Raw genomic sequence first — 115343 nt, 5'->3', positions numbered from 1 at the left:
AAAGGAATAAAAGTAGCTCAATTATCCGATTGCGCCTTCATATGGTCTGAAAATCCAAATTTAGTCGTTAATGCCGCAAGAGAGCTAATGTGGGAATGCATCCTTGCAGGGATTCTATGTAGAGGTGGTCTAGCATATGGACAGATTGTAGAGCCTGATAAAATTAACACAAAACTAGGGATGTTTATATGTGGAGGAGCCGCAACTGAAGCAGTTCAATTAGAGTCATCCGGAAAGGGAGCTCGAGTTTTTATAAACACCGAACTTCCTGGAAAACTAAGCTCCATACCTTCAGATGCATTCACTCCAAGAAAGAGCCTTATTGACTTTTCTATTGTAGATGAGTTTTTATGGTATAGGTATCCCGACCGCATAACATCAAGACTTGACTATATTCCAGTCAACCCACTCCCTGCGCTACATAAAATAGCAAAGGCTATTGCAATGCTTCAATACTCACCAAAATTTTTATGGAACTCAGCTTCTCAACACGGTTTACTTCATCTGGCTTGCACTATTGAAGTCATGTCTAAAGAAACTGAATACTTTTGCAAAAATTTAGGGTTAAAATTTGAGTGCGAAAACATCATGGTAGGGTGCAAAGACAGAATCAAAGAGCGATATAAAGAGAGGAGCGAGGATATTTGCAAAAAAATATTCAACTCTTTTAAACAAACTATTACCAAAAAATTAGAAGCTAATATTTGATTTTACCTATCACATGCAACTTTAATTCGGCACAGTTAATCAATACTTCGCAAAGAACCGAAAGTTATATCCGCTTCGTACTGATTCAGTGATTCACTAGAAACTAAACCCGGAATCAATAATGTTTAGAGATATATTTGGTCTTAGTCACGATCTCAATGTAGCTGTTTTAATTTACACTAAAAATAAAACCTTTATTGGTAAAGGTGAAATTATTATAAGAAACAATAAGTTGCCAGTGCTTAATTTTAACGAACCAATAACTAAGGAGGTAACTTTTGATGATGTATTGTATGCATGCTCTCATAATGAAACATGGTATACACTTTTAGGCTGCACTATGTATAGCCTTAGCAGCATATACCCAAGCATGATCATAAAATCTGATTTTCATACAGGGATGTTTAAAACGATAAAGATATCCCTTCAAGGGATATCACAGTGGTTCGACAATAGTAAACACACTCAAATAGGTGAAGATAAAATAACCAAGCACCTAAATACCAATAAATTTAACACGTCAATAACCGACGACGACCTCGGTAGAATCTCAGTTTACTCTGAGAACCATTGGCTTAAAGAGGAAAGGAGGCAGGGCGATTTTATTATCACCCAAAAAACAACTATCGCTATCGATGCAACGGATACGCCGTTTTCTTACAAGAGTGTCATTAATTATATTCATATGATTAAGAATTTACTGTCGATCCTAATTGGATACCCTCTTCACATTGAACACTGTTTAGAGGTGGTCGGCAATAAAAAGTTACCTATGTACTTCTGCAATTTTCAGGAAAAATCGCAACCTATAGAAAATCAAGATAGTTGCCTTACTCCTCCAGCTTATCTATTTTCAGGGGATAGATGGAATGTCATTTTCAAGAATGCATTTGAAAACAACAAAGATAATTTTATAAATATATGGTCCAGACTACCTGGGCTATCATCTTTCTCCTTGTACTGGGAATATGAGCTACTAGCTTGTGTATCACTTATCGATAAATACACAAATGTTTTCTCATTAAATACTGATGAGAGAATATCGAGCAGAAAGTTCTCAAAACTTAAAAAGCAATTACGGAACACAGTAATAGAATACGCCGAATGTGACGATGATATATGCCTGAACTCACATGTCATAGATAGTATAAGAAATCAAATAAACCAACTAAAAAACACAAGATTTTGTTCGTTTAAATCATCCTTTGACTTTACATTAAACAGTATGAGCGATAAGTTTGTTGGAGTGTTAAATCTTTCCAGTGATGACCTCAATCACTTAAAGAAGCTGAGGGATAAGATCGCCCACGGTGACACGCCGTTGACAAAGCACAAAGACAATCTGAACTATGAAAAAACTCTACAAAACAAACTTCTTATTCTTCTTTATTGTTGGGCATTTAAAGACTTGGGAATTCCAGAAAAGGATTTCATTTTATTTCTGAATAACTGGCAGCACCCAATGATATGGTCCTCCTCACTCGATCAAGTCAAGTTAGATAAAGCTATCGGCCATTACACCTTCTTGCAACTCAATAATAATGACTTTATTGACGCGAAAAGTGTTGAACTAGGTGTGATCATCCTTGAATACATCAATACTTCAAATAAATATAAATACAGAAAAGACCTAGTGGAAGTAATAAAACCCTGGTATTTAGGAAAAGATGAAAATCGATCTAGAAGTATAGATGAACACCTTACAGTTCATGTGAACACAGATAATATACACACCTTAAGTTATCTAGGCTCTGTCTATATTGAAAATAGAGGTCAATCATTCCGCACTCATGGTGTATGTATTTTAAACCCTCCTAATGAGATGATTGATAAGAGCAGATGTTGGAAATATAACGCTAAAGAAAGAAAATGGGCCAGACCGAATAGTTAAATGTTAGCAATGTTTCCTGTAATTACTCACAGCTACCATTGCCTTATTATTGAAGCGGTTATCTTGATTAAACGTCGTACAAAACTAACCAACAGTTTCTGAAATGGTCTAGACCATGCTCACATAGCAGATCCTAGAAAAGATTAGACGGCGAAGACTCACCTCCATCACTTAAACTCACCCAGCCTGATCCCATGCATCTTTGCATATCTTTTCAATACTTTCACTACAACTTGTAAGAAGTAGAATATAAATAATGCATAGCTGGCTCACTGATGAATGGGGCTTTTAAAACACTCATGACACATCATTTACTTGCTAACCACCTTACTTCTAATACTCTCCCAGATCGGACTGAAGTTGTTACAATTATAACACCGAAAATTAGATGTATATCTGGTCTTTGGTGTTCAAAAGTGCACCGGTTTAGAGCGGATGCTTTAACAAGGTTACATTCTGAGAACCTTTGATACCGCCCTCTCCATCCACGATTTTAGGGAGTCCTCGTCGGTGAGTATTTTATTATCTGGATGCCCTAAATATTCACATACAGATGTCGATTTGGTTATTCGTTTTTTCTTCCAGCTCATTGCTTTAAGGCCTTCATTTTTATGGTTACTCATTAGTTCAATAAGGATGGTTTGGAGTGCTGTGTTTGTGTTTTTCGGTCGGAAGATAAGAGTCGATAAACTTTCGTGCTCTGAGTTTCCTTCCTTATTTGTCCTGCAGGATAGTTCAATCTCGAGTACATGAATGTTGGTCGATTTATCACGCTCGATAATTGCGTGGCAGTATTGTCTTGCTCTTTGATCGATTAGATGGAGGCTACGACAACGTACTTTGGGTACTTCGCCGATTTTCGAAGTAATTGCCCAGTTATGTTCCTCTTTGAGCATGTCTAGCATCTTCATGAAAAGAGCTAGCTTTTCTGAGGGTTGAACCGGATTTGGTGGTGGGAGGTTGTTGGCATCTGCTCTGGAGTGTTTTCCTTTGTCATCTCCTTGCTGAAAACTGCCGTTCTCACTCTGTTCCGGCTCTTTCAATTCTTCTGAATCGTTCTTTGGTGGTAGGTTTTGGACCTCCGGGGGGCGGCGCTGTGTTTCAAAAACCGAGTCAAAACTTAGACCACTGCCAGACATATTTATGAGGTGTCTGCGTTTTTCAGCTTTAGGTTTGTTATCAGGATCCAGTTGCTTAGGCTTTTCAGTAGGGCGCTTCTTTTTTGGAGGCTTGTTCTCGCTGGGTGATAGTTCTTCGTTTTCTAGATAGATCTTATCGTCCGGGTGAGAGAAATACACTTTGTCGAGATCGGGCGCCTTAAGGCCAGCAATAGATCTAATTTCTCGGATGAAAATGTGTTGATGGTTGTCAACCTTACTATAAAAACCTGAATATGAAATTTCACAGTTGCTTAAATCCGGCGGTGTGAAATCAAAAGACCAGCGGTAGGATCCGTCGTTCAATAGTGTGTTGGTATTGATAGCAGGGAATATTGAGTTGAAGCTATTTTCGATGGACTCATCAAATAGTAACCATGTGAAGAAATTTCTGTATTGAGGGTTGCTTAAATATCCAACTGGTATATTTGAGGAAAGCTCAATTTCTCCTATTCGGTTTCCTGACCAGGATCTTGCTAACTGCCAGGTATTTCCCTGATACGCTGCTGCACGTACACACTCTGCTGAATGAAAAAACAGTGCACGAGCTAATTCATACAATGGCAGCCAGTAGGTTTTTTCGCCTTTTGTTATTCGATATACCTTGTTGTTCTCGAATTGTTCGGAATAGTTCTGTGAGCGTTTGAGCTCATCAGGCAGGTCGGTGAAGCTAGCTTTCTCCCAAAGCTCCTGTTCGGGAAGCATGGCTGTTCCTGTCCACCCCTGAGTTTTATTGGCTTTTGAGTTGGTTGGAAAAGTTAATCCGGAGATTAAGAGTGGTAGCAGGTCGATAGGAAAGGATTTACGAAAATGTCCTTTTTCTTTGTTGTGGAAATAGCAGACTACTTTCCAGCCCTCCCCCGGCCTACGAAACCAGTCTCCAAGTATGAGCAGCTTGGAGTCAGTGGGAATGTTTTTGAGTGAAATGTCGTCAATCATTTCTACTATGATAGGCCTTTTGTTTGTAGTTGAAGTATCTCGGTTTCAATAGTTGGTGTTAGCAACTCCTTCCGAATGTTTGCCAATCTGAGTAGGCGCCAGCGCTTGATTTGTTGATGCTGGCCTTTGATTACTTTGTAGGCATAGCGTAAACGGTAAAGCTGATGCTCTTCAACAGACTCGGCATGCTGCTCTAACCAGTTTGAGGTTAAAGGAAGGTCTTTTAGATGCTTTTCGATTGAACTGGCTCGGGGCAAGGAATTGATGAGCTGTGCTTTGGTTATACGTTTACGTTGTGGTTCGGTCATAAGCTTTGCAAACACAACTTCTAGAAGGTGTGCGTTTTCTTTGTCCCAAGAATTGTAATCGCAGACAAAGCGCTTATTTAAGTTTTGCCTCTTTTGGGGTTTGTGATGTTCTAGCCAGCGACGGTCATTTCGGTACAGCCAAGAGTAGGTTGCGCCTCCATGTTGTTTGGCTCTTAGTGCCTTTACTCCTAGTTTTGGGTTCTTCTCTATCAGGCTAAGCCAGACCTTTCTGTACTTGCTAGAGTCGTTTATATCTCTTGTTTTTTTTATGGTGACGGGGCGCCCTTGCGCTCCTTCCACTGGAAGCTTGGCTACCTCTTCGACTATTTGCTGAATGGGAGTGCCTGGGATTAATGATGTTATTACTAGTAAATGTCTTAGTGGATGAAACGATTTTCGGTGTTTACGGAAGATATCAACAAGCCAATGTTGATCGTGGTGGTTTTCAAAGTGGGGGGCGAAAACAGAGCCGGTCCATAAAGATCTTATCCTTTCATAGAGCTCAATATGTTGAACCCTACTTTTTTGTATTAGGTCGTGTTGGCTTGCCAGTTCTCGGTAGAACAATGTCCAGCGATTCGTCCCTAGTCCTCTTAGGCTTCCCAGAGTGAGTAATTCTGTGTATCGGAGATAAATCTGTTGTTCAAGCTTGCTGAGCTGTAAGTGCTCGCTGGGTGCGGTGATTAAAGTTGAGGTGGCAGAGTAAAAACAGTGCCTCTCTTTAGGGTGAAAAGGTACTTCTGACTGTTTGAGAAGACATGAGTGAGCTTTACAGTAGTCTAATCCGGGCAATTGGTGTTGTCTTAGCCAGTAGGCCTCCCCGAGGGTTGATAATTGTTCTTTCAGACATGTTGGGCAAAAACGAAACAATTCGACTTGCTTTATAGCGCTGGCAGCGATGCCTGTGCGGGTATGAATGCTATTGCCCCGGTTGGAGCACATAGCTTCCGTTATCTTTCCTGCCTGCGTGTTTGATAGGAATGGTAAATATATTGGGGCTAGGGTGTAGGAGCGAATAAGTTCGCAAGCATCGACTGCCCATATAGCTTGAAGGTTTTGTGTTAGGGCCTCTAAATGGCTGGGTAAATCAGGGATGGCCGTTGCCGTTGGGGAGGAGAATACCTCTCGTACAACGGCTCTGTGATTTGTCTTAAGGCCAGTGTGCAGCGCATAGCGTGCCACCATGCTGTAAAGCAGTTCGTCTGGATAGGGCGTAGGAAAATAGCCCAGCATATTATCCTGCTAGCAGCTCGTTCACAGGGTAGCTGATACCTTTCCCTTGTATCTCTTCATACATCGAACCGGACTTAGATGCGTGCATCTTCCTTAGGTCGTCATCTGCGAGCTGACTCCAGTTTTTGCGGTTGGTATAAACTGGCTTAGCATTACTCTTAGTGCTTGGTGTTTCTTCTGACTGTGTAAGTGCTGTAGTGGCTATTTGAATGATCTGAATTAGGGTGAGCTTGGGGTCTTTAGTGAGGGCGTCAGAGACAAGTGGCTTGGCAATGTCTTCAGCAATTCCCATGGCTACAATCGCCTTAATAGCGGAGTTGGCTATATTTGTTCCAACAGGGTCTCCGAGCTCAACTTGAGATGGCTTTTCTATTGGCTTTGCTACGAGCTGGTTGACCGCATTGATCATATCGCTTTCAAACTTGGGGAAAACCAAGTCATTGCAGTCTTCAATTTTTCGCTTGTTTCCTGAGCGAAGAGCTTCAATCATCGGTTTTACAATTGAAAATTCATCTTCAAATACTTGATCTAGTAGCCCCGGTGATAGTGTCTCTTCCACCGGAGAATCAGCCAATAGGATCGCTCTTGATTGAGCGAGGCAAAAAAGCTTAACAACAATATCAGGGACGCCTTGGCTTAGTTCGTATAGTTTATTGGTTAGCTGTTCATCGCGCTCAACTATGTTCTTTAGCCATTGGAACGGCCAAAGCTCTTCTAGAAAGTCTTCCCAGCTTTCATCTTTCTTTAGTCGGTCCCAAACGACGCTGCCATCTCCACTAGCGCGGCGAGCTTGTCTAAATTCGTTTGAAAACAGTCTCAGGGCTTTAGGTGTCCCAATTAAGACAACCGATACCTCAACGACGTTCACTAGCGTTACTAGAAAATTAATCATTTTCTTCTCGCCACCACTCTTAGCAAGGCTCATATGCTGAAACTCATCAATAACAATAAGGCCAATTGCGTGTATTAGACATAGGTCGGCTACGTCGGCCATCATTTTGGAGATGGTTGGTCGGCCTGATGCGTACATATCCCGGTAGTTGATGTTTAGGCGGCGCCCTAGTGCTATAAAAAAGCTTAAGCAAAAATCGGATAGAGAGCCGTCGTGAGGGCAATCCACTTTCAACCAAGGGACCTGAATCATGTGAAGGTCGGGGTGATAAATAACTCTTGGGTAGGTATTCAGAACGATATTAGTTGTAGTGGACTTACCCGCGCCGGAGATTCCTGCAATAGTCATTGAGGATGCTGGAGAGTCGACTTCGTCATGAACGTAGGCTGTTAGGTCTTTTTCCTGGATTAAGCCCCGAATAGAATTAAGTTTTCGTTTGAACGTTGCTTTATTTGGGTTTCTATTTAGATAACTGCAACGAATTAGCTTGGATAGCTTCTGCTCAATGACAATGTGTGTTGTCTGAGGTACAAAAAACTCTCGAGTAAGTCGGTTGATGGCATGCGCTCTAATGTGGTTTGGTAGGTTGAGTTCCTCCTGCTGGTAGGTAGGCTTTTTCCCAAGAGCCATGGCCGCTTGAGCAGGGCTCATTATTTTTGGCAGGGCGGAAATTAAAGGGTTTTCAGTATATTCAGGTAAGCCTTGATCTTTATATTTTGCTTCTGGGAAGGCGTTGGGTTTTGAGTCAGCCATTTGGGCTAGTCCTCTTTCAGCAGGTTTTTAAGATTAGGCAATTTGAAGCTTTTTTTCTGGGGCTGGGCTCCGTGTATTGGCGTTACTGTTGCTGAAGATTCTTGAGGATTAGGTGTGCGCTCTGCGGTTTTCTTGTTACGTTCACGCTGCCTTTCATTTCTCTTATTCTCTGTAATTCCCTTTCTGCGCTGTGACTTTTGCTTTTGGGTGTAGCTCGGCTGTTTTTGCTTTGACTCCTCTTTAATTTTATCTAGCTCGTTAGTCAGGTTTACTGCCCCAGAGCGTTTTCGGAGTTTTGAAGTTGCAGCAACGTCCAAGCGTATATCTTGCGCGCGCCATAACTCCCATACCGTGATATTGGCATACGCGCGACTTCGTGAAGTTAATTGTGCTGGAATGAAGTCGGAATAGGAGTCGGTGTGCCTCAAGTAAATTTGGTTGGTACTATAAAGGTCGTAAGCGACGGTTACTGTTTTTGGGCCTCGGTAGTTACCTTCAAACCAGCCCCACTCTAAAGCCTGTGAACAACTGTAGTAACAGCCAAATAATTTGAGTCCATGTTCGGTGATAGTAGCCTTGGTGTGAGGTAATAAATTTACCTTAACTAATTCAGGGTTGGGTCTTCGTAATAGGCCGGTTCTATTTTGTATTCCCCAATTCCAAAGCTCTACAGGGATTCTGGGTAAATCCAATGGTACGCCAGAGTCAATATCATAAGTGCGGATCTCATGGTCGTTAAGGTAGTGCAAGACAATTTTTATCATCATCTTGGTGAATTCTTTTAGGGTTAGTGTTCCGTCTAGTCGGTAGTCCTTTCCATGGCGCTTTTTACCAATTGGCTTTTTAGTTACATAGCTCTCGACGAAGGGTTTCATGGATGCTTGTACAGTTCTAAAGTAGCGTTCGACCACACCTTTCCAATCTGCTCTGTACGCTGGTGTATTTTGAATTTCTACGTGAAACGATTCGCTTAAAACTTCTACGTGGCGGCCAAGCATTTCACCCTTATCGCCGATAATATTTTCAGGAAGTCCATGTATTGGCCACATTTCTTCTGTGATTTCTATTCCGAATTCAGCACAGTACGCGACTTTATCGGCCATGGTGTTGCCTAATGATTCCATAGCGCTTACCCAAGAGGCGTTTTCTAGGCCAATGTACATTCCAGCTATGCCCCGACTAAAGACGTCTACAACAAAGTACAAGGTTGGTCGGCCTATGATTTCAGAGCGATCTTCTTCTGAAACGAGATAAACATCAGCAATGGTGGCATCGATTTGATAGAGATAACCGGGACCAGGAACTTCAGCTGTTGACGTGCCAAGGCTGGGGCTGAAGTCTTTTAAGTAGTTAATCTCACCTTCTCTTTTTTTAGTTACCTCAAGTGGTGTGTACTCTCGCTTGTAGAAGTATCTAAATTGTCGCTCGGTTGGAACGTTGATCAACTTTTTTGGTGTACAGGGGAGTTTTATCCCATATGCAATCAGTAGTTGATTGTAGGCGTATTCAAATTCGTATTGGTCTTGGTTGAGAAGGCACTTTTCGATACAAACTCTGAATAGTGCTTTTATTTCATTGGTGACCGGTATTCCCTCCCCTAGAGCCCGGGTTCTAGGTGCTCCACTTCGTTTATCTTTGAAGGTTCTTGCTTTACCGGGGGCGCCAGAGTTCTCGTACCGTCCGCCAAGGGTATTTTTACATTTTCCGAACTGCCAATACTGCCTTAGCCAGCGATACACGGTTTGTTTGGTTGCTCCGGATATAAGCATCGCTTCCTCTAAGAGTTTGCCTCGATTCTTGCGATTGTAGATTTCCGGTTCTGAGTACACAGCATCTTTGATTGCTGCCCATGCTCGTTCCTGAATCTTCTCTGACTTTGACTCAGGTTTTGGTGGAGTCATGCTTATTTTTTCATAGGGGTCATCAATAAGCTTTAAGTCAGTACTTGCGAGTAGGTGTTCGAATTGCACCTTACTTTCCACTTGAGGCAGCGCTTTTGGATCGTCGATGTCGATCCAAAAGACCGCTTGGCTGTTACTCCATAAAATGCGAATTCGCTTTTCATCCCATAAATAGACATCATTTGGCATGAACATATTCGATATCCTCATTGAGCCAGTAGTCTGATGGACTGATGTGCTTGGCCTTTAGCTTTGTATGGGGTTGATTATGGATGTCCCATAGAAAGGCATTTTGAGCGGATAAGTGCCGGAAATACTTCAGGTTTGTTCCCGGTTTGAGCTTTAGTCTGGAATCGAGCTCGGTTAAAAGTGGAGGGAGTTTTTCTTCTGGCTGAGCGTCCAGCGTCTTAACGATATCTTTAAATACAGTTCTAAGGGATTCGGCGTCGAGTTCATAGCTATGCATATGGGGGGCAAGCCATCGTATGTTTTGTACCGTAATACGTGGCACCTCATGCTCGGTAAATATGAACCATTCCACGCCTTCGTTTTCCCAAAAGCGTCGCTCCAGCTCCTGCTTTTCGATGGTTCTTTCGTCCTCAAGGTCTTGGGTATATTTTACGGATATTGCTTGGCAGGAGTGCTGGCCGTTTATTTCAAAATCGACGAGCAGGTCTGTTGTCATTATCTGGAGGATGGCCTTGTGGGTGGGGTGCTTGATACCAAGGCGCTTAGCTATGTTGATGGTTGATTCTGGGTTTAGTGGGAACTGCTCACGAATGTCGGTGACGGTGTGATTCCAGTCGAAGAGGAGGAAGGCTGCGAGTTCTAGGTCAGAGAGGAGATGGACTACACGATTGTGAGTTAGGGAGGGCCTCCGGTGAATACGGCCTTTGCTGGGGACGTCTCTGACGGTTAGGAAGGGTTTGTAGTCTCTGCCAAAGCCATCGCCGCGCTTCTCCTTCTCCAGCCGCTTGATGATAGCTGGCTCGAGAAGCCCTTTTATTTCACGGGGTTGAGGATTGAGGAATGAGGATCTTTGCCGCATATAGGCCATCCGCGCTCATATTTTGATCAAGTATAGCGCGGAATGGACTAAAGTATGAAACTTTATTGTTTAGGGTGATACTTTATTGTTTGTATGACACTTTATTGTCAATCTACATCGTAAGATTAATTTGGCTTAGCGTTTATTCAACCGTAACGCTCTTAGCGAGGTTTCTCGGTTGATCGACATCCGTACCTTTAATAATCGCAACATAATAACTTAGTAACTGTAAGGGCAGGGTATAAATAATAGGGCTTAACCAATTGTTGGCACTAGGTACGTTGATGACACGCATCGTGTCGTCGCTTTGAAACTCGGTATCTTCATCGGCAAAGACATAGAGAACGCCGCCACGAGCTCGAACTTCTTCGACATTGCTGTGAAGTTTTTCTAACAGTTCGTTATTGGGGGCAACCACAATAATTGGCATATCAGCATCAATTAAGGCGAGTGGTCCGTGTTTAAGTTCACCGGCGGCATAGGCTTCTGCGTGAATGTAGCTGATCTCTTTTAATTTTAATGCACCCTCCATTGCGATCGGATATTGATCGCCACGGCCGAGAAATAAAGCGTGATGCTTTTCCGCAAATTCTTCGGCAAGGGTTTCAATCTCGGTATCAAGTTTTAGGCTTTGCTCAATAAGGGAGGGCAGCTGTTCTAAATCGCGGCGCAGGTGGCTGCAATCGCTTTGACCTTTGGCTTGTCGAATGGCACACACTAACATGGCAAACGCAACTAGCTGGGTGGTGAAGGCTTTGGTCGAGGCGACTCCAATTTCTGTACCCGCGCGAGTCAAAAATGCGAGATCACTTTCGCGAACCAGTGAGGATCCGGCGACGTTACAAATAGCGAGTGAGGCTAAAAAACCGGGTTCTTCTTTAGCTTTTCTAAGTGCTGCGAGGGTATCTGCTGTTTCTCCACTTTGGCTAATGGTGATAAGTAGCGAGTTTGCAGGGGTAACACTTTGGCGATAGCGAAATTCTGATGCTATTTCAACTTGGCAAGGGATGCCACACATGGCCTCTATCCAATAACGTGCAACCATACCGCTGTGGTAACTGGTACCACAGGCGACAATTTGTACGTTTTGTATTTCCGCTAATAAATTCTCTGCATTAGCACCGAAACTCTGTATCTGAACGCCGTTATTATTTAAGCGGCCTTCTAAGGTGTCATTAACAGCTTGGGCTTGCTCATAGATTTCTTTGAGCATGTAGTGACGATAGGGGCCCTTGTCTCCGGCGTCATAGTCAACGTCACTTTCGTGAACGTCTCGTTTCACTTCAAGGCCATCTTCATTAAAAATGGTGACGCTGCGTCGAGTAATTTCGGCAACATCGCCTTCTTCTAGGAAAATAAAGCGGCGTGTAACAGGTAAGAGGGCCAGTTGATCCGAGGCGACAAAGTTTTCACCTATGCCCAAACCAATGACAAGTGGGCTGCCAGATCGGGCAACAACAATTCTATCTGAATCATTACTGTCAAAAACAACTGTGCCATAAGCACCTTCAAGTTCTTTAACGGCTTTTTGCGTGGCTTCCACTAAGCTTTCGGAATCTTGAAGTTTTAAGTCAATTAAGTGAGCAATGACCTCCGTATCTGTATCGGAGTTAAAGTGGTAACCCTGTTCCTGTAATTCTCGTCTTAAGCATGTGTGGTTTTCAATAATACCGTTGTGTACTAACGCTAGGTGCTCGCCACTCATATGGGGGTGTGCATTTATTTCACTGGGTTCGCCATGAGTTGCCCAGCGTGTATGGGCAATACCTGTACCGCCACGTATCTCAGATGATTGATAGGCTTGCTCTAGCTCTTTAACTTTACCTAGGCGACGTAATCGCTCGATTTCTCCGTTGTTTATTACGGCTAAACCGGCGCTGTCATAACCGCGATATTCTAAACGACGTAAACCTTCAATAAGGATTTCAGCTACATCGCGTTGGGCAACACCGCCAACTATTCCACACATAATGATTCCTCTGTTGCAATCAGCACTTGGCTGCCCTGCTTAGTAATTTGTTGTTGTTGCTCTGGACTTAGTCCGGCATCGGTGATGAGTATGTCAACCTGATCCCAGCTAAGTTCTAAATTAGGTATTTTTCTATGGCTTTTCTCTGCTTCAGCTAGAACGATCACTTTTTCGCTCACGTCGGCCATGCAGCGGCTTAAGCCGGTAAATTCGTTATAGGTAGTGGTGCCACGTTTTGGGTCGAGGCCGTCTGCTCCTATAAATAACAAGTCAAAGTTGTACTGCCTCAGCATGTGTTCTGCTTGCTGACCCTGAAAGCTTTCTGAGCGTTGGTCCCAGGTTCCGCCGCTCATTAAGATCGTCGCTTCGTTCTCAAGTTCCCTTAGTTGTGAGGCGGTCGATAAGCTATTGGTCATAATCACGAGCCCTGATACTTGGTCTAAGTAGGGTAATAAAGCGCTGCAAGTGGCACCACTATCAATAATGATGCGGCTATTAGGCTTTATTAAACTAGCTGCTACTTGGGCGATCGCTTGTTTATGTTCGCAACTTCCGTTATCGAGGTGTGCGCTTGTGGACTCATGTGGCAATGCTTTTGCTCCGCCAAAGCGGCGCAGCAGTAAACCTGCGTCTTCCAGTACTGCAAGATCTTTACGAATGGTGACAGCAGAGCAATGGAAGTGTTTGACAAGTTGTTCCACGGTTATTTCACCGAGTTCATTGACGTACTCGATGATTTGGTGGCGGCGCTGCTTAGTATTTCGTTTATGCATAAAACGAAAGATATAGCTCTTTTAAGTTTCGAAGTGAAAGATAATTGTAATCGCTTTGCAACAAAAAACAAGCTCGGGGCCGTTTAGGGTTATTCCTCGCCACTCTTACTGACGTGTTTGATTAAGCGATTTTTTAAAGCCGTAGGGATGTTTTTAATGATCAGGCTATCGCTCTGTGCATCGTAAACAACGGCTTCGCCTAAGCAGCTTGAGGCAAAGCTCATGCTCATTTGTTCATTGCGGCCACTGATACGGACAAAATTTCGCAACTGGCTTTTGTCGGGAATGATCTCTTGTTGCTCAACGCGTGGGTCTTGGCTTGCAAAGTTAGAAAAGCGCGGGCCAGGTTGATAGCTATCGACTTGTTTGCGGCCTTGTTCAATCTCTTCGCTGAGCTCGCTAATGTTGACGGACTTGCCTACTTTATCTTGCTCTAGGCAGTAGTCGACGACTTGCTTACGGGTTACAGCGGCTTCAACAGGCGGCAGCTTTTCTGCAAATTCATTCACTACTTCAAGAAACACTTCGGTTTCTTTACTGGTATCACGCTTATCGCTAAAGCCTATGGTGTTGCTAAAGTGATCGCTTACTTCTTTCTCTCCCCTCGAACGAACTAGTATCAGAGGAGTGTCGGTGTGGGCTTCGTCACTTTCTAGCTCGCTCAGGTTGAGCTTGGCGCTTAAGCCTAGGCTTTTGCTATCAAGATAAAGGCTTGGTTCGAGTGCAAGTTCATTATTTAGAAAATGGGCGCTTTGGTGCTGTACTGTAAATACGTAAAGCAGTTCTTCGTTTTGCAGCTTTTCATGGGCAAAGATGACAAAACTTTCGAAGAGGCTCTCGCTCTCATCAAACTCGGTTTTGAGTTGTTGCATGAGTTTTTTACAGAGGCTGTTAAAGCTCTGTTTTCCTTCACGCCAATCTTTGATCCATGCTGCTGTCGGGTGTCGAGCACTGTCATCACTTAAGCGGCCGTATAATTTACCGCTGCGCTTAATCAGTTGCTGTTTTAGCTCTCGAAACAGTTCATCAACACGTCCATCAATGGCCCAGTCATCATGAAGAGACAGCAGTGCGGGGCTGTCAGGTTGAAGACGAGAGAAACTTTGCGCGGAAATAGTTTGTAAGGCCATAATTGAGATCGGTCGTGAGCTGGGCGGGGGATTATCCCTCAGCAAAAGGCGAGTGTCAGCCTCTATCTCATATCATGTTTAAAGAAGAGTGCAGGGGGGATTTGAGTTGCTCGGTTCTAGCTCGCGTTGGGCAGAGCTCAAGGTTATTTCTTGAGTTGCCAGATCCCGCTTTTGTCTTTGCATAGAGTAATGTTGCCATGGCCTTTGACGATGCTCTGTGGATGAATCTCTACATCGCGGCACTCTCCCTTAGAAGAGCCGTGTATTTCTTTTAAAACAATATAGCCGTGATGACCACTTTGTGGATTAGACCAAGCCTCGCTAGAGCCAGCATCAGGATGAAGCATTAACTTATTCATAGCTTCAATAATGGCCTGTTTATCATCGGGGTCTAAACCGCTGCCAGGTAAGATGGCTTCACCTGCATTTTTGGCCATTCTAAATGGTGTTTTAATAAGTCCGGTAAAAAAGCCTTGTACAGCCGCTTCACTTGCATTTTTTCCAACCTGATCAGCACTGGCTACGATGCCCTCAACACGAGTCAGTGTTGGCGGTATACTTGCGCGAATGTCGGCGCTTTCTTTAAGTATTTGTGGGGCTAGAGTTCTATAACCTTGGCTTTCTTCTATGATGCTAGGCAGACTCTTTCTAACAAGCTCGACCTCTTTTAGTAGGCTGGGTAGTTCGGCCCTTAAAGCGGCGCTCTCAGCTAGTATCGGCTTAATATTTTGCTCAACCGCTTCGACTTGTTTAAGAATGGCGGGGATTTGTGTCTGCACACTGTCTATTTGCTTGAGTATGTCTGGTACTTGTTCGTTGATGGCATCAACACGCTTAAGTATGTCGGGTATTTGATCGTTTACTCGTTTTACTTCCCCTACAACACCCTCAATGGTTGCGCCGCTGTTATCTAAGCCGCTCAGTATCAGAGGTAATTGCTGACTCACTGAATGCACGGTCCATGAGAAATAAGCGATGGCGGCGGCAAGGCAACTTACTGCACCTGCAATCGCAAAACGGCTGTTAGTTGACGTGCTCATTAACGGTTCTCCAAGCGGTTGTAGTCAAAGAGCCCGTATTCAATTGGTGTTTGTTTTTTGAGTGCGCTGTGTAATTGATCACTGATTTGCCAAAAGTCTTTATTGGTTCGGCGTATACCAAAATCATCAACCAATTTTTGATAATCCTGCTCTGAATGTAGTGAGCGGGCTCGTTCTATAAAGGCACTTAACTCACTCAGTTCAACTTGAAAAAGCGCGTTAGGGTAGGCGCCGATAAGTCCGGGAGCAATACTAACGGTGTTTTCTTCAGGAGCAAGAGTACGCCCCTCTCTAAATAGGCTTGTCAGTCGCTCGTGGGCATTGTTGCGAAGCAGGGTCGCCCACCAACTTTGTTCATTGTCTCGTATTTGAATAAAGCTTGTTTCTGCAAAATATTGGCTGAGTAAACCGTTGGCGAGATGAAGTTTTTCAAGTTCACTGCGTATATTTAGAGGCAGCCTATCCATGGAAAAGCTGTGATCAAGACTGTCGTTTAAATGCGATTGCAGTTGAGCATAAAGCGCTTTTTTTGTGTTCTTCTCTGGAAGACCTAGCTTGATCATAATGTTGTTTTTGGTTTCAGAATCAAGGTATTCCAATACGGTATCATCGGCACCGCGATACCATTCGGCCAGCTCTTCGCTGCGCTGGGGTTCGGGTAGCAGCATTAAGAAGTTGCCTTCGCCTTCCATGCGCAAGAAATCCATAAACATACGTGTGTAAAGCTGGTGGCCAACATTGCCGTAAACATCGTAGCCAGCTACTAACAAATAGTGGATTCGCTCTAATAAGTTGTAGCCTATGAGCCAAGAGGTACGTGGCGCAGGGCCAATAAGGCCTTTCTCTACCGTTGCAGTATCAAAGTGGCGGAATATGGTGAGAGCGGCATTATTGTTGCCCTTTCCGTCCCAGACGATGTCCATGCCGGTTTCAGGTATTTCATCGATATGGGCTTTAAAAAACTGATCGTAAGCATCTAAGAGTTTACGTTGTTTTTTTGAGTAACGACGCCAGCTGAGAGGGTCGTAAATATCGCCTTTAGCGTTGGGCATCTCAAACATGTCGGCGTTTTTTGCAGTGAATTCGCCTAGTTGTTTTTCAGGTTTTGCCCCAAGGTCAGGGCTAACAAAGAACACCCAAAAATGATCACGAATAACATTAAGCGCAACTTGGCCTCGGCATACAGGGCCTTTAATAAAGTTCATAATTGTGAACTGGGCTTCATCGAGCAAAAAGCGATAACGGCTGGTTTGAGGAATTTGGGCAAAGCTTTTAAATGGGTTGCCTGCAACTTCGAGTTCGTAGCTAGGAAGCTTGTTGACTTCAAAGTCCAAATTGTAAAACCACGTTCGCCAGTTGTTCTCTCGCGTATCATCTAATAAATAGGGCAGGTGGGTTTTGGCTACTAGTGTTTCGCGTACAGGGGTAAAGCGGTAGTAGACTCGATTTACTTTTGGGTTGCTATAAGGTCGCCTGCTAGCAATTTCGTCTAAGGTCTCGCCCGGGCCTGTATGCGAGCGGACCAAACGATAAAATTGGGTATTAATACCCTCGTCTATAAAGTAGACGTGGGCAAGAAACAGGTGTTCATAGATATAGCGAGCAACCAGCTGCTCTTTTAGGCTATCGCCATTAATAAGCTGTTCCCACTGGGTGATTTTATTTAATTGTTGATCCGCTAATGGGGGGCGCTTGCTGTGCAAGGCGCCTTGTTCAAGCCAGGTCTGGATAGTACTTTGCTCTTCTTCACTTAAACTCGGTAGTGCATAGGGCATACCCCAGAGCGGGTTCTTACGCTCGAATTTTGCGTATTGATCCGCAGTAGGGCATGTATTCGCTCTATCTATACCTAGAGTAAAGTCATCACTTAGTAATTTATCCGCGGGTAAAGGATGGCGTTTTTTTAGTTGTAGAGCTCGATACATAAGGCTGGCTTGGCGATTGGCTAGCGGTGTTTGCATATGCTCATTTAAAATGGGGTAAAAGTCTTTTTCACGCCATTGCTGCGTCGTTTGTGCGTCTTCAAATAGGCGCGACAAAGGTGCGGGTTTAAGTCTGGCTTGATCGTAAACAACCTGTTTACTACCGCCGCGATCTATCCCTTCGGGGGAGCCGAGTTTGATTTGGCAGGGGGCATCGTAACAGCCATGACAGACAACGCAGCGGTTGTCGATAACAGGCTTGACCTCAGTCCAGAAATCGAGGTGTTTGTCTGTAGGTAGAGCGCTTACTTCGCGAACTTGAACCTGAGCAGGGCCAAATAATTCGTCGAATTTTACGATACCCAAGCTGGCACAAGCGGCCAGCAGGGTTACGAGAATAACGGGGATGCTTTGTTTCATTGTGTCCCCGTAAGATCTTTAGGGTTTAGTTAGCGGCCCCTTGTTGCGCTGCAAGGGAACTCATGGTGCTCTTTAGTTTATTTAACCAAGAGTTGATTTCCAAGTTAATGTTACGCGAATTATTCACTGAATCGTTACGCTGCAGTTGTTGGCGATCTCCTATTTCTCTAGCATCGGCTAAATAAGCGACTAATTCACCGGTTTCACTGTCATAGAGTTTGGCGTTCATAAAGAGCCCACCAACGCTATAGGTCCATACACTTCCTCTCATTGCGCGATTATTACCGGTGTCAGGTGAGGCGGTGGGAATGAATTTGGTAAACTCAAAAGAGACCGATAAGACGTTTTTACCGGCTTTATCTGTAAGAGGGATGGGGCCATCGCTGGGGAAGTTACTGGCCACACGATCGGCAAAGCGTTTTTGTAAGTTTGCTTTATCCTCTTCTGTTACATCCCACTTTTTATCGCGCATCTCTAAGCGGCCCTGATTAATTTCTAGATTATCCAATTCTAGTGGGTCAAATTTAACTGCCTTAAAGCGAGTTAAGTCTTCACCATCACGTAGGTAAAACATCTCAAACTGACTTTTATCTACTTTGGTCATACCAGCGTAAGGCCCTTCACTGATAGGACTATCGCTAACAATTGGCTCTGGAGTGCTACAGGCACTAACGATAATAAGGCTAGCGCTGAAGACAATAGGTGCTAGGTGTTTTACTGATACTAGAAGTTTCAAGGGGACTAGACGTTTCATGAGCAAATCCTTGTCATGTGCAGACATGAGATATTGTTATTGTTTGAGTTTCTGTTGCTAAGTTCTCTATTTATAAGTATTAAATAGTAACTTAGGGAGTGACATCTGTGTCAGTAACGAACGAGAGTGACAGTGATAAAACGCTTTGAGAAAACTTTATTTGTGATGTTAGGGCTGGCTTGCTGCTAATGTTACCTAGCTTGGCCTCTTAGGAACAGTAAGTGGGCTCCAAATGGCACTCGCCTACTGATTACTAAATAGAAAAAGGATAGAACGTGGAAGAGGCGCTAGCAGTAGTTACCCCCTATTTTACTTTGTTTCAGGGTGGAATAACGGCTGCTAATAATGACCATGGTCATTATGCCTCCCTGAACTAAAGCAAAAACGGCGGCAAATAATAAATAATCAGTGGCTTGTAGTACTGAAATGGATATAAGTGCTGCAATAGCTAGGTTTCTTACTGGAAACTCGATCATGATGGTTTTTCCATCACGCGGTTCGAGTTTCAGTATCTTAGCTGTTAACAGGCCTAAGCCCATCATCAGCAAGGTGAAAATAAGTGCTGCCCCAAGTAATGCTAACCCTGTGGTTTTGAGCAGTTCTAAATGAGAAAAAAGAGCTGCTAGAATAATGGCGATGATGCCGACAATACTAATCTGATCAAAACGACGATTGTTTTTATTCACCCAATCGGTTTTTTTATGGCGCACTAACATACCTAAGCACACAGGCAGGCATAAAAATAAAGCTAACTGCAAGGCAACCTTGAGATAAAAACTGCTTGCCCCTAGGTCGAGCTTTGAGGATATCAGTAAGGCTGCCAATACAGGCATACTGATTAAAGCAATAAGAGATGCTATGCCTGTAAGGGCAACAGAGAGCGCGGCGTTGCCATAGGCAAGACGTGTATAGGTGTTTGAAACAGCGCCAGCAGGGCAGATAGATATAAGCAAAATACCAATCTGAATAGGCTGAGGAAGTCCGCTGAACTGGCATAATAAAAGTGCAATACCCGGGATAACGGTTATTTGAATGAAGAGGATGCCTGCAAATGATCTTGGTTTAGAGGCGACCAGTTGAAAGTCTCTAATACTAAGGCCGGTGCCAACTATAAACATCAATACGAAGGCGAGCAGAGGTATAAGTAACTGAAAAATACTGATCAAAATATATCCTTGGCTTTTTTAAGGGTATTGCTCGGGGTTTCATGAAAGCGCTGCTTATAATGCTGGCTAAAGTGGCCCATATGTTGGAAACCATATTTCAGTGCAAGGTCGGTGATGCTGGCATAGTCCATATTTTGTTTGGACTTATGCATTAGGTCTTTACGAATGGCATCAAGTTTTAGATTGCGAACAAATTGTGTGGGGCTACAAGCGTGCACTTTTTGAAAGCTTGTGCTTAAGCTGCGTTCAGAAACACCGGCTGCTTTAGCTAAGTCTCCAGCACTTATTGCTTGCTGTAAGTGCATGCAGGCGTAAGCTTCTGCGCGTTGAACTTGCCAAGCACCAGCTTGTGGCTGGGGCTGTTTTAGTTCGGCGCTGTAGTTGTGTGTTTGCTCCTCTAATAGCAGCGTGAGCAAGCTTAGTTCTAAGTGATGTGCGGCTAAGGAGCGAGGCTTACTAAGGAGCCCCTGCCGATTTACATCGTCAACAATCAAGCTCAAGAGACGTAATAGGCTCTGTCCAAAATCACAATTTAAATTAAGCTCAACTTCGAAGCGCAAATCCTGACTTAATTTTCGACCCAGTAGTTTTTCTAGTTCTGCTTGAAGTTGGGCTTTGGGGAATCGAACATTGAATAATTCACAGTGCTCTGGAATCCAAATGTCGTGTTCATGGCCTGCAGAATAGACACTGGCTTTGCCTTTGCTTATTACGTGGGCGTTGTTCTCCATCGTAAAACGGAAGAAGCCGCTTAGTGGGATTGCTAAGGTGAAATAGTCTTCGAGGCGGCCTCCTTTGATCTCCAAGCCTTTAAGGGTGCCTTGGCCTATAAGAAGCTGGTTTGTGCTGGCTACAGAAATATCAAAATTAAAGCCGTTACGACCTATACGCTGTAAGCCTTGATGGGGGCGCCAGGTGTTTTCTAAGGCTTGGGCTGCTTGATCAAAGTCGTGTGTCTGCAGTACATGGTGGTTCTGTAATTTAAAGTGTTTTTTGTGCATAAGGCTCGCACCCTTAACAGCGAGTAATAGCATAGTAATGAAACTGCTTTGTCTTCAGCAAGTCCTAAATCGGAATTATTTTTGTTGTATTTCCGAAATCGGATTGCACTATGCTGGGGGGAACTCTAATGTTGAGGCTCTTAGAAGGGGGTTGGGATAGTGACCTTTCATGTCAAAGATAACTTCAACTTAAAATCTAAAGGCTTTAGGGCTCACCCAGAATGGGCTCTCGATTGTATTTGTTCGATTAAAACTTCAGGTTAATGTTTTACATATTTTGTGTGTTGCTTGGCTATCATCACATAGCCCGCACTATGCATGTTAAGCGCCTTCCGGAAGGCGAGTACTGTATTTATTGGTGTTTTTTGAGTTGGGGGACAAACACGTTTCCTTTCAGTTTTAGTGGATTTAGGCTAAGAGACATAAGCATTAGCCAATCTTTTAACAAAATGGAGTTAGATATGAAAAAACAAAAGTGGATAGGTATTGCTGCTGCATCGCTTTTTGCCTTGCTCGGTGCTTCAGCGTCAGCCAAGCCTATAGTGCATGATGCGGAATATCAGGTTTTGTTGAAACAGCACGGTGAAGCATGGGCCGAGGAAGATTTAGAACTGGACAAGCGTTTAGCCGCTCTAGAAAAGAAATACGGTAAAAAACCCAATATTATTCACTTGATGTGGGATGACTCAGGTTATGGCGATGTGGGAAGCCCAATTCTGACTCGATTGCATGGTATCGATACACCCAATATTGCGCAAATGGCTGAAGAAGGGTTGACCTTTACCCGCATGTATACCGAACCCTCATGTACTCCAACTCGCGCAGCTGCTTTAACGGGGCGCCATCCTATTCGCTCGGGCATGTTTCAGGTTATTTTTCCTATTCATGGTTTAGGTTTACCCAAACAAGAAGTAACTATTGCTGAAATTCTTTCTAAGAATGGATATAGCACTGCTTTTTTTGGTAAGGCCCATCAAGGTGATATTGAAGAGAGTTATTTACATAACCAAGGTTTTGATGAAGCGTTATTTTCAACCTATAACCAGTTTGCGTCTCAATTCTTTAATGAGACAGGCGAAATTTCACGTATGACCATTGGTTACTCTGAAGATCAATGGGATCAGCATGGTTATGCGATTGATAAGGAATTCCGCTACAAGGGGGAAGATATCGTCTGGGCGGTTGAAGGTAAGAAAGGAGAGCCTGGTAAGCGTTGGAATAAGGATTTATCTGTAGAAGAGCAGCTCCGTTTTACTGATGAAACTCATGCTCGTTCACTTCAATATATTCGTGATCATGCTAATGATGAAAAACCATTTTATTTGGATTACTGGTTTCATGGGCCTAATTTTGTAGAGAAATTTACCGATCGAGGTCGGGAAGCTAACAGTGCTCGTGATAATGCGTTTGGCGATTTTGTTGAGCATATGGATGAGCTGGTGTCAGAGGTTATTGCCGAAGTGAAAAAGGCGGGAATCGAAGAGAACACGTTGATTATTCTGATGGCGGATAATGGCCCCATGAAAGAGATTTTCCCAGATGAGGCATTCCAAGCGATCTTCTCTGGTGGTAAAGGCTCATTCCTAGAGGGAGGCATTCGTGTACCTGCCTTTGCTTGGTGGCCTGGGACCATTGAGTCAGGCTCAGTTGCTGGTGATATTCTGCACGTAAGTGACTTGTTTACTACGTTCGCTCGTTTAGGTGGTGCTACAGACGATATTCCTAGAAACCGTGTCATTGACGGGATTGATCAAACCGCGCTGCTATTAAATGGCGATGGACATAGCCGAAGAGATTATGTTCACGTATATGCAGGTCCGAATTATGCTGCAACTGTAAAACAGCAATTCAAACGTCATTGGATGTCGTCACGTCCTGGGCTTGTCGGTAAATCATTTTTTGATCTGTACAAAGACCCTCGTGAAGAAAAAGGCATGATGGGGCAGTTCTTATGGGCATGGGAGCCTTTTGATTCAATCAAAGGTCGTCATGAAGCTCAGATGAAAAAATACAAAAACACGCCTCCCAGAAAAGCTCCTGTCTTTACTGGTCTCTCGAATTACAGTCCTAAAAAATAAGTATTGAGGCCTTCTTATGAAGGCCTTTTTTATATCTGTATTAAGGAATAAAGATGAAATACATGGCGTTTTTTTTATTTGTATTGGTATTTGCAAGCCCTGTTTACGCGGACAAACCGACATCTATTAAAGTAGCTGGGTACAAGGTAGATCGTGTTCGGGCGCTCTTCGATGGAATAGTTAAGATCGATGGTGTAGAAGCTAGCTTTGAGCAAAGAGCGATTGGCGATTTAAATACAGAAGCTTTTAGTGGTGGCCAACGTTATGATATTACAGAGATTGGCCTTCATCCGTTTATTTTGGCTGTAGCTAATGATGGCTTTGATGACTACCAATTATTACCTATCTATCCAGTTAGGGTGTTTCGCCATAAAAGTATTTTTATTCGTACGGACAGGGGGATTAAAAAACCACAAGACCTGAAAGGGAAAACCATTGCTACCGCAGGTTTTTCTTCAACCTCGCTAACTTGGATTCGCGGGATACTAGAGAATGAATACGGGGTTAAACCTTCCGATATTCATTGGGTCATATCACAGCAAGATTCGTCAGCTGTGGCTGTGGGTAAGGTATCGAAAAACGAGAGCCTAGTACCTAGGGGACTCGACGTTAAGCTTGGCCCTGAGGGCATGAGTGAATCCGACTTATTGGCAGAGGGGCTGGTTGATGCTGTGTTTCATGCTGCAGAGCCTAAGGCTTATATTGATGGTCACCCTAAAGTGGCTCGTCTCTTTACTGACTCTGTAGCCGTCGAACAAGAATATTACAAAAAAACGGGTATCTTCCCGATCATGCATGCTGTTGCAGTGAAAAGGTCCTTACTTAAAAAGCACCCACGCTTAGCTCAGCGTATTTATGATGCCTACAGTGAGTCTAAGTTATATGATTTTAAATCTATGGACCTGGGTTGGGCTTTTAATAGTGTTCCGTGGTATCCGCAGGCGCTAGAGCAAACTCGGAATACGATGGGCAATGATTTTTGGCCTTATGGTGTTGAGAGAAACAAAAAAGCTCTTGAGGCACTCTTAGAGTATTCTTATCATCAGGGAATGAGTAAGAAACAACTTAGCATCGATGACCTATTTGGTGAATATCAAGAATTAGTTTTCAGCCCAAGTAAATAACTCGGATTGAGCTCATAAGGCTAGACGCTTGAGTGGCCATTCTTTCAAATAATTTGTAAGTGTTAATCTATGAGAATGAAGATTATTAGTGGTGTTTTTTATAGCGTTGTTTCTTGCGCTTTGTGTGTTGCCGTGTGGGCCGATGAGCCTGAGCTTCAAGATATGAGTGATCCGCTTGCAGTCTATACTCAAGCAGGAGCAGGTTATACCAACCAGGGCCTTAATATTAAATTAGGCAAGTCTTATGATTCTGGTGTGGAAAACCAGATGGCCATGAATATCATCGAGATTAAGGGGATCTATGGCGAAGCTTTAGGTTGGGATAGTGGTAACAATCCTCGTGATAATAGTGTTGATTCTTTTCGTTTTCGAAACTTTAAAGTGAATACGACAAATGGTCGCGGTGCTCAAGTTGATGTCAGTTACTCTCTTAAAGAAAGTGCATTAGCGGAGCGCTCGGGTACAGCCTCTTACTCGTTGATGCAAGCTTTACCAAAGCTAGGCCGTTTTCAGTTTTACCCGCTACTGGGGGGTGGAGTAAATTTTGGTCTTAATATTGTAGAAGATGATGGCAGAATCGATAGTGGTTATTCTGTCAATGGGGCCTTTGGCTTAGTAGGTATGTATAGTAAGTTTGATGTTACAGATAAAATCTGGCTGAACTACAATCCGTTCTGGTTTACAACGCTTTCTGGGGCAACAAATTATCAAGAGAATGCTTATGGGCCAGATCAAAGTGATTTATTAACACACGAGTTTGCTGCAAGTTATCAGTTTACCCCGCGTTTTAATTTACGTTATTTTGCTAATTGGACTGAGCTAAACGACTTTTCTGATGGTAATCACCGCTTAGAATTTAATTACCAGATATAAAAAGGCCCGCTTTATGCGGGCCTTAGCTTGTGAGTTTAGCTACACGTTATTTATTAACTAAGATTTTAATCATTTAAGGTGATATTAACCCTATCCAGTTTACCGTTGTAAATAAAAGGCCCTTCATAGAGTTTGCTTACTTGAGTGCCGGTATCGCGACCTATATCAAAGGTTTCGGCTAGTGAGTAAGTTGAAATGTGCATCTTAGGCATGGTGACTTCATCGACTTTTTTTCCATTAACATAGAGTTCTCCAGTACCCGCAAAAGGCCCTGAGCGGGTGAACTTAAATTCAAAATCGTTTATGCCTGCTTTAAGTTTTGGTGATTGCATTTGGTAATAAACACCGTCTAAGTAGTTGTAATCGTATTTCAGGCGGCTGTTTTGAATGAACATGCTAAAGCCTCCTGTCATACCACCCACCGCGACAATGACCCCTTCGTCTTTGCCGTTATAGTCAATACGGGTTGTGATTGTATGGCTTCGGTCTTTTACTGGCGCAGAGGCTTTTTCGGCTATGCGCACAGCGCCAGGCCAAAAATAAACAAATTCTTTTTGGTCGCCAAAAAGTCTGTCTTGTTGTGATGCTAAGCGTTTGATCATATCGTCGTAGAGAGGGAATACATTGTATTTCCACGCTTCTTCTTCAAAGATGGCTTTTAGCTCTTCGAGTTTTTCAGGCATTTCATCGGCGAGGTTTTTACTCTCACTGAAATCTTCGGCGACGTGGTAGAGCTCCCACACATCTTTATCGAAGTCTAAGGTTACGTTGAGCTCCCACGGCATACGATTTGCGTGAAGGGTCACGGCCTTCCAGCCATCAACCCAAATAGCGCGGTTGCCAAACATCTCATAGTACTGTCGCTTTTTAGCGTTAGGTGCATCGGCATTATTAAAACTATAAGCCATAGAGGTGCCATCCATGGGTTGCTGCTCTATGCCGTGATAAGTCTCAGGTACTTCGATGCCGACAACATCCATAATTGTTGGCGCAATATCGCTAATGTGATGGTACTGATTGCGAATTTCACCACGTGCTTTAATACCTGTTGGCCAGCTTACGATAAGAGCATCAGCTTGACCGCCACGGTGTTCACTTTGTTTGAAGTATTTAAAGGGAGTATTACCCGCCATAGCCCATGCTGCATGATAGTGCGGATATGTATTGGTTCGGCCCCAGTCTTCAAGGTGGCGCATATTGGCTTCAAAAGGAGTTTGTAAACCATTAAGTACATAGGTTTCGTTAAAGGTGCCGGCTAGGCCACCCTCACCGCTAGCCCCGTTATCTGAGGTTACAAAGATAAGCGTATTGTCGTATTCGCCAATGCGTTTGAGCTCATCTACAACACGTCCAATTTGCATATCGACATATTCAAGCTGGGCAGCAAAGACTTCCATTTGGCGGGCATATAGCTTTTTCTCATCGGTATTAAGACTGTCCCAAGCGGGTAGCTCGTCGATACGCGGGCTAAGCAAGGTGCCCTCAGGAATAATGCCAAGCTTAAGTTGTCGCTGATGGATTATTTCTCGTGTTTTATCCCATCCCATGTCGAATTTACCTTTGTATTTATCAAGGTAGTTATCAGGTGCATGGTGAGGGCTGTGCATAGAGCCGGAAGCCCATAACATCATTAAAGGAATATCGGGCTTGATGCTTTTATGACCGGTAATGTAATGAATGGCGCGGTCAGCGAGGTCTTTGTCTAAATGCTCACTTTTGCGATAGTGCTCGGGGGTGTGGTCGTTCCACATAACCGGAACAAACTGGTGAACGTCGGCGGCCATAAAGGTATAAGCATGGTGGAAACCTTCACCACTTGGCCACCTATCAAAGGGGCCTACTTGGCTTACTTCGTAAAGTGGTGTGTGATCCCATTTGCCCAGCGCATAGTTCACATAACCGTGCTCACCTAAGTAGTTGGCCACTGATTTGGCCGATTCCGGCATAACAGCGTTGTAACCGGGAAAGCCCATAGCCGTTAAGGCGTGTGAACCCAAGCCTATACTGTGCGGGTTGCGACCGGCCATAAGTGAACCACGTGATGGTGAGCATAAAGCCGTGGTATGGAAGTTGTTATAACGCAGGCCATCTCCTGCAAGCGCATCAATGTTAGGTGTTTTGATTAAGCCGCCAAAGCTTTCTATATGAGCAAAACCGGTGTCATCCAGTAGAAAGATAATGACATTAGGCGCGTCTTTAGGGGGCTCAGGTTCTGGAGCCCACCACTCTTTTGATTCTTCATAACGCTCAGCAATCACACCACCAAAACCGTCGACATGTTTTATGCGATTGCCCTTGGCATTGGTACTGTATGTGTTGGCGCTGGTTGCGCCTTTATCTGCAGCAGTGTTTGTTTGTTCGGCGGCGCTGTTGGTTTTATCGCCGCAGGCACTTAAGCCTAAGGCAAAGAGGCCGAGTAGGGCGCCTCGTTTAACAGTGGATAGGGGGGAGGGCTTCATAAGCGGATTCCATGCTAGATGATAAGTTGTTTGGCTTTTACGTAAAAAACCGGCTATTGGTTTAGGGCTTATTGAGAGCACTTAATGGATCTACATTTAAGTGGTTGCTAGCTGACTGGCCGTATTCCAATACGACAAGCTGATACTAGCTCTTTTGTTGGTTTAATGCATAGCTCACTGGTGATTAGCTGGGCTTTTCCTTTGTGTGGTGATGACAGGGCCCGCACTTTGTCTTAGCATGGTCTGTTACTAGCCTCAGATGGAAGTTCTGTGCTTGCCAAGTACAGTTTGCTCTAAAGGAAATTCCCTATGTTACGCCTCACATCTCTTCTTTTTTGTTCAGCATTTGTACTTATTGTTAGTGCGTGTGGCAAAAAAGAGCCAGAACCCATAAAAGACATCATTAAACCGGTTAAATTTTATACGGTCGATAGCGCCGATACTGTTAGATTTGAATACCCAGGCCAAGTAAGCGCTGCCCAAGAGTCGACGATGGCGTTTGAAGTGCCTGGGCGCATCGTAAATTTCCCGGTGGTTGAGGGGCAGGAAGTTAGAAAAGGTGATGTTCTAGCTCAGCTTGATTTGCGTGATTATGAAAGTAATTTGGCCGCAGCTCGCAGTGAGTATGACAGAGCTAAGAGTAACTTTAATCGCGGTGAAGAATTGATTAAAGGTCAATTTATTTCGCAAATGGACTATGACAATTTACGTACCAGCGAGAGTGCCGCCAAAGCTAATTTAGAACGCTCAGAAAAAGCCTTAGAAGACGCCACCCTACGCGCACCTTTTGATGGCATGGTTGCGAAGAAAATCGCGGATGACTTTGCCAATGTGCGCGCCAAACAAGATGTTTTACTGCTGCACAATTTAAGTGATCTTGAGGTGGTCATAAATATCCCTGAAAGTGATTGGGCTCGTGTTGAACGTTCACGCCAAGGCGAAGCGCGTAATGAGCTTGACCCCCATGTTCAAATTGCGGGTTTTCCAAAGAAAATTGTGCCTGCTGTTGTGCGTGAGGTATCAACCACAGCTAATCCGACTACTCGAACCTACGCCATTAAGCTGGCTTTTAAGTCAGAGGGCGATGAGATGATTCTTCCGGGGATGACGGCAAAAGCTTATGTGGATTTACCCAATCTGGTTCAAGGTGTGGCCATGCAAGTGCCGGTGAATGGCGTAGCCTATGACTCCGATGGTAAAGCCTATGTTTGGCTTATTGATTCAAGCCATGTCGTCTCTCAGCAGTTTGTTGAAGTCGGCCAGCTAGTGAAAGGCAATATTGAGATATTAAGTGGCCTAAAAAATGGTGATGTGATTGCAACATCTGGTGTACATCATCTTAAAGCTGGCGCTCAAGTGCGTGAGTTTAAGTAGGGGCTACTTGTGAATATTGCAGATTTTTGTATTCGTAAATCAACCGTTACAGCAGTTATTGCTGTATTGATGTTGCTAGGTGGCTTAAGTGCTTTTAATAGCATGAGCCGTTTGGAGGACCCTGAGTTCACCATTAAAGACGCTTTAGTGATTACCCCCTATCCGGGCGCAACAGCTCAGGAAGTTGAGCAAGAAGTAACAGACGAAATTGAAAAAGCCATCCAGCAGATGGGACAGGTCGATGAGGTTGTCTCTAAGTCAGATCGTGGTTTAAGTACTATTACCGTGACCATGAAAGACAAATACGATAGGGCTGCCTTACCGCAGGTTTGGGATGAGTTACGCCGTAAAGTTGGGGATGCCCAGGGAGAGCTACCACCTGGCGCCGTTTCTTCGATGGTAATTGATGATTACGGTGATGTTTATGGTGTGTTTGTTGCCATTTATGGTGATGAATATAGTTATGCTGAGCTTAAAAAAGTTGTTGATATGCTGCGCAAGGAATTATTACTTGTGCAAGACGTCGCCAAAATTGAGACTTTTGGTGAGCGTGAAGAAGTTATGTATGTCGAGCTCGATCGCGAGCGCATGACCCAGCTAGGTATTCCCCCCAATACCTTGATTAATTCTCTGAAAAGTAAGAATTTAGTGGCCGATACAGGTCGAGTTAAAGTGGGTACCGAATATATTGCGATCCAGCCGAGTGGTGTTATTGGCTCCAAGGAAGATTTTGAAAATTTATTAATTAGCTCGGATGGCAGCGCGCAGATTTATTTAAAAGATATTGCGGTTGTACGCAGAGACTATAAAGACCCTCAGCAAAGTATGATTCGTTACGATGGTCAAGAAGCCATCGGTTTAGGAATTAGTACAGTCAGTGGTGGTAATGTTGTTGTTATGGGTGAGGCCCTGCAGGAGCGTGCAGAAGAGTTAAAGAGCAGGATTCCTTTAGGGATTGAGGTGGGAATTATCTCAATGCAAAGTGAAGCGGTCGCAACAGCAATTAAAGGCTTTACTAGCTCATTACTGCAAGCCGTTGTGATTGTTGTGGTTGTGCTTTTGTTTTTTATGGGGTTACGTTCAGCCCTCTTAATTGGTGCCATTTTACTGATTACCATTGCTGGTAGTTTTATCTTTCTAGCGCCGTGGGGCGTAGCACTTGAGCGTATCAGTCTTGGTGCACTTATTATTGCTTTAGGTATGCTGGTCGATAATGCCATTGTGGTGGTAGATGGCATGCTAATGAAGTTACAACAAGGCGTAGAACGGCGCCGTGCTGCCAGTGAAGTGGTTGCCCAAAATGCCATGCCCTTATTAGGGGGAACCCTCATTGCCATCTTGGCTTTTGCCGCTATCGGTACGTCTAACGACAGTACTGGTGAATTCTGCCGAAGTTTATTCCAAGTTGTATTTGTCTCTTTATTACTAAGTTGGGTCACTGCTGTGACGATTATGCCTCTCTTGTGTGTATGGTTTTTAGAGGCACCTAAAAAGTCAGAAAGTGGTGATGCCTATGCCGGAGGGTTTTATAGCAAGTACCGCCGCTTTTTGGAAATGTGCATACGCCGTCGCCGCTTAACGGTGATAGCGGTACTGTTGGTATTTGCTTCTTCCTTGTGGAGCTTTAAATATGTTGAGCAGAGCTTTTTCCCGCCCTCAACTCGTCCCCAGTTAATGCTTGATATCTGGCTGCCTCAGGGTTCTCATATTAATGCCACTCGTGATACGACAGAGCAAGTTGAGCAGTATTTGCTCGGGCGTGAGGAGGTGACTCATGTGAGCTCTTTGATTGCCCAAGGTGGTTTACGCTTCTTATTGACTTATACGCCTGAAAAGCTAAATTCGTCTTATGCTCAATTAATTATGGATGTTGAGCCCGAAACGGATATGGACCAGCTTATTCTTGAGTTGGAGGCTCACATGCGTGAGAGCTATCCAGACGTATTGGCTTATGGCTCTAAATTTATGCTGGGGCCAGGTTCTGTCGGTAAAATTCAGGCGCGTTTATCTGGGCCTAATGCTAATGAGTTGCGTCGTTTATCGCTGCAAGTTGAAGAGATTTTATTAGCTGATAGTGATAGCAAGTCGGTGCGTACTGATTGGCGTCAGCGCGTGAAGGTTGTTAAGCCTATTGTTGCTGAAGAACAAGCTAATCTAAATGGTATTACCCGTACGGACATAGCCGAAACAATAAAAGAAAATTTCGATGGTGTTCAGGTAGGGGTTTATCGCGATAATGATTTATTATTGCCTATTATCTTTCGAGCGCCCGATGAGCGCCGCCGAGATGTGTCTAGCTTGAATAATGTTCAAATTTATTCCAATGCGACACATAAATTTATCCCCTTACGCCAAGTGGTTTCCGACTTTGAAACATCCTATGAGGATGAAATGTTGTATCGGCGTGATAGAAAGCTAACTATTACGGTGTTTGCAGATCCTACACTGGGGCAAGCCAGTGCGCTCTTTAAGCGTGTTAGACCGCAAATCGAAGCACTTGAATTGCCGCCAGGATATACCCTTGAATGGGGGGGGGAGTATGAAGATAGCGGCAAGGCCCAAGCCGCTCTTGCAAGCAAGTTGCCTGTCTTTATTCTTATGATGGTGGTGATAACCATCATGCTGTTTAATAATTTACGTCAGCCTTTAATTATCTGGTCTTGTGTTCCTTTGGCACTAATTGGTGTTACCTATGGTCTATTAGGTGCGCATCAGCCTTTTGGTTTTATGGCTCTGCTTGGCTTCTTAAGTTTGATGGGCATGCTAATTAAGAATGCGATTGTATTAATTGACCAGATCAATATTGAAAGTGCAGGGGGCAAACCTTTGCATGAGGCGATTGTGTTTTCGGCTATTAGCCGTTTAAGGCCGGTGAGTATGGCTGCGTTGACGACCGCTTTGGGTATGGTGCCTTTGCTCTTAGACGCTTTTTTTGCAGCGATGGCGGTTACTATTATTTTTGGTTTGATGTGTGCGACGGTTCTAACCATGGTTATAGTCCCTGTTTTATACGCATTAATTTACAGAGTTAAAGCAAGTCCTGATGGAGGGATGGAATAAAATGAATAGTCTTAAATTTGCTCTTGTATCGCTACTAATGGTGCTTTTAACAGCGTGTAGCAATGCCCCTAGAATTCACTCCAATACCGAACCGGATTGGAATTTTGCTGACTATAAGAGCTTTAATTTTGTACCGAATGCAGGCCCTGAAGAGGCTGAGAAATATGATAGTTTCACTTTGCGCTACCTAAAAGACGCAATAGTGAAAGAAATGGCTGCCCGGGGTGTAAAGCAAGTTGAAGAGGGCGGAGATGTCATGGTCAACTTCTATATACACACCAAAGAAAAGGTCAGCACCACAAGCAGCCCTTCTATGTCTATGGGTTACTATGGCTATCGCGGCCGCTACGGTTATAGCTACGGCATGGGTTATGGCACTGATACGACTGTGCGCCAATACACCGAAGGCACCCTCAATATCGACGTAGTTGATACCAAAGAAAACAAATTGGTTTGGGAAGGTATAGCCATTGGCACTCTCAGAGAGAGTGATAAAGGCGATGTGAAAAATGTTACCTATGACACGGTGTCACGTATTTTCCGCAAATACCCAGTGCCGGCTCCAGCTTCAGCTAAATAGGCAGAATGATGAAGATCTCTTCTTATAAATGGATTTTAGTAGTCGCTGCCTTGGGCAGCGCTGCGCTGCCTGCTCAAGCTTCAAAGAAATATGAGTTTTTATCTCGCTCTGTATTTGGCTCTTTTAATAAAGAGGATACAGATTCTTTACGTAAAGCTGTCGGTGAGATGCTTGATCACAGTGCTGATCGCACCGTCAGCTATTGGGAATCTAAAGACGGTTTGCAGGGGCGAATGAAAGCGACGGTTTCTTATAAAAGTGACGGTTTGCCTTGTCGCCGAGTAAAGTTTGAATTTATTAATAAGCAACAAAGGCGTGAACGTTACCAATTTGATCTGTGTAAAAATGAAAATGGATGGAAAATAAGAGAAACACCTCTGCGTTATTTTACTCAGTCTGATTCACAGGCCCTGGAGTCTAATATTACCTATACCTTAAACGATGAAGCTATTGGTTTGCCTCATACATGGAAGGCTCCCAGTACTGGTGTTGGTGGTGTGGTTGTGGCTGAAAAGGTGCAAACTTGGCAGGGTAAAAAGTGCCGTGCGGCCGCACTGAGTGTATTTGATAAAAAAGATAGGACGGCCAGTGGCCGTTATGTTTTTTGTTTTACCGAACGAGATGGTTGGACACGCTCTATAGAAGCGGAACAAGCTTTAGCAAATTAAGGTATAGGTTATTTGAAAATGATTAAAAGAATAGGTTTAGTGGTTGCTTCTGTATGGGCTTTAAGTGCGTGTACGCAGCCTGAAGAAAAAGCGCCAGTGCAAACAACGCCAGCGTATAAAAATGAGTACTCAGCGGTATCAACTGTCAGTCCTGATTTTGCTCCAAAGCCTGGAGCTAAAGTAGCCTGGTATAGAGATGTCATCATTGCTGATGAATTATCTCCTGTTAAAGTAAAGCCTGATACCACCTTATGGATTCACAGTGAGCTTAATAAACAGCTTACCGATCATGGTTATACCTTGGTTAATAATCATGATGATGCCGATTATCTAGTAGCCGCAGCGATTATTTTAGATAACAGCCATAAGGCCGATCGCATTCAACATCTTGCACAAATCTTTCCCCACTTGAATACCCACTCAAGTCAGGATCACAAAGGTTCACTGATTATGGTATTGACAAAACCTGGCTATCAAACAGCGAACTCACTGATGTGGCGCAGTGCTGTGCAAGCTTACGTACTTGGCGATAAAATATCTGCTGAACAAAGCAAAGAGCGAACTAAGGCCTTCATTCAGCGCCTAGGCGCAAGTATGCCTTCGGTGCCTTCTAACTAACTATAAATAACTGTGAACAAACAATGAAAAAACTATCTCTTTTGGGTGTGCTGTTTAGTGTCGTTTTAATGCAGGCCTGTTCTTCCAAAGACAAGCTTGAAGTAAGCACGGATTACCAGTCTTTTGATTATAGTGGTGTAAAAACCTATCACTGGTATGACGGTGATGATACTGAGCAGCATGCAGCAATGACGAGTATTGCTCATGAGCGAATTAAGTCAGCCATTGATGTAGAACTTGCCAAAAAAGGTTTCATTGAACGTGCTGATGGGGTCTTAGAGGTGAACTACAGCGTCAATGCTCGAGATCGTGCCGACGTTCATAATTATCAGGTCTATGATGGTATGGCTCCAGGTTTTACTTGGAATCGTGATGAAGGCGGCAGCTTTTTAAAGACACGTGAAGAGTACACAGAAACAGAAATTGAGAACTACCGCGAAGGTATCTTGATCATTGATGTGCTTGAGGCGACTGGTAACAAGTTACTTTGGCGCGGCACTGGTAAGCGTCGTTTACCTGAGGTAATGATGAATAAAGAAGAGCTTGATCGTGTAGTTAAAGACGCTGTAGCAAATATCTTGGCCGATTTTCCTCCCAAGCCATAAGTTCTTCTATTGACGTTCTACGCCCCAAGTTGTTCACCGCTCTTGGGGCTGTTTCTTATCTTAGGGTATTCACATTGCTAGCTGCTTAGCCACGCTTGGCGTACCATAACAACTCCCTCCTCTTGATATTCTTTTATGCAAGCCAAATTTACTCAGGGCTCCATTATGCGTCACATCAGTGTGATGACGCTGGCTTCTACAATGGGGCTCTTAAGCCTATTTCTGGTTGACCTTATCGACATGTATTGGTTGAGCCTATTGGGGGAAATAGAGCTTGCTGCGGCTATTGGTTATGCCGGATCGATTTTGTTTTTTACCCTGAGTCTTTGTATTGGTTTAAGCATCGGTGTGGGCGCAACGATTTCACAAAGTATTGGAGTGGGGGATAAAGTCGCAACTCGCCGTTTGGTGGGTAATGTCTTTCTGGCGATTATGATGATCACCACCCCAATTATGATTGCTGTGGTGCTGAGCTTACCTATCTTACTGAGTGCTTTAGGTGCAGAGGGGCGAGCGCATGAGCTCGCTCTAAGTTATAGCTCGGTGGTATTGCCGAGTATGCCACTGATGGCAGGGGCAATGGCTGCCAGTGGCGTCATACGTGCTTTAGGTAATGCTAAAGAGGCGATGTATCTGACCCTTTTAGGTGGTTTGGTCAATGCTGTGCTTGACCCTATTTTAATTTTTGCTTTGGATTGGGGGATAGAAGGAGCTGCCTGGGCTACTGTTCTGTGCCGTGTGGCTATGTTGGCTTATGGTTATTATTTGGTGGTTCACAAACATGAGCTATTCGCATGGCCTTGTCGTGCTTCGTTGAAGCGAGATTTTCGTCATTTTTCAGAAGTGGCTTTACCAGCAGCATTAACCAATTTAAGCACGCCCATTGGTGTTGCCTATGTCACGGCGACAATGGCGGCTTTTGGTGATTCCGCGGTTGCTGGTAACGCGATTGTTAGCAAAATCCAGCCTTTGGCCTTTGCGGGCTTATTTGCGCTTAGCGGCTCTGTTGGGCCTATTGTGGGACAAAACCTTGGAGCCTTGCAGTTTGATCGTATTAAGGAAACGTTAAAGCAGAGTGTGGCTTTTGTGTTGGTGTATTGCCTGGTCGCTTGTGCGCTGCTCTTTGCTTTAAGTACCCCTTTAATCTGGGCATTTAATGTCTCTGGAGAGGCCAGTGAGTTGATTCGTTGGTTCTGTTGGGGGCTATCAACCATGTTTGTCTTTAATGGTCTAACTTTTTGTACTAATGCGATCTTTAACAATATTAAGCTGGCACATTGGGCGACAGCAATGAACTTCGCTAAAGCGACTCTCTTTACTATGCCTTTTGTCTATGTTGGAGCTAGCATGGCAGGGCCGGTGGGTATTTTGATAGGTCTATGGGTGGGCTCGGCAATGATTGGTTTGTTGGGCTTGTGGGTGGCTTGGTATCAGGTTAAGCACTTGCCAGAACGCACAGCGGCCAAGAAAGCCTAGTTGTTGTCGGGCCTAAAGAAGCGCCTGTTGGGTTTTAGCAGGGCCAAACGTTTAGCTTCGGCCCATAAAGTAAGTTTCTACTCAAAGCTTGTTAAGTGGCTCTATGATTAGAACTTAGCGTCACGTTTCTTGGTGGTTTGTTCGAGAGCTTCGTTTTGTTCTTCGCTGTCAACTTGTCCCTTCTTACGAGGCTCGGCATCACCTTCCCAACGAGCTAACTTGCCATCTTCAAAAAATACGGTGAAGTGCCACTTGCCAAAGTCCTTGTCACCACGGCGCACATTGTAGAAGTAGTCCCAGCGATCTGGGTTAAAGGTATCCTCTACTAGCGGGGTGCCTAGAACATAGCGCACTTGGTTTTTGGTTTGGCCAATTTCGAGCTGATCGACCATATCTTGTTCAATAAAGTTACCCTGCATAATCTTCACCTGGTAAACCCAAGGGAATTTAAGGTTAGAACACGCACTGCAGCTAAGGATAATTAAGCTGATCAGGGTGAGATTGAGTCTTTTTTTCATTTAGGGCTTTCCGAAAGCATGCAGGCCGACGATAATACTGTGCTTTATACACACTTTGAAGCCCACGGAGCATCAAGATGGCCGCAGAAAGCCAAGAACTGAAAAAAGTTGGCCTTAAGGTAACTTTACCTAGGGTTAAAATCCTTCAAATACTGGAGAATTCCGATACCCGTCACATGAGTGCGGAAGATGTTTACAAAGCATTGTTGGAAGCGGGTGAAGATGTTGGTTTAGCCACGGTATACCGCGTACTCACTCAGTTTGAGAGTGCAGGTTTGGTTGAACGCCATAATTTTGATGGTGGTCACAGTGTCTTTGAACTTGATCGTGGCGACCATCATGATCACATGGTTTGTATCGAATCTGGTAAAGTAATCGAGTTCCACAATGAAGATATTGAGCGTCTTCAGCATGAAATCGCAGAAACGGCAGGTTATGAGATAACCGGTCATAGTTTGGTCATCTACGTTAAGCCTAAAGCTTAATCAAGGCTCAATACAGTGTTTGGGCGCTGTATTGTTTAAATTCAGCCTAGCCAAACGTATCTTTCGGACATTGTAGGGTTTGGTTGGGCTTTTCTCTTGTTTCACACCCTTTCTATATCCATTTATAGACGATTAAATATAAAGCCATTCCAAGAAGGAGCCGGCCCGATGTTTAAAAAAGGACTTGCCAGCATCACCTTGCTAGCGCTATTCCTCACTTCATCTGTTTTTGCCGAAGAGCACAAAACTCAGATCTACCATAGTTACCAAGACATTTTGGTACTGTACAAGCAATACAACTACACACCAGAAGCGTGGCAAGCTGGGGTGCGTGAAGCTCCGCGCCTTTATTTCACCAGTATCCCTGAGTCGTGGAGCAGTAAAACAAGCAAAGAAATTACCGTGGCGAATAAAAAACGCTTATTTTTCCGCGGTTTAGCTCCCTTGGTTCTGCGGGCCAATGAGCTGATTATTGAGCAGCGTAAGCGTTTTCTGAGCTTAACTAAGTCAGATTTTAAGTCTCTGAAAGAGAGCGATAAGCAGTGGTTGCTTGAGCTTGCTCGAAGCTACAAGGTGCTCAAAACGGAAGATATTAGCTTGGGAGCTGAACAAGCCGCTGAATTGGCAATCCGAGTTGATGTTATTCCAGTTAGTTTGGCCTTGGCTCAGGGCGCAGTAGAAAGTGGTTGGGGTACTTCACGTTTTGCCACTCAGGGTAATTCACTTTTTGGTCAGTGGACTTGGGGTGATCACGCCATGAAACCTTCCGAGCAGCGCAAGCACTTAGGTAATTATGGTCTGGCCGCGTTTGAAAGCCCGCTGCAAAGTGTGGTCGCCTACATGCAGAACTTAAACACGCATGCGGCTTATCAAGCTTTGCGTGAGATTCGCAGTAAGTTACGCGCGCAAGGTAAAGAGTTAACGGGCACGGCTTTGGCAAACGGGTTGGTGAAATACAGTGAAAAAGGCCAAGAGTACGTAGAGCTATTACATTCGATGATACGCCATAATCACCTAGCGGCAGCTGACAGTGCGAGTTTGACCGATATGGAGCCCATCTACTTGGTGCCAGCCAAACACGGTCAGTGAGTCCATATATTGGGCTAAGAAAAGCAGCGTGAACATACAGGGTGTGGCGCTGCTTTTTTTATGCTTATAGCGTTTGCTTTTTAGCATTGTAGCTAAGCCTAAACAGAGCTTAGCTTTTAGATTTTTTAGTCATAAATACCTTATTCTTCTTGGCTCCTAGGAATACCGCTTACCCTCCAGCCCCTATGGCTATTGGCCTCTATGTGTAGACCTTATCTTTTAAGGTTTTTGTGTGGCAGCAAATATTGCTTTTACTGTAACAGTTAAAGCAAGCGCCACTGGCTGCACTATACTGGCAACTAGATAATAGGGATGTGGAGATATGACATCATGGATGTACGTTACGCTTGGCCTTTTAATCAGAGCCAAATTCGAGTGCACGATACCCATACTGAAGCCTACGCCCGTTGGTGTTTTAACCAGCTAAGTGACTCAGCAACCAAGATCCTGCGTGATACCTCATGGGTCTTTTATATCAAGAATCAAAGTTGGTTAGAGCCGGGGCTTGCGCAGATGTTTGCCTACCACCTTGAGCCTATGATTCCGCGCATGCATATTGCTATTTTGAGAGGCAAGCTGGAAGCGGAATTACCAAGGCCTGGGCATGTCGCGGATCAGTCCAAGGTAATAGGTGCTGCCATTTGTGAGCTAATCGAAAAGGGAAAGTTAAACGGTAGCCATCTGCTTGATCGTGTAGAAGCAAGTAAACACGGAGAGCCTGATTCTCAGCAGGCTCGGGGCGCATATTGGTCTAGCTGGTAATCTGCGCACTGCTCTCGATAAAGGCTTTGATGTCATCAAGGTCTTTTTGCATCATTTTCTTCATGCTGCCCTGAATAAAGATTCCCATCAGTGATGAAATCAAGCGCATTATCAGGCTATTTGCCGAACCACTAAACGACATGCTCAAAACAGTGAGCGCACCCTCTTGTCTGACAGACATTGTTGATAGATAAATGGCACCACAGTTTTCAGCCCTCGTACGGTAGTAGCTATATTCTTCCGTGTCTGTAATCCACATTGTTTCCGTTGATTCTTTACCGAATATTTGGCGGGTTTCTTCCCACTTTAGGCCAACTAAGCCATTTTGAGGCCGCTCAAGGACCTTTGTATTGATAATGCCGCTGATTCGATCGGCGCAGTGTTCAAAATCGGTAATGGCTTCCCATACGGTTTTTATTGGGCTGTTGATTTCAGTTTCTACTTTAATATCCATATGGGCTCCATCTATTAGGATGCTAGCTGGTTCTTAGTTAAAGCGTTAATACGTTTTATCTTAGTGCCTTTCCATCGTTTGTATTTGGCTTTTGCGGTCATTTTCTTGTTGATTGAAGGCATTGTGAGCATGCCTTTGGTAATGTCGTCTTGAGCCAATTAGCGCGAAGTACTAAGCGTCGTTTAAAGGGAATTGTTCGGCTAGAAAAGCCATAAACGCATTGATTAATACTGACTTACTTGTTGCTGATCGATAGAGGGCAAAAATTTCGCTTGTTTCCCCTTCTGTCATGCTGCACCGCCACTCTCCCAAGCATGTTTGCAGTTGGCCCGAAGCAAGCTCTTCTTGAATCAGCCATTTCGAGCACTGGGCTAGACCTAGGCCATCTTTGGCAGCCTGTATGACGGCCGTTCCTCCTAGTGAAGAAAGTCGGCCATTAATTGCTATCTTTTTCTGTTCTTGGTCGGAATGTATTGTCTTAGCTTTATTTGTTTTTTTTCTGAAATACCAATAGTTTCTCTGTTTTAGTTTGCCGATTTTTAGGCAGCTGTGATGGACAAGATCTTCAGGTTTTTGGGGGGAGCCGTTTTTATGCAGATAGTCCGTACTAGCAACTAAAATAGTCTCATTGTTTAACAGTTTTCTTGCTTTTAAGCATGAGTCTTGTGGTTTGCCAATACGTATTGCTATATCGATGTTGTGTTTATTTAAGTCAATAACGTGATTATCTAAGGATAAATCGACATTAATATCTGGGTAGCGATGCAGAAAGTGTTTGAGTTTTGGCGCTAGTAAAACACGGCCAAAACTCTCAAAGACAGAGAGGTGGAGATTGCCTTTAATGTTAGAGCTTTCTTCTTTGAATCTGTGTTTAAGTCTATAGGCTTGCTCTAATAACTCATTGGCCTCATCGATAAATTGCTCACCATGCTCAGTGAGCATTAAGCTGCGCGTGCTACGTTTTAGGAGTACGGTGCCTAGTTCCTTTTCAAGCGTGCTTACTTGGCGAGTTACTGACGAGGTTGCAAGGTTTAAAGCGCTTGCAGCTTTTGAAAAGCTACCACACTCAATGACCTTTAAAAGAATTTCAATACCTGAAAGCACTCGCTTACTCCTGTTCGCCTTTGCGTATTATGCAAATGTACTTTGCATAATAGTCGTATTCAGGTTTTTTGAGCAATGCTTATGATGCGGTTGTCTTTCACAAAATAGAGCTAAGGCTTATTAAAACAGGAGTATAACTATGACAGCGCGAATTACTTTTAACGAAGTTCCATCAAGTATTTATCAGTCAATGTCTGCGATAGGTGAAACCGTACACGGTAGTGGTTTAGATAAGGGGCTGTTAGAACTTGTCTGTGTCTATGTTTCAACTGACTCAAAATGCGCCTATTGTATTGATATGCATATTAAAGAAGCCCTGCATGCAGGAATAGAACTTAATAAGCTCTATTCTGTTTGTGTGTTTGACAGCGTCGACTATTACAGCGACTTAGAGCATGCATGCTTAGCTTGGGCAAAGTTCCTACTAGAGTCTGGTAATGAGCAACAGGGGCAGGAGCTTTATCAGCAGTTACTTAACTTCATAAGCCAAGAAAACATTGCCATTTTAAGCTTGGCAATAACGAATATACATTCGTGGACAAAGCTAATGAAGGCTTTTGGTATTCCTGCTGGTGATTATCAAATAGGGCAGTTTTCTTAAGTTTCTTTTAGGCGAGAATGGCAATATACATTTTTTCTGAGTTTATTTATCTTGATTTTTGTTAAGAGCAACTCCCTGTTTAAGTATTTTAGACAGGGCCTCTTCTATAGTTGGGTATTGAAATTGGTAGCCATTATTGATGGCTTTTTCTGGTATTACTTTTTTCCCAGAGAGCAATAGCTCTACACCCATTTGTCCAAAAATAAGTTTGATCACAAACGATGGTGTTGTAAAGAAACTTGGCCGCTTAAGTGAGTGAGCTAGAGCATGCGTAAATTCACTATTATTAACAGGCTTGGGGGCAGTGCCATTAACCGGACCACTTAGTTGCTTGTTTGTTATGCATAACTCGATAATGCCAATAAGATCAATGGCATGAACCCATGGCATCCATTGTTTCCCTGTTCCTATTTTACCTCCTAGTCCTAGAGAGAAAGGAGTAAGCATTTTCTTTAATGCGCCACCGTCATGTCCGAGCACGATACCAGTTCTCAAAAGACAGGTTCGAATACCGAGTTCTGTTGCCTGTAGGGCAGAAGCCTCCCATTGCTGGCAAAGGTAAGAGGAAAAACTGTGATCGTTTCGCCCTTCTTCATTGATAGCTTGATCGCATGAATCAATACCATAATATCCAATCGCCGAGCCACTTATAAAAACTTCGGGTTTTTGTTTAAGGCGTATAAATAAGTCAATAAATTCTTGTGTGCTTGAAACTCTACTTCTAAGTAGCTCTTGCTTTTGAGCATTACTCCAGCGTTTATCGGCTATAGGTTCACCCGCAAGATTGATGGCTACATCACATTTATAGGTATCTGGCAGTTCAGTCAAATCTTGGATAAAGTGTATTTCATCTTGCTCAGAAAGACACTTAGGCGCTTTAGTGTATCTGGTCTTAATAAGCAGAGTGTGGTTTTTGACTAGCTGTTTGCATAGAGCACGGCCTATAAAACCAGTACCCCCTGAGATTAGTATATTCATGGCTTTCTCTATATTTCACTTATGTTCTGAGCACCTAATACATAGTACGTATGTAGTGGGTTTATAGATCTCTGCCTTCTTGTTGTAGTTTGCACGAGGTGGTTTAAGTTGGGACCTAAGCATATTAATAGGGTGTTTATTGGGCGCGCTGTTAAGTGAAAAAGAGTTATAAGTCCTGTAGCCTGTTACAACTTGGCCACACTCTAGCGTAGTGGCTTTCATGTTCTATGTTAACGCTAATGGCACTTGGGGTAGCTATACAATGACCAATAATGACGTGCTTAGGCGGCTTCGTTATGCTCTGGATTACAATGATGAGAAAATGCTTAAGCTTTTCTCCTTGCTCGGTGTAGAGGTGAAAAGAGCTCAGCTGTGCAGTTGGATGAAAAGCAACGACGATGACGATTATCAGAGTATGCAAGATCGTGAGCTTGCTATCTTTCTTAATGCTTTGATTGTCGATAAGAGAGGTGCTGTAGAGGGCGGGCCACCTGAACCCGAAAACAGGCTCAATAATAATCTCATCTTACGCAAGTTGAAAATTGCTTTTAAATTGCAGAGTGAGGCGATGATCGATCTGATTCAGTTGGGCGGCTTAAAAATAGGGCCTCATGAATTGAGCGCTTTTTTTCGAGCAAAAAAACATAAGCATTATCGTGAGTGTAAAGATCAGGTGTTAAGGCGATTTTTACAAGGCTTACAAGAAAAACTAAGACCTAAATCTGAGTTTGTTTGGCCTGATCTTAAAAAGTGATTTAAATAGATTTTCTAAAGTGAAAAAATAAAAGTAAGAGGGGTAGATAGGCTCCCTCTTACTTTGTACTTGTTTTAGTGACGCTGATCTGGAGGAAGGGTAGAAGGGTCTTCGGTATTAAACAAGGTTGCTTCAACTAAGCCGCTTGCACCAAGATTGGAGCTTGCGCCAATATTTACAAATGAGCCTGTTAGGGTTGATCGTTCAGCTGCATCTAATGCGCCATTGCCATTATCATCAGTGTTAAATAAGTTAAACGTTGATAGACCCTGACGAGATACGGTGAAGTTACTGAAGTCATTACCGTCAATTTCTAAATTTCTAAACGCTAATGCAAAAATACCGCTACGAGCAGAGCCGTAGAATACGTTATTAATAACCTTAACGCCGACGGTTGCGTCTGCACTGTTTGCATTACTGCCGTGGTCTTGGAAAGGTAAAACGCTAATCGCCTGATTGTTTTGATCCCCATTAACCACTCGGTTGACAGCAACAGTGTTGTTTTGCACGGTAACATCACGGGACATATGCTCAACATTAATACCTGATGAGAAATCATATTGATCACTGGTTGTACCAATGGTTTCAACATAGTTATGTTCGATACTGACATCGGCTACTTTGGCGACGGCAATTGGAAATTCGCTTGCTCGAACTGGGTCAGAGGAAGCTTGGCCAGTATTATGAGAAATAACACCGCCATTAAATTTCGTGATCAAATAATTGTTGGCACCACGATATGCTTGTGTATTTGTCGGAAAACCTGGTGCCTCATACGCATTAAAGCCATCGTTGCCTGCATCAATCTGCACGCCTACTTGCATGCTCAGTTGGCCCGCATCAACAAAGAATCTATTTTCCTTAATTATTAATGAACCAGCACTTTGGTAATACAAGCGTTGTCCGGCTGTATCGTAGAGATTGGTTGATGTTGGGTTGAATGTAGCTAATGAGGCGTCGCGAGTCAGGTCTATCCCTTTGTTTAGGTTGCGAAAGGTGCTTTTCTGCACACTTAAGTTAGAAGGAATAAGGCCTTGGTTGCGTAATCCAGCAGTCGCATTCATCAAAGTTACGTTATAAAGGCTAAAGTTATTTGAGCGTGTTGTGCCTTTATTATTCATTTCTACTAGCGTGTTAGAACCATTGCGGTTGTTGCCATTAATAGTTAGGTTGCGAAGTACAACATTGTTAGCTGCTATAACAAAAGCAGGTGTAAATTCTGCATAGGCTCCGCTTGTTGGCACGCTGTGATTAATGGTTTTACCGTTACCTTCAATCGTGATGGACTTAGTAATCGTAATGGCTTCTTGGTAAGCGAAGTTGGCTGACAAAGTAATAACATCACCGGCATTTGCGTTGTTGATTGCGCTCACTAAGGCGCTACGACTTGCGACGCCAGCAACGGGCTGATTGTTATCACTGCTTGTTTGAGGGGTAAAGGCAAGGCGTGTTTCACCGCAACCACTCCACATAACAAGGTTTGTGCCGTTGGCTGGATTTGCCGAACCTCCATTGGGGTGTACACACATGTTGCTGGATACTTGTTGCATGCTTCCGGCTACGCTTCGGTTGAAACGCACCCGGTCGGCAAAATCACAGCCATCCCACAAAACTAAATTAGTCCCGTTCTCAGGAATACTGGCGCCGCCAGGATGTACACATTTATTAGAGGGTAGGTGCTTAATGCTACCGCCTGAGGTCCAGCTAAACTGAGATGCAAGGCCTGAGCAACTGTTGCTAAGTACAACTTTACTACCGTTAGCAGGGCTGGCTGAATTGTTCTCTGTGCTTAAGCACATGCCCGACGAGTGCCCTATCGTTTGGGCTTGAAGTGAAGACGATATAACCGTGCTTAAAAGCGTAAAGCCGGCGACAGAACAGAATAAACGAAAACGACTAAGTTTTGCTTGCATGGGACACCTTATTTTTATTGAAGCTAAATTTATAGTGCAAGCCATCCCTGGGAACTCTGATATAGAACCTTAAGTAGTAAATGGTAGGAAGGTTATAGCTATATCAAAGGCGCATTATTGGTTGTGTTTGTATGTACTGTCAATGAAAAACGCGCCACCATGATGCATGTGGGAATTTAAGTATCAAACTGCGTCAGTAACACGACGCCTTGTCTTATTCGAAAAAGTAATAAGTGGTGTTTTTCAGGGTAAGGATCAAGAAAAGTACTTCGTTACTACTGGATATGTTCTATAGCTTGCATTCTGTGAGGAGAGATTTACTAAGCTTTGATGGGATGATCTAGTGCCTATAGATTTATGCCCTCTATTTTATTGAGGGCATGTTTCATTTTCTATTATGGGTTTAATACTGCTTTTAATGTTAACGGCGTTTAACAAGTGTGCCAGCGCTTTTAGGTCGACTTTTGGTTTTTTCACCGTTGACATTGCGACCATCGCGATTACTAGCTTTGCTGTTGTTGCTGGTCGTTTTATTGCTGCTATTACCGCTGCGACGTTTATGACGGCTGCCAGTTGGCTTTTGGCCGTCGCGGTGTTCATCGCTATTACGATGATTGTCTTTGCGTTTTTTATTGTTTGTAGCATTTCGAGCAGGGCGGTTTCCTTGCTCTTGTGTTCGGTTTTCGTTAGTTGATTTTGGCTTTTTCGGTTTTTTTATTTTTTTAGGTTTAAAATTAGCTGTTGATGCTGGCAACTCATGCGAAGGTTCAAAGCCTGGCTCGTACTCACGATCAATAAGCTTACCTATTAAGCGTTCAATATCGACAAGCAGTTTATGTTCGTCAGCAGCTACAAGTGAAACGGCTTCACCTGTGGCTCCAGCACGACCTGTTCGGCCTATGCGGTGAACATAGTCTTCTGGGACATTAGGAAGGTCATGGTTAACCACTTGCGGTAGTTGGTCGATATCAATGCCGCGAGCAGCAATGTCGGTGGCAACTAATGCACGTATTTTTAAATCTTTAAATTCGGCCAGTGCGCGTGTGCGTGCGCCTTGGCTTTTATTGCCATGAATCGCGGCCGCCTGAATACCAGCTTCAATTAATTGTTTTGTTAATTTGTTGGCGCCGTGTTTGGTTCGGCAAAAGATGAGTACTTGTTGCCATTGATACTGTTTGAATAAGGCGATAAGCAAGCGGGCTTTTTGTTTTTTATCAACGGGAACCAACCATTGTTTAACGGTTTTAGCCGCCGCATTGCGAGGTGTTACAGATATTTCTACGGGATTGCGCACCATGGATTTAGCCAGTTCTCGAATTTCTTTCGAGAAAGTGGCTGAGAACATCAGGCTCTGACGTTCTTTAGGTAATACTTTTAAAATACGTTTTATATCGTGAATAAACCCCATATCGAGCATGCGGTCGGCTTCATCAAAGACCAATACTTCTAATTGCTTAAACTTAACGGCGTTTTGGTTGTGAAGGTCGAGTAAACGACCTGGTGTTGCAACCAAGACATCAACACCACGGCGTAAGCGCTGCATCTGAGGGTTGATCTTTACTCCGCCAAAAACGACGGCTGAGCTTAATTGCAAATGCGCACTATAGTGGGCAACATTTTCTGCTACTTGGGCTGCAAGTTCGCGTGTTGGACATAGGATAAGGGCGCGAACTTGGTTGGCCGAGGCGCGTTCACCACGGCTTAGTCTATCGAGAATCGGCAAGCTAAAACCTGCTGTTTTACCTGTGCCTGTTTGTGCTGCTGCGAGTACGTCTCGACCTTCCAGTACCGCCGGTATAGCCTCGGCCTGAATAGGGGAAGGAGTATCGTAGCCTTGGTCTTCAACAGCTTTTAATAGTTCGGCTCGCAGGCCAAGATCGGCAAAGCGTTTGCTCACATTTCATCTCGATAGGGTAAAGGGGCGCGCAGCATACTGGAATGCTGACGCAGGCGCCATGATTAGTTTGTTTTTTGTACGATTTCTTGAGGGCGGGCTTGTTGGTGGTAGCTGTGGGGGCCTGCTCTTGATGAACACCAATACGCCATTGGAGCAAGGAGACCTTTGGCCCCCTATTATCTCGTACCTTGTATCAATGGCGACGATAGTTGCACTCTTAATATGTACGTGCATGTGCAACAGCCTAGTTGTGCAGTGGTTATAAGCCTTAAGCAGGACTGTTATTCTATATTAGGGAATACAGTTCTCCAGTCGTTTTTCATGTTAATCACTGTCCAGTTTTTTTCTTGCGCTTCAAGTAATGCTTTATCTAGCTTACCAATGCTTGATGTTTTGTCGTAAGCCCATTCTCTTTGGGCGTCGGTATGATGCACCAATACTTTTAAGCTTAAGCCTTTACCTGCATCAGTCCATTGCAGCATTTGATGGTCACCATCGGAATTGCCAAAGGCGGCAATAGGGCGGCGGCCTATGTGGTGATTTATTGCTAGGGGTTTCCCCTCTTTATCATCGATAAAATTAATCTCAGGTAGGCGTTGAATGATCGGTTTGCCTTCCTGCCAGCTGAATCCTGTTTTGATTGAGCTGCCAATAACTTGCTCTGGAGGAATGCCATAGACTTCTTCAGAAAAGACTCGTATAAATTCAATACCGCCACCGGAGACGATAAAGGTTTTAAAACCTTTGGAGCGCATATAGTTCAGCACTTCTAACATGGGCTGATAGATCATGTCTGTATAGGCGCGTTTGGTCGTAGGGTGCACACTGTTACTCAGCCAGTTGCTGACTTCGAGTTTAAATTCTTCCGTGCTCATACCCGCGTGAGTGGCCATAAGCAGAGTCATTACCGCTTTCATACCGCCTTTTTCAAGAGTGGCGATGTCGCCCTCGAGTGCTGCTTTAAAAGGCTGAGTGTTCTTCCATTCAGGGTGCTGAGAGGCCTGCTTTTTAATTTGGTCCAATACAAAAAATAATTGAAAGTACATGGGCTGTTCGGCCCAGAGGGTGCCGTCGTTATCAAATACAGCTATGCGCTCGCTGACGGGCACATAGTGTTCTGAATCCGAGTTTGTTGTTTGTTCTACAAATTCAATAATTTGCTGTTTGCTTGTGTTGTTGTTCCAGGAGGGTAGAGCATCTGTTTGTTGCTCTTTGCAGCCGAGTAAAACAAGGCTAAGTGCTAGTGCGCTAATAATTCTAAGTGCCATTAATAAGCTCCTTTTATTGAGTGCTAAATTCTTAGGCTGTAAATAAAATCGGCCCTGGTGGGGCCGATTAAGGTGCTAAGAGCTATTAGTGTTTCATCATCAAGCGGCGAGCTTCTTGCTCTAGGTCGGCGTAGGCTTCGCCTTCAACCGTAACAGCAACACCTTGAATTTCACCGCCGGTGAAACGTCCGGGAGAATTGTACTCTTTACTTACGGCATCGCCGCTGTCGTAACCTACACATAGGCCGTCACCGGAAAGAGTGAACTTACCGGGCTGGGTACGCATAGAGCCTTCAGCAACAACTTTGTCGTCTATGTAAAGTTTGGCTTTACCAATAGACTCTTTATGTTTACCGGTAGACTCTTTAATAAACTCAACACCAACGGTATAGGTGCCAGGTTTGAGTTTTTCTTTGCTGGTGAACTTCTGCTCTGGGTCTATACCGAGGAAGTTGTACACGTAGTTAAGTTTGCCGTCTTTAATAAACAAGCTGTGGCCACCAAAGCGTGAACCGTGAGCGAAGATCACACCTTCGCTGTCTTTAGTGATTTCGACATTAGCCAATATCTTATAGGAGCGACCGCGAACATTGGCGGCAACACCTTCAGGCACTGGGGCTGTATCTGGGTAGTAGATATGGCGCTCACGTGGTTTCTCAGTGGTCGGTCTATAGGTGAGTAATTGCTCAAGCGGAGTTCTGTCATCCAGTGGCAATACTAAGTTTTCCTGAGCTTGTTTAAACCATTCCTTTTTTAACTCTTCGAGTTTTTCAGGATATTTGGCGGCAAGATCGGTCGACTCTGACCGGTCGACATCGACGTGGTAGAGCTCCCATTTATCGTTTTCAAAGTCGCCTTTGCCAAAGGGGGCGTGAACGCTTGCTGCTTTCCAGCCATCTTTCCAAATACCGCGAGTACCAAACATGCTGTAGTACTGAACGTCTTTTTGGGTTTTGCCGTCTGGTTTGGCGTCGAAGCTGTAGGCCATAGAAACACCGGCAAGTGGATACTGGGGAGCGCCCTTAAATACTTGTGGCATTTCCAAACCGGTTAGTTCAAGAATGGTTGGTACGATATCCGTGCTGTGGTGATACTGATGACGCAATTCACCGCGCGCTTTAATGCCTTTAGGCCAGGAGATTACCAGTGGATCACCGGTGCCGCCTGCAAATTGAGAGTAGCGCTTAAACATTTGGAATGGTGAAGAAAAAGCTGCAGCCCAGCCAGTAGGATAGTGGTTGTAGGTTTCAGGGCCACCGAGTACCTCGAGGTACTTCATGTTTTCTTCCATTTTATCTGGCCAGCCGTTAAAGAATTTGTTTTCGTTAACCGAGCCGTTTGGTGTGCCTTCACCCGAAGCGCCGTTATCGGCAGCGTAAAGAATAATGGTGTTTTCCAGCTGTTTGCTTTTTTCTAGGTAATCAATAATACGGCCAACTTGGGCGTCGGTGTATTCAGAGAAACCGGCGTAAACTTCAGCCATACGGGTGAAGAGTTTTTTCTGATCGGCACTTAGGCTGTCCCAGGCGGGAACCATGTCCGCAGCATCGGCCAAATCTTTTGGCAATGGGTTAAGTGGCGTCAGCTTGGTATTTTGAGGAACGATACCGCGCTCTTTCATGCGGTTTAATACCCATTCGCGATACACCTCATAACCGTCATCAAATACGCCTTTATATTTATCGGCGTAATCTTTAGGGCTGTGGTGAGGCGCGTGGTTGGCACCTGGGTTAAACCAAAGGAACCAAGGCTTAGATGGGTTCGAGGCTTTTTGGTTGCGAATCATCTTAATGGCTTGGTCGGCCAAATCTTTACTTAGGTGGTAGCCGTCTTCTGGTAGATAAGGCTGGTCGATAAAGTGATTATCTTCAACCAAGTCTGGATACCAGTTATTGGTTTCACCGCCTAAGAAACCGTAAAAACGGTCAAAGCCTTGCTCTAGAGGCCACTGCTTGCGGCTCGCACCTTCAGAAACATCGGTTTCTGGAAGGTTGTGGTTTTTACCAATCCAGAATGTGCTCCAGCCATTTTCTTGAAGGATTTCGGCTACGGTTGCCGTTTCTTCGGGGATACGACCGTGCTGGCCGGGGAAGCCATTAATGCCTTCAGAAATAGAAGCAAAACCATTTACGTGGTGATTGCGGCCGGTTAATAAAGTAGAGCGGGTTGGCGAACATAGAGCCGTTGTGTGGAACTGGGTATAAGTCAGGCCGTTTTCCGCGATCTTGTCCAGGGTCGGCATATTGATGGCGCCACCATAGGGGGACCAAGCTGCCATGCCTGTATCATCGTACAAAACAAATAACACGTTGGGGGCATCCGATGGAGCCGCTTTGGGCATATAAGGTTCCCAGTCAGCTTTGGATTTGCGGATGTCGATGTCGATTTTGCCTTTAAACTCTTTTGCGGCTTTTTCGGCCGGAGTAATAAGGGCGTCGGAAGTGGTGAGCTGAGTATTTTCAGCTTTTTCTACTTCCTTTACGGCGAGTTTTGTTTCTTCTTTACAGGCGCTCAGGCTAAGGCCGAGCGTCGCGGCGATTGCAGCGACTAAGAGGCGATGCTTCATTGGTCCATCTTCCGTGTGTAATTGATGAAAGAAGTTGTTTCTATTTAAACAAGGGCTGGCAGCTTAAATAGGCGATGCACAGTTGTTTGCTTTTTGAGCAAATACTGCATGCACAGATTGCCTCGCAATGCTCTCAAGCTTTTGTGACGGGGTCTAGCGTAGACTTGGGCGCCAGAAAAATAATGGCGCGCTTTTTTCTGTGTGTTGGGTTTTTACTCTACTCTTCTGTGATCTAGTGCTGTTTGTTAAATAGGCACTGCTCTTGTAGGGGCTTAAATGGAAAAGGAATAGAAGGAAATGCGCTTAGCGGGGCTGACGTGCTGCTGTTTGTTTTTACACTAATCTAGGGTCAAAAAATCGGCCCCGCAGGGCCGATGAGTATAGTTATTAATTAATAAGAACTTAGTGCTTCATTAACATGCGTCGGGCTTCTTGCTCTAAGTCGATATAATCCGTGCCTTCAACTGTGATGCCAACAAAATCAATGTTGCCGCCTTTGAAACGACCCGGCGATTGATATTCTTTACTAACGGCATCGCCACTGTCGTAACCAATACACAGGCCGTCACCGGAGAGTGTGAATTTACCAGGCTGGGTACGCATGGGGCCTTCAGCAACAACTTTGTCGTCTATGTAGAGTTTGGCTTTACCGATGGACTCGCCGTGCTTGCCACTAGACTCTTTAATAAACTCAACACCGAGGGTGTATTTGCCGGGTTTGAGTTTTTCTTTGCTTGTGAACTTTTGCTCCGGGTCTATGCCGAGGAAGTTGTACACGTAGTTGAGTTTACCGTCTTTAATAAACAAACTGTGGCCACCGAAGCGCGAGCCGTGGGCAAAGAGAACACCGTCACTGCCTTTGGTGATTTCCACATTCGCTAAGATTTTATAGGAGCGGCCGCGAACATTGGCTGCAACACCTTCAGGCACGGGGGCGGTATCCGGGAAGTAGATAAAGCGCTCGCGTTTTTTCTCCGTTGTAGGGCGATAGGTGGTTAGGATTTCAAGCGGAGTTCTGTCATCCAATGGTAAGACCAAGTTTTCCTGAGCTTGCTTGTACCACTCTTTTTTCAAGGCTTCGAGTTTTTCGGGGTACTGCGCAGAAAGGTCGGTGGATTCAGATCTATCTTCTTCTACGTTGTAGAGTTCCCACCTGTCATGTTCAAAGTTGCCTTTACCAAAGGGCGCGTGCATAGCAACGGCTTTCCAGCCATCTTTCCAAATTCCGCGTGTACCAAACATGGTGTAGTACTGAACTTCTTTTTGGGTTTTGGCATCGGGAGTGGCGTCAAAGCTATAGGCCATAGATACACCGTTAAGCGGGTATTGAGGAACACCTTTAAATACTTCAGGCATTTCTAAACCGGTTAACTCAAGAATGGTTGGCACAATGTCGACACTGTGGTGGTACTGGTGGCGCAGCTCTCCGCGCGCTTTAATGCCTTTAGGCCATGAGATAACGAGTGGATCACCGGTGCCGCCTGCAAATTGTGAATAGCGCTTAAACATTTGGAAAGGTGAAGAAAATGCAGCAGCCCAGCCTGTGGGGTAGTGGTTATAAGTCTCAGGGCCACCCAGCACGTCGAGGTACTTCATGTTTTCTTCCATTTTATCTGGCCAGCCGTTAAAGAATTTATTTTCGTTAACAGAGCCGTTGGGCGTACCTTCGCCGGAAGCACCGTTATCGGCAGCGTAAAGAATAATGGTGTTTTCCAATTGTTTGCTTTTTTCTAGGTAATCGATCATTCGACCAACTTGAGCATCGGTGTACTCAGAAAAACCAGCATAGACTTCGGCCATACGCACAAAGAGTTTTTTCTCGTCGGCGCTTAGGCTATCCCAAGGGCGAACCGCATCATTGGGGTCGGCCATATCTTTAGGCATGGGATTAATTGGCGTGAGTTTGGTTGTTGCAGGTACGATGCCGCGCTTTTTCATGCGCTCTAATACCCACTCACGATATACCTCATAACCGTCATCAAACACGCCTTTGTATTTGTCGGCATAGTCTTTGGGGCTGTGGTGAGGGGCGTGGTTGGCGCCAGGGTTAAACCACATAAACCAAGGTTTAGATGGGTTTGAGGCTTTTTGATTGCGAATCATCTTAATGGCTTGGTCGGCCAAATCTTTACTTAGGTGATAGCCGTCTTCGGGCATATAGGGCTGGTCGATAAAGTGGTTGTCTTCAACCAAGTCGGGATACCAGTTATTAGTTTCACCACCTAAGAAGCCGTAAAAGCGGTCAAAACCTTGTTGCAGAGGCCAGGACTTGCGACTGGCACCTTCGGCGACATCGGTTTCTGGAAGGTTGTGGTTTTTACCCACCCAGAAGGTACTCCAGCCATTTTCTTGAAGCACCTCGGCCATGGTGGCCGTTTGCTCTGGCAGGCGACCATGCTGGCCGGGGAAACCGTTAGTGGCTTCAGAGATGGAAGCAAAACCGTTGACGTGATGGTTGCGCCCCGTCAATAAAGTGGAGCGGGTTGGTGAACACAGGGCGGTTGTATGGAACTGGGTATAGGTCAGACCATTTTCGGCAATTTTGTCGAGGGTCGGCATATTAATAGCGCCACCATAAGGTGACCAAGCCGCTAAACCGGTGTCATCGTATAACACTATCAAAACATTGGGCGCATCACTCGGAGCAGCCTTGGGCATGTAGGGTTCCCAATCGGCTTTGGATTTACGGATGTCGATATCGATTTTGCCTTTAAATTCCTTGGCCGCTTTTTCGGCCGGAGTGATTAAGGCATCGGAACTAGTCAGCTGGGTGCTTTCAGCTTTTTCTACTTCTTTTACAGCGAGCTTTGTTTCTTCTTTACAAGCGCCCAGACTAAAGCTGAGCGTCGCGGCAATTGCAGCGACTAAGATGCGGTGCTTCATTGGTCCATCTTCCATGTAGTGTGATGACATGAGCTTGCACTATCTAAACAGGGGCTTAGGGTTTAAATAGGCGGCGCCCATTGTTGCTTATACGAACAAGTAGCGTATACACAAACTGCCCAGCAATGCTCTCAGGCTTTTGTGGCAGGGTCTAGGGTTGAAGTGCGTGCCAGAAAAATAATGGCGCGTTTTTCGTTCCGCAGGCTTGGATACAGAGCCTTAGTAGCTCTGTAGTTTTAGTGGTTCCTCGTCGAGAGCAAAGTGTTGTTCTTTAAGTTCATTAATATGCTCGGCCCAGTAGCGCTCGGTATTAAACCAGGGGAAGGCTTGAGGAAAGGCTGGGTCGTACCAGCGTTTTGCGAGCCATGCGGCGTAGTGCATTAAACGCAGGGTTCTTAAGGGCTCGATTAAACGAAGCTCTGCGCGATTGAATTCGTGAAACTCTTCGTAACCTTCTAAGAGCTCAATAAACTGGCGTGTTTTTTCTTCGCGCTCGCCATTGAGTAGCATCCATAAATCTTGAATGGCGGGGCCGGAGCGGCAGTCATCGAGATCGACAATATAGAGAGAGTCCGGCCGGCTAATAATGTTACCCGGGTGACAGTCGCCATGTAGGCGAATACGCTGGTAATCGTGCTGGCTAAATTGCTCAGAGAGTTTTTCTATAAGCTGTTCGCTAATAGCTTCATAGGCGGCTCTTAAGCTGCTAGGTAGCATATCTGAATTTAATAGAAACTCGCGGCTATTGCTGGCGAAGCTCTCAAGGGTTAGCTCAGGCCGACATTGCATTGCACTGGCGGCGCCAATGGCATGGATCCGGCCGAGATGCTGGCCCAATGTATAGAGCGTGTCGAGATTATCGAGTTCAGGGGCGTGGCCGCCTTTGCGCTCAGCTAAAGAGAAACGATAGCCTCCGTAGTGAAACAAGCTTTGGTCGTCGTGTATTACTGGGGGAATGACGGGGATTTCAGCTTCGTGCAATTCAAGGCTGAACTGGTGTTCTTCGAGAATTTGCTCATCGCTCCAGCGCTCGGGCCTGTAGAACTTGGCGATTAGAGGTTGCTCGTCTTCAATACCCACTTGGTAAACACGATTTTCGTAGCTGTTTAACGGGAAAACACGCAAGTCGCTTAAGTAGCCCAGACTTTCAACCGAATCGATAACTTTGTCGATACTGAGCCCATCAAAAGGAGGTCTGGCATGGGCTGAGGTGTTTTCCTCTGCTGGTGTTTGGATCTCAATGTTGGACACGTGTTTTTCCATCTCGCTTAGGCTGTTCAACATTATCACTGTTCGTGCTCTTAAGTGCCATGCTTGTCTTAAGCACTATTGTTAGTACTACCTATACTGAAACGTAGATTACCTTACTAGATAGGATCTTGACGTTAACCTCCTTGCCGATATAGAAATGTTCCAGCGGTTTAAGCGCAGCGTAATTGGGCGCTGTATCTGCGTGGCTGTGTGTTTTTTAATAGTTGTTCCGTCTGTGGTTTTGGCTGCAGGGAATTCTACTGCGGTCGATGCCGAAAAAACGATTAATAAGCCTAAGGTACTTAAAGTTGCTATTTATGCCGATGGTGGTACTCATCGTGGGCACTTGCGGCGATTAGTTAAAGAGTTTGAACAGAAAAACCCGAATATAGATGTGCACTTAATGGCGACACGCGGCATCGGGGAATACAACGACAAGGTTGAGTACTGGATTCGCTCAGGTAGTGGACCTGATTTAATATATTGGTACGGGGGCCAGCGTTTAAACCAGTTTGATCGTAAAGGCAAAGTCACTGATTTAAGCGCCTTCTGGTCTAAAAATAATTTACATAAAGACTTCCCGCTTGCCCTTCGTCAAGCATCCATGCATAAGGGCAGAATGCTAGCGATACCCATTACTTACTACTTTTGGGCTTTGTATTACCATGAGCCGAGTATTAAGGCGATGGGCTTGGACTTGCCTACAAACTGGGTCGAGCTTATGTATGGCTGCACGAGTTTGCGCGAGCAGGGCATTGATCTGTTTACCTTTGGTTCACAAACGGCGTGGGCCACGCATGGCTGGTTTGATTATTTTAACCTTCGGGTCAACGGCTTGGATTTTTACAGGGGTTTATTGGCCGGTAAAATTGCTTATACCGATGTGCGTGTTCATACCGCTCTCTCATATTGGAAGCAGTTATTAGAGTCGGATTGTTTTAACGCCAACCACGGCTCTTATAATTTATGGCAAAGCTTCCCTAGAATTTATCATGGCCTTTCGGCCATGAGTTTGATTGATGGGGTACCACAGGGAACAGCTCAAGAGCGTCGGCAGGGGCTGCGCTTAATGCCCTTTCCATCGATTGTTGAGGGCATTCCTCGTTATACTGTCGCGCCTGTTAATGTGTTTTTTGTACCCGCTTATGTCGAGCCAAGCCCTGAGTTAGACACATTACTGCTCTATATAGCGAGTGCCGACTTTCAGAGTGAATTTAATAAAAGTATTTTTAGGCCTCCTGCTCATATTAAGGGCAAAACCTATGGTGATAGCCGCACACAAGCAATGCAGGATGCTATTCGAGATTCAGCGGGAGGTATTCAGTACTTAGATCGGGATACGGAGTACGCTTTTGCTAAAGAGGTGCCAGCCATATTGGTGAGCTTTTTAGAGCATCGAGATATTCATCGTACGACAGCACAGCTGGAGGCTTTGCGCCAAAAAGTGTTTATTGAGACGGATAAATAATATGGACTGGCAGAAGATTTACCGCTGCCAGTGTTTCTGCTACTTAATCTCGTTGCTTGTCTCTAAATCCTGCTGACAAATAGCCTAGTAGCCGCTAGGCGCTTTTTAACATGGCCATTGCGTGAGCGAGGCTTTGCTCCGACGCAACATCGCCACCCATCATGCGAGCTATCTCAACGACTTTTTCATCGTTATTGAGTTGGTTTAAAGAGGAGTTCACCGAGTCTTTGGCTATGGTTTTCTCAACTCGTAAATGTTGATGGGCTTTACTGGCTACTTGGGCCAGATGGGTCACACATAGCACTTGGCCTTGCTCGCCTAACTCGCGTAAGAGGTTGCCGACGATATCTCCTGTTGTCCCGCCTATGCCGACATCAACTTCATCAAAGACCAAGGTGGGGATGGTGGAGGTTTGAGCGGTGACTACTTGAATTGCCAAACTGATTCGGCTTAATTCTCCACCAGAGGCAATTTTACTAAGCGCTTTAGGGGCTTGGCCGGGGGTGGTGGAAATTAAGAAATGAACCTGTTCATTGCCATTGCAGTGTGGCTTTTCATCGAGTTCAACAAGTTCCACAACAAAATCGGCGTGGCCCATGGCGAGCTGGGCGAGCTTGCCATTGACGGCGCGGTTTAATTTCGTGACAGCGCTTTGGCGTTTACGGCTGAGTTTATCTGCTAGTTTTTGGTAGTTTTCTAAGTGTTCACGCAAGGCCTTTTCAAGGGCTTCAATTTGTTCGTCCCCACTTTGCAGCTTCAGTAGCTCAGCACTGAGTTGCTGGTGTAAGGCACTGAGTTCTTCGGGCAAAACTTTATGTTTGCGGGCGACATCGTAGATGCTGCTTAAGCGCTGCTCAATCTCAGGTAGCCGTGCTGGGTCTAGCTCATTGCTAAATTGTTCGCGCTCAATGTCTGCTTGGGCCTCTTGGCTGTTGATCAGGGCTTGTTCCAGTAAAGATTGCGAGTTAAGTAAGTGCTCACTTTTTTTTGGTAGCTCAGTGAGTACCCTCAAGGCGCTATGTAGCTTAGCAAGTAAGCCGTTCTCATCATCATTACAGAGTTCATTAAGGTATTGGCAGCTCTGCTGAATGGACTCTAGGTTGGCAAGTTGGCGTTGCTCTTGTTCTAGTTCATTGAGTTCGTTTTCACCAAGGGCGAGTTGATCGAGTTCTTCAACTTGGTAGCTAAGCAATTGGAAGCGAGCATCAATCTCATCGCTTTGGCTTTGTAAGTGTTCTAATTGCTCTTTACAGCTATGCCAGTGGAAATAGGCGCGTTTCACTTCTTTTACCAAGCTTCGCTGCTGGCCAAAAGCGTCAAGCAGGCGCTGCTGAGTTGTATTTTTTAGCAGGCTTTGATGTTCATGCTGGCTGTGAATATCGACTAGCATGTCACCTAGCAGTTTAAGTTGTTGAAGGGTGACGCTTTGGCCGTTTATAAATGCGCGAGAGCGACCTTCGCGAGTGACTACTCGGCGCAGCAAGCACTCGTCCTCATTGCCTAGCTCTTGCTCGCTTAGCCACTTACCAATAAAAGGCAGCTTGCTTACGTTGAAGCTCGCTTGAATGTCTGCCCGCTCGGCACCATGACGTACCTTGTCGGCATCGGCTCTGTCACCGGCCACCAAACCTAGGGCATCGAGCAAGATGCTTTTACCTGCGCCGGTTTCACCAGTCAGAGCACTTAGCCCGCGCTTTAGTTCAAGCTCGAGTTGTTCGACAAGTGTGAAGTTGCTGATTTGTAGGTGGGTGAGCATGTCAAATTCCCTGTATGTGCGAACAGATGTGTTTATTTATACAGTACTTTTTGTAGGCTTGCCAATAGTCTGTTTAAGTTTTCTTCAATTTTTACCCTTGAAGCGTGAATCAAAGCCCCCATATAGGCGCCAGACCTTAAGAAACTGCTATGAGTTCGGAGTAAGTACGTGAGTAGCGAAGATCAAAAAAACGACGCTGTTGAAGAACAGGTTGAGTTAGAGCAAGAAGCTGAAGTTCAAGCTGAAGCTGACCTTAGTGAAGAAAGTAGCCCAGAGAATGATGCGGCTGCAAAAATTGCAGAGCTTGAAGAGAAGCTAGCCCAAGTGCAGGAAAATGCCTTGCGAGCCGCAGCTGAAGCTCAAAATGTTCGCCGACGTGCAGAGCAGGACGTTGAAAAAGCGCATAAGTTTGGATTGGAAAAATTAGTGAACAGCTTGTTACCTGTGGTGGATAACCTGGAGCGTGCACTCGAAGCCGCAAATACAGAAGGTGCGGATGTTAATGCCTTGAATGAAGGTGTTGAATTAACGCTAAAAACCTTCCATGACGCATTAAAAGGTCACAAGGTTGAAGCCGTTGCACCGGAGGGCGAGCCGTTTGACCCTAATTTGCATCAAGCAATTTCTGCTGTGCCTAGCCCTGATGTTGAGCCAAACACTGTGCTTAATGTGGTGCAGAAAGGTTATACCCTGAGTGGCCGTCTAGTACGCCCTGCGATGGTTGTTGTTAGCAAGGCCGACGCTTAAGCATTTGTTAAAGCCCCCTTGAAAACAGAAAAAATGATCCTATATATGAGCCAAGCTTAACGCTCCGGTCTCATTAGAGAACGAACAGATTTGAATTTAGCAGTGCGCGCAGCGCTCTGCCCCAGTAAGTGGAGATTGAAAATGGGTAAGATTATTGGCATCGATTTGGGTACAACCAACTCGTGTGTATCGGTACTTGAAGGTGAAAAAAGCAAAGTAATTGAAAACGCAGAAGGCGATCGTACTACGCCATCAATTGTTGCGTTTACTGATGAAAGTGAAGTATTAGTTGGCCAAAGCGCAAAACGCCAAGCGGTAACTAACCCTCAAAACACCTTGTTTGCCGTTAAGCGTTTGATCGGTCGTAAGTTTAAAGACGATGTTGTGCAGAAAGATATCTCAATGGTTCCTTACACCATTGCTGCTGCCGACAACGGTGATGCTTGGGTAGAAGTGAAGGGCGACAAAAAAGCGCCACCCCAGATTTCTGCTGAAGTTCTTAAGAAAATGAAAAAAACCGCTGAAGATTATCTTGGCGAAGCAGTGACCGAAGCGGTTATTACCGTTCCTGCTTACTTTAACGATAGCCAGCGTCAAGCAACTAAAGATGCAGGTAAAATCGCCGGTCTAGAAGTTAAGCGTATTATCAATGAGCCAACTGCTGCGGCACTTGCCTACGGCATGGACAAAGCCAAAGGCGATCGCACTATTGCTGTTTACGACCTTGGTGGTGGTACTTTTGATATTTCTATTATTGAAATCGCTGACGTTGATGGCGAGCACCAGTTCGAAGTATTGGCAACCAATGGTGATACCTTCTTAGGTGGTGAAGATTTTGATTTGCGTTTGATCGAGTACTTGGCGGAAGAGTTTAAATCTTCTAACGGTATTGATTTACACAACGATCCACTGGCGCTTCAGCGTCTTAAAGAAGCGGCTGAAAAAGCCAAGATCGAGTTGTCTTCAAGCCAGCAAACAGAAGTGAACTTGCCTTATATCACTGCTGATGCCACTGGACCTAAGCACTTGGTGGTTAAGTTAACCCGCGCCAAGCTTGAGTCTTTGGTTGAAGAGCTTGTGACTCGTTCACTTGAACCATTGAAGATTGCTCTTAAAGATGCAGATCTAAGTGCCAGTGAAATTGACGATGTGATCCTTGTTGGTGGTCAGACTCGTATGCCTCTTGTTCAGCAAGCGGTCACTGACTTCTTTGGCAAAGAGCCACGTAAAGACGTTAACCCTGACGAAGCGGTAGCAATGGGTGCTGCGATTCAAGGTGCGGTATTAGCTGGTGACGTAAAAGACGTATTGTTGTTGGATGTAACGCCTCTTACTCTTGGTATTGAAACCATGGGTGGGGTAGCGACGCCATTGATCGACAAAAACACCACGATTCCTACTAAGAAATCTCAGGTGTTCTCAACCGCTGACGATAACCAGTCGGCTGTGACTATTCACGTTGTTCAGGGTGAGCGTAAGCAAGCTACAGGGAACAAGAGCTTGGGCCGTTTTGATTTGGCTGATATTCCTCCTGCTCCACGAGGCATGCCGCAAATCGAAGTGACTTTTGACATCGATGCCAACGGTATCTTGAATGTAAGCGCTAAAGACAAAGGCACTGGTAAAGAACAGAGCATTGTCATCAAAGCGTCATCAGGTTTAAGCGATGATGAGATCGATTCAATGGTGCAAGATGCTGAAGCCAATGCTGAAGCGGATCGTCAATTCGAAGAATTGGTGAGTGCACGCAATACCTTAGAAGGATTGATCCATGCAACGAAGAAGACTGTTGAAGAGGCGGGTGACAAAGCTACAGCAGATGAGAAAACTGCCATCGAAGCTGCAATCACAAAAGCAGAAGAAGTAGTTAAGGGCGACGACAAAGAAGCTATTGAAGCGGCAACCAAAGAGTTGACTGATGCGTCTGGCTCTTTAGCTCAGAAGCTTTACGCAGAGCAAGCTCAGGCAGGTGAAGGCGCTGCTGAACAAGCTGCAGATGCTGGTGCAGAAGCAGCTGACGACGGTGTTGTTGACGCTGAGTTTGAAGAAGTGAAAGACGACAAGTAAGTCGTTAAGCAAAGCCTAGGCGGTAACGTCTGGGCTTTTTGCGTTTTAGCTTTGCGCCGAGTGGCGCAGGGAATAAAGATAACAACGCGGGGCTTGCTCCGCGTTTGTTGTAATTGAAATAGACAGAAAAGTTTGTAGCACCTATGTCCAAGCGCGACTATTACGAAATACTCGGCGTCAGCAAAGACGTCTCGGAAAAAGATCTTAAAAAGGCTTATCGCCGTGTGGCGATGAAGCATCATCCGGATCGCAACCCAGACAACAAAGAGTCGGAGGAAAAATTCAAAGAGGCTTCTGAAGCCTATGAAATTCTTTCGGATTCTCAAAAGCGAGCCGCCTACGATCAATATGGTCATGCGGGTGTTGATGGCCAATCTGGTATGGGTGGTGGCTTTGGTGGCGGCGGAGCCGGTGGTTTTGGTGACATCTTTGGGGACGTATTTGGCGACATCTTTGGTGGCGGCGGCGGTGGCGGTCGTGGTGGCCCAGCTCGTGGCTCCGACCTGCGTTACAACCTTGAATTGAGCCTTGAAGATGCTGTTAAAGGTAAAACCGTAAAAATTAAAGTGCCTACCTTGGTTGCTTGTAAACCTTGTGACGGCAGTGGTGCGAAAGCGGGCTCAAAACCAACAACGTGTTCAACGTGTGGTGGTCACGGTCAGGTGCGTATGCAGCAGGGCTTTTTTGCTGTTCAACAAACTTGCCCTACCTGTCGTGGTAAAGGCACCATCATTAGTGATCCTTGCACTAGTTGTCATGGTCAAGGTCGAGTAGAAGAGACTAAAACCCTTTCGGTTAAAGTGCCTCCAGGTGTTGATACTGGCGATAGAATTCGTTTGTCTGGTGAGGGAGAGGCTGGCGCTGATGGTGGCCCTTCCGGTGATCTCTATGTGCAAATGCATGTTCGTGAACACGAATTTTTCCAGCGCGATGGTAAGAACCTTTATTGTGAAGTGCCCATTAGTATCTTTGATGCCTGCTTAGGTGGTGAGATCGAAGTGCCGACCTTGGATGGTCGAGTGAAGTTGCGTATTCCAGCAGAAACACAAACTGGAAAAATGTTCCGTTTGCGTGGCAAGGGCGTCGGTTCAGTTCGCGGTGGCGGAGCTACCGGCGATTTGATGTGTCGTGTTGTATTAGAAACACCGGTTAATCTCAATAAAGAACAAACCTCTCTTGTTGAGCAGCTGCGTGATTCAATGAAAGGTAAAAAACACAGTCCTCGCCAGCATAGTTGGTTTGAAGGCATGAAGAATTTTTTTGGTGATATGAAGTTGTAATTTGGCTTTGGTGCAGGCGAGTATTCGGTAGTACTTCTCGAGACTCGCCGTGAGCCCTTCCGTGGGGGCTCAGCCGCGCCATCCATGGCGCAGATGGTCTCGCTAAGTACTACCGAATACTCGCCCGATACAAGGTGCCAATTCCAACTTGCATATCACAAGTGGCAGAGAGGACTCGGCAGATGCGTCGAGATTTCGCTACTATTCTTCATTCAAATTTAAGTCCTTGTTTGTTCAATGTGTTTTGAACTGGCAGAGAAATACAAAGAGCGGTTCCGGCCAGTTGGGCTGGACCGTCTGCCGCATGGATGCGGCGGCCGAGCCTATAGGGATGTATTCACGGCGTGTCCAGACAAACTGTGCCGGTACTGCTCCGAAGCACTTATCCACGCCTAAGATTGATCTAACTTGCACTAAGTTGGTTGAGAAAAAAGATGACAACAAAAATTGCAATTGCCGGCGCTGCCGGTCGTATGGGCCGCATTTTGATTGAGGCGGTACAGAATAATGAAGATGCTGTTCTCGCGGCCGCTATTGATAGGCCAGACAGTTCGCTTATTGGTGCCGATGCCGGTGAAGTGGTTGGTCTCGGTAAGCTTGGGGTTGCCATCAGTGGCGACCTTGCGGCCGTCATTAATGACTTCGACGTATTGATCGATTTTACCGCGCCTGTTGCCACAGTTGCCAACGCAGCGCTGTGTGCTGAATACGGAAAAGCTATGGTGGTTGGTACCACTGGCTTTAGTGACGAAGAAAAAGCCGAATTCAATACAAGTTTGGCTAAGATCCCAGCCATTGTGGCTTCAAACTACAGTACCGGTGTAAACCTTTGCTTTAAGTTACTCGACATTGCCGCGCGAGTTATGGGCGACGTCAGCGATATCGAAATCTATGAGGCTCATCATCGTCACAAGGTTGATGCGCCTTCTGGTACGGCGCTAAGCATGGGTGAAGTAGTCGCCGATGCTTTGGGCCGCGACCTCAGCAAAGTTGCTGTTTACGGTCGTGAAGGTCAAACCGGTGCGCGAGAGCGCGATACCATTGGTTTTGCAACTGTGCGTGGTGGTGATGTAGTGGGCGATCATACAGTGAGCTTTTTGGCTGACGGGGAGCGGGTCGAGATTACTCATAAGGCCTCTAGCCGTATGAGCTTTGCCAGTGGTGCTGTTCGCGCTGCGGTGTGGCTGGCCGGTAAAGAGCCAGATTTGTACGACATGCAAGACGTTTTAGAGCTGCATTAGCCTTATTGTAAAGCCCCAGCCTTGTTGGGGCTTTTATCTGTTTTTTCTATTGGGTTTAAAATGGCCCAGCCATTGGTTTGTTGATTGATAAAACCATTGTTCTCGTAAATTTCTCTGATTAAGCCTTGTTCCCGCATCTTATGTACGCCGTTATTCATAATGTGGATAAGGCGCTCACTGCTGGGCGCCTTTAACGAAATACCAAATGCGCGAATATCGTGAATAACAATTTTTACCCCCTGTAGGGGGTAGAGATCGACACCGCTATAACGTACAACAAGTTCGTCATTGTTGGGGAATTCGTGCAAGGTAAAGTCTCCCCTGCCAACACTCAGCATTTTAATCATGGAGTCGTAGCGTATTGTTGAAATGCTACTTGGCGTAAGCTCATTTAATATGCGCCAGTCGTGATGCCATGAGCGAAGGGTTACACCAAGATAATTATTTAGCGGGTAGTGCTGGCCTTTTTGTTGTTGTAGGGGGTGATTCTTGGTGGTGTATATGCCTTTTTCAAACTCACCAAGCCGAATAGTTGCTTCAGTTAGGTGAATTAACTCGGGGTTAATGTCTGAGGCCCAAAGGCTTTGGGCGGCGATATGGGCTTTGCCATCTTGTAGCATTTGAATCGCACGTCCGTAAGTGGGGGACGGAATGAGTTCTAGCTCGGCTTCTACACCTTCCATCTTTAATGACATGCAAATTAGCAGTAACTCGACAGCTGCTCGATCAAGGTTGTCCTGTTTGGCTAGCTCGTTACAAAAGTCCCTCTTGTTGTTTATTTTGTGTCGCTCAATGGTGGACACATTAGTGGCAATCTTGAGCTGCAGTTTTGATTGATAGGGGGTCTTATTCTGCTGTGCGTCAACTTGGTTGAAACTGAACAATAGGCATATGAGTACCGTCACTGCAATCCACAGTGGGCGGGAGTTCATCGGTGACGTCCTGTGTACCCAAGCAGTAAGTGTTGAAAAAGCACACACAAATAAAGTGCCTCAAATGGTGGGGCTTACCTAAGCTAACTATAGCAGGATCTAGGCTGGCGACCAGCCTTAGCTGCCCTGTTCTAGAGGGCCTGGAAGCTTCGCCGGTAGTTTGCCGGAGTGCTATTAAAGGTTTTTTTAAACTGCCTATGAAAGTAGCTCATATTCCTAAAGCCCACGTCGTAAGCAATGGCTTCAATACTTAGCTCGCTGCTCTTTAATAGGTTGCTCGCTCGATTGACTCTGTATTCACTAAGGTAGTGGCTGAAGGGCTTGTCCAAGCTGCGCTTAAAAAAGCGGGCGAAAGAGCTTTGGGTCATGTTACACAGCTCACACAACTGCTCTATTTGAATGTCTTGTTGATAGTGCTGTTCTACAAATTGCAGAATCTTTTCGATGCGTTCGCTGCTATTGGCGTTGATACTTAAGCTTTGGCCTTCACTTAGGTAGCTGTAGTCACTATTGGCTAGGCTTTGAAGTATGCGAAGTAGGGCTATCAAGCTATCAAAAGGGGGCAGAGAACAGAGCATTTCTAGTTTTCGGCCAAGCTCCTCACTGAGGGTTTGAGAGAAAATAAGACCTCTATCGCTGTCTTTAAGCAGCTTGTTTATTCGTGTTAACTCAGGTTGTTGCAGCCAGTCTTTGCCAAGCAGCCCATCATCCCACTGTGCAAAAATAGACTCAACTCGGCCCGCCGTTTCATCACTTTTCCAGCAGTGAGGCAACATACTACCAACTAAGACCAGCTCCCCTGATGCAAAAGGTCTAATGCTATTGCCGACATAGCACAGGCCTTCACCTTTCTTAATGTAAGTCAGTTCCCATTGTGGGTGGTAATGCCAGGGGCTATTAAAGCTCTTAGCTTGATAGTTTCGGCTGTAAAAGCTTTGTTGCTGACCTGCGGCGATGTGTTCGTATTGGGCTTTCACAATCTACTACCTATAAGAGTGTATTGAATCTGTTTGACCGAAATCAAATATACAGAATGGGTGACAAAATAGTACATAAACTTGGCTGAATAGTATTAAGTTCTTTGCCTCTTGCTCCTCTAATCTAGCCGCATATTCAGTGCAACTAGCAAGAGAGAGTTTGACGATGTGCTTTGATGTTGTAGTCAGCGGCCTAAATGTAGTGGATCTACTTTTCACTTTACCCGAGCAGGTAAAGCGAGACAGTAAACACGAAGTTGAATCTATTTTGATTCAAGGTGGCGCACCTGCGGGTAACGCGGCAAGTGTGATGGCCCAATTAGGAATGAAAACCGCATTCCTTGGCAATGAGGGTGACAATGTATTAAGTGATATCGCCAAGCGTGAGTTACAGCGCTGCGATGTCGACACCTCATTGATGTTGAAAAAGCCCGAGCACAATCCTGCCGTTGCTTTGGTTGAAATCGATCCGAATAACGGCGAACGCACCGTTTTTTACAGCTTAAATCAATACGCCGCCCTTGCGCCGAAAGATATTGATGACAGATGGCTGCGCGACACCAAGTTGTTGTTTGTCGACGGCTACGACAGGGCTGGAAACATTGCTTTGCTTAAGCGCGCTCGCGAACTTGGTGTCCCTTCTGTGCTCGATGTTGAAGCTGGATCTCGCGAAGAGCTACTTGAGATGATCCGCCTTGGCAGTCACGCCATTTTGCCTCTGGAAGCAGCTGTTGCGATTACAGGTAAAGAAAAACCTGAAGAGGCCTTGGTTGAGCTGGCTAAAAATAGTGATGCGCAATTTGTTATTACCGACGGCGCCAAGGGTTCCTGGGCTTGGTTTAACCAGGATGTTGTCTACCAAGGCGCTTACAAAACCAAAGTGGTCGATACCACAGGCTGTGGTGATAGCTACCACGGTGCCTATGCCTATGCCCTGCTCAACGGCATGAACATTAAAGAGCGTATGCAGTTTGCTTCTGCTTACGCGTCCCTTGTCGCTCAGCATATTGGTGGTCGTACCTTCCACCCCTCAGCCGAGCAAGTCTTTGAAGTAATTAATCGTAACGAATTGCTGTAATTCGCCTGGAGTAAATTATGAGTGTTGATTTTTTAGCTAGAGTGGGCGTCGTCCAAAAACAAATGGACGAGCTGGTTACTCCAGCCCCAAGTAAAAGTGATTGTGCCATTGGCCTGCTTGGCCTTGGTTTGGAAATGCATTTTGACTGGGACCTTTGTAAAAAAGCCTATACAGAAGCGGTAGCCGCAACTAAAGAAGTTGTTCCCGCTGCGGCGACTTTGCTTAATGCCGAAGAGCCTGTGCAAACCAAAGAAGATGTATTGGCTTTATTAAATGAATATAAAGCCAAAGGCATGACGGGTTTGATTATTTATCACGCCTCATTTATCGACGGTGCTGTTGCTCTGGCGGTTGCGACTTGGTTAAAAGACAACAATATGCCGGTGCTTAGTTGGGCGCACACTGAAATGACTGGCGGTAACTTGCGCGCTAACCGTTTCTGCTCACAGAACTTTATGCTCAATGTATTTAACAATATGCAAATTAAATACAGCTGGGTGTTTGAAGACATAGGCACCGATGCGCTGAATGAAATTTTGAGTCGCTATTGTCGTTCACTACTTGCTAAGAGTCGCTTAAATCAAGGCAAGTTGTTAATGATCGGTGGCATGCGTGTACCGGGTTTCTACGACTGTGAGCTCAATGAAATGAGCATTGCTCGCCACTTTGGTTTAAGTGTCGATAGAGTAGATCTGGAAGAACTCTGGCAGCACGGTGAAAAATTCACTGCAGAGCAAATTAATCCCATTGTTCAGGCTTTGATAAATTCTGAGCTCTGTGATGAAAACGAAGTTAAAGAAAAAGAATTGTACTTGAGTGTGCGTTTTGCTCTGTCAATTGCTGATTACACTCGTAGTGGTGGTTATCTTGGCATAGCCCTGAAAAATTGGCCTGAATTATTTGACCGCTACGGTATTGCTGGTGACGGCGCCGGTGGTTTGGTTCAGGACTTGGGTATTCCAGTTGCAGATGAAAGTGACATGGGCGGTTTGTTGACCATGGTGACTTTTAACGAATTAACGGAAGGTGCTGGTCTGCCTACACTGATGGATCTTAGCTACTTAAATGCTAACGATAATAAAGTGGGTATGTGGCACTGCGGTGGTACTGCAACACGTTTATTGCGCCAGGGCACCAAGTTCCAAATGCGCAACCACAGCATACTCGACAACTTCGATGAAGAAACCAGCTGCGGCATGATGCTGGAATTCCTACAGGAAACCGGCCCAATCACTGTTGCTAAATACCAGTACCCTCACGCTAGCAAGGTTATGGCTTTTGAAGGCGATATTGTTGATTCGGAAATGCGCTTCCGCGGTTCTTACGGTGAGGTCGATCCTAAAAACTGCACTACTAAGTCCGTTATCAATACTGTACTGACTAATGGCCTCGATCATCACTGGATTGTTGCCCGCGGCCACCTACTTGAAGATCTGCGCGAATTTAACCACTGGATTGGTGTAGATGAATTACCTATTTTGGATAGCGTCACTAGTGGTCGCAGCCAGCCTAAAGACATGAACTTCTAAGGAGAAGACAATGACTAAACCATTAGCTGAATTACTTAAAGATTACCGAGCTCAAGGTCGTTGCCTATCCGGTTTTAATGTCAACGATATTTACGATATCCATGCAGTTGTGGAAGCAGCTAACCGCCTTGACCTTCCTGCCATGTTAATGACCTATGGTCCTGTAGTTGAATTAAATAGCTCTTACCTATGCCGTAAAATGGCAGATGGTTTTGAAAAATTGGCAAACAACAAACTCTATTTGCACCTTGATCACTGCTCTGATGTTGACTTGTGTAAACAGGCCATTGATGACGGTTACGACTCGGTGATGTTTGATGGCTCACAAATGCCATTGGCTGATAATATTCGCGGTACTAAAGAAGTTGTAAATTATGCTGCTAGTGCTGGTGTTCAGGTTGAGGCCGAAATTGGCAAAATTATGGGCCGCGATGTGGTTGCCAAAACTGAAGATGACTACCTCGCTGCAGTTGCCGATGTAGTGGCTTTGGCAGAGGAGGCCGGCCCGGATTCAATTGCTGTTGGTATCGGAACCGCTCATGGTTTTACTCCAACAACGCCTAAAATTCATTTTGATCGCTTGCAAGAAATTGCCGACGCGGTAGTTGCGCCTCTTGTGCTTCACGGCGGCACAGGTATTCCTGATGAAGATATTCAGCGCTCTATCACCATGGGCATAGCCAAGATTAATATCGGCACCATCGTACATACTACTTATATGCGTGAAACTTACGATGTGATGAGTAAAGACGTTGCCGGTGCATATCCTCCTTTTTTAATGAAGGAAGTGATCCCTAAAGTGGCCGATGTTGTTTACGACAGGTTGTGCGCGGTTAATAGCATAAAGAACGGCTAAACTACTTTAAGTGGTTTTATAGTAGTTTTATATAGAGCGCGCTGAGTCTAATTCAGCGCGCTTTTCATTTTTGTCAAAACAAGTAGTTGATGCCAAAGAGTGCAGACCAAGCCTGTTTGCTTTTGACGAGTGACATCTGTGATAAATCGTCGCTTAAGTGTTGATACTCACTGAGTTGATATAAAGACCAGTGTGCGGAGATGTTGTAGATAAAATTAACTCCAGTTAAGAACTCGGCGCCCGATTTGGGGGTGTCACGGTTTATTAAACTAGGGTGGCTTAAAAGATACTCGGCTTTGTTGTTGTCTAAATATCGTGTGCCTACAAATGGCGTGGTTTGTAAGTTTTTGTATTGCCATAAATAACGATAGTTTAATGAAATTTCATGGCCGTTGTAGGTGTCACTAAGGTCACTTTGTGATCGCAAAACAACATGACCCCAGTTAGAGCCAAAGGCAAAACCAAAACCCGCCATGGTTGCATCATCTTGATTTAGTTTCTTATCAGAATATTCGCTTTTAAGATGCTTATAAGGCGCTTCTTCATACGCGAGGTGAAGTGAACTATACCAATAGACATCGTCTTTGCTGTCTCCGGCAAAGTACATGCCCAGCTCACTGCCATCTATATAAACGTATCGCCATAGAGCGGTAATGGCTGGAAAGTACTCACTGTTACTTTGTTTGTAGTAATTATTCTGCAGCTCAGCATAGGCGCCTAAATAGATACACGGCGCTGTGTAATCTTTGGCCGTGCCAGCTAGAACTTGCTCACATGTTTGGCTAAAACTTGTATGGCTAAAAAATACACTTGCGCCAATAAACAGGGGAATTGCGGTTTTCATGCAAATGGCTAACTAACTGTAAAAGAGAAACCTTAGTGTAAAGTTCCCGTGCAGCTATTTCTGTTCTTGCGTTGTTGGCTTATTGTCAGTGTCGGTCAGTGGCCATTGTAAGCTAATCTTGAGGCCACCTAGCTCCGACTTTTCTAAGCTTATCGTTCCGCTGTGAAGGTCCATAATATTATTAACTATGGCAAGGCCTAAGCCGCTGTTACCGTGATTGGCATTGCGGCTTTGGTCTGCTCGAAAGAAAGGGCGCAATACTTGTTTATATAAGTGAGTAGCTAGGCCAGGTCCGTCATCTTCAACGTATATATTTATATGTTCGGTAGACTCTAGGCATGTGATGCTTAATTGTTGTTTGCTGTAATGAAGCGCGTTGTTAAGAATATTGCTGAATGCGCGTAAAAATAAACTTCTATCTGCATATACGAATGTGTTCACTGGCACGTTTAAATCGATATTAAGCTTGGGATAAAACACGGCTCTTTCTTCGATAAGTCGCTCAAGTTCTGGGCGAATATTAATTTTTTTACAGTCGGGTTTTGAGGTTTCAAAGCTTAGTTTTGAAAACAACAAAATTTCATCGATTAGACTCTCAAGTTGATCTAGATCCGGGTCCATGGCTTCAAGCTGCTTGATGGTGTTTGTTGGCTCTGTATCAGAGCGGGCAATATCAAGAGCAAAACGCAGACGCGCAAGCGGTGTTCGAAGTTCATGTGCAGCGGCACCCATCATCACTTTTTTGTCTTCGAGCAATTTTTGTAATTGATCTGACATTTTATTGATGGAGCTAGCGAGTTGGTTAATAGGCGCTGGGGCAGATTCATTGGCTCTATTGTTAAAGCGCCCTTGGCCTATCTCTTGGGCGATATTGGCGATATCCTTTAATTGTCGCTTAATCGGCTGTATTAAATAAAACATCATCAAAGCTAGCCCTAGCAGTGTAAACACCAGCAAGGTTAAAAGCATTTGGTTGTAGGGCTGATCAAAATTGGTGTTGGGCTCAAATACTAAAGCTTTGTTCTCTCTATATGAAGGGTAGTAGACGTCGACTTCACTCTGAAATAGGCTTGCGCGCAAGGCGACATGCACAGAGTTTTGTTGCAGGCCTTTACGTACATCGTCAGGCAGGGTGTTTAGGTCGATTTCGCTTATTAAAAATGGATAATCGTTTTCAAGATCGCTAAAGTCTGGCGCCGTATTATGGAGTTGGGCCTGACTTACAATGCTTTTTTGTAGACCTAAGGTCATTCGCAAATAAGCTTTGGCTTCAGTTTTTGTATAGAAATCGGATAGGTAGAGTGTTGCCGCTGTAAGGGATACGGCACATGCTAAAACGGCACCGAGGTAGAAGCGAAAAAATAATTTAGTCATCACTGCACAGTAAATAGCCTTTACCACGAATGCTTTGAATATAGCGATGGGGGCTTGTTTGGTCGTTTAGCTTGCGTCTTAAGGTCACTATGCGTTGGTCTATAGATCTATCCATGCCGTCATAACTAATGCCTCGTAATAAGGTGAATAATCTTTCTCGGCTTAATATTTCTCCTGCACAGGTGATAAGTACTTTTAATAGTTCATATTCGGCATCTGTTAATTCAAGCCTTGTGCCCGCTTGTTCAACATAACGCTTGTTTAAATGTAAAACGAGATCGGCCACTGACAAACTATTACTCGCCGATCCATGCCGGCGTAGTAAGGCATTAATCCTCGCGTGCAATATATGAGGTCTTAACGGTTTACAGAGATAATCGTCTACGCCTTCGTTGAGAGCGCTGACTTCATTGATGTCGTCGTCGCTGGCGGTGAGCATGAGTATAGGGGCACTAAAGTCGGGGCGCAGTTGGCGGCAAATTTCTAAGCCGTCGACATTGGGTAACATTAAATCGAGAATAACGAGTTGAGGTTGCTTGTCTAGAATGCCGGTAACGGCGAGCGCGCCATCGTGGATGGCTTCGACTTCAAAACTTAGGCTGCGTAAATAAGCACAGATCAGATTTGATAGGCGTGTGTCGTCTTCGACCAAGATAATGTTTATTTTGCTGTTTGCTGTTGTGCTCATAATCTTGTTTCCTCATTTTTTTGAGGTGGCCAAGTGCGGAAGCTAAGTAATAAAGGGATCAAGATTAAGGTGATCAGTGTAGCAAAAATTTCCCCAAAAGCGAGAGAGGTCGCTGCAGGGATTAAATACTGGGCTTGCTCACTTTGTTCACTGAGGATGGGGAGTAAACCGGCGACCGTGGTGACTGTGGTAAGAAAGATAGCCCTCACCCTACTTTTGCAAGCCTGAACTAGGGCGTCTTTGTTGCCTTGTTCGCGTAGTTGGTTGCAGCGATTGACTAATACTAAGCTGTCATTAACGACAATGCCAGATAGCGCAAGCATGCCGAAGAAAGATAATACTGACAGTGGTAAGTCCATAACGTAGTGGCCAAGCAGGGCGCCAACAAAACCAAAGGGAATGACGGACATGATAATAAAAGGTTGTAAATACGACTTTAGAGGAATAGCCAATAAACCGTAGATGAGCAGTAGTGCAATGAGCAGTGCGTGTTTTAAACCATTGGATATCTCATCTTCTTTAGCGAGCTCTCCGGCACCAATAAGCTCTAAGCTTGGGTCTTGGCGTTTTAATTCCTGCCATAGCGAACTGTCGATGATGTTTTGATAAACCTGTTTGGCATTGGTTTTGTCCTTATCTATTTGAGCTTGAACTTGAGCGCCGTAACGCAAGTTCTTTCGCCAGAAGTACTGAGGCACATAATTGGCTTCAAATTCGACCACTGAGCGAAGGGGCACAAACTTGCCATTGCTTAATGCAATATTGATTTTTTCTAAATCGTGAATATTGTCCCTGTGCTGTTGGTCAAATCTTAGATAGGTCTTAACACGCTCATGCCCCCTGCTATAGCGCTGTAATTCAAGGCCTCCATAGCCATCGCCAATGTGGCGGGCAATATCTTCAAGGCGCAAATTCAGAGCTTCACCTCGTTCATTTAGACGCAGCTTTAATTCAGGTTTTAACGCCTGTAGGTCACTGCTAACACTGCTGACTTCGGGTAGTTGCTTTAGAATATGTTGTACGGCCTCAGCGGCAGCATTTAAGTCGTTAATGTTTTCACTATACACTTCAAGTTGAAAACCTCCGGCAGTCTCTTCGCTTGCGCTAAAGCTGAGTTTGTAGACGCCTTCGAGTGGCGCTAGATTTTTTTGCCATGCATGCATAATGGCCAAGCTGCCAATTTTTTTAGCCTCTGAGCTCAGTTGAGCATATAGTTCAGTTTCATTACCCACCGATGCAACCATTACTTTATTAATGGGTGCCTGATCAAGTGCATGTTCAAGTATAAGTTTCTGGTTGAGTTCCTTGGCTGCATGGGTGATTTTATCTGCATTGCTCAAGTTCATAGAAAAAGGACTTTGACTGTCTGAACTCATTTTGATTGAAATAATATTGCCCGGTATGGAAGGGAAAAACACACTGCGGATATGTCCCTTGTCTAACATGGCGATCACTAATATGAAGCTACAAAAAAATAGACTTAAAGTCTTTATGCGATTGTTGAGGCACCAGCGCAGGGAAGGTTCATAATAATGGTTAGTGAAATAATTTAGTTTGTCGTTTAAATATTTTCTTACTTGGCCTAAGTATCGACTTAATATATTTTCATTGTTATTTTTGCCGTTACTGTGAGCTAAGTGTGATGGTAGTATGAATTTGCTTTCAATTAATGAAAACGTCAAAGCAAGTATGACTACAATAGAAAAACTACCGAGAACTTTTCCAAGTGCACTGTCTAGCTGGGTTAATGGGAAAAAAGCAGCAATGGAAGTCAATACGCCAAATATGGTTGCCGTTGCAACTTGGTGTACACCGTGTTCGGCTGCGGCAATGGGGTCTTCTATTTGTTGCCTCGCTTCGTGTACGCTTTCTCCAACTACGACGGCGTCATCAACGATAATGCCCAGTACAATTATTAAACCAAGCGTTGTGACATCATTAAGCGAATAATCCATAAGCGGTGATCCGATCATGGAAAAAACACCGAGCACACTGATAGGAATGCCAAGTGCAACCCAAAACGCTAAACGACTCTGTAAAAACAAGCTGAGTATGATAAAAACCAAGATCAAACCTTGCCAGGCGTTACTGCTTAACATGTTTAACCTTTCTGTAACAAAGGTGCTTTGGTTGGCCCAGACTTCAGCTTGAATATCTTCGGAGAGAATGTCTTGGCTGCTGCGGATGAGGTTTTGAACATCTTCGTTTAGATCGATGATGTTGCCTTTCTGTGAAATCGCTATTTCAAAACCAACGGTGCTTTTTCCTTGGAATAGAACTCGGACATCCTGATCATTAAAGCCATCGTTAATCTCCGCAATGTCTTCTAGGCGAATTATTCGGCCGCTTGCGGGTATTTGCACGGGGATCTTGGCAAAGTCTAGTTTGTATTTGGCTTGCTTATCTGCACGAAGTTGTATGCGTGAATGCTGTGTTTTTATTTCGCCACTTCGGTAACGCTGGCTTCCTTGGGAAATAGCAAGGGCAACATCGTTAAAGCTAAGCCCTAAGCTTTGTAGCTTTGCGGGTGATACGTCTATGGATACTTCGTAGTCTTTTTGTCCCCATTGGTTTATTTGGCTGACTTGATCTAGAGAATATAATCGCTGTTTGAGTTTCTGTGCGGCTTTTTGTAAGGCTTGCTGATTAACATCACCATATATTTGTACGATTAAAGCGGGATAATTAAATTCAAGTAATTGAAGCTGGGGTTTCTCGGCGCTGCTTGGCAGGTTACTTAAGCTATCTATCCGTAAACGAGCGCCTTCGAGAAGCTTTTCGACGGGATAGGAGTCTTGTTTTTTAAGTTGCAGAATCGCCTGCCCGTCTATGGCAATGCTGGTGATAAAGTCCACCCCGGCCAAGCCTTCAAATGCTTGTTCCAAATCGCGATTGATACTTTGCTCAATCTCAGCGGCACTTGCTCCGTAATCAACGACGTTAATTTCTATCGTATCGGCAGGTAGTTTCGGGAAGCCTTCAATTCTGATTTCGTTGAGATTTAATAAGCCTATCAACATGATTGCAGCCATTAAGAAATTTGCTGCAACTGGATTGCGAATAAACCATGACATGAGTTTATTCATTGGTGACCGCCTTGAGCGTTAAGGTCTTGTTTGTGGGGTTCTGCTAATTGGCCGTCAATGAATCGTGCCTGTGGGTAAAGCACTAACTCTATGGATGCTTGTTTTAGCTCGGGTAAATACACGTAGCTGTGATTTGCGTCTTTAAATTTACTGATTGCGGGGCTGCTTCTTAGGCGGCTGTGTTTATCGAGCCACCAAATCAGGCTGTTTTTACTGAACGCTGAATGCGGGATGGCCCAAAGATCTTTGTGTTCGATGCCTTCAAGTTTTACGTCAACCCAAAGACCGGCTCTTGGTGCAGGTGCTGATACTTGATGCACTTTAGTGCTATCAAATTGAAAAAATAAAGAGCGAAGCTGAGTGTCTGGGTCGAGTTGCTGCGCTGCATTTTCTAATGTTATTGGCCACAAGGTATTCGAGTTAGAAATAAAGGCTTTGAGTAACGACTGGGGTGGGTGATCTGCGAATAGTTGTTGCCACTGTCTGGGGCTGAGTTGTAGTTCCAATTCAAGGTGCGTATTGGCGCTTATATGTATGAGCTCTTGTCCTTCATCCAGCCATTCTCCGAGGCTGAGCTGGCGCTGTGATAATTCGCCATCAAAAGGGGCTTTAAGGTCGGAATAGCTTAAACGGCGCAGCGCATAATTTAGTTGAGCTTGTGCGCTTTCAACTTCTGCCTGCGCTAGCTTTAATTGACTGGTTTTGCTGACTAAAGGGTCTGTCGGTACTTTGTTGTAGTGTTTTTTCCAGTCTTCTATGGCTCGCTGGGAGCGTCGCTGAGCTTGCAATAAACTGAGCTCTGCTTGAGCGAGAGCTACGTTAGCCTGTTTTAGTTCAGCCTTAAGGGCGCTGTTCTCTAAACGAATAAGGCTTTGCCCTTGCTGCACTTGCGCGCCATTGTTGAATGCTGGACTAATCCATTCCACTTGGCCTTCAACAAGGTTGTGCAATTTAGCTTGTTGATTGGGTTTGAGGTAGCCGTTGAGGCTTAGTCTCGCTTTGTGGCTCTTTTTAAATATGGTTTGCGTGCTCACCAGAGTGGCTTGCTGTGTTTGTTTTATCGCTTCTTTGGGTGAGGGCTCGTCTAAAGCAATCAGCGCCGTTAATAATATTAGCAAGGCTGAGCTTAGGTAAAAAAGATGGATGGGGCGTGGTTTTTTCATAGGCTTATCAATGTCACTGGTGCATACCTGCTTGGGCGATTTTGCTTGTTACTGCTTATTGGGCTTATGCCCTGTCAGTAATATAGAGATTTGCGGGCATCGTTTCCGTCAGCCATGACTATGAAATGTCAGCCTTTGTCAGCAAGGCTTGTAACTGGGTTTGCTGGCAGTACACACTGCTTAAGCAATAGAGCTGAGTTCAAAAAAGGAGATCTTATGCCAAGGCTGAGTGAGTTCGTTCGAAAGACATGCGCAGTGCTCACAGGAGTGCTGTTGTACTCGGCTGTCTATGGAGAGCCGCATGGAGAGCAGGGCGGCCAAAATGATGTGCCAACTAGCTTGCAGCATTGCGATATGTTTGTTGAACAGCTAATGAGTGCTGACGGGGATGAGATTGGCTATGTCAATTACTGCTATCGAGAACAAGGAGCTGAGATCATTCGGGAGATGTCCATCAATATTCGCTGGGCTTTTTATCGTTATCGTTTGCATAGCATCGATCATGCGTTCTACTCGAGCGGGGGCCTTCAGCGTTTGCGTTCCCGTATTGATGAAAATGATTCCGAAGTTGCATTTTTATTAGAACGCTCCGATCAAGGTTGGCATTTGCAGAGTCATTATGATGCTAAGCGTGAAAGTAACGTGATTGCGCAAGCAGAGCATGAGGTGCTTGATAGCAGATTGTTCTTCCGCTTTTTACTGAGCGGCAAAGATAAGGCGAGGTTTACGGTGCTCGATCTTGATGACTTTAGTGTCAAAGATGTGGATTTATACCGTGTAGGAAAAGACCTTGTTAAGGTCGCTAATGTGCAGTACTCATGTGAAAAAATCCGTGTCGATACAAGTGCTAAAAACTCCGTCTTTTGTTTGATGGAAGTAAATGGGCGCTTATTCCCTTTGTGGGAGCAGGGAGAAGATGATGGCGAAGCGTATCTCCTGTCTACAAAGCGTCTGAATTTAGGTGCTTATAAATTATAAGGGGGGGGCTGTCACTGCTTCCACAAAAAACAGGTTCGTTAGAATTGTGGGGGAGTAATGCTGTTCCTGCCCTTGTTTGCAAGCTTTAGTTTTACGTTGATAACGTTTTTATTGAGGGCTAAGAACGACTTTTTAACCTGGGTCAAATTTCTGTGGGGCTGAAAAAATAGTACATATTTATCGTTTTTGTGTACTTAAAGTGGGTGCTTGGGCCTTGTTATAGTTTGTTCAAATCTTGATTATTTGTTCTGCAAAAAGAGATGGTTGTCAGAACGTTAGATACAGCATTACTAACTTACAGGAGAGCCATATGAGCGCCGATTTACCTTCAGCAGCCCGCGTTGCCGTACTTACCGAACTGAGAAAGTTTGAACTCCAAGAGTTCTCGTTGCCAGAGATTTCCGATGATGAAATATTGGTGAAAGTAGAGGGCTGTGGTGTTTGTGGTACGGATGTCCATGAATATAAAAATGACCCCTTTAAGATGATTCCCGTCGTGCTTGGCCATGAGGGTACGGGGGTAATTGTTAAGCTCGGTAAAAATGTAAAAACCGATACTGTTGGCAATAAAGTTGAGCTCGGCTCTAAGCTTATTACCAGTATTATTCCCTGTGGCGAATGTGAGCCCTGTGTGTCTATGCCTGGGCGTACTAATATGTGTGAAAACATGGGTTGTTACGGTCTGATGGGGGAGCAGGAGGATAATAAATTTAATGGCTGGTTTGGCGATTACCTTGTTCTTAAAAATGGCTCGACCTTTTTTAATGTCAGTGAATTTAGCCTTGAAGAACGCATCCTTATTGAACCCGTAGCGGTGGCTGTGCATGCTGTCGAGCGTGCAAAAACCACTAACCTATTGAACTGGGCTTCTCCGGTATTGATTCAAGGCTGTGGCCCTATTGGTTTGTCGATTATTGCGGTGCTCAAATCTATGGGTATACAAACCATCATCGCTGTGGATGGTCAAGATGATAGGTTGACTATTGCTCAAGACTTGGGAGCGAACCATGTTTTGAATTTCTCCAAATACGAATCTCCAGAAAAACTTGCCGAGGCCGTTAAAGACTTAACAAATGGTCGTGGAGCTAAGTTTGCGTTCCAGTGTACGGGAGTGCCTGCTGCGGCGACCAGTGTTTGGAAGTTGATTGCTCGTGGTGGTGGTTTGTGTGAGCTGGGTTTCTTTGTTGATAATGGTGAGGCGGCTGTTAACCCTCATGTTGATATCTGTAACAAAGAGATTACTTTGGTTGGCTCTTGGGCGTACTCGCCTGAAGATTATCCAAATGCGATTGCCTGTATGAAAACAATCAAAGACATGGGCTTGCCGATTGCCCGACTGGTGACTCATTCCTTCCCGCTTGAAGAAATAACCGAGGCGGTAGAAACCAATATCCGCATGGAGGGAATTAAAGTTATCACAGTGAACAGCTAGAGCTGTTTCTTTGGCGTGCTGGCAACAGCGCGCCTGTTTTACCCTCTGCTCTTATTTAAACTATTTAGTTTTTCTCCTTGGCAAGGCTTCTTTCTACTCTTATCTCTTGTAGAATCGCCGCTAATCTTATACTTAATGCTTTTCGGGAATGGAGTCGCAGGGTGGCTATCGTACGCTTCTTTAAGAATCTTAGCGCTTTTCAGCGCGTTATCATTGGTTTGCTTTTGGGAATTGCCTCGGGTCTGTTTTTCGGTGAGGTGATGGGTAAGCTCGAAATTATTGGTAATGCCTATGTGCGCTTGTTGCAAATGACGGTACTACCTTATGTACTGGTTAGCATTATTGGCGGTCTTGGCCGTCTCGATGCGACCACAGCGCAGAAAATAGGCATGCGCGGTGGTTTGGTCATTTTGTTTTTATGGTTGTTAACCATGCTGACGTTGCTGACCTTGCCTTTAGCTTACCCTGATTGGCAAACAGCAGGCTTCTTCAGTGCGAGCATGCTCGACCCTAAGGCCGATTTTAATTTTCTCGATCTGTATATTCCTGCGAATATTTTCTATTCCCTGTCGAATACCATTGTGCCTGCTGTGGTGTTGTTTTGTTTGTTGATTGGCGGGGCCTTGATCACCGTAAAGAATAAAGGGGTGCTGCTCGATTTAACCACTAATGTTAGCGATGCTCTAATGAGGGTGGCTTCACTGGTTGGTAAGTTGGCGCCTATTGGTATTTTTGCGATTTCAGCTTCGGCTGCAGGTACTTTGGACCCTGAGGAACTTGGTAAACTGCAGGTCTTCTTATGGGTGTATCTACTTGCTTGGTTGATGCTGGCTTTATTGGCGATGCCCTTATTGGTGAAGTGGTCGACCCCGTTTTCTTATCGTGAGTTGATGCGTAATGCCGGTGAGGCAATGATTACCGCTATGGCAACCGGTACAGTTTTAGTGGTATTACCGATGATCGCCGAACGCTGTAAGGAAATGATTGAAGATAAAGGCATACAAAACAAAGAGACTGATTCCGTTATTGATGTTTTGGTGCCCACGGCATACAGCTTCCCAAGTGCTGGCACCCTTATGGGCTTGGGTTTTATTTTATTCTCGGCTTGGTATGTGGGTTCGCCTCTGGGCTTGGATCAATACGCCTCTTTTGTCGTGATGGGAGCGCTATCTGCTTTTGGTAGCATGGCGGTCGCTATTCCTTTTATGTTGGACTATTTTGGTCTTCCTGCTGATCAATTTCAGCTTTATTTATTGGGGTCGGTTGTTACCGCGCGTTTTGCCACGGCGCTGGCTGCTCTACATGGTTTTGTGGTAACTCTCTTGGTTGCTGCTGCGGTGAAGAAGCACCTGAAGTGGCGCAACTTATTTCAGGCTATGGGTATTCACTTAGGGCTGACGGCGGTGTTGATGATAGGGGCTGGCATTGTTATGACTAAAGCCATTCCCTATAACTACACGGGTGATAAAAGCTTTGAGGCGATGCGCTTAACCAATAATCTCGTTAAGGTCCACAAAGAAGAGCCACAAGCTCTTACTGCTGAGCAATTGGCGATGGAAAGGCTGGCCTTGATTCGTGAGCGAGGAAGCTTAAGAGTAGGGTATTTCCCTGATCGTTTACCTTTTGCTTTTCGTAATGAAAAGGGCGAGGTGGTTGGTTTTGATATGGAGCTGGCGCATCAGTTAGCTTTGGATCTTGATGTTGAGCTTGTTGCACACCGTTTACATTCTAGTGTTGATAAGGCTGTAGAGGCTTTGAATAACGGCACAATAGATTTGCTTCTAGGTGGGATAACCATCACGCCTTTGCGTGCTACTCAAATTAATTTCACTGAAGCCTATACCTATCACAGCATTGGTTTGGTTGTGAAAGATAAACGTCGTGAAGAATTCCGTGAACGCTCAGATATCTTAGAAATGGAGGGTTTACGCTTAGGCATGCCTAAGGCTCGTTATTTCCAATCGCCCATTCATGAGCTTTTCCCGAATGCTGAACGTATTACGGTTGCAGGTCCACGTAATTTCTTTAAAGGCGGTGAGGATGAAAGTGTTGATGCCTTTGTGTATTCGGCCGAGGTGGCTTCAGCTTGGACGGTGCTCTATCCAGAGTACACCGTGGTGATACCTGAAGGGGTGAATATGAAGGCGCCGGTGGTCTTTGCCCTGCCTAAGCAGGATATTAGCTGGTTAATCTATATGAATACGTGGTTGTCTTTGAAGCGTGATGGCGGCGCTATTGAGCCTATCTACAATCATTGGATTTTGGGCAGAGATCCGCAAAAGGTGACTCGCCGATGGTCTGTTGCTGAGGATGTTTTTGGCTGGAATCTGTAGCAGGCGTCACTAGGGCTCTTAGTTGTACAGCTAAGAGCCCATTTATGCTGGGGATTATTTACTTGAGTTTAAGAGGAATGCGTTTGTGCTCTGCATGGCTTCTTGATAACCAGCTTGTAGGGCTTTAATGGTGTCGGGGAAGGGGCTGCCGTCTCTTTCATCCATAAATACTTTTTTGAATTCAGTGGCTAGAACAGCAACATTGTCGAAGTTGTTGTGGCAGTGAGCGGCTAGATTGCCTTTGCCAAAAAACACATCATTTTCTTTAGCATCTATATCTAAGTTCTCGACCTCGATATTGTTGAGCTGCTTCAACCAGTGGGTGATAACAGGGCGCCATTTGCTGTCTGTAATGGTTGTTGTGCCTAAGTTAAAAACCGGTGTGCGCTGTTCTTCAAAGCGGCGCCAGTTATAAGAGTGGGTGTCATAGACAATACAGTGTCCAAAGTCTTCTAACAAAGCTGTAACAAGAGCGGAGACAATACGGAAGAACTGGCTGTGTTTATTGAGGCTTGCTTGTTTTTGGGGCTCAGTTAGTGGTGTTTTCCAAACCTCTTTACCCCAGGCGCTTTCATATACGCAGGTCTCAGGGCCTCGATTCAGGTCGTATTCGTAGCGTGAGTCGTGAGCAATAAGGGTGATGGCTTGCTCAGAAATAAAGGTTCCAGTGTGTGGATCTTCTTCAAAATAGCGTTCTTGCTCGCTAAGTAGGCAGTTTTGCTCTAGCTCTTGGCGAAGTTTACTGCCATTGTGAATGGCGGCTGCAAACATAGGTTCATAGCGGTCAATTTTGATGCTAAATGCCCCCGAATCTATAGTCGCGGCAAAACTGTGGCGTTGTTTTATCTTCTCGCAAATCTGCTCTTCGCTTAAGTGCATCAATCTCTCCTTGTTGGTTCTCGCTTGGCTATGTGGTCGTGGCAGGTTAGCTTTGTTTGAGCTTGCTCGCAATGTGTTGACGGGACAATGGCAATGCCTAGGCTGCCGTTTTTTCACTGTATGATTCTCATAGACTCAAGCTTTAAATTCGACTAAAATGCCGCCCCAGCCATATGTGCGTGCAGCCTTTGGCCAGCTTTATTGCTTGGCAGTGATAGGCCCCGACACAACAAGAACATTCCAAGCGAGGAGAAGCAAAGCTTCTGCTCGCTTTTTTACAACAGTCTTACGAACAGCAACTGCATAAAAGCAGAAGCGTGCTTAACTTAGGAAAGCCAAGGTGGCTAGCTCCTGAGCACACCAAGCGCGGCTCTTTCGTTCGGCCTGTTGTAAGCTCGGGTAAGTACACACGGCACTTCTTTTTAGCATTCGGCGCGGAGGAATTTTACTTGGCCTCAGAGCAAGTAGATCTCAGTTATTTTAAGCGTGCGCAACGTCGCGAGGCCCTATTGGTCTTGGCAGATGGTAGCGTGTTCCGTGGGACCGCCATCGGCGCAGATGGTCAAAGCGTAGGTGAGGTGGTATTTAATACCGCAATCACTGGCTATCAGGAGATCCTTACAGATCCCTCCTATGCGCGTCAGATCGTGACCCTAACCTATCCTCATATCGGCAATACCGGTGTGAATAAAGAAGACGAAGAGCGCGATCAAATCTGGGCGGCTGGCCTAGTGATTCGCGACTTGCCAGAACTGGCTTCGAACTTCCGCTGTGAGCAAACCTTGGATGCTTACCTCAAAGAGCACAATATTCTTGGCATTGCCGATATTGATACTCGCCGCTTAACTCGTATCTTGCGAGATACTGGCGCACAGAGTGGCTGTATTTTAGCGGGTGATGATTTAGACGAAGCCCGCGCGCTTGAGCTTGCTAAAGGTTTTACGGGCTTAGCCGGTATGGATCTAGCCAAAGAAGTGAGCTGTAAAGAACAGCATGTTTGGGACGCTGGTAGCTGGCAGCTTGGCCAGGGTTTCCAAGGGCTACCTGAAGGTAAGCGCTTTAACGTGGTTGCTTACGATTTTGGTGCAAAAGCAAATATCTTGCGCATGCTCGTCGATCGCGGTTGTGAATTAACGGTGGTTCCTGCTCAAACGCCAGCGGCTGATGTCCTAGCCATGAACCCAGATGGTATCTTCCTAAGTAATGGCCCTGGTGACCCTGAGCCCTGTACTTACGCCATTGAAGCGGTAAGTACCTTCCTTGAGAAAGACATCCCCATTTTTGGTATTTGCTTGGGCCACCAGATCTTGGCTTTGGCCTCCGGTGCACAAACCGTGAAGATGAAGTTTGGTCACCATGGCGCAAACCACCCTGTGCAAGAGCTTGAGTCTGGTCGTGTGATGATCACCAGTCAAAACCACGGTTTTGCTGCCGATGAAGCTACTTTGCCTGCGAACCTTAAAGCGACCCACAAGTCACTGTTTGATGGTTCTTTGCAGGGCATTCATCGTGCTGACAAGCCTGCGTTCAGCTTCCAGGGGCACCCTGAAGCGAGCCCTGGCCCGCACGATGCGGCGCCCTTGTTTGACCACTTCATTGAATTAATGAACGAACGAGCCTAAGAATACAGAGCCATGCCTAAAAGAACCGACATAAAAAGCATTCTTATTATTGGCGCTGGCCCGATTGTCATCGGCCAGGCCTGTGAATTTGACTACAGTGGTGCTCAGGCTTGTAAAGCCCTGCGCGAAGAGGGTTACCGAGTTATCTTGGTGAACTCAAACCCTGCAACCATCATGACTGATCCAAGCATGGCCGATGCGACCTATATCGAGCCTATCACTTGGCAGACGGTTGAGAAAATTATCGAGAAGGAGCGCCCTGATGCGATTCTGCCAACCATGGGTGGTCAGACGGCGCTGAACTGCGCACTTGCTCTACATGACAACGGCGTACTCGACAAATACGGCTGTGAGTTGATCGGCGCCAAGCAAGATGCCATCGACAAAGCTGAAGATAGACAGCGCTTTGATAAGGCCATGAAAGACATTGGTCTTGAGTGTGCACGTGCGAAGATCGTACACACCATGGATGAAGCGTTTGAAGTACCTAAAGAGTACGGCTTCCCTGTGATTATTCGCCCAAGTTTCACCATGGGTGGTTCAGGCGGTGGTATCGCCTACAACTGGGAAGAGTTTGAAGAGATTTGTACTCGCGGTCTAGATTTGAGCCCGACCAACGAGTTGCTTATCGATGAAAGTTTGCTTGGCTGGAAAGAGTACGAGATGGAGGTGGTTCGTGATAAAAACGACAACTGCATCATCGTCTGTTCGATTGAAAACTTCGACCCGATGGGGGTGCATACTGGCGACTCCATCACCGTTGCTCCAGCCCAAACCCTGACGGACAAAGAATACCAGATCATGCGTAACGCCTCAGTGGCGGTACTGCGTGAGATCGGTGTTGAAACCGGCGGCTCAAACGTACAGTTTGCGGTGAACCCAAAAGACGGCCGTATGGTTGTGATCGAGATGAACCCGCGTGTGAGCCGTTCATCAGCCTTGGCTTCTAAAGCGACTGGTTTCCCTATTGCTAAAATCGCCGCTAAGTTGGCGGTGGGTTATACCCTCGATGAGCTTCAGAACGACATTACAGGTGGTGCGACTCCGGCCTCCTTTGAGCCGAGCATCGACTACGTTGTGACTAAAGTGCCTCGTTTCACCTTTGAGAAATTTGGTGATGCTGATGCGCGCCTAACCACACAGATGAAATCTGTAGGCGAAGTGATGGCGATTGGTCGTAATTTCCAAGAGAGTTTGCAAAAAGCTCTGCGTGGTTTGGAAGTGGGGTCTGCAGGTTTTGAGCCGATAGTTGATCTTGAAGACGATGAGGCCTTAGTTAAGATTCGTCGCGATTTAAATACCCCTGGTGCCGAGCGTATTTGGTATGTCGCCGACGCCTTCCGCGCCGGTATGAGCATCGATGAGGTCTTTGAGCAAAGCGCCATTGATCGTTGGTTCTTGGTGCAGATTGAAGACATCATCAAGGCCGAAAAAGCGCTCAGCTCTATGGGTTTAAGCGACCTTGATGCCGACATTATGCGTCAACTTAAGCGCAAGGGGTTCAGCGACAAGCGCTTAAGTGAATTGCTTGGTGTGAGCGAAAAGAACCTGCGTGAATTGCGCCACAAGTTTGAAGTTTTCCCTGTCTACAAGCGTGTGGATACCTGTGCAGCTGAGTTCTCAACGTCTACAGCTTACATGTACAGCACCTACGACGAAGAGTGTGAGTCCAACCCTAGCGATCGTGACAAAATCATGGTGCTTGGTGGCGGCCCTAATCGCATTGGTCAGGGTATTGAGTTTGATTACTGTTGTGTACACGCGGCTTTGGCTGCGCGTGAAGACGGTTTTGAAACCATTATGGTTAATTGTAATCCTGAAACCGTTAGTACCGACTATGACACTTCTGATCGTTTGTACTTTGAGCCAGTTACGCTCGAAGATGTATTGGAAATTGTTTATAAAGAAAACCCCAAAGGTGTGATTGTTCAGTTTGGTGGTCAAACGCCGCTTAAATTGGCAAATGCCCTACAGGCTGCTGGTGTGCCGATTATTGGTACTAGCCCAGAGGCTATCGATCGCGCAGAAGATCGTGAATTGTTCCAGCAAATGATTGAGCGTTTAGGCTTATTGCAGCCTAAAAACGCCATTGTGCGCTCAACAGAAGAGGCCATTCATCAGGCTGAAAAAGTAGGTTACCCGCTGGTTGTTCGTCCGTCCTATGTACTTGGTGGTCGGGCAATGGAAATCGTCTACAACGAAAAAGAGCTGCGCCGCTACATGACCGAAGCGGTTAAAGTCAGTGAAGATTCGCCGGTGTTGTTGGATCACTTCCTTAACAATGCGATTGAAGTTGATATCGATGCCGTCAGTGACGGGAAAGATGTTGTGATCGGTGCGATCATGCAGCACATTGAGCAATGTGGTGTTCACTCTGGTGACTCAGCATGTTCATTGCCTCCTTATAGTTTGGATGCCGATGTGCAAGATCAAATGCGCGAGCAAGTGCGTAAGATGGCTGTTGAGCTTGGTGTCGTTGGTCTGATGAATACGCAGTTGGCTTATCAAGACGGCAAAATCTATGTGATCGAGGTGAACCCTCGCGCCTCACGTACTGTGCCTTTTGTTAGTAAATGTATCGGTACCAGCTTGGCGAAAGTGGCGGCTCGCTGTCAAACGGGTATGAGCTTGGCAGAGGCCGGTTTCACTAAAGAAATCGTACCTGAGTTCATGAACGTTAAAGAAGCGGTTTTCCCGTTTAATAAGTTCCCTGCAGTTGACCCGATTCTCGGTCCTGAGATGAAGAGTACCGGTGAGGTAATGGGCACTGGTGATACCTTCGCTGAAGCTTTCTCTAAGGCACAGATGGGGTCTGGATCGGCATTGCCGTCTGAAGGCACCGCATTTTTAAGTGTGCGCGACTTTGATAAAGACGGCATTGTTGTGATTGCTAAAGAGCTTCACGACTTGGGTTTCAGCATCGTGGCTACCCGAGGCACTGCGAAAGTTATCGAAGCGGCTGGCATTGACGTTAAAGTAGTAAACAAAGTGACGGAAGGTCGACCTCATGCTGTTGATTTGATTAAAAATGGCGAAATCCAATTAATTATCAATACCACGGAAGGTAAAGCAGCGACAAAAGACTCTGCTTCTATCCGTCGTGGTGCAGAGGCGAGTCACGTTTATTACACCACCACACTTGCAGCGGGTAATGCTTTGTGCATGGCTTTACGTTTTGGTCAAAATCATACTGTTCGACCTTTGCAAGAGCTGCACAAGCTGGTTGAAGAATAAGGAATCATTCTATGCAAAAGTATCCTATGACAGTTGTGGGCGAAAAGGCTCTTCGTGATGAGCTTGAAAACCTCAAAAAAGTAGTGCGTCCAGAAATTGTTGCTGCCATCGCTGAAGCACGTGAGCATGGCGATTTGAAAGAGAATGCCGAGTATCATGCAGCGCGTGAGCAACAAGGCTTCTGTGAGGGGCGTATTCAGGAGATTGAAGCTAAGCTCAGCACGGCGCAGGTGATTGATGTGACTGCCATGCCTAAAACAGGTCGTGTTATCTTTGGTACTACAGTTGATTTAATTAACTGTGAGAATGATGAAGAGCTTACTTATCAGATTGTAGGTGAAGATGAGGCTGACATTAAAGCTAATAAAATCTCCGTGACTTCTCCAATTGCGCGTGCGCTTATTGGCAAGGAAGAAGGTGAAGTTACGGTGGTGCTTGCTCCAGGCGGTGAGATTGAATACGAGATTGCCGAAGTGAAATATATCTAGCTTCAAAGGTTGTCTTAAAGCACTTTGTTAGGCTTTGATTAATCCGGTACTCACGCTTGTGGCTACCGGATTTTTTATGCCTGCTCCTTCGCTTTAGGCTCTTCGGCTAAGGCTTTTGGTTCAGACGCTGAAGGGCTCTATTGCTAGGGGAGTAGGGTTAATGTCAGTCGCAGTGCTATCCGTAATAAGTATTAGAAAAAGTACTAAGGCAATCGACATATTTGTGAAGGCCTGCTCACTGCTCGGCGGCTGAAGTCATTTAAACTGAGCGCATTCCATAGCCAACGTATCCGATATGTTTAAACAATTATTCTTAATACTGTCATCGCTCGGCCTCTTGTATGTCTATGCAAGCGTAGCGGAGGCAGAGCCTAAGCAGCAAAGTACGTCTCTTGAGGTGATCGACTCTTATCTAGAGATGCATACAGGGCCAGGTCGAGGCTACCCCGTATTCTTTGTGGTGGAGCAAGGTGACAAGATTGAAGTATTAACCCGCCGGCCAGATTGGTATGAAGTTCGTAGTGCGGGCGATAAAGTGGGGTGGGTAAAAGCCTCTCAACTTGGCCGAACCTTACAGGCAAGTGGTGAACCTGCCGATTTGCCTTCGGTTGGTTATGGTGATTACGTTAAGAATCGCTGGCGAGTAGGTATGAATGCCGGTTTGCTTAGCGCAGAAGAGCTAGATGATGCTCAAACCTTTAATGCCACTTTAGCTTATTACCCTTTGAGTTATTTGGGGGCTGAACTAGAGGCTGGTAAGTTTTACGGTGACGAAGCTAGGGGCTCTCAATTAGGACTTACGGCCGTCTTTGAGCCTTTCCCTTTGTTTAAGGCGACCTCAAGTTGGCGAGTCTCACCTGCTTTCACTTATGGCTTAGGGCGTACAGATTTTTCCGTTCAGCCGCGACAAATAACAGGTGATTTAGATAGTGCTGATCACTCAGTGATGGGCGCACGTTTGAATGTCTACCTCGGCCGTAATTTTATTATGCGTGGTGAATACCGCACCTTAACCCTTGATACCAACGACAAAGAGGAATTCGACACATGGTTGTTCGGTTTCAGCACGTTCTTTTAAGTTTTAGCTTATTGCTTGCAGCGCTATCTGGCCATGCCCAAGATGCTAGGCCGAATTTGGATAATGAATTATTTGAGTTTGGTGTTGATGCTGGAGTACTCGCTATACAAGATTTTAACACTGAGTTAGCTGCAGGTTTTAATGCGACTTTCCACGGCTCGGAAGACTTCTTTTTGCAGTTTAATTACCTAACTGCGGATGCCGGTTATAGCGCCTTTGAAAATAGTCAGGGCCCTTATTTTGAAGGGGATGATCGCCGTTTTACTCACTACGATCTACTGCTAGGTTATAACTTGCTGGCTGGAGAGCTTTACCCTAGTGAGGGGGTGAGTACCTTAAGTAATCTGTATCTTGTTGCGGGCGTAGGTAATAATAGCTTTGGTGGTGAAGAAAGTTTTGGCGCAAGCCTCGGTTTGGGCTACAAGCTGGGCCTGACTAGGCGCTTAAATTTGCGTTTCGATTTTCGTGATCATATCTACCAAAGTGACTTGATTAAGAATGATGCCACTACCCACAATACTCAATTAAGTATTGGTATTGGTTACTTGCTCTAGTGCTTCTTTAAACGAGTGGTAGCTGTGTCTTAGTGCTACTCTTTATTCTTATTCTATTCATTTCTTGTGTTCCCACTCTGCTCTCTTTAATCCTTTTTGCTTGCTGTTTTTCAGGGGATGATGTTGGTTGCGAAAGTGGGTATGTGCTGAGTGTCGTTTAGCTGTTCTAGGTGACTCTGAGCTTATAGTTTTTAGCGGCCGGCCTCAGATGCGAGAGGCATTCGATGGTTTTCGTGGTCGAATTGGGGGGCTTTAAAGATTTATGTTGTGTATTGGCCAGCCACTTAAAGTGACTGGCTTTTTTGTGTCTGTACGCAGGGCTTAGAACAGGGCATTTAGGCCAAAAGAGGCTTCTATGTTCTGGGTCAGTTTGCTTTCACCCAAGAAATCACGTGTAACGATATGGTCGCGCATACGCAAGTCTGCACTTAGCCAATCAGTTAATACGAGTTTGTAGGTGGCACCAATAACGGCTCCGGTGTTGGTTTCACCTGCAAAGCTACTGCTCTCAACGCCAAAGTCAGCGTAGAGGTGAGTATTGAATTTGTGAGAGCGGCCCAAGAAACTTCGACCTTGTAAAAATTCGTAGCTGCCAAGAAGGGATAGGTATTGAAAGCCGGAATCTCGGTCTTCGACGAAGTCACCACCAATAACCTCTTCAAAAGAAGCTTCTGCAGCGGCAGACTGGCCGTACTCTACATTGATACGCCACTTATCATTAATGTGGTAGCTTGCGCTGAGGCCCAGTAAAGTGACCGTATTAAAGTCTTCAAGCGAGATAAAGCCTGCGTAGCCACCGAGCTCAAAATGCTCATCGTCAATAGCAGCGCTTTTTATTTCTTGAGTCTTTTTTACTGGCTCAATGATGGTCACTTCTTTGGGCTCTTGTCCGGCTTCGCCAATGGTTTGTGCTTGCGCGAGCGTTGTTGCAGAGCTCATAACAAGCAGGGTGCTTAGTAGTTTTTTCACAGTATCAAGATCCAAGGGCTGATAGAGGGCCGCTTTATAGCTGCCAGTTTACAGGTGACTATATCAAAGGCCGTTGATCTTGCGGCTTGATGAACTGCACAAAAGTGACGCTTCACATGCTTTAGTACCAAAAATGGTATTAGTGCACATTCGTTAGATGTCATACTTCAGAGCGTGAACGGCTTCACACCTGTCTTTTTAATGTGTTTTATTTTTAACCAGTAGGCGTCAGAATCCACCACCTGCTCCTTTTGCATTAGATTAAGTGCTTAGGTGAGCAAGAGAAACCAGATTTAACCTAGGCTAAGCCTCCGTACGATAGGAGTTGCCCAGTTATTACAACCACCAAGACCTATTTATGATGCTTAATAAGCTATTTGCGACACTGTTTTTGTCATTGCTCTGCTTGGCAGTGCAAGCTAATGACCAAGCTTCGGCAAATTTACCTGCGAATGATAAAGAAAACCTTCGCGAAATAGAGAAGCTATCGAGTGATATCCAGAACCTTAAGCTCGGTGTGATTGATCTCAATAAGGAGCTTCTCGAGCTGGAAGAGCAGCTGCTTTACCCCTCTAGCACTAAGTACACGGTGTTTGTTTCAGTTACTGGTGGTCAATTTTTCACCTTAGAAAGTATCAAGTTTAAGCTAGATGGCAAGCTTGTTGTGACTCAGCTTTATGATCAGCAAAAGCGTGATGCCTTAGTTCGTGGCGGCATTCATAAATTATTTGTTACTAACTTAAGTGAAGGCAAGCATACCGCTACGGTGTTTTTTACGGGGCTAGGCCCTAATGCTACGCCTTATAAGCGAGCTGCCGAGTTGAGTTTTGAGAAGTCTGTGGGTCAGGGCTTTTTGGAGTTGGTGATTAAAGATAATAGCTCTGCCTTAGAAGCAGATTTTGAACTGCGTCAGTGGTAGCAGCGGAGCATAGACATTGCTTATAACGAACTTAATTCAGCTCCTTTATCCCGTATTGATACGCATAGTGCTTATTGCAGTCATTGCTTTAACGGTGTGTTCTAGCGCTTATGCTCTGAGCAAAAAAGCAGAGAAAAAGCGCGAAGAGCTTTATTACGGTACGGTTTTATTTGAATTGTATCAGCGTGATTTTTTTAATGCGCTTATTAATAATGCTCAGGTTGAATCTGCCCAAAATAGATATGCGGTCAATGAAGATGGTCGTCTGCTTAAAGCTGGTATGCAGCTAAGCTACGGTTTACCTGAGAGTGCTCGCAGCATATTTAAACAAACTTTAGATCATAGTGAAGATCAAGTCGTTCGCAATGCCGCATGGTATTACCTTGCTAAATTGTATTATGCCAAGTCGAATACACCTGCTGCAAAAGAGGCTCTTTCTCATATTCGCGGTGCAATACAAAAAGATCTTCATATCGATTATCACTACCTAAGCTCTCTTATTGGCGGTGCTGGTGATCATTTGGATAGCAGTCGTGAGGCGCTAGATAGGCTTAAAGATGAACTGCCTGAATATCCTTATTATCTATTTAACTTTGCTGTCACTGCGCTTGATGAAGGGCGTGTTGAGGATGCTCGATCACTTATGGCCGAGGTTCAAACTTACGCTTATTTAGGTGAAGAGTATGAGGTACTTGCTGATCGTGCTAAGCATGGCCTTTCTATTGTTGCGAGCCAGCAAGGAGATCTTGCTGAGGCGTGGCGTCAATTAAGTTCAGTTAGAACAACGGGCTTATACAGTAATCGCGCTCTGCTCTCATATGCATGGACGGCTATTAAACTTAAGCAATACAAGGCAGCTATACCCGCCTTGCAAATATTAGATAGTCGTTCAATTGCTTTGCCTGAAGTGCAAGAGTCGAAAGTATTGTTGGCTCATCTTTATGAGCAAGACCAGTTGCCACGTAAAGCCTTAAAGCAAAATATTGTTGCTGAAAAAGAATTCGCCTCAGGCTTGTTAATGCTTGATGAGGCAGAACGCATTATTAATATGAAGGATGTTCCCAAAGAGTTTATCGCTAACTTAAATAATATTGTTAGAGAAACAGACTGGTATGGAGAACGCCCAGAGGTTGATTATAGAAAACTTACTCCTTTTCTAATTGACCTATTAGCGGCTAATAATTTTAACGAAGTATTGAGAGAACTTGGGGATCTATATTCAGTGCAAGAAAACCTTGAATATTGGTCTTTGCAAGAAGAGCAGCACCTTCTTATTTTAGAGGAATCTAAAAAGAAAGATTTTGATGCTAAGACGCGAGAGCATATTAATGATAGAGACAAGCTTGCAAAGCAATTGGCTCGCTTGGAAAAAGAACAGCGTTTATTGTTGTTGTCGCTTGAACAAGACGAGCAAGATCGTTTTGAAGCCCTGCTGGGGGCAACGCGAACAGAGTTAGAGAAAGTAAATGAGAGAATAAGGCTTGTTAAAGAAATTGAAGAGCCCTATAGGCCTCCGTCGCATTTGGCTCCTGAAATCAAAATAAAACAGCAACAGATACGTGAAAAGCTAGCAGTCACTAATGAGCTGGTCGAGCGTCTTGAAGTTATTGTTCGTGCACAGGTTAAACATGAATTAAGTCGCCACCGTTCGCGCATGACTTATTATCAGGCTCAGGCTCGGTTAGCAAAAGCCCGTCTTTATGACGCCACTTTGCAAGATCTTAATAAAGCTAAAAAACGTGTAAAGCAGCAAGCAAGTGAAGTAGGAAAACAATGATGAGTAAATACCGTTTGCTCTACATAAGCATCATGGCCTTAGGGTTAAGTGCTTGTGGTGGTAATACAAAAACCTTAGGGCAGCTTGAATACGAGCCTGAGGAAGAACAGGAAATCGAATTTGAGGCTTTAAGTCACGAACAAGTTCGAGAAGAGTACAAAGAATTATTGGATGTTTTTGAGGATGAGAAGCTAAAAGAGAATATTGAACGTCGTATTGCCGATGTGTATATGCTTGAAGGTGCTCAAGATCAGGCCGAAAACACACAAGATGCGAGCTATTACGTTGATGCAATTAAAGCCTATCGTAATATTTTAGAGCGCTATCCAAATAGCCCCGATAATGCAGAGGTCTTATATCAGTTAGCTAAAGCTTATGATATGGAGGGGCAGCAAGATGAGGCTCAGGCCATGCTTGAGCAACTGGTGAGCCGCCATCCTACTTATGCTAATAATGCTGAAGCGTACTTTAGGCTAGGTGATATTTATTTTAGTCATGAGCGCTATAGTGACGCCGAAAAAGCTTATCAATCGGTAACAGAGATAGGCGGTGGCAGCATTACGCTTAACGCCCACTATATGCTTGGTTGGTCCCAGTATAAACGCTCGCAGTTCCGCGCTTCTGCTCGCAGTTTTGCCTTTGTGCTTGATAGCCTGCTTGGCGCCAATGAAGGCACGGATCAACTTGATAAAAAGCAAGCGGCTGTTGCCGAAGATGCCATTCATTCTTTAAGTCTAGCGTTGGATAAAATTGGCGGTGCCGATGCCATCGCCAGCTTGGATCAGTTGGATCAAAAAGTTTACGTCTGGCTAGTTTATGAAAAGCTTGGCCAATTTTATTTTGACAAAGAATTGTATGAGCAAGCTGCTCACAGTTATCGTGCCTTCTTGGATAATAATGCAAACAGTAAGCGAGCCCCTGCTTTCCATGAGAAAATAATTACTACCTATGTCGATGGTGGTTTCCCTAAGCGCGCCTTAGATGAGAAGTATAATTTCATTAATCGTTTTGGTATTTATTCTGAATATTATAAAGAGCATGGCGCCATTGATTCGACCTTGGCATCACTTAAGATCTATTTGGACGAACTAGCTCGCCACAACTATGCGCAAGGCCTTGCGGCGGGTAAAGCTGTTGAAGAGCTTAAGCAGCAGAAAGATCTGGATGTAGACAAAATTTCAGAAAGCTCGGAGAAAGAAAAATCTAGCTTCACTTTGGCCGCCACGTTTTATGGCCAATACATCGAAACCTTTCCCGATGATGAACGTATCGATGAGGTTATCTTCTTGCAGGCAGAGGCGTGGTTTGTTGCGGGTCGTTATGACTTAGCCGCTAAAGGTTATGAACATGTTGCTTATAACCCTAAAGGATCAAGTGCAAAACAACATGCAGCTGATGCTGGTTATGCCGCCATCATCGCTTACCAAAAGTATGTAGAAAGTTTGAGCGATAACAGTGAAGAGAAAAAGCAATGGCAGGCGAGTGCTGTTGATTCTATGTTGCACTTTGCTGAGGTTTATCACAGTGATGAGCGTTCGCCTGGGGTATTAACCAATGCTGCAGAATATCTATTTGGTTTAGATCAGTATCAGCGTGCCATCGATATTGGTTTGAATTTATTGGATGGTAACGAGCAATTGGATCCTGAACTGAGCAAAACTGCTCTAGGTATTGTTGCGCACTCTTACTTTAAGTTAGAAAACTATGAGCGTGCTCAGCATTTTTATTATGAGCAGAGAACCTTTGTTGATTCCGAAAGTGACGAATACAAAGCTATTTCTGAACGCTTAGCGTCAACCACATATAAATTATCAGAAACTCGTTTAAACGAAGAACGTGCAGACGAAGCCATTGCTGAATTGTTAAAAATTAAAGCTTGGACGCCCAATTCTCCAGTGCGAGTTATTGCGCAATATGATGCTGCAACCTTGATGCTTGAAAACAAATACTGGGATAAAGCCATTGTTGAGCTGCAAGAGCTTAAGCAGCTTTTCCCTAAGCATGAATTGGCGGCAGAATTCCCTCGCAAGCTTGCCTTTGCTTATCGTTCAAATGAACAATGGGCTGAAGCTTCAGAAGCCTATATGTTTTTGTATCAGCGCGATAAAGATCCCGAAGTACAGCGAGAGGCTTTATTTAGTGCCGCAGAGATGTTTGAGGCAAATAAAGATTACGAGACAGCCATTGTTAAGTTTCGTCGTTATGCATACAACTACGAAGATCCTTTTGATGTAAGAATGGAGGCTCGTTACAAATTAGCCTCGATCTATGACCAAGTTGGCGATAAGAATAAATCGTTATATTGGTTGCGACGTATTATTGATGGCGACAAAAAAGCTGGTGATCAGCGTACCGAGAGAAGCCGCTGGTTAGCTGCTTGGGCCCATATGGAATATGGTGATTATTTTGCTTCTGAATTCCAGCGTAAAAAATTACGTCTGCCGTTAGCGAAAAGTTTGCCACTTAAGCAAAAGGCGATGGGAGATGCGATCTCGCGTTACGAGCAGAGTGCCGACTTAGGCTTCCTTGAGTTTGTCACTCAGTCAGGTTACAAAATTGCGGGTTTATATACCGATTTAGCCGATTCGGTACAGCAAAGTCCTAGACCAAGAGCCTTAAAGGGTGGGGATTTAGATACTTATAATAATGTACTGCAGCAGCAGAGTCAGCCTTTAGTCGATGTCGCCATACAGTTGCATATGGCGAATGTTGAGCGCGCTTGGCAAGGTTTGTATAACACGTGGATCCAGAAAAGCTTTGATCAATTAAAGCAGCTGAACCCTGAACGATTTAATAAACAAGAAAGCTTGAGTAATTATGGTGAAGAAATCCGCTAAGCCTTGGCTTATTGTTGCAGCCGTGGTTTTTTTACTTGGTTGCAACAGCACGCCCCAAAAAGATCAGCTTGACCCTGAGCCTAAAGCAGAGTTAATGGTCAGCGAAAACTATATTCCTGTTGTACAGAAGGATAAAACCGGCTTGCCCGTGCCTTATGTGGCTGCGCCTAATCCTTATAGCGGCCAAAAAGGGCGTATCGATAAAGAGGCAATCGTTCAATTTATTGATGCCCAGCGTGCTTATAGTGCCGGTAATTACGCACAAGCTAAAATCATGGCGCAAAGCTTAACCGTGAATTACAAAAAGTTGAGTGGGCCTTGGGTATTGCTTGGCGATATTGAGCTTGAGGAGAAGCAGCTAGAAGCGGCAGAGGCTGCCTATGCGACAGCCATCATTGTTAATCAAGACAATGTAAATGCCTACCTTAAGCAGGCCTTGGTTCAGCGCGAGCAGGGCGAGTACCTTGAGGCTCAAAACACCCTGGTTGAAGCTTTACAAAGTTGGCCTGATTTCCCAGAGGCGCATCTTAACTTGGCGATTGTCTATGACTTGTACCTGAACCATCCTATTCGTGCGCAACGCCACTATGAGGCCTATCAGTTTTTGACTGACGCTAAAGATGCCAATGGACAGCGCTGGTTAGAAGAAATTCAGGTGCGCACAGGCTTGCCTTTGCAATTACAGGTGGGGGATGATCAGGCGCCCGAAGTGGAGTTAGGTGATGAGTAAAGCCGCACGTTTTTTAGCTTTTTTGCTGGTTTTTTCTTCAGTTGTGAGCTTTGCCGCAGACGAAGAGCCCGAACATTTGTTAAAAATCGAATCAACGATAACAGGCGACAAGGAACAGCCCGCCGTAAGTTATTTTGTGCCATGGCAAGAAGTCGGAACGCCCGATAAATTGCAGTGGCAAATGGATGAAAAATACGACGATACGTTAAACAAGGCAGATCGAGATATCATGCTGCGTTCTATACGTATTTACGACCAAATGAATATAGAAAACCCAAACGCTCAACCTTGAGCGGCGTAGATTTAGGTGTACTACACCAGGAGCCCTTAGCATGACTGACATTTACAGTATGATCGTAAAATTCTTCCAGGATGGTGGTTTTTTCCTTATCCCAATCGGCATAGTGCTGGCTATCGGTATAGTCATCTGCATTGAGCGCTGGGTTTTCTTAAGCGCAGAGAAATTCCGCAACGCCCGAGCTTTTCAAGAGTGGTTACCGCTATTACGCACCACCGATCTTGAAAAAATGCTGCACTTTTCGCGTGAGAGTACGGCGCCAGTTAGCCGTATTATCGGTTGTGGTTTAGATATGATGAAAGTCAGTGATCAGCGTGCTGATATCGAAAACTCAATGAGTGAAGGCATATTAGAAACCTTGCCTCGTTTAGAGCAGCGCACAGGTTATCTTGCGGTATTGGCTAATGTGGCCACACTGCTGGGGCTACTTGGAACGATTATTGGTCTTATTGGTGCGTTTACTGCCGTTGCTAGTGCGGATCCTGCCGAGAAATCTCGCATTCTTTCTGAGTCTATTTCAGTTGCAATGAATACCACTGCCTTTGGTTTGATTGCCGCGATCCCTCTGTTGGTGATGCATGCAATTCTTAAAAACAAAACAGCCAAAATCACCAACGGTTTAGAAATGGCTGCGGTTAAGTTCTTAAATCTAATGACTGTGCATCGCATGATTCAAAGTAATAGCCCGCGTATTGCGGCAGAACCACAAACAGCTATTCCTGCTGATTTACAGAAGTTACGTGATAGTGGTGGCGATGCGGCCGATGTGGCTAGCGATGCGGTAATGGCTTAAGCGAGGCTCTTCCCATGGCTTTAAAAAAACCAGCCCGGGCCGAGGATGACGCCGAGCTTGATGTGACCGCCTTTCTCAATCTGATGATTGTGTTAGTGCCGGTATTACTATTGAGTATGAGCTTTGCAAATGTGACAGTACTTGAGTTGCGCCTACCAGAGTTAACTGGGGGCTACAGCGAAAGCACCACGGCACAAAGTAAGCTTGAAGTTGTTGTTCAGCCTGAGGGTATTAATGTGTACTTTCCGGAAAAAAGATTGATCAAACAGATCAGTGCTATTCAGGAAGGTGAGCAGCTTAGTTACGATTATGACGAGTTATCGTTAGTGATGCAGGCTATTAAGCAAGAGCACCCAGATAAACGCGACATTGTTATTAAGCTTGCTAAAGATACCGATTACCAAAATATTGTGCAGGTAATGGGCGCTGTGACCAGCTTTAAGAGTGTGGTGGTTAGCTCATTGGTCGAGCTTGAGCTGTTTCCAGAAATATCACTGGGAGATGCCACATGATCGGTCAAAGTTTATTAATGAGGCGCGGTAAAGATGAGCTTGTCGCCAAGCTTAGCCTTATTTCCTTGATGGATATCTTTACTATTTTGGTGTTTTTCTTGATGCTGAATTCAGGCGAAACACAAAATATCGAAGTGATGAAGGTAGTGGATTTACCTGACTCTTCGGCAGGTAAAAGCCCGCACACTGATTTAATGCTGTTTGTAAGTGAAGATCACTTGATCTTTGATAAAACAGAAATAGCTGAAGTGAGCGAGATTCTCAAAGATCCGAAAAAGCCGATTGAGGCTTTAATTACTGTGCTGCAAGAGCAGAAGCTGGTGATGGGTGAAGACGAGGTGGCTCTGCAAGAGAAGATTGGTCATGCGATCACGATTCAAGCTGATAAACATGTTGATTATGAGCTACTAAAAATTGTGATGGAAACCTGTCAGACTGAGAATTTCCGCAATATTTCATTAGCCGTGAACCGAGTTCAAGATATTCCTCTTGGAAGCCCTGCCGCTGCTGAGGCTTTGAGTGCAGATTTGGCTTTGGATTTTGTTCCTAATAAGGGAGGAGAGGGCTAATGAGTACGATACCTATGCCTGCAAGCCCTTATGAGCCAATGGCTCTGGAGCTTGAGCTACCTTGGGTAGCTGACGAGGAACGCGAGCGTAAATTAAAACGCAATATTCAGCGTACCTGTGCAGCGGTTGTATTAGTTTTTACCGTTTTTCAGTTTCTGCCTATTTTTTCCGAGCCGGAACCTACAGAAACCGTGGTGAAAACGGTACTGATACTGGAGCCGAAAGAGATTCCGACACCTGAACCTGAGCCCGAGCCTGAAATAGAGCAGCCCAAGCAAAAACCTGTGCAAAAATTAGCAACGCGCAGTAAGGCCGCTCCGGGTAAAAAACAGCAAGACAAGCCGAGTGTTATTGAATCTCAAGGGCTTGATACCTTAAGTAGTTCACTGGCCTCATTGAGCTCAGCTGTAGATCTGCAAAAAATGCGTAAGAAAAACGTCAGTAGCTCGGTTAATGGCACCAAAGCGCAAAGTGCGAGCTCTCGCCTAGGGGCTGATAGTGTTACTAAGCGTAGTGGTGGTGTCATCATTGATGAAAAAACCATGCGTAACAACGCAGCTCAGCTTAGCTCTCATCAGGCGACCTCGGTGGATGGCTTGGATTTAAGTTCGGGTTTAGTTAGTTCGAGTGATAACTATGGCGAGCTTCGCAGTGGCATGCGCGATATGGAAAGTGTGCGTCGAGCTTTAGAGGCAGCTAAAAGTCGAGTTTATGCTCACTATCAGCGTGCTTTAAGTGAAAACCCAGATCTTGCTGGTAAGTTTCGCTTTCAGTTAGTGATCGAGCCAAGTGGTGTCATTAGTTCGCTGTCATTGCTATTAAGCGAGCTCGACTTAAGCAGTCTTGAGCAAGATATTCTCTCGCAAATTAAACGTGTTAACTTTGGTGAAGAGGATGTGATTACCACCAAGGTTGAATATACCTTTGTGTTTTTGCCAAGCTGATCAGCTTGTTGATAGGCAGGCCTATAAAGGCCTGCTTTTTCTGTTTTCTTCTCTAGGTAGTACCTTCCCTAATGTGCTGTTCATGTTGCTTGTTTGATTTTTAATCGATTAATGGGGGTCTGCTCACATTTAACTCAAATTGCTTAACCGTTTATCGATCAGAGCCTTTCAGCGGAACTGCATCTCATTATTTTTTTGCTCATGATGGCAAAATTCTCAGTCTAAAGATTTAGTTTTTGTACTGAGACTCTGGACCTCACTATGAACAAGCAAACACGTCGTTATTTATCTCTTATTGGCACCGCAGCTAGCCTTCAGTTGTTAGTCGCTTGTGGTGGCGCGAGCTCAGGCTCTGAAAAAAGCGCAGGCCCTGATGCCAGCCTTAGTGGAGACATTACTTCCGATACTCCTTTGGTGTATGTAAAGCGAGATATTGATTCTGCACAGGAAGCGAACAATAAGTCCTTGAAAACGAGCCTGCAAAATGAAGCTCAATCGATACAGGACAGAAGTTCACCTTATGAGCGTACCGGTGGTGCAAAGTTATTACTTCAGGCCAATGTTGATATCGATGCTGGTGTGAGTGATGTTCTAGCAGGCTACTTTGGTTCTAGTGATTACGACGTTAAAGATTTAAACGTAAGTGCTGATGGCAGCACCTTACTTTTTGCTGCTCACGGTCCAGAGAGCAGTGAAAGCCATTACACGTGGAATATTTATAGTTACGATTTTGCCACTAAAGAGATTCAGCGCATTATTGTTAATGACGGTGTGGCTAACTCAGGGCATGACACCGCTCCAGCTTTTGCGGCTAATGGCACCATTGTATTTTCTTCTGACCGCGCAGCTGGCAACCCCGATAGTGAGATCGATCGTTTTGTTGCAGAAAATGATAACTGTGTGAAAGTTGGCCCGCCTCAGCGTCCGTCTCTACTTCATAAGATGCATGTAAATGGCGATAACATTGTTCAGCTCACCTTTGGCAATAATCACGACTTGACAACCACTTCGCTTAAAAATGGAGAGGTTGCGTTTGTGCGTTGGTCGCAGTCTTACGAAGTACTCGAAGAGTGTAATGGCGTGCGAGCAAAGTCTGTGCTTTCTAAAGCCGGTGATGCTCTTTTTGCAGAGACCATTGAACCAGCTCTTATGTCTTCGGCTTCAATGCCTGCAGGTATTCAAACTCCGACAACCTGGGATTCTGAGCAAATTTGTAATTACACCATTAGTACTCCTATTGGTGCGGCTCTAGCTAAAAATAATTACACTGTATTACGTATTAACCCTGAAACAGGGCAGCTAGATCAGCTCTATGAAACCGTAAGTTTGAATGCCAGTGATGCAGGCTTTATTGCTATCGATAAGCTTGTACAAGCAGAAAATGGTCATCTACTTGGTTTGTTGCGTCACAAGTTTAGTGATCAGCAAGGCGGTAATATTCTAGAGTTTCATGCTCCTGGTACAGGCAGCAGCGAATATATTTTTAATGAGTTAGCACCGGAAGCCTTCATTGATGGCAGTGTGAATTTGTACCCTGGTCAGTTAAGCGATCCAGGCTGGTACAGTGCCGTTTGGCCTTATCGTGACGGCTCGAGCCGAACAGTGGTAAGTTGGTCGAGCTGTACCTTAAATGATGATGGCATTAGCCGTTTCTGTAATATGGGTGGCGAAGCCGGTGATGTAGAAAGTAAATACGGTTTATGGGTTTATGACGCTGAAACTGACAGTCAATTGCCTTTAGTGCCAGCAAGTAAAAACACCGTATTTAGTGACTTAGCGATTAGTCGTCCTCATAACGGTGCCCCTTGGCCTTATCGTCCTTTTAAGCTGGGTTATGTTGATAATGATGAAGGCAGTTCATTAATTTGCCGTAACCCAGGCGTTGACCCCAGTCCAGAGCCTAGCTCTATGCCAAGTGTGATGCCAAGCACGGTTCCGGGCGTCACACCAAGTGTTGCTCCAAGTACCATGCCTAGCCCAGGTACACCTGTTCCTGTTGTAACACCTAGCCCTGTTGTGACTCCGAGCCCTGTTGTGACTCCGAGCCCTGTTGTGACTCCGAGCCCTGTTGTGACTCCGAGCCCTGTTGTGACTCCGAGCCCTGTTGTGACACCTAGCCCGGTTGTAACACCGAGCCCAGTTGTAACACCGAGCCCTGTCGTGACTCCTAGCCCGGTTGTAACACCTAGCCCGGTTGTAACACCTAGCCCAGTTGTAACGCCTAGCCCAGTTGTAACGCCTAGCCCAGTTGTAACGCCTAGCCCAGTTGTAACGCCTAGCCCAGTTGTAACGCCTAGCCCAGTTGTAACGCCTAGCCCGGTTGTAACTCCGAGCCCGGTTGTAACGCCGAGCCCGGTTGTAACTCCGAGCCCGGTTGTAACGCCTAGCCCGGTTGCGAGCCCTTCACCGTCGCCAGAGCCGAATAATGCTCCTGTGGCTGATGCCGGCGATGATCTTAGTGCCGTTGTTCATGAGACGCTTAGTTTGGATGCGAGTGGTAGCTCGGATATTGATGGCGATGTTCTGAGCTATAGTTGGGCTGTTGTTACAACACCAGCTGGAAGCACGGTTCAGCTAAGTGCGACAGATGTGATTCGCCCTACAGTGACCCTAGATGAGGCTGGTACTTATGTATTTTCACTGATTGTTAATGATGGCGAGCTCGATTCACAAATTGATGAAGTCACGGTAACAAGTGCTAATGAAAATCAGCGACCCATTGCTGATGCGGGGGACGATCAGGCTGTTACTTTAAATTCGGAAGTGATGCTTAACGGTTCGAATAGTTATGACCCAGATGGTGATGCCTTGAGTTATCACTGGCAGCTTGTAAATGCACCTTCGGATTCAAACTCTGTACTTGTTGGTGCGGATCTAGCAATGCCGACATTGGCCATAGATGTGCGTGGTAGTTATGTGCTGCAGTTGATGGTGAATGATGGTGAGTTAGATAGTGAGTTAGATACGCTAACGCTTAGTACTTTAAACGTAAAACCCGTCGCTGTTATTGATGATATTGCCGAGGAAGTTGATGTTAGTACTGAGCTCAGCTTTAGTGGTCTAAATAGTTACGATGATGATGGTGACACTCTAAGCTACAGTTGGAGTCTGCTGAGTCAGCCTGACGGTGCAAGCGCTTCTCTTGCTCATGCAACAAGTGCTGAACCCAGTTTGCAGCTAGCGACTGAAGGCGATTATGTTGTACAACTTATTGTCAGTGATGGCCTTGATAATAGTGATGCGGTAACGGTTCGCTTTAGCGCAACCAGCGAGCCTATCGCCTGTAATGTCAGTGATGAAACTACACGTTTGCTTCCTGTTACTTTAAGAGACTTTAAAGCCAGCCATCCTGACTTTGAATATGAAATTGGTTCAGAGAAGGGCATTGTCACCGACATGCTCGGAGCTGATGGTAAGCCTGTCTATGCCAAAGAAGGGCGATATTCAAAGACAACCAATGGTCGTGCTGAATTTGATCAGTGGTATAACACGGTTGAAGGAATCAACATTCCGTTTACCCACAATCTAAGCCTGACACGTGAGCCTGGTTCTAACATTTGGACTTACTCTGACTTCGACTTCTTCCCTCTTAACGGTGAAGGCTGGGGTAATACAGATGGTTACGATAAAAACTTCTTCTTTACTTTAGAAGCGAACATGCAGTTTGATTATAACGGTGGTGAAACCTTTACCTTTGTTGGTGATGATGACCTTTGGGTGTATATCAATGGTCATCGCGTGATTGACTTAGGTGGTGTTCACGGCGCTGAAACGGCAACGGTTACCGTTGATAATGTGGCTGCAGAGTTAGGCCTGGTTATTGGTGAGACCTATAGTTTTGACTTGTTCTTTGCCGAGCGTCATACCACTCGCAGTGAGTTCCAGTTTGAAACCAGTATTAACCTTGAGTGTCTTGAAGAGTAAGTTGTAACTGGATGTAATAAGAGCCCGTACTTAAGCATATTTACTGCTAAGTGCGGGCTTTTTTGTATCTACGCTTCTGATAAGCTAAGGTAGAACTAAAGCCCTTACCGTCATGGTCGAAATACCTATTAAGCAGTTTGATCGCTTAGTGAGTATTTAGCGTAAGAAACTGTAAGCAAAAGCTAAGGTCTATAAAGATATAGGCGCTGGTAAATGGCCTACGATTTGCAGCTTTATGTTTAAGTGGTAAAAGTGATGGTAATTTGGCAAGGACCTGCCGCTTGCAGGTAAAGAGCTTTGTCCAAAAGCCCAAGGAGTGTGTGATGACAGTCCAAGCAGCACAACAAGCTTTATTTCTCAGCGCAAAGGATTTTGACGCTGAGCGTATCTCTTTATTTGGCGCCTTAGATGAAAAACAGCTCAATGAACTGTGCGCCTACCTTCATGTCGAACAACACAAAGCGGGCGACACCATCTTTTCTCAGGGCGAGCCGCCTAGTAGTATTTATGTCTTACTTGATGGTCGTGTGGACTGCGTTTTTGATAGTGAAGAACTGCACACCCTACAAGCAAGCTTAAGTTACGGTGACGTTTTTGGTGAAAGCGCTTTTATTGGCATTCAACCCCAATCTGGTACAGCTAAAGTGACAGCTGCTGCGACTCTCTTAGTGCTTGATCGTGATGCACTTATGGCTTTGCATGATAAAGATTTGGAGCTGTTTGCCTTGCTTATTATGAATATGGCGCGTGAATTGGGTCGAAAATATCAACAAAGCTTACTTGAGTAGCTTCTGTAGTTAGTTTTTGTTGCGGCCTGTCTATTTGTATATCTTTATTTGTTTTGCTTATCTGTATTCATGTTTGTGTATTGGGTCTTGTATAAAGAATCGCGTACACTTGTCTGTGTTTATATTTCGTGCCATTTTTCTAATACCCGTTAGGGCTTTGTTGCTTTAGTGCTTCTTATGCGTTGAAGACTCTTAGTGGGTTAAAGACTCTATGCCCGCTCGACTCAGGATGAATCTGTGAAGCTTACGTTTGTTGTTGCCTTTCTCTTAGCTGTTTTAAATTGCTCTGTATATGCCGAGGAGCAGATTAACCTAAAGACTATTTCTGATATCAGTGAGAATGCTGAACAGATAGAGCAGAGCTTAGAGCTTGAGCGTGACGACCCAGGTCGAAGTCCCTTATCTGCGATGTTGAAATTACGTGCAGCAGCAGTTGAAGGTGATTGGGAGCAAGCGTCCGAATATATTGATATGCGCTATTTGGATAAAGACGTTGCTGCTTTAGGTGGGCCTGAATTGATTCGTCGTTTGGCCCTTGTCTGGAGCCAGCAAAAAATTGTAGATCTTTCTACCATCAGTTCAGAGGAGGAGGGGCATCTCGATGATGATTTACCTAATTACAGAGATTTATTGGGCGTATTAGAAATCAGTAACGGTGAAGTACCCGTTTATATTCAGCGTATTCCCTATGCTGAAGGTGGTAAGGTTTGGCGTATATCCAATGCGAGCTTGCAGAAGGTTCCAGTACTGTGGGATGAATTTGGTTACCCACCTTGGGTTGAGCGTTTAGAGCAGCACCTACCTGCTTTTCAAATTTGGGATATGCACAATTGGCAGTTTGTTGCTCTGGTTTTACTTTGTGTTGTTTTATGGTTTGGTTTGGCCCTTTTAGCTCTGCCGCTAAAATTTGTACGGATAGATGAACTCTACCGTGAGCCTTATGAATATCTTGTACGTTATGGGTTTCGCTACTTTCTATTTTTAAAATTGCTGCAAGAAGGCGTTTCACATTTAGGTTTGTCTTTGCGTGCAAAGGTTTATGTGAACCCATCAGTATTGCATTATTTAGCGATGGTGATGCTTGGCTTGGTTGTTATTGAGCTTGCTGCTTCTATCTACATTCGTAAAGGTGATAAAAATCGTTTCTCTGTTGCGGTAGCTAGACCCTTAGCGACAACGCTGAAATTTGTTTTTGTTTTTGTCTTGGCTTTGGTTTGGCTGAAAGCTGAGGGCTTTAACATTGGTGCCTTACTTGCTGGTTTAGGTATTGGTAGTTTGGCCGTTGCGCTTGCGGCTCAGAAAACCTTAGAGAATGTCTTTGGCGCATTTACGCTCTACGTTGCTCGCCCTATTAAACCAGGTGATTTTTGCCGTTTTGGTACAACTTTGGGGGTGGTAGAAGAAATAGGCTTGCGCTCCACTTTGATTCGTAAGCTGGATCGCACCTTGGTTTATATTCCCAATTCAGAATTTGCCTCCAAGCATGTTGAAAACTACTCCTCTATTGATAGACGGCATTATTACCGCAAGTTAAGGCTGTCATTAAAAGCCAAACCTGAGCAGTTGCGATCTTTATTGGCATCGTTAACTGAGATGATGAAGGCCCATGAGCAAATTCTTGATGATGATTTGCGCATTCGCTTTGAGGATATCAGTGAAGATGCTTATGTTGTTGTCTTAAATGCTTATATCAACGTTGTAAAAATTGATGAAGCCAAAGCCATTACCGAAGATATTAATTTGCAAATATTAGAGGTAATTGCGGAGCACGAGCTGGATCTGGCTTTGCCCGAGCGTCGAATATTGCTCGAAGGAGAAACTGCCAATATAGAGGTTTAATTATTCCTACCAATGCTTGATCGAATCTGGGTAGGTATCTCTGTCTTCCTTGGAGGCGAGTTCGTTACACTCGCCTCGCATTCTTAGTGATGGGCCTTTGCGCACCAAGCTCATAATCCAAAACCCTTCTCTGCAATAGTGGTTTTCTTCGATCTGACGTTCGGCTTCATCTGTCATTTGTGACAGTACTTTTTTATAACGACGCTTAGGGCTTGTGGGCCTGCTCGCCTGTTCTTGCTGTTGCTTTTTAGATTTTTCTTTTGCTTCGGGTGGTAAATAGCGTAATTCAAAGTGTTTTAAACCGGAGTCACTCATTCGGGTTAGAAACTCACTATTTTCACTTAGTTCCTGGCCAAAATTACTGCAGGCGCTGAGGCAGAGTGTGCTTAAGGCCAAAATAAGGCTTGGTTGCTTAAAGTGTTTAGTCTTCATTCTTCTGGAATTCGTATTTATAGCCCGCCCCATAGATTGAGTGGATAAGCTGTAGTTCTGGGGCTGCTTCATTCAGTTTCTTACGCAGTTTTTTAATGTGGCTATCAACCGTTCTGTCGCTCACGATACGATAGTCGTTATAGATGCTGTCCATAATATAGGAGCGAGAAAAAATATGGCCGGGTTTATGAAATAACAAGCTAAATAAAGCCATTTCGACGGCGGTTAGTTGTAGTTCATTCCCCTTTACTACAACGCAGAGGCGTTGCTCTTCCAGTCTAATCTCCTGGGTGTATGGCTCCTCATGTGCCTCTAAGCGCCTAAAAATGGCTTTAATGCGCGCGATCAGTTCTCTAGGGCTATAAGGTTTACATATATAGTCATCGGCGCCAATTTCCAAACCTAACAAGCGATCGACCTCTTCTGTTTTAGCCGTCGCCATTATGATAACTGTGTGCGGGCTGTGTTGCTGGAGCTCGCGGCAGAGTGTTAAACCATCTTTACCCGGTAGCATAAGGTCGAGAATGGCTAAATCTGCTTGGTGCTCTTCAAACCATTGTGAAGCGATGGCCCCATCATTAAGCACCGAGCAGCTAAAGCCAGCTGCTTCGCAATAAGATTTAATGATGTCGGCAAGGGTGCTTTCATCTTCAACAATAACAATGTGCTTGCTCATTTTATCTTGCTCATTTGTTGCGGATCAGCTTGGTAATTTAATTAAGATGGCTAAGCCTCCAAGCGAGCTCGCTTGTGCTTCGATACTGCCACCATGGTTTTCTATGATGGTTTTACAGAGTGCAAGGCCAAGGCCGGCACCTCCACTAGCTCGGCTTCGAGACTTTTCTACGCGGTGCATACGTTCGAATATTTTCTGTAGCTCGTGCTTGCTGACGCCGGGGCTGCTATCTTCACAGAGAAGTTCTATGTGGTCGTGCTGTCTTTTTAACGTCCACTGTATGTGGCCCGGCGCATCGCTGTAACTGAGGCTATTACTAACAAGGTTATTGAGTACTTGCTCGAAGCGCTGGGCGTCGATGTTACAGCTTAAAGGCTCGTTGTCTGTCAGTAGGCGAAATTCAAAACCCTGTTGGCTGCAGCGCGAAGCTTGGCTTTGTTTGAAGTCTTGTAAAAGCACGTCGATATCCACACGTTCACGTCTTAAACTAAGTGCTTGAGCGTCGCCTAGAGCAAGAGTGAAGATGTCATCGATCAGTTGCTGCATCTGTTTGATTTGTTTATTCAACACACCTAGGTTGTCGCTGTCACTAGGGCGCACGCCGTCAATCATTGCTTCAATTTGAGCTTTGAGAACTGACACAGGAGTGCGCAGTTCGTGGCTGATATCTGCAAACCATCGCCGCCTCAGCTCTTCGCTTTGTTCCAGCTGCTCTACCATGCTGTTAAAGCTAGTGCATAGGGTGCCGAGCTCATCGCTGCTTTGATAGTTCAGGCGAACACTGAAATTCCCTTGCCCAACTTCTTGAGCTTTGACTTTGATTGCTTTGAGAGGCTTCGTGAGCCAGCGAGCAATGAGGGCGGCAATTAAGGCGGCGGCAAGGGTAAGGCCTAGGCTGGCCCAGAGAAAAAAGTGTAATTGCTTAAGCAAAAAGCGTTGCCCGCTTTTACGTAAGATGGTTTTGGGGGGCTCGTAACTGATCCAGCCCACTATTTTATTCTGCGACTCAACGGCTAGCCATTGAATGTCGTCGGCTGGCTTGGTATTGCCGCTAATATACTGCCGCTCGCTGTTATAAAGGGTGAGGCTGCGCGCAAACGCTTGCTGGTTCTTTTCTATGTGAGGTTCACGCCGTTCGGGTGGTTTGGCCTTGTGGGGCTTTTTATCGTGGGGCCTAGGTTTGGGTGGCCTATGAGGAGGCGCTAGGTTTAAGCTGCGGCCAACGACTTTTTGCCACAGCGGAGGTTTGTGCTTAAAGGGGGCAAAGGAGCCGCGCTGTTCGTAGATTTCAGCAAGTCGATTACTAAGGCTTGGCAGTTGTTCGGCAGCAGCCTGTTGGCTGTAGTGAATAAAGCGTTTTTTTAACTGTAAAAAATTAACGCTAAGCAGTATTGCTAACAAGGCAATAAGAGGGATGGCAATGGCAAGCCATAGCTTAAAATGGATGCTGTTGAACTTGAACACGTAGCGGGCTCTTATGGATGTTGTGCCCAAGGTAGCCGTTTTTCTTAACTTTACGCAAGGCTTAAGCGTTAGCTTGCGCAAAGTTTCCTTATTCGGCTGAGGCCTGCTTGGCCTAGCGGATATTAGAGGTCTTGATATTGCTTTTGTTTGATTCTCGGTACATCAGCGCAACCTTGCCAATTTCTTGAACAATTTCAGCGCCGGCCTTACTGGCGGCCTCTGCACAAATGGTTTTTCGAGCCTCTCTATCGCCAATGGCGAGCTTTACTTTGACGAGTTCGTGGTCTGTTAAAGCGCGATCAAGTTCGTTTTGAACACCTTCACTTAAACCGTTTTCAGAGATGGTGACGACAGGTTTAAGGTCGTGGCCGATGTTGCGATAGCTTTTTATGGTGTCACGAGATAGAGGCACAGGCTTTTCCAGAAGTTATAGGTGGCGAAATATGCTATTTTAAGCCTTTAGTGTTTTTTGATCCATGCCTGATGTATAGAGGCTAGCTAGTTAATGTCCAAATCGAGTAAATCTAAGAGTTCAAATCGCTGGATGCAGGAGCATTTTAGCGATCAGTATGTCAAACAAAGCCAGAAAGATGGTTATCGCTCACGTGCGAGTTATAAGTTACTTGAGTTAAACGATAAGGATCGTTTGTTTCGCCCTGGTATGTCGGTTGTTGACTTGGGGGCGGCACCGGGCGGCTGGTCACAAGTTGCAGCGAAGCTGGCGGGCCATAAAGGTTCTGTGATCGCATCAGATATATTGCCTATGGATTCTCTCGCGGGAGTTGAGTTTGTACAGGGCGACTTCACTGAAGAAGTGGTCTACGAGCGTTTGTTAGACGTATTAGGTGATAATAAATGTGACCTTGTAATTTCAGATATGGCCCCCAATATGAGTGGAGTAAGTGCTGTTGATCAGCCCGCTTCAATGTATTTGGTGGAGTTGGCCTTAGATTTTGCTGTGCGAACCCTAGCGCCAAAGGGCGGTTTTGCTTGTAAAGTTTTTCAGGGAGAGGGCTTTGATGATTATGTTAAAGCTTGTCGCGAGAGCTTTGCGACCGTACTTATTCGAAAGCCAGATTCATCTCGAGCGCGTTCACGCGAGGTGTATGTGGTTGCAAAGGGCTTTAAAGGTTAAGGCAAAGTAGGCGATTCGTCTTTCTTTGAGTACAACGTATACTTACTATGGCACGCTAAGGTGTATTAGTAGTAACAAATTAAATGGTTGGTCCCAAGAGGGCCTCAGGTAAAGAAGAAATATGGCTAAGAATTTGATGCTCTGGATGGTGATAGCCACTATCTTGTTCATGGTTTTTCAGAACTTTAACGAGCCCAAAGCTAAGTTCCAGATGAGCTATAGCGAGTTCATCGAACAAGTTGAGCAAGGCCGAGTAAGCCGTGTTGACGTCGACGACCGAGTCATTCGTGTGACCGCTGATGGTGGTGAAGACTTCTCTGTTGTTAGGCCTCAGATAACGGATCTAGATCTGATGCCTTTGTTGCTTGATAACAAGGTCGAGATTGTTAGCAAGGAACCTGAGCAAAGCAGCTTGTGGCAGCAGCTCTTAGTCGCCAGCTTTCCTATTCTTCTTTTTATTGCTGTGTTTGTCTTTTTTATGCGCCAGATGCAAGGTGGCGCTGGTGGTAAAGGCGGCCCTATGAGCTTTGCTAAAAGTAAGGCGCGCATGTTGGGCGAAGATCAGGTTAAAACGACCTTTGCCGATGTTGCTGGTGTCGACGAAGCCAAAGAAGATGTACAAGAGTTGGTTGAATTCTTAAAAGACCCTTCCCGCTTTCAGCGTTTAGGTGGACAGATTCCTCGTGGTGTCTTGATGGCAGGGCCTCCAGGTACGGGTAAAACCTTGCTTGCTAAAGCCATTGCTGGTGAGGCTAAAGTTCCTTTCTTTAGTATCTCGGGTTCCGACTTTGTTGAAATGTTTGTTGGTGTGGGTGCTTCACGTGTGCGTGATATGTTTGATCAGGCTAAAAAGCACAGCCCTTGTATTATCTTTATTGATGAAATCGATGCAGTAGGTCGTCATCGTGGTGGCGGTCATGGTGGTGGTCACGACGAGCGCGAGCAAACGCTAAACCAGTTGCTTGTTGAGATGGATGGTTTTGAAGGTAGTGAAGGTGTGATTGTCATCGCTGCCACTAACCGCCCTGATGTGCTTGATAAAGCCTTATTACGCCCTGGGCGTTTTGATAGGCAGGTATTTGTTGGCTTACCAGATATTCGTGGTCGTGAGCAGATCCTTAAAGTTCATATGCGTAAAGTACCTGCAGATGACAATGTTGAAGAGTCGATTATTGCGCGTGGTACACCCGGCTTTAGTGGTGCGGATTTGGCGAACTTGGTGAATGAGGCAGCTCTTTTTGCTGCTCGTTCGAATAAGCGCTTGGTTGGCATGGAAGAGTTCGAGCGCGCTCGTGACAAAATCTTGATGGGTGCAGAGCGCAAATCAATGGTGATGAACGAGAAGGAAAAAGAAAATACGGCCTATCATGAAGCGGGCCACGCCATTGTGGGTTATCTAGTGCCAGAGCATGATCCCGTGCATAAAGTCAGTATTATTCCGCGCGGTCGCGCTTTGGGTGTTACTCAGTACCTGCCAGAAGAAGATAAGCACAGCCACAGCAAGCGTGCTTTGGAGTCTATGCTTTGCTCTTTATTTGGTGGTCGTATTGCCGAAGAAATGACACTTGGCGTTGATGGTGTCACCACCGGTGCTTCAAATGACATTGAGCGTGCTAGCCAGTTGGCTCGTAACATGGTCACTAAGTGGGGGTTAAGCGAGAAGCTTGGGCCTGTTCACTATGGTGAAGATGAGGGGGCTTACCCAGGTACAGGTACTCAGCAATATGGTGGCGAGACAGCCAAGCTGATTGATGATGAAGCGCGTCGTTTAATCGATGAGACTTATAAGCGTTCAGAAGAGATTCTTGCGGCCAATAGAGATATTCTCGAGGCGATGAAAGACGCCCTTATGGAGTATGAAACCATCGACAGCGATCAGGTTGAAGACTTGATGCAGCGCCGTAAGGTTCGCCCGCCGCGTGATTGGGGTGAAGGCCAGTGGGGAGGTTCTAATGATGCCGCTCCTAGTGCTGAGGCGGCAAATGCTGAAGATGAAAAGCCCGTCGGTGGGCCCGCAGAAGAAAAATAAATAATGTAGGTAAGGCCAGCCTTTGCGCTGGCCTTTTAGTTTTTCATGTCTAATTTAATTCAGTCGGCATTTTTTTCGCGCCCTAGGATTATGGCGGTTTTAAATGTCACTCCAGACTCTTTTTTTGATGGTGGTCGCCTTTACGGTTCAAGCGCTTCGGGCTTGGATCTAGATGCCGTATTAATGAAAGTTGAGGCCTTGCTAGAAGATGGGGCTGATATTATTGATGTTGGTGGCGAGTCAACTCGTCCAGGTGCGGCCCCAGTTAGTGAAGAAGAAGAGCACGAGCGTGTGCTGCCGGTCGTAAGGGCCATTGTTGAACGCTTTTCGGTGCCTGTTTCTGTTGATACAAGTACTGCTTCTGTTATGGCGGCTGCGGCACAAGAAGGCGCCGCATTAATAAATGATGTGCGAGCCTTGCAGCGCCCAGGCGCAATGGCTGCGGCTGTCGAAAGTGCTCTGCCTGTCTGTCTGATGCATATGCAGGGACAGCCTTCTAGCATGCAAGAGGCTCCTGTTTATGAGGATGTGGTCAGCGAGGTGTTGGCATGGTTCGACAAGCGAATTGAGCTTTGTGTTAATCAAGGCCTGAAAAAGCAAAATATTATTCTTGATCCGGGTATTGGCTTTGGCAAGCTGGATGAGCATAATCTCGCCCTTTTAAAAGCAACGGACCAGTTTGTTGCGAAGGGGCACCCCGTATTAATCGGTGTTTCAAGAAAGTCGCTGCTAGGTCGTTTATTGGGCCGGGAGCTTGATCAGCGTCTCGCTGGTTCTTTGGCGCTTGCCTACGACGCATTGAGTCGAGGTGCGACAATTTTACGAGTTCATGATGTTGCTGAAACAGCCGATATCAGAGCGATATATGAATTTTTACGCTGAATTGTTGTTCGGCGCATAGGCAGGACTTATGTCTAGAAAGTATTTTGGCACGGATGGAATTCGTGGTCGTGTTGGTGATGAGCATGTTAACCCGCAGTTTTTGCTTCAGCTTGGCTGGGCGGTGGGCAAGGTGCTTGGTCATCATGGCTCACATAAACCCGGCGCTGTGTTTATAGGTAAAGATACTCGCATTAGTGGTTATATGTTTGAGTCCGCCTTAGAGGCAGGTTTGATTGCTGCCGGTGTTGATGTTGGTTTACTTGGTCCTATGCCAACACCGGCCATTGCATATTTGACAAGAACCTTCCAGGCTAAGGCCGGCATTGTTATTAGCGCATCGCATAACCCGTTTACCGATAACGGCATTAAGATTTTTAATGGCAGTGGCACTAAATTGGCCGACGAGTTGGAATTAGCTATTGAGCATCAGCTTGATCAGCCAATGGTTATGAGTTCTGCGTTAGGTAAGGCTCGACGTATTGATGATGCTGAAGGGCGTTATGTTGAGTTTTGTAAGGGCTCTCTACCTTGGGGTTTTAACCTTGAAGGTATGAATATCGTCTTGGATTGCGCCAATGGTGCAACTTACAGCATTGCCCCTAAGGTGTTTACTGAGCTGGGGGCTCAAGTCACAGTTATAGGTAATAAACCTGACGGACTTAACATTAACTTCGAGTGCGGCTCGACTCACCTTGAGGCCTTGAGTAAAACGGTCATAGAGAAAGGGGCTGACTTAGGTATTGCATTTGATGGAGATGGTGATCGCGTCTTATTTGTTGACCACCTAGGTCGTGAAGTTGATGGTGATCAACTCCTCTATATTATTGCTAGTTATCGTCAGCAGGGCGATCAAGGTTGTGAGGGCGTTGTCGGAACATTGATGACCAATTATGGTTTTGAGCTTGCTATGCGAGACTTAGGTATTGGTTTTGAGCGAGCGAATGTTGGTGATCGTTATGTCATTGAGCGCATGGCGCAAACAGGTTGGTTGATCGGTGGGGAAAGCTCTGGTCATATCGTCTGTAATGACGTAACCACCACCGGTGACGGTATTATTGCTGCGTTGCAGGTGCTTAATTCGTTGCGTGGCCGAGATATCAGCATGGCGGATGCTTGTGCTGAGCTTAGTATGTTCCCTCAGTGCATGATCAATGTGCCCGTTGTTAACCGTGTAGACCTCAGTAAGAATGAGCCTGTTTGCAGTGCAATTAGTGCTGTAGAAAAAGCCATGGCTGGGCGCGGCCGAGTGTTATTGCGTCCTTCGGGTACTGAGCCCGTTATTCGAGTTATGGTCGAAGGTGAAAACATTGATCAGGTCAATCAGCTCTGTGAAGAATTGGCCGAAGTGGTTGCTAAGGCACTTGCTTGATCGTTTTAATTGGCGCTTGTAAGTAATAAGCGCTTCCCCTACAATTGCCGCCCGCTTGAGCATGGGTGTGCCCATGAAGAGAAAAAGGAGCTGTAATGCGTCGTCCTACAGTTGTTGGAAACTGGAAAATGAATGCCAGCTTTGCCCAGACTACTGAGTTGTTAGCAGGTTTGAGTGAAGGTTGGTCTGGAGTTCACAAGGCCGAGGTAGCGGTTTGTCCTCCTTACCCTTATCTTGCCAAAACGGCAGAGTTGCTTGAGCAAAGTAACATTGTTTTTGGTTCTCAGGATGTAAGTCAGCATGAGAGCGGTGCTTATACCGGTCAGGTAAGTGCTGATATGTTGCTGGACCTAGGTTGCAAATATGCAATTGTTGGTCACAGTGAGCGTCGCGAATACCAGGGTGAAAGCTCTGAGTTAGTAGCGGAAAAATTTGAAGCGGCCATTAATAAAGGTCTTACTCCGATTCTTTGTGTTGGTGAAACGCAAGCAGAGCGTGAGTCAGAGCTTACTTTTGATGTGGTTGGTCAGCAGCTACGAGCGGTTATTGATCGCTGTGGTTTAGAGGGTGTTGCCAAAGGTGTTGTTGCTTATGAGCCTGTATGGGCCATTGGTACTGGACTTTCAGCAACGCCAGAAATGGCGCAAGATGTTCACGCATATATTCGTGAGGTGCTTGGGCCTGAAGGTGAGCAAACCGCTATTCTATACGGCGGTAGTGTAAAGCCAGATACGGCGGCGGCACTTTTTGCTCAGCAAGACATTGATGGCGCATTGGTAGGCGGAGCTTCGTTAAAAGTAGAAGACTTCTTAGCCATTTGCCGTGCGGCTGACTAAAAGCTATTGGTAGAGACTGATGGAAAATTTGATATTACTTGCACATTTACTGGTTGCCCTAATCATCATCGGTTTGATTTTGATGCAGCAAGGTAAGGGTGCAGAAATGGGTGCCTCTTTTGGTACCGGTGCTTCGCAAACCTTATTTGGTGCTACAGGCACAGGTAATTTCTTTGCAAAACTTACTGCTATTTTTGCATTTGTCTTTTTTGTTACGAGCTTTAGCTTGGCAATTATTGCTAAAAAACAAAGCTCAATTAGTGATGAAATTAATCTACCTGCTCTGCAGGAAGCTGATGTTCCAGTACTCGAAGTTGAAACTGCTCCGGCAAACGACGTTCCAGTGCTCGAAGTTGAAGAAGTTCCTGCTCCGGCTCAATAGTTGTAGTGCAGAATATTAATAGTCGCTTCGGCGGCTATTATACCCCTTTGTCCAAGTGGTGAATGGGTAGATGAGGTGCAGGATGCACAAGTGTCACGGAAGCAGGATGCAGAGAGTGACAACGCCTAGCGTGTCGGGACCCCCTCCGTGCGCATAATAAGCGAAAAATATCTAGGTTTTTGCCCAAGTGGTGGAATTGGTAGACACGCTATCTTGAGGGGGTAGTGGCGCAAGCCGTGCCGGTTCAAGTCCGGCCTTGGGCACCAAATAAAAAGGCTCTTCACGTAAGTGAGGGGCCTTTTTTCGTTGTTGCTGGTCGAGCTCTTTGCATAAAGGTCGGACTTGTCTCCGGGGTGGTTTGAGGCTTCCTGTTTCTCGATTATGCCTCTCGCTCCTATGGGCGCGCGCAGGCTCTTGTACCCATGATCGCTTTCCTGTGTTTTTGTGGGCGCCCTCATAAAAAGGTTCTTTATGTAGGTGGGCGGGCTTGGTTCTGTGGGGCGGTTCTCTGTGCGGGGGTATGGTTTGCTGTCTCGCTCACTTTGCTTGTTTTTGTTTTTGAATTTGGTTCTCGGTTTTTATGTTGCGCTACTATCTAGGCTTTGTGTTTGGTTTAAGTGCCTCTGCTTGTCTGCTTTTAAGGCCCTTAAAAATCTAATTTCATTCTTATTGAAATAAAAACCAAATAAGGCTTGACCGCTATGGGGCCTCTCCCTATAATGCGCGCCTCGCTTGAGACATGTCTCTCGCGACGTTGGTGCGGGGTGGAGCAGCCTGGTAGCTCGTCGGGCTCATAACCCGAAGGTCGTTGGTTCAAATCCAGCCCCCGCTACCAATTTTTTTGCAAGCTATATGGATAGTAGCTCGCAACTGGCTAAAGTTATTTTTATTAGTCAGGTAGCCCAGAATGGATCGCTGCGAAAAAAAGCGCATTATGAGCGCGGCGAAAAACCCCTATATGGGGTTTTTTTGTACCTGTTTGAAATGTAACCAGCGAATTTCTGTATTAGAATGAAGTGCTTTTTGTTAATACAGCGCTTCGAAGAATCTCTAATGGGCGCTTAGCCCATTTTTTGTTTGTCATATATGCATATGAGTTCAATACAAACTGA

General features: G+C 45.2%; 90 protein-coding genes and 2 tRNA genes (2 of these 92 running past the window's edge). 54 read left to right on the top strand and 38 right to left on the bottom strand.

Annotation, left to right across the window (positions count from 1 at the left end):
- Nucleotides 1-708: the 3' portion of a hypothetical protein gene (locus tag AB1S55_RS01765; protein WP_370980064.1), read on the top strand. It extends 198 nt beyond the left edge of the window; 708 of the gene's 906 nt are visible here — the last part of the coding sequence; its start codon lies beyond the left edge, outside the window; it ends in the stop codon at nucleotides 706-708.
- A gap of 121 nt (nucleotides 709-829) precedes the next feature.
- The gene (locus AB1S55_RS01760) at nucleotides 830-2599 is read left to right on the top strand and encodes a HEPN domain-containing protein (protein ID WP_370980062.1); all 1770 of its coding nucleotides are present in this window, start codon (nucleotides 830-832) and stop codon (nucleotides 2597-2599) included.
- Nucleotides 2600-3048: 449 nt separating this feature from the next.
- On the opposite strand, the gene AB1S55_RS01755 is transcribed toward AB1S55_RS01760, so the two are convergent.
- The 13 genes from AB1S55_RS01755 to AB1S55_RS01695 form a co-directional block, all read right to left on the bottom strand.
- On the bottom strand, nucleotides 3049-4695 hold the full coding sequence (locus AB1S55_RS01755) for a Tn7-like element transposition protein TnsE (protein WP_370980060.1): 1647 nt from the start codon (nucleotides 4693-4695) through the stop codon (nucleotides 3049-3051).
- A gap of 5 nt (nucleotides 4696-4700) precedes the next feature.
- Complete coding sequence (locus AB1S55_RS01750; RefSeq protein WP_370980059.1) at nucleotides 4701-6236, bottom strand: TnsD family Tn7-like transposition protein; 1536 nt, start codon at nucleotides 6234-6236, stop codon at nucleotides 4701-4703.
- Between the two features lies 1 nt (nucleotide 6237).
- Complete coding sequence (locus tag AB1S55_RS01745) at nucleotides 6238-7881, bottom strand: ATP-binding protein (RefSeq protein WP_370980058.1); 1644 nt, start codon at nucleotides 7879-7881, stop codon at nucleotides 6238-6240.
- Between the two features lie 5 nt (nucleotides 7882-7886).
- Nucleotides 7887-9977 carry a Mu transposase C-terminal domain-containing protein gene (locus tag AB1S55_RS01740; protein ID WP_370980057.1) on the bottom strand — a complete coding sequence of 697 codons (2091 nt, stop codon included), beginning with the start codon at nucleotides 9975-9977 and terminating at the stop codon, nucleotides 7887-7889.
- Nucleotides 9961-10830 (bottom strand): TnsA endonuclease N-terminal domain-containing protein, encoded by an 870-nt coding sequence (locus AB1S55_RS01735; RefSeq protein WP_370980056.1) that lies wholly within the window; start codon nucleotides 10828-10830, stop codon nucleotides 9961-9963. The genes AB1S55_RS01740 and AB1S55_RS01735 overlap by 17 nt, the downstream gene beginning before the upstream one ends.
- A gap of 142 nt (nucleotides 10831-10972) precedes the next feature.
- Nucleotides 10973-12799, bottom strand: a complete 1827-nt coding sequence (gene glmS / locus AB1S55_RS01730) for a glutamine--fructose-6-phosphate transaminase (isomerizing) (RefSeq protein WP_370980055.1) — start codon at nucleotides 12797-12799, stop codon at nucleotides 10973-10975.
- A complete protein-coding gene (locus AB1S55_RS01725) occupies nucleotides 12787-13572 on the bottom strand; it encodes a DeoR/GlpR family DNA-binding transcription regulator (protein WP_370980054.1) in 786 nt (261 codons plus the stop codon). The genes glmS and AB1S55_RS01725 overlap by 13 nt, the downstream gene beginning before the upstream one ends.
- Nucleotides 13573-13661: 89 nt before the next feature.
- A complete protein-coding gene (locus AB1S55_RS01720; RefSeq protein WP_370980053.1) occupies nucleotides 13662-14702 on the bottom strand; it encodes a nucleoid-associated protein in 1041 nt (346 codons plus the stop codon).
- A 143-nt stretch (nucleotides 14703-14845) separates the two neighbouring features.
- Nucleotides 14846-15742, bottom strand: a complete 897-nt coding sequence (locus AB1S55_RS01715) for a hypothetical protein (RefSeq protein ID WP_370980052.1) — start codon at nucleotides 15740-15742, stop codon at nucleotides 14846-14848.
- Nucleotides 15742-18084, bottom strand: a complete 2343-nt coding sequence (locus AB1S55_RS01710; RefSeq protein WP_370980051.1) for a fatty acid cis/trans isomerase — start codon at nucleotides 18082-18084, stop codon at nucleotides 15742-15744. The genes AB1S55_RS01715 and AB1S55_RS01710 overlap by 1 nt, the downstream gene beginning before the upstream one ends.
- 25 nt (nucleotides 18085-18109) lie before the next feature.
- On the bottom strand, nucleotides 18110-18838 hold the full coding sequence (locus AB1S55_RS01705; protein ID WP_370980050.1) for a DUF3313 family protein: 729 nt from the start codon (nucleotides 18836-18838) through the stop codon (nucleotides 18110-18112).
- A 287-nt stretch (nucleotides 18839-19125) separates the two neighbouring features.
- Nucleotides 19126-20004 carry a bile acid:sodium symporter family protein gene (locus AB1S55_RS01700; protein ID WP_370980049.1) on the bottom strand — a complete coding sequence of 293 codons (879 nt, stop codon included), beginning with the start codon at nucleotides 20002-20004 and terminating at the stop codon, nucleotides 19126-19128.
- Nucleotides 20001-21005, bottom strand: coding sequence for an AraC family transcriptional regulator (locus AB1S55_RS01695; RefSeq protein ID WP_370980048.1), 1005 nt, complete (start codon nucleotides 21003-21005; stop codon nucleotides 20001-20003). Before AB1S55_RS01695 ends, AB1S55_RS01700 begins: the two co-directional genes overlap by 4 nt.
- A gap of 461 nt (nucleotides 21006-21466) precedes the next feature.
- Here AB1S55_RS01695 and AB1S55_RS01690 point away from each other — a divergent pair, with 461 nt between their 5' ends.
- From AB1S55_RS01690 to AB1S55_RS01680, 3 genes are all read left to right on the top strand, one after another.
- Entirely contained in the window at nucleotides 21467-23083 is a 1617-nt protein-coding gene (locus tag AB1S55_RS01690) for a sulfatase-like hydrolase/transferase (protein WP_370980047.1), read from the top strand.
- A gap of 53 nt (nucleotides 23084-23136) precedes the next feature.
- Nucleotides 23137-24207, top strand: coding sequence for an ABC transporter substrate-binding protein (locus tag AB1S55_RS01685; protein WP_370980046.1), 1071 nt, complete (start codon nucleotides 23137-23139; stop codon nucleotides 24205-24207).
- A 69-nt stretch (nucleotides 24208-24276) separates the two neighbouring features.
- The gene (locus AB1S55_RS01680) at nucleotides 24277-25080 is read left to right on the top strand and encodes a hypothetical protein (RefSeq protein WP_370980045.1); all 804 of its coding nucleotides are present in this window, start codon (nucleotides 24277-24279) and stop codon (nucleotides 25078-25080) included.
- A 65-nt stretch (nucleotides 25081-25145) separates the two neighbouring features.
- On the opposite strand, the gene AB1S55_RS01675 is transcribed toward AB1S55_RS01680, so the two are convergent.
- Complete coding sequence (locus AB1S55_RS01675) at nucleotides 25146-27539, bottom strand: arylsulfatase (RefSeq protein WP_370980044.1); 2394 nt, start codon at nucleotides 27537-27539, stop codon at nucleotides 25146-25148.
- A gap of 309 nt (nucleotides 27540-27848) precedes the next feature.
- Here AB1S55_RS01675 and AB1S55_RS01670 point away from each other — a divergent pair, with 309 nt between their 5' ends.
- From AB1S55_RS01670 to AB1S55_RS01640, 7 genes are all read left to right on the top strand, one after another.
- Nucleotides 27849-28913, top strand: a complete 1065-nt coding sequence (locus tag AB1S55_RS01670) for an efflux RND transporter periplasmic adaptor subunit (protein ID WP_370980043.1) — start codon at nucleotides 27849-27851, stop codon at nucleotides 28911-28913.
- Between the two features lie 9 nt (nucleotides 28914-28922).
- Nucleotides 28923-31973, top strand: a complete 3051-nt coding sequence (locus tag AB1S55_RS01665; protein ID WP_370980042.1) for an efflux RND transporter permease subunit — start codon at nucleotides 28923-28925, stop codon at nucleotides 31971-31973.
- A gap of 1 nt (nucleotide 31974) precedes the next feature.
- Nucleotides 31975-32553, top strand: a complete 579-nt coding sequence (locus tag AB1S55_RS01660) for a DUF4136 domain-containing protein (RefSeq protein ID WP_370980041.1) — start codon at nucleotides 31975-31977, stop codon at nucleotides 32551-32553.
- A gap of 5 nt (nucleotides 32554-32558) precedes the next feature.
- The gene (locus AB1S55_RS01655; protein ID WP_370980040.1) at nucleotides 32559-33221 is read left to right on the top strand and encodes a hypothetical protein; all 663 of its coding nucleotides are present in this window, start codon (nucleotides 32559-32561) and stop codon (nucleotides 33219-33221) included.
- An 18-nt stretch (nucleotides 33222-33239) separates the two neighbouring features.
- Nucleotides 33240-33839 (top strand): hypothetical protein, encoded by a 600-nt coding sequence (locus tag AB1S55_RS01650; RefSeq protein ID WP_370980039.1) that lies wholly within the window; start codon nucleotides 33240-33242, stop codon nucleotides 33837-33839.
- Nucleotides 33840-33862: 23 nt separating this feature from the next.
- The gene (locus AB1S55_RS01645; RefSeq protein ID WP_370980038.1) at nucleotides 33863-34444 is read left to right on the top strand and encodes a DUF4136 domain-containing protein; all 582 of its coding nucleotides are present in this window, start codon (nucleotides 33863-33865) and stop codon (nucleotides 34442-34444) included.
- 165 nt (nucleotides 34445-34609) lie between these two features.
- Complete coding sequence (locus tag AB1S55_RS01640; RefSeq protein ID WP_370980037.1) at nucleotides 34610-35920, top strand: MATE family efflux transporter; 1311 nt, start codon at nucleotides 34610-34612, stop codon at nucleotides 35918-35920.
- 107 nt (nucleotides 35921-36027) lie between these two features.
- Here the strand turns inward: AB1S55_RS01640 and AB1S55_RS01635 are convergent, their stop codons facing one another.
- Complete coding sequence (locus AB1S55_RS01635) at nucleotides 36028-36438, bottom strand: outer membrane protein assembly factor BamE (RefSeq protein ID WP_370980035.1); 411 nt, start codon at nucleotides 36436-36438, stop codon at nucleotides 36028-36030.
- A gap of 77 nt (nucleotides 36439-36515) precedes the next feature.
- On the opposite strand from AB1S55_RS01635, the gene fur reads away from it, so the two are divergent.
- From fur to AB1S55_RS01620, 3 genes are all read left to right on the top strand, one after another.
- On the top strand, nucleotides 36516-36923 hold the full coding sequence (gene fur / locus AB1S55_RS01630; protein ID WP_370980034.1) for a ferric iron uptake transcriptional regulator: 408 nt from the start codon (nucleotides 36516-36518) through the stop codon (nucleotides 36921-36923).
- Between the two features lie 168 nt (nucleotides 36924-37091).
- Nucleotides 37092-38012, top strand: coding sequence for a glucosaminidase domain-containing protein (locus AB1S55_RS01625; protein ID WP_370980033.1), 921 nt, complete (start codon nucleotides 37092-37094; stop codon nucleotides 38010-38012).
- Nucleotides 38013-38342: 330 nt separating this feature from the next.
- On the top strand, nucleotides 38343-38774 hold the full coding sequence (locus AB1S55_RS01620; protein WP_370980032.1) for a hypothetical protein: 432 nt from the start codon (nucleotides 38343-38345) through the stop codon (nucleotides 38772-38774).
- On the opposite strand, the gene AB1S55_RS01615 is transcribed toward AB1S55_RS01620, so the two are convergent.
- Nucleotides 38764-39228, bottom strand: a complete 465-nt coding sequence (locus AB1S55_RS01615) for an SRPBCC family protein (RefSeq protein WP_370980031.1) — start codon at nucleotides 39226-39228, stop codon at nucleotides 38764-38766. The two genes, AB1S55_RS01620 and AB1S55_RS01615, sit on opposite strands and share 11 nt — an antisense overlap.
- A 171-nt stretch (nucleotides 39229-39399) precedes the next feature.
- On the bottom strand, nucleotides 39400-40332 hold the full coding sequence (locus tag AB1S55_RS01610; RefSeq protein WP_370980030.1) for a LysR family transcriptional regulator: 933 nt from the start codon (nucleotides 40330-40332) through the stop codon (nucleotides 39400-39402).
- A gap of 139 nt (nucleotides 40333-40471) precedes the next feature.
- Here AB1S55_RS01610 and AB1S55_RS01605 point away from each other — a divergent pair, with 139 nt between their 5' ends.
- On the top strand, nucleotides 40472-40933 hold the full coding sequence (locus AB1S55_RS01605; RefSeq protein WP_370980029.1) for a carboxymuconolactone decarboxylase family protein: 462 nt from the start codon (nucleotides 40472-40474) through the stop codon (nucleotides 40931-40933).
- Nucleotides 40934-40975: 42 nt separating this feature from the next.
- On the opposite strand, the gene AB1S55_RS01600 is transcribed toward AB1S55_RS01605, so the two are convergent.
- On the bottom strand, nucleotides 40976-41911 hold the full coding sequence (locus AB1S55_RS01600; RefSeq protein ID WP_370980028.1) for a TIGR01777 family oxidoreductase: 936 nt from the start codon (nucleotides 41909-41911) through the stop codon (nucleotides 40976-40978).
- Between the two features lie 220 nt (nucleotides 41912-42131).
- On the opposite strand from AB1S55_RS01600, the gene AB1S55_RS01595 reads away from it, so the two are divergent.
- The gene (locus AB1S55_RS01595; RefSeq protein ID WP_370980027.1) at nucleotides 42132-42665 is read left to right on the top strand and encodes a DUF1456 family protein; all 534 of its coding nucleotides are present in this window, start codon (nucleotides 42132-42134) and stop codon (nucleotides 42663-42665) included.
- Between the two features lie 74 nt (nucleotides 42666-42739).
- On the opposite strand, the gene AB1S55_RS01590 is transcribed toward AB1S55_RS01595, so the two are convergent.
- The 6 genes from AB1S55_RS01590 to AB1S55_RS01565 form a co-directional block, all read right to left on the bottom strand.
- A complete protein-coding gene (locus tag AB1S55_RS01590) occupies nucleotides 42740-44578 on the bottom strand; it encodes a hypothetical protein (RefSeq protein ID WP_370980026.1) in 1839 nt (612 codons plus the stop codon).
- 421 nt (nucleotides 44579-44999) lie between these two features.
- Nucleotides 45000-46475 carry a DEAD/DEAH box helicase gene (locus AB1S55_RS01585; RefSeq protein ID WP_370980025.1) on the bottom strand — a complete coding sequence of 492 codons (1476 nt, stop codon included), beginning with the start codon at nucleotides 46473-46475 and terminating at the stop codon, nucleotides 45000-45002.
- Nucleotides 46476-46756: 281 nt separating this feature from the next.
- Nucleotides 46757-47743, bottom strand: coding sequence for an HAD family hydrolase (locus AB1S55_RS01580; RefSeq protein ID WP_370980024.1), 987 nt, complete (start codon nucleotides 47741-47743; stop codon nucleotides 46757-46759).
- An 85-nt stretch (nucleotides 47744-47828) separates the two neighbouring features.
- Nucleotides 47829-50309: a sulfatase-like hydrolase/transferase gene (locus AB1S55_RS01575; protein WP_370980023.1), complete on the bottom strand. Its 2481-nt coding sequence runs from the start codon at nucleotides 50307-50309 to the stop codon at nucleotides 47829-47831.
- A gap of 402 nt (nucleotides 50310-50711) precedes the next feature.
- A complete protein-coding gene (locus tag AB1S55_RS01570) occupies nucleotides 50712-53222 on the bottom strand; it encodes a sulfatase-like hydrolase/transferase (RefSeq protein WP_370980022.1) in 2511 nt (836 codons plus the stop codon).
- Nucleotides 53223-53411: 189 nt separating this feature from the next.
- Nucleotides 53412-54443, bottom strand: a complete 1032-nt coding sequence (locus tag AB1S55_RS01565; RefSeq protein WP_370980021.1) for a serine/threonine protein kinase — start codon at nucleotides 54441-54443, stop codon at nucleotides 53412-53414.
- 208 nt (nucleotides 54444-54651) lie between these two features.
- Between AB1S55_RS01565 and AB1S55_RS01560 the strand changes: the two genes are divergently transcribed.
- On the top strand, nucleotides 54652-55911 hold the full coding sequence (locus AB1S55_RS01560; protein WP_370980020.1) for an ABC transporter substrate-binding protein: 1260 nt from the start codon (nucleotides 54652-54654) through the stop codon (nucleotides 55909-55911).
- 94 nt (nucleotides 55912-56005) lie between these two features.
- Here AB1S55_RS01560 and recN read toward each other — a convergent pair whose 3' ends face one another.
- Entirely contained in the window at nucleotides 56006-57667 is a 1662-nt protein-coding gene (gene recN / locus AB1S55_RS01555) for a DNA repair protein RecN (protein ID WP_370980019.1), read from the bottom strand.
- A 168-nt stretch (nucleotides 57668-57835) separates the two neighbouring features.
- Here recN and grpE point away from each other — a divergent pair, with 168 nt between their 5' ends.
- From grpE to dapB, 4 genes are all read left to right on the top strand, one after another.
- Entirely contained in the window at nucleotides 57836-58414 is a 579-nt protein-coding gene (gene grpE, locus AB1S55_RS01550; protein WP_370980018.1) for a nucleotide exchange factor GrpE, read from the top strand.
- 141 nt (nucleotides 58415-58555) lie between these two features.
- Nucleotides 58556-60481, top strand: a complete 1926-nt coding sequence (gene dnaK / locus AB1S55_RS01545; protein ID WP_370980017.1) for a molecular chaperone DnaK — start codon at nucleotides 58556-58558, stop codon at nucleotides 60479-60481.
- Between the two features lie 143 nt (nucleotides 60482-60624).
- Complete coding sequence (dnaJ, locus tag AB1S55_RS01540; protein WP_370980016.1) at nucleotides 60625-61761, top strand: molecular chaperone DnaJ; 1137 nt, start codon at nucleotides 60625-60627, stop codon at nucleotides 61759-61761.
- Between the two features lie 434 nt (nucleotides 61762-62195).
- A complete protein-coding gene (gene dapB, locus AB1S55_RS01535; protein WP_370980015.1) occupies nucleotides 62196-63002 on the top strand; it encodes a 4-hydroxy-tetrahydrodipicolinate reductase in 807 nt (268 codons plus the stop codon).
- A gap of 2 nt (nucleotides 63003-63004) precedes the next feature.
- Here dapB and AB1S55_RS01530 read toward each other — a convergent pair whose 3' ends face one another.
- Nucleotides 63005-63934, bottom strand: coding sequence for a hypothetical protein (locus tag AB1S55_RS01530; protein ID WP_370980014.1), 930 nt, complete (start codon nucleotides 63932-63934; stop codon nucleotides 63005-63007).
- 131 nt (nucleotides 63935-64065) lie between these two features.
- Nucleotides 64066-64911, bottom strand: coding sequence for a helix-turn-helix domain-containing protein (locus AB1S55_RS01525; protein ID WP_370980013.1), 846 nt, complete (start codon nucleotides 64909-64911; stop codon nucleotides 64066-64068).
- 166 nt (nucleotides 64912-65077) lie between these two features.
- On the opposite strand from AB1S55_RS01525, the gene AB1S55_RS01520 reads away from it, so the two are divergent.
- From AB1S55_RS01520 to AB1S55_RS01510, 3 genes are read left to right on the top strand one after another with little or no spacing between them, the layout of a single operon-like run.
- A complete protein-coding gene (locus tag AB1S55_RS01520) occupies nucleotides 65078-65989 on the top strand; it encodes a carbohydrate kinase family protein (RefSeq protein WP_370980012.1) in 912 nt (303 codons plus the stop codon).
- Between the two features lie 17 nt (nucleotides 65990-66006).
- Nucleotides 66007-67518: an L-fucose/L-arabinose isomerase family protein gene (locus AB1S55_RS01515; RefSeq protein WP_370980011.1), complete on the top strand. Its 1512-nt coding sequence runs from the start codon at nucleotides 66007-66009 to the stop codon at nucleotides 67516-67518.
- Nucleotides 67519-67528: 10 nt separating this feature from the next.
- Entirely contained in the window at nucleotides 67529-68374 is an 846-nt protein-coding gene (locus AB1S55_RS01510; RefSeq protein WP_370980010.1) for a class II fructose-bisphosphate aldolase, read from the top strand.
- A 73-nt stretch (nucleotides 68375-68447) separates the two neighbouring features.
- Here the strand turns inward: AB1S55_RS01510 and AB1S55_RS01505 are convergent, their stop codons facing one another.
- From AB1S55_RS01505 to AB1S55_RS01485, 5 genes are read right to left on the bottom strand one after another with little or no spacing between them, the layout of a single operon-like run.
- Nucleotides 68448-69218, bottom strand: coding sequence for a MipA/OmpV family protein (locus tag AB1S55_RS01505; RefSeq protein WP_370980009.1), 771 nt, complete (start codon nucleotides 69216-69218; stop codon nucleotides 68448-68450).
- A gap of 54 nt (nucleotides 69219-69272) precedes the next feature.
- Nucleotides 69273-70592: an ATP-binding protein gene (locus AB1S55_RS01500; protein WP_370980008.1), complete on the bottom strand. Its 1320-nt coding sequence runs from the start codon at nucleotides 70590-70592 to the stop codon at nucleotides 69273-69275.
- A complete protein-coding gene (locus AB1S55_RS01495) occupies nucleotides 70585-71280 on the bottom strand; it encodes a response regulator (protein ID WP_370980007.1) in 696 nt (231 codons plus the stop codon). The genes AB1S55_RS01500 and AB1S55_RS01495 overlap by 8 nt, the downstream gene beginning before the upstream one ends.
- Nucleotides 71277-74366: an efflux RND transporter permease subunit gene (locus AB1S55_RS01490; RefSeq protein WP_370980006.1), complete on the bottom strand. Its 3090-nt coding sequence runs from the start codon at nucleotides 74364-74366 to the stop codon at nucleotides 71277-71279. The genes AB1S55_RS01495 and AB1S55_RS01490 overlap by 4 nt, the downstream gene beginning before the upstream one ends.
- Entirely contained in the window at nucleotides 74363-75529 is a 1167-nt protein-coding gene (locus AB1S55_RS01485) for an efflux RND transporter periplasmic adaptor subunit (protein ID WP_370980005.1), read from the bottom strand. Before AB1S55_RS01485 ends, AB1S55_RS01490 begins: the two co-directional genes overlap by 4 nt.
- 216 nt (nucleotides 75530-75745) lie before the next feature.
- On the opposite strand from AB1S55_RS01485, the gene AB1S55_RS01480 reads away from it, so the two are divergent.
- The 3 genes from AB1S55_RS01480 (at nucleotide 75746) to AB1S55_RS01470 (ending at nucleotide 80272) form a co-directional block, all read left to right on the top strand.
- The gene (locus AB1S55_RS01480) at nucleotides 75746-76507 is read left to right on the top strand and encodes a hypothetical protein (protein ID WP_370980004.1); all 762 of its coding nucleotides are present in this window, start codon (nucleotides 75746-75748) and stop codon (nucleotides 76505-76507) included.
- A gap of 310 nt (nucleotides 76508-76817) precedes the next feature.
- Complete coding sequence (locus tag AB1S55_RS01475) at nucleotides 76818-77939, top strand: zinc-binding dehydrogenase (RefSeq protein WP_370980003.1); 1122 nt, start codon at nucleotides 76818-76820, stop codon at nucleotides 77937-77939.
- A 161-nt stretch (nucleotides 77940-78100) separates the two neighbouring features.
- Nucleotides 78101-80272 carry a cation:dicarboxylate symporter family transporter gene (locus AB1S55_RS01470; RefSeq protein WP_370980002.1) on the top strand — a complete coding sequence of 724 codons (2172 nt, stop codon included), beginning with the start codon at nucleotides 78101-78103 and terminating at the stop codon, nucleotides 80270-80272.
- Between the two features lie 54 nt (nucleotides 80273-80326).
- Here the strand turns inward: AB1S55_RS01470 and AB1S55_RS01465 are convergent, their stop codons facing one another.
- Nucleotides 80327-81151: an N-formylglutamate amidohydrolase gene (locus AB1S55_RS01465; RefSeq protein WP_370980001.1), complete on the bottom strand. Its 825-nt coding sequence runs from the start codon at nucleotides 81149-81151 to the stop codon at nucleotides 80327-80329.
- Nucleotides 81152-81600: 449 nt separating this feature from the next.
- Here AB1S55_RS01465 and carA point away from each other — a divergent pair, with 449 nt between their 5' ends.
- From carA to AB1S55_RS01440, 5 genes are all read left to right on the top strand, one after another.
- Nucleotides 81601-82773 carry a glutamine-hydrolyzing carbamoyl-phosphate synthase small subunit gene (gene carA / locus AB1S55_RS01460; protein ID WP_370980000.1) on the top strand — a complete coding sequence of 391 codons (1173 nt, stop codon included), beginning with the start codon at nucleotides 81601-81603 and terminating at the stop codon, nucleotides 82771-82773.
- A 12-nt stretch (nucleotides 82774-82785) separates the two neighbouring features.
- Nucleotides 82786-86007: a carbamoyl-phosphate synthase large subunit gene (carB, locus tag AB1S55_RS01455; protein WP_370979999.1), complete on the top strand. Its 3222-nt coding sequence runs from the start codon at nucleotides 82786-82788 to the stop codon at nucleotides 86005-86007.
- Between the two features lie 11 nt (nucleotides 86008-86018).
- Entirely contained in the window at nucleotides 86019-86495 is a 477-nt protein-coding gene (greA, locus tag AB1S55_RS01450; RefSeq protein WP_370979998.1) for a transcription elongation factor GreA, read from the top strand.
- A gap of 295 nt (nucleotides 86496-86790) precedes the next feature.
- Entirely contained in the window at nucleotides 86791-87573 is a 783-nt protein-coding gene (locus AB1S55_RS01445) for an SH3 domain-containing protein (protein ID WP_370979997.1), read from the top strand.
- On the top strand, nucleotides 87543-88127 hold the full coding sequence (locus tag AB1S55_RS01440) for an outer membrane beta-barrel domain-containing protein (protein WP_370979996.1): 585 nt from the start codon (nucleotides 87543-87545) through the stop codon (nucleotides 88125-88127). Before AB1S55_RS01445 ends, AB1S55_RS01440 begins: the two co-directional genes overlap by 31 nt.
- A gap of 321 nt (nucleotides 88128-88448) precedes the next feature.
- Here AB1S55_RS01440 and AB1S55_RS01435 read toward each other — a convergent pair whose 3' ends face one another.
- Nucleotides 88449-89096, bottom strand: a complete 648-nt coding sequence (locus tag AB1S55_RS01435; protein WP_370979995.1) for an outer membrane beta-barrel domain-containing protein — start codon at nucleotides 89094-89096, stop codon at nucleotides 88449-88451.
- 358 nt (nucleotides 89097-89454) lie between these two features.
- On the opposite strand from AB1S55_RS01435, the gene AB1S55_RS01430 reads away from it, so the two are divergent.
- The 12 genes from AB1S55_RS01430 to AB1S55_RS01375 all read left to right on the top strand — a co-directional run bounded on the left by AB1S55_RS01430 (nucleotide 89455) and on the right by AB1S55_RS01375 (nucleotide 105026).
- Nucleotides 89455-90015: an AraC family transcriptional regulator gene (locus AB1S55_RS01430; RefSeq protein ID WP_370979994.1), complete on the top strand. Its 561-nt coding sequence runs from the start codon at nucleotides 89455-89457 to the stop codon at nucleotides 90013-90015.
- A gap of 16 nt (nucleotides 90016-90031) precedes the next feature.
- Entirely contained in the window at nucleotides 90032-91792 is a 1761-nt protein-coding gene (locus tag AB1S55_RS01425; protein WP_370979993.1) for a tetratricopeptide repeat protein, read from the top strand.
- Nucleotides 91789-94629, top strand: a complete 2841-nt coding sequence (locus AB1S55_RS01420; RefSeq protein WP_370979992.1) for a tetratricopeptide repeat protein — start codon at nucleotides 91789-91791, stop codon at nucleotides 94627-94629. The genes AB1S55_RS01425 and AB1S55_RS01420 overlap by 4 nt, the downstream gene beginning before the upstream one ends.
- The gene (locus AB1S55_RS01415; protein ID WP_370979991.1) at nucleotides 94610-95359 is read left to right on the top strand and encodes a tetratricopeptide repeat protein; all 750 of its coding nucleotides are present in this window, start codon (nucleotides 94610-94612) and stop codon (nucleotides 95357-95359) included. Before AB1S55_RS01420 ends, AB1S55_RS01415 begins: the two co-directional genes overlap by 20 nt.
- Complete coding sequence (locus tag AB1S55_RS01410; protein ID WP_370979990.1) at nucleotides 95352-95651, top strand: hypothetical protein; 300 nt, start codon at nucleotides 95352-95354, stop codon at nucleotides 95649-95651. Before AB1S55_RS01415 ends, AB1S55_RS01410 begins: the two co-directional genes overlap by 8 nt.
- Before the next feature lie 40 nt (nucleotides 95652-95691).
- On the top strand, nucleotides 95692-96450 hold the full coding sequence (locus AB1S55_RS01405; RefSeq protein WP_370979989.1) for a MotA/TolQ/ExbB proton channel family protein: 759 nt from the start codon (nucleotides 95692-95694) through the stop codon (nucleotides 96448-96450).
- A 14-nt stretch (nucleotides 96451-96464) separates the two neighbouring features.
- Entirely contained in the window at nucleotides 96465-96962 is a 498-nt protein-coding gene (locus AB1S55_RS01400) for an ExbD/TolR family protein (protein ID WP_370979988.1), read from the top strand.
- Nucleotides 96959-97531 carry an ExbD/TolR family protein gene (locus AB1S55_RS01395; RefSeq protein ID WP_370979987.1) on the top strand — a complete coding sequence of 191 codons (573 nt, stop codon included), beginning with the start codon at nucleotides 96959-96961 and terminating at the stop codon, nucleotides 97529-97531. Before AB1S55_RS01400 ends, AB1S55_RS01395 begins: the two co-directional genes overlap by 4 nt.
- The gene (locus AB1S55_RS01390) at nucleotides 97531-98475 is read left to right on the top strand and encodes an AgmX/PglI C-terminal domain-containing protein (protein WP_370979986.1); all 945 of its coding nucleotides are present in this window, start codon (nucleotides 97531-97533) and stop codon (nucleotides 98473-98475) included. Before AB1S55_RS01395 ends, AB1S55_RS01390 begins: the two co-directional genes overlap by 1 nt.
- Before the next feature lie 261 nt (nucleotides 98476-98736).
- On the top strand, nucleotides 98737-102399 hold the full coding sequence (locus tag AB1S55_RS01385; RefSeq protein WP_370979985.1) for a fibro-slime domain-containing protein: 3663 nt from the start codon (nucleotides 98737-98739) through the stop codon (nucleotides 102397-102399).
- A 323-nt stretch (nucleotides 102400-102722) separates the two neighbouring features.
- Complete coding sequence (locus tag AB1S55_RS01380; RefSeq protein WP_370979984.1) at nucleotides 102723-103187, top strand: cyclic nucleotide-binding domain-containing protein; 465 nt, start codon at nucleotides 102723-102725, stop codon at nucleotides 103185-103187.
- A gap of 237 nt (nucleotides 103188-103424) precedes the next feature.
- A complete protein-coding gene (locus AB1S55_RS01375; RefSeq protein ID WP_370979983.1) occupies nucleotides 103425-105026 on the top strand; it encodes a mechanosensitive ion channel family protein in 1602 nt (533 codons plus the stop codon).
- Nucleotides 105027-105032: 6 nt separating this feature from the next.
- Here AB1S55_RS01375 and AB1S55_RS01370 read toward each other — a convergent pair whose 3' ends face one another.
- The 4 genes from AB1S55_RS01370 to AB1S55_RS01355 form a co-directional block, all read right to left on the bottom strand.
- On the bottom strand, nucleotides 105033-105458 hold the full coding sequence (locus AB1S55_RS01370; protein ID WP_370979982.1) for a hypothetical protein: 426 nt from the start codon (nucleotides 105456-105458) through the stop codon (nucleotides 105033-105035).
- Nucleotides 105448-106134: a response regulator gene (locus AB1S55_RS01365; RefSeq protein ID WP_370979981.1), complete on the bottom strand. Its 687-nt coding sequence runs from the start codon at nucleotides 106132-106134 to the stop codon at nucleotides 105448-105450. The genes AB1S55_RS01370 and AB1S55_RS01365 overlap by 11 nt, the downstream gene beginning before the upstream one ends.
- 24 nt (nucleotides 106135-106158) lie before the next feature.
- Nucleotides 106159-107598, bottom strand: coding sequence for an ATP-binding protein (locus tag AB1S55_RS01360; protein ID WP_370979980.1), 1440 nt, complete (start codon nucleotides 107596-107598; stop codon nucleotides 106159-106161).
- A 112-nt stretch (nucleotides 107599-107710) separates the two neighbouring features.
- A complete protein-coding gene (locus tag AB1S55_RS01355) occupies nucleotides 107711-108010 on the bottom strand; it encodes a YhbY family RNA-binding protein (RefSeq protein ID WP_370979979.1) in 300 nt (99 codons plus the stop codon).
- A gap of 93 nt (nucleotides 108011-108103) precedes the next feature.
- Here AB1S55_RS01355 and rlmE point away from each other — a divergent pair, with 93 nt between their 5' ends.
- The 9 genes from rlmE to rimP form a co-directional block, all read left to right on the top strand.
- Nucleotides 108104-108733 carry a 23S rRNA (uridine(2552)-2'-O)-methyltransferase RlmE gene (gene rlmE / locus AB1S55_RS01350; protein WP_370979978.1) on the top strand — a complete coding sequence of 210 codons (630 nt, stop codon included), beginning with the start codon at nucleotides 108104-108106 and terminating at the stop codon, nucleotides 108731-108733.
- Between the two features lie 121 nt (nucleotides 108734-108854).
- Nucleotides 108855-110762: an ATP-dependent zinc metalloprotease FtsH gene (ftsH, locus tag AB1S55_RS01345; protein WP_370979977.1), complete on the top strand. Its 1908-nt coding sequence runs from the start codon at nucleotides 108855-108857 to the stop codon at nucleotides 110760-110762.
- A gap of 45 nt (nucleotides 110763-110807) precedes the next feature.
- Nucleotides 110808-111644 (top strand): dihydropteroate synthase, encoded by an 837-nt coding sequence (gene folP, locus AB1S55_RS01340; protein ID WP_370979976.1) that lies wholly within the window; start codon nucleotides 110808-110810, stop codon nucleotides 111642-111644.
- A gap of 28 nt (nucleotides 111645-111672) precedes the next feature.
- The gene (gene glmM, locus AB1S55_RS01335; protein WP_370979975.1) at nucleotides 111673-113013 is read left to right on the top strand and encodes a phosphoglucosamine mutase; all 1341 of its coding nucleotides are present in this window, start codon (nucleotides 111673-111675) and stop codon (nucleotides 113011-113013) included.
- Nucleotides 113014-113108: 95 nt separating this feature from the next.
- The gene (tpiA, locus tag AB1S55_RS01330) at nucleotides 113109-113849 is read left to right on the top strand and encodes a triose-phosphate isomerase (protein WP_370979974.1); all 741 of its coding nucleotides are present in this window, start codon (nucleotides 113109-113111) and stop codon (nucleotides 113847-113849) included.
- Between the two features lie 19 nt (nucleotides 113850-113868).
- On the top strand, nucleotides 113869-114231 hold the full coding sequence (gene secG, locus AB1S55_RS01325; RefSeq protein WP_370979973.1) for a preprotein translocase subunit SecG: 363 nt from the start codon (nucleotides 113869-113871) through the stop codon (nucleotides 114229-114231).
- Between the two features lie 181 nt (nucleotides 114232-114412).
- Nucleotides 114413-114497, top strand: a tRNA-Leu gene (locus tag AB1S55_RS01320).
- 492 nt (nucleotides 114498-114989) lie between these two features.
- Nucleotides 114990-115066: transfer RNA gene (locus AB1S55_RS01315), tRNA-Met, on the top strand.
- A gap of 257 nt (nucleotides 115067-115323) precedes the next feature.
- Nucleotides 115324-115343, top strand: partial view of a ribosome maturation factor RimP gene (gene rimP, locus AB1S55_RS01310; protein WP_370979972.1) — the beginning only. It continues 442 nt past the right edge of the window; 20 of the gene's 462 nt are visible here — the first part of the coding sequence; it begins with the start codon at nucleotides 115324-115326; the stop codon falls past the right edge of the window.

This window comes from Agaribacterium sp. ZY112, from assembly GCF_041346925.1.
GTDB lineage: Bacteria > Pseudomonadota > Gammaproteobacteria > Pseudomonadales > Cellvibrionaceae > Agaribacterium.
Note: the sequence above shows the minus strand (reverse complement) of the source record. Positions and strands in the feature narration are given on the sequence as shown.

Bases quoted from the DNA above. Each gene is read 5' to 3' on its own strand.
- dnaK (WP_370980017.1), top strand. From the start codon at position 58,556: ATGGGTAAGATTATTGGCATCGATTTGGGTACAACCAACTCGTGTGTA.
- AB1S55_RS01485 (WP_370980005.1), bottom strand. From the start codon at position 75,529: ATGAAAAAACCACGCCCCATCCATCTTTTTTACCTAAGCTCAGCCTTG.
- AB1S55_RS01510 (WP_370980010.1), top strand. From the start codon at position 67,529: ATGACTAAACCATTAGCTGAATTACTTAAAGATTACCGAGCTCAAGGT.
- AB1S55_RS01515 (WP_370980011.1), top strand. From the start codon at position 66,007: ATGAGTGTTGATTTTTTAGCTAGAGTGGGCGTCGTCCAAAAACAAATG.
- dapB (WP_370980015.1), top strand. From the start codon at position 62,196: ATGACAACAAAAATTGCAATTGCCGGCGCTGCCGGTCGTATGGGCCGC.
- AB1S55_RS01760 (WP_370980062.1), top strand. From the start codon at position 830: ATGTTTAGAGATATATTTGGTCTTAGTCACGATCTCAATGTAGCTGTT.
- AB1S55_RS01495 (WP_370980007.1), bottom strand. From the start codon at position 71,280: ATGAGCACAACAGCAAACAGCAAAATAAACATTATCTTGGTCGAAGAC.
- AB1S55_RS01490 (WP_370980006.1), bottom strand. From the start codon at position 74,366: ATGAATAAACTCATGTCATGGTTTATTCGCAATCCAGTTGCAGCAAAT.
- AB1S55_RS01745 (WP_370980058.1), bottom strand. From the start codon at position 7,881: ATGGCTGACTCAAAACCCAACGCCTTCCCAGAAGCAAAATATAAAGAT.
- tpiA (WP_370979974.1), top strand. From the start codon at position 113,109: ATGCGTCGTCCTACAGTTGTTGGAAACTGGAAAATGAATGCCAGCTTT.
- rlmE (WP_370979978.1), top strand. From the start codon at position 108,104: ATGTCCAAATCGAGTAAATCTAAGAGTTCAAATCGCTGGATGCAGGAG.
- carB (WP_370979999.1), top strand. From the start codon at position 82,786: ATGCCTAAAAGAACCGACATAAAAAGCATTCTTATTATTGGCGCTGGC.
- folP (WP_370979976.1), top strand. From the start codon at position 110,808: ATGTCTAATTTAATTCAGTCGGCATTTTTTTCGCGCCCTAGGATTATG.
- AB1S55_RS01600 (WP_370980028.1), bottom strand. From the start codon at position 41,911: ATGAATATACTAATCTCAGGGGGTACTGGTTTTATAGGCCGTGCTCTA.
- AB1S55_RS01385 (WP_370979985.1), top strand. From the start codon at position 98,737: ATGAACAAGCAAACACGTCGTTATTTATCTCTTATTGGCACCGCAGCT.
- AB1S55_RS01750 (WP_370980059.1), bottom strand. From the start codon at position 6,236: ATGCTGGGCTATTTTCCTACGCCCTATCCAGACGAACTGCTTTACAGC.
- ftsH (WP_370979977.1), top strand. From the start codon at position 108,855: ATGGCTAAGAATTTGATGCTCTGGATGGTGATAGCCACTATCTTGTTC.
- dnaJ (WP_370980016.1), top strand. From the start codon at position 60,625: ATGTCCAAGCGCGACTATTACGAAATACTCGGCGTCAGCAAAGACGTC.
- AB1S55_RS01520 (WP_370980012.1), top strand. From the start codon at position 65,078: ATGTGCTTTGATGTTGTAGTCAGCGGCCTAAATGTAGTGGATCTACTT.
- AB1S55_RS01695 (WP_370980048.1), bottom strand. From the start codon at position 21,005: ATGCACAAAAAACACTTTAAATTACAGAACCACCATGTACTGCAGACA.
- AB1S55_RS01415 (WP_370979991.1), top strand. From the start codon at position 94,610: ATGGTGAAGAAATCCGCTAAGCCTTGGCTTATTGTTGCAGCCGTGGTT.
- AB1S55_RS01660 (WP_370980041.1), top strand. From the start codon at position 31,975: ATGAATAGTCTTAAATTTGCTCTTGTATCGCTACTAATGGTGCTTTTA.
- AB1S55_RS01740 (WP_370980057.1), bottom strand. From the start codon at position 9,977: ATGTTCATGCCAAATGATGTCTATTTATGGGATGAAAAGCGAATTCGC.
- AB1S55_RS01715 (WP_370980052.1), bottom strand. From the start codon at position 15,742: ATGAGCACGTCAACTAACAGCCGTTTTGCGATTGCAGGTGCAGTAAGT.
- AB1S55_RS01645 (WP_370980038.1), top strand. From the start codon at position 33,863: ATGAAAAAACTATCTCTTTTGGGTGTGCTGTTTAGTGTCGTTTTAATG.
- fur (WP_370980034.1), top strand. From the start codon at position 36,516: ATGGCCGCAGAAAGCCAAGAACTGAAAAAAGTTGGCCTTAAGGTAACT.
- AB1S55_RS01710 (WP_370980051.1), bottom strand. From the start codon at position 18,084: ATGAAACAAAGCATCCCCGTTATTCTCGTAACCCTGCTGGCCGCTTGT.
- AB1S55_RS01650 (WP_370980039.1), top strand. From the start codon at position 33,240: ATGATTAAAAGAATAGGTTTAGTGGTTGCTTCTGTATGGGCTTTAAGT.
- AB1S55_RS01370 (WP_370979982.1), bottom strand. From the start codon at position 105,458: ATGAAGACTAAACACTTTAAGCAACCAAGCCTTATTTTGGCCTTAAGC.
- AB1S55_RS01410 (WP_370979990.1), top strand. From the start codon at position 95,352: ATGAGTAAAGCCGCACGTTTTTTAGCTTTTTTGCTGGTTTTTTCTTCA.
- AB1S55_RS01400 (WP_370979988.1), top strand. From the start codon at position 96,465: ATGGCTTTAAAAAAACCAGCCCGGGCCGAGGATGACGCCGAGCTTGAT.
- AB1S55_RS01445 (WP_370979997.1), top strand. From the start codon at position 86,791: ATGTTTAAACAATTATTCTTAATACTGTCATCGCTCGGCCTCTTGTAT.
- AB1S55_RS01590 (WP_370980026.1), bottom strand. From the start codon at position 44,578: ATGCAAGCAAAACTTAGTCGTTTTCGTTTATTCTGTTCTGTCGCCGGC.
- AB1S55_RS01675 (WP_370980044.1), bottom strand. From the start codon at position 27,539: ATGAAGCCCTCCCCCCTATCCACTGTTAAACGAGGCGCCCTACTCGGC.
- AB1S55_RS01505 (WP_370980009.1), bottom strand. From the start codon at position 69,218: ATGAAAACCGCAATTCCCCTGTTTATTGGCGCAAGTGTATTTTTTAGC.
- AB1S55_RS01605 (WP_370980029.1), top strand. From the start codon at position 40,472: ATGACAGCGCGAATTACTTTTAACGAAGTTCCATCAAGTATTTATCAG.
- AB1S55_RS01440 (WP_370979996.1), top strand. From the start codon at position 87,543: ATGGTTGTTCGGTTTCAGCACGTTCTTTTAAGTTTTAGCTTATTGCTT.
- secG (WP_370979973.1), top strand. From the start codon at position 113,869: ATGGAAAATTTGATATTACTTGCACATTTACTGGTTGCCCTAATCATC.
- AB1S55_RS01365 (WP_370979981.1), bottom strand. From the start codon at position 106,134: ATGAGCAAGCACATTGTTATTGTTGAAGATGAAAGCACCCTTGCCGAC.
- AB1S55_RS01580 (WP_370980024.1), bottom strand. From the start codon at position 47,743: ATGGCACTTAGAATTATTAGCGCACTAGCACTTAGCCTTGTTTTACTC.
- AB1S55_RS01480 (WP_370980004.1), top strand. From the start codon at position 75,746: ATGCCAAGGCTGAGTGAGTTCGTTCGAAAGACATGCGCAGTGCTCACA.
- AB1S55_RS01640 (WP_370980037.1), top strand. From the start codon at position 34,610: ATGCGTCACATCAGTGTGATGACGCTGGCTTCTACAATGGGGCTCTTA.
- AB1S55_RS01475 (WP_370980003.1), top strand. From the start codon at position 76,818: ATGAGCGCCGATTTACCTTCAGCAGCCCGCGTTGCCGTACTTACCGAA.
- AB1S55_RS01420 (WP_370979992.1), top strand. From the start codon at position 91,789: ATGATGAGTAAATACCGTTTGCTCTACATAAGCATCATGGCCTTAGGG.
- AB1S55_RS01380 (WP_370979984.1), top strand. From the start codon at position 102,723: ATGACAGTCCAAGCAGCACAACAAGCTTTATTTCTCAGCGCAAAGGAT.
- AB1S55_RS01625 (WP_370980033.1), top strand. From the start codon at position 37,092: ATGTTTAAAAAAGGACTTGCCAGCATCACCTTGCTAGCGCTATTCCTC.
- AB1S55_RS01685 (WP_370980046.1), top strand. From the start codon at position 23,137: ATGAAATACATGGCGTTTTTTTTATTTGTATTGGTATTTGCAAGCCCT.
- glmS (WP_370980055.1), bottom strand. From the start codon at position 12,799: ATGTGTGGAATAGTTGGCGGTGTTGCCCAACGCGATGTAGCTGAAATC.
- AB1S55_RS01735 (WP_370980056.1), bottom strand. From the start codon at position 10,830: ATGCGGCAAAGATCCTCATTCCTCAATCCTCAACCCCGTGAAATAAAA.
- AB1S55_RS01720 (WP_370980053.1), bottom strand. From the start codon at position 14,702: ATGGCCTTACAAACTATTTCCGCGCAAAGTTTCTCTCGTCTTCAACCT.
- AB1S55_RS01570 (WP_370980022.1), bottom strand. From the start codon at position 53,222: ATGTCATCACACTACATGGAAGATGGACCAATGAAGCACCGCATCTTA.
- AB1S55_RS01620 (WP_370980032.1), top strand. From the start codon at position 38,343: ATGGATGTACGTTACGCTTGGCCTTTTAATCAGAGCCAAATTCGAGTG.
- AB1S55_RS01755 (WP_370980060.1), bottom strand. From the start codon at position 4,695: ATGATTGACGACATTTCACTCAAAAACATTCCCACTGACTCCAAGCTG.
- AB1S55_RS01390 (WP_370979986.1), top strand. From the start codon at position 97,531: ATGAGTACGATACCTATGCCTGCAAGCCCTTATGAGCCAATGGCTCTG.
- AB1S55_RS01595 (WP_370980027.1), top strand. From the start codon at position 42,132: ATGTTCTATGTTAACGCTAATGGCACTTGGGGTAGCTATACAATGACC.
- AB1S55_RS01530 (WP_370980014.1), bottom strand. From the start codon at position 63,934: ATGAACTCCCGCCCACTGTGGATTGCAGTGACGGTACTCATATGCCTA.
- AB1S55_RS01670 (WP_370980043.1), top strand. From the start codon at position 27,849: ATGTTACGCCTCACATCTCTTCTTTTTTGTTCAGCATTTGTACTTATT.
- glmM (WP_370979975.1), top strand. From the start codon at position 111,673: ATGTCTAGAAAGTATTTTGGCACGGATGGAATTCGTGGTCGTGTTGGT.
- AB1S55_RS01430 (WP_370979994.1), top strand. From the start codon at position 89,455: ATGATGCTTAATAAGCTATTTGCGACACTGTTTTTGTCATTGCTCTGC.
- AB1S55_RS01465 (WP_370980001.1), bottom strand. From the start codon at position 81,151: ATGCACTTAAGCGAAGAGCAGATTTGCGAGAAGATAAAACAACGCCAC.
- AB1S55_RS01615 (WP_370980031.1), bottom strand. From the start codon at position 39,228: ATGGATATTAAAGTAGAAACTGAAATCAACAGCCCAATAAAAACCGTA.
- AB1S55_RS01575 (WP_370980023.1), bottom strand. From the start codon at position 50,309: ATGAAGCATCGCCTCTTAGTCGCTGCAATCGCCGCGACGCTCGGCCTT.
- AB1S55_RS01500 (WP_370980008.1), bottom strand. From the start codon at position 70,592: ATGACTAAATTATTTTTTCGCTTCTACCTCGGTGCCGTTTTAGCATGT.
- AB1S55_RS01705 (WP_370980050.1), bottom strand. From the start codon at position 18,838: ATGAAACGTCTAGTCCCCTTGAAACTTCTAGTATCAGTAAAACACCTA.
- AB1S55_RS01680 (WP_370980045.1), top strand. From the start codon at position 24,277: ATGAGAATGAAGATTATTAGTGGTGTTTTTTATAGCGTTGTTTCTTGC.
- AB1S55_RS01635 (WP_370980035.1), bottom strand. From the start codon at position 36,438: ATGAAAAAAAGACTCAATCTCACCCTGATCAGCTTAATTATCCTTAGC.
- AB1S55_RS01655 (WP_370980040.1), top strand. From the start codon at position 32,559: ATGATGAAGATCTCTTCTTATAAATGGATTTTAGTAGTCGCTGCCTTG.
- AB1S55_RS01395 (WP_370979987.1), top strand. From the start codon at position 96,959: ATGATCGGTCAAAGTTTATTAATGAGGCGCGGTAAAGATGAGCTTGTC.
- AB1S55_RS01690 (WP_370980047.1), top strand. From the start codon at position 21,467: ATGAAAAAACAAAAGTGGATAGGTATTGCTGCTGCATCGCTTTTTGCC.
- recN (WP_370980019.1), bottom strand. From the start codon at position 57,667: ATGCTCACCCACCTACAAATCAGCAACTTCACACTTGTCGAACAACTC.
- greA (WP_370979998.1), top strand. From the start codon at position 86,019: ATGCAAAAGTATCCTATGACAGTTGTGGGCGAAAAGGCTCTTCGTGAT.
- AB1S55_RS01725 (WP_370980054.1), bottom strand. From the start codon at position 13,572: ATGCATAAACGAAATACTAAGCAGCGCCGCCACCAAATCATCGAGTAC.
- AB1S55_RS01405 (WP_370979989.1), top strand. From the start codon at position 95,692: ATGACTGACATTTACAGTATGATCGTAAAATTCTTCCAGGATGGTGGT.